This window comes from Fusobacterium sp. FSA-380-WT-3A (genome assembly GCF_012843705.1).
Classification (GTDB): domain Bacteria; phylum Fusobacteriota; class Fusobacteriia; order Fusobacteriales; family Fusobacteriaceae; genus Fusobacterium_B.
In genome coordinates this window covers 57,672-148,632 of sequence record NZ_JABAFQ010000004.1, presented here as the reverse complement: position 1 = coordinate 148,632, position 90,961 = coordinate 57,672, and the positions used below count along the sequence as shown (strand labels likewise).

Here is a 90,961-nt window from a genome sequence, read left to right as displayed (position 1 = left end):
CAACAATTTTTTGGTCACTATCAAAAACAATAGCTCTTGAACTAGTAGTACCTTGGTCTAATGCTATAATGTATTTTCTATTCATTGTTCCCTCCAGCCAAGTAAAAAAGCTTAAAAAAATAATCCTTTTCTTTAAGATTATTCTTTAAGCTTCTCCTATTCTCCCAAGCTTTATTTTTTTATACGTTTTAATATTATTTATGTATGTTTTTATATCTTTTTATATAAATATAATACTTCAAAAAGATTTTTACAACAAGTAATTTTACTACTTAAAAATAGAAAAATTTAATCATTTTTTTTTATTTTATATTTTTTTTACTGTTTTTTTATCAAATTTTACTATTTTTTAAATATTTTTTATTTTTTCTTTACATATACTTTTTTTTATTTTATGATATAATATAAATACTTTTTTATGTTATTTTTTAACTAAGGAGAAGTTATGATAAAAAGATATAAGAACGAACTAATAAAAATTCAAAACGAAATAATAGATGTTACTAAGTTAGCAGTTGTAATTGTGGATAGAGAAGGAAATTATATTACCGAAAAAGGAAATTTTTCTGATTTTTGCAAACTGTTTAGAAATAATAAAAACTTAAATTTATTATGTGAAAAATGTGATATGCATGCTTTAAATAAAACTTTTCTGACACTAAAACCTTATATTTATAGATGTCATTCGGGTTTAGTTGATATGATTGTGCCTATTTTATATGATAATGAATTATTAGGAGCATTTATTGTAGGTCAAATAGTTTTAGAAGATGAAAAATCTTTTAATATACAACAAGTTATGAATGATAATTTAGGAAAAAATGTAGATGGTTATAAATTAGGAGAAAATTATAAACAATTAAAAAGAATGACCTTTGCTGAAATAACAAGTGTGGCCAATTTATTATCCTATACTTCTAGCTATATAACTCAATGTATAAAAACTAGAAAATGGTCTACACATAAAATTGAAAATAATGTATCTGACAATAGAATTTGTTTAAATGATTTGCCTATTGGAGCAGCAATTATATATATAAACAAAAATCTTAATGGAAATATCTCTTTAGCTGAAGCTGCTTCTTCTTGTAATATGAGTGTCTCTCAATTTACAAGAGCTTTTAAAAAGGAAACTGGAAAAACTTTTATAGATTTTGTTACTAGAAAGAAAATAAAACAAGCTAAATATCTTTTAAAATATACTAATAAGAGTATAAGTGAAATTTCTTTTGAATTAGGTATGGATGATAGTAGCTATTTTACAAAAGTATTTAAGAAATATACTGGAATAAGACCTAAAGAATTTAGAGATAATATTTTAAAAAATCAATAATTTTTAAAATCCAACAAAAAAGAACTATAAATTAATATCTTTTAATTTATAGTTCTTCTTATTCAAAAATTTTTTATAAAATTTCTAATTTTTTCTCTTTTCTTGGTACAGTTCTTAAATATTTATTATTAGGATATCCTAATAGCATACAAGCAACTATTTTTTCTTTTTTATTCAGGTCTAAAAACTTATCTATTCTATCACTATATTTTAAACTAGTTTTTATAAAACTACTGAATAACACCCCTAATCCTTGAGCAACAGCCATTTTCTCTACATTAGAAGCAGCTAATCCTCCATCTAACTCATCTTGGGCTACTATTAACATAATCATAGGAGCATTAAAGAAAAACATATCAGTTTCTGGTCTTTTTTCCATATATTCTTGATATTTTTCAAACCACTTGTCTCTCCATCTAAAACTAGAGTCATCTAATGTCATGTTTTCTAAATAATTTTTAAACCCTTCCCAAGTAATATCTTTAAATTCTCTAAATTTATTTTTTATTACTATACAACGAGTTCCTTGTTTATTTTCTCCTGTTTCTGTAAATCTAATGGCCTCTAATATATTTTTTAGTTTTTCTATCTCTACTTCTTTTTGTTGATAATCTCTTATACTTCTTCTAAATTTTATAAAATTTAAAAGATTTTCTGGAATTATTTTAAAAGTTTTTTCATCATATTCTCTTATATCATCATCTGGATAATCTGATATTCTTATAGCTGATACTGGACATATGGCTAAGCAATGACCACACTTCATGCATTCTCTTTTTATTTTAGCTTTTTTATTTTCTAAAAAAATATTTCTTGGAAAGCAAACCCCTATACATTTTCCACAACCTATACATTTTTCAATATTTATATTTACCATTTTCTCCTCCTATTTTTTGTTATATAATATCTTATAACAAAAATTTTAGCAAGAAAATATAAAATCAAAAAATGGTAAAATATAGTATTTTTTATTTTACATTTACTGATTCAACAAAATCATAACATGATATTTTAGATATTAAATCTAAATAATTAAATTGTTTAGGTACTATTAAAGAATAAATAATTCTTCTTTCACTTTCTACTTTTTGAATATTTTTTATTTTTATATCCATAGTTCTTAAAATATCATAGATATTTACAGAGCACATACTTACAGATGATTTATTTGTAAAAACCATTTCTATTTCAAGAATATATTGCTTATTTATCAAAGACCTTTCTAATTGTTTTAAAGTGACTAATACTACTATAATAGCTATTCCAGCTGGAACAGCTAAAGAATAAAATCCCCAACCAATTCCTATTCCCAAACATCCTGTTGCCCAAATAGAAGCAGCTGTAGTAAGTCCTCCTATTGTTCCTTTATCTCCTCTCATAATAGTTCCAGCACCTAAAAATCCTATTCCACTGACCACTTGTGCTCCTATTCTTCCTAAATCTGTTTTTATTACTTGAGAAGCTTCTGGATATAAAAGAGCAAAATTAATAATATTTACTCTTAATTGGTCTTGAATCATAGAAACTATACAAGCTCCTAAACATACAAGTATATGTGTTCTAAATCCTGCTGGCCTGTTATGAACACCTCTTTCATATCCAATCATTCCACCTACTAAAATAGCTGCAACAATTCTTACTATGATTTCTCTATTTGATAATATTAAATTGAAAGAATCGTTCATAAATCCCCCTTAAAAAAACAAATAGAGAGCCTTACAAATAAAATTTGTAAAAGCTCTCCATTCTCCACTTTATATAAAATTAAAATATAATGATTTATCTAAATAAATTTGGAATAAATAATGCAATATTTTCTGAATAAGTTACTATTAATAAAACAACTAATAATGATACAATAAATGGCCAAACTTCTTTTATAAAATCTTCTAGCCGAACATTGACTATAGAACATACTGTAAACATCATAGAACCAAATGGAGGTGTTAATCCACCTATCATAATATTTACTATGAAAATTACACCAAAGTGAAGAGGGTCTACACCTAATCCTTTAACAGCTGGTACTAATAATGGTGCTAATATTACTAAAGCTGCTCCACCTTCTATAAACATTCCAACAAATAATAATAATAAATTTATAACTATTAATAATAAAAATTTATTGTCTGTAAAATCCATTAATGCTTGTGTTATTATTTGAGGAATTCTTTCTAAAGTCATATAATATCCAAAAACTTTTGCACTAGCTATAATTATCATAACTGAACCTGTACTTTTTACAGTTTCCATTAAAATAATAGGTATATGTTTTAATTTTAGTTGTTTATATACGAAGAAACCTACTAAGAAACAAAATACTACAGCTACTCCTCCTGCTTCTGTTGGAGTAAACATTCCCATACGCATTCCTAAAATTATTCCAAATGGAATTGCAAGAGCCCATATAGATTTCATTGCTTGGTTAAAAACTTCTTTAGGACTAGCCATTTTTTCTCTTGATGGCTCATATCCTCTTTTTACTGATATAATATATACTGTTATCATCATAGCAACAGTCATTAAAATTCCTGGAGTATATCCTGCTAAAAACATATCTCCTACAGGAACATTTGCTATTAAAGCATATAATATTAAGTTTGTTCCAGGTGGAATTACAGGACTAACTGCTGAAGAAGCTGCTGTTACTGCTGCAGAAAATGATGGAGAAAATCCTTTCTTTATCATTTCTGGAACTAAAATTTTTGATTGCATTGCAGCATCTGCATTGGCTGAACCAGAAATTCCTCCCATCATAGCACTTAACAAACAGTTTACTTGAGCAAGTCCACCTTTCATATGACCTGCTAATATCTCAGCCATATTCATAAGTTGCTCACTAATTCCTGAATAGTTCATTACAGAACCAACCATTATAAAAAATGGAACTGCTAAATATGGAAATGATTCTACTGATGTAACAAATTGTTGTATAACCATGTTCATTGCCATAGTTTGATTTATAAACATAAAATAAAACAGTGCTGAACCCATAAGAGCAAATCCTATAGGGATATTTAAGAAAAATAATATAAACAGCACTATTACTGGTGATAACGCATTCATTCTTTTACCTCCTATTCTTTATCTTTTATTAATTTCTTAAAACTTTCTATTACAAATAATAAAGAGTATAAAGACATTAATCCAAAAGAAATAATTATAGATGAATTTATATATGCATATGATATCTCTAAAGCTGCTGTTATTTTAGAAGATGATGATACATATGTATAACTAAAATAAAACATCAAACTACTTAATCCAAATAATAATATGTATACTAAAAATTCAACTATTTTTCTAACTTTTTTTGGAAGTAAAACTACAATAGCTTCTACACCAATCAACGCTTTTTCTCTGTATGCTGCAGCAGTTCCTAAAAATATAGTCCATACAAAGCAACCTACTGCTATTTCCTCAGCCCAAAAATATGTGAATTTTAATACATATCTTGTAAATACATTCATCACTACTACTATTGTAGTTATAGCAATGAAAATGCTTCCAAGATATAATTCAAACTTTTTTAAAAAATCTCTCATCTCTCACCTCTGATTTTTCATAAAATTTATAATAGGGGACTTCTCCCCTATTATAAATACTATAATTTTATTTACCGTTTTTTATATCTTCTCTTATTTGAGTTAATTCTTTCATTATTTCTTCATAGATTCCAGGAGTCCATTTAGGGAATTTAGAATATACTGGTGCAACAGCTTTATTAAATGCTTCTCCATCAACTTCATAGAATCTAACACCTAATTCTTTTAATTTTTCCTCATATTCTTTTTCTAATTTTATAGTTTGCTCTAAGTTGTCTTGTGCTCCTGCATCAAACTCTTCTTGTAATATTGTTCTTTGCTCATCTGTTAAACTATCCCAAACTTTTGTAGAAATACAAACTGCTGAAACTCCTAAAAGGTGTTTTGTTAGAGAGTATTCTTTTACGTTTTCATATTGTTTAGTTCCATAGTAAGTTAATATTGAACCTTCAACACCATCAATTACACCTTGTTGAATAGCTGCATATGTATCTGGATATGGCATTGCAACAGGGTTTCCTCCTAAAGCTTCTATTGTAAATGTATATAATTGGCTAGTAGGAACTCTTAATTTAACTCCTTTCATATCTGCTGGAGTTCTGATAGGTTTTTTAGTCATCATACTTCTGAATCCAAATAACCAATCTAGTGATAACACTTTTATTCCTTTTTCTTCAGCTTGTTTATTTAAATTTTGAACTAAAGGTGTTCTAACCATTCTTAGATATTCATCAAATGTTTGATATAATAAAGGACCTGTAACTGCATTATAATCTGGAACATAATCTCCTAAGAAGTTAACTCCATCTACAAATATCCAATCTGAACCATTAACTACTTGTTCTATTCCATCTTTTCCTATTGGTAATGTTCCACCTGTAAATAGTTGTAACTCTAAAGTTCCATTACTTCTTTCATTAACTTTTTCAACAACTTTTACTAAAGATTTTGCTGTTTGTTCATCATCAACAAATTTTGTACTTACTTTTATAACTCTTTTTTCAGCTTTAGCAGAATCTTTTTTTTCTCCACCACAACCAATTAAAAATACTCCTACAGTAAGTGCTAATAAAAAACTCTTAAACTTTCTCATGAAACTTCTCCTTTCAAAATTTTTTAGAACCCTTTTACTTTGTGTTAGTGGAAAATAATATATTTTCCATTCAAAATTTAGTAGCTTAAATAAAAAAGTAGTTTAAATAAAGTTCTGATTCAGAACTTCTTTAAGCTACTCCCCTCTCCAGCTTTTTATGTATTTTTATATTTATATGATAACAACTTTATTATCTTTTGTCAATATTTTTTTGTTATCTTATTGAAATTTATTTTCAAAAATAAAATAGTATTATAATTTTAATATCATTTTTATTTTTTTTATTAAAAAATGTTATTAATAATTTTTTTATATTTATGGTGTTATTTGATATAATTTAATTTTATTTTATATATTTTAATTTTACAAATTATAAACACTTTTTTATACAAAAATATCAAAAAAATTTTGTTGCAATTTATAAAAAAAGGTATTGTATAATTTTACAATACCTTTTTTCTTATTTTTATTTTCTAAATTAAATTTGGAAGTAATAACATAAATTTTGGACAGAATGTTACTATTACTAGAACTATAAATAATGCTACTATAAATGGTAGAGATTCTTTTACAAATTCTTTAATAGGAACATCTACTATAGAGCATGTTAAGAACATCATAGAACCAAATGGTGGAGTGATTCCTCCTATCATAATATTAACAATCATAACTATTCCAAAATGTACTGGGTCTATTCCTAAACTTCTTGCTGTAGGAATTAAAAGTGGTGCTAAAATAATCATAGCTGCTCCACCTTCTATAAACATTCCAATAAGTAGTAAAATAGCATTTACTATTAATAAAAATGCAATAGGACTAGAAGTTATATTCATTAAATATTCTCCAATAATATGTGGAATTCTCTCCCAATTTAGATATTGTCCAAAAACTCCAGCTCCAATAATTATAAACATAACACTACTTGTACCATAAACAGTTTCTTTTACAATTCCAGCTAAATGTTCTATTTTTAATTCTTTATAAATAAAGAAACCAATGAATAAACAATATAAAACTGCCATAGCTCCAGCTTCTGTAGGAGTAAAGAATCCAACTCTCATTCCTAAAATAATTCCAAATGGTAAAAGCAAAGCCCAAATAGAATCTTTCATTTGAAGAGCAACCTCTTTTCCTGTGGCTCTTTTTTCTCTAGTAGCTCCATAACCTCTTTTTCTTGAAATTATACTTACAGTAATCATTAAAGCTATACACATTAAAAATCCTGGAACATAACCTGCTAAAAACATTTTAGCAACAGATACATTGGCTATTAAAGAATAAATAATTAAATTTATTCCAGGAGGTATTACTGGAGTAATAGCTGAAGATGCTGCAGTAATTGCTGCTGAGAAAGATTTTGAAAATCCTCTTTTTGTCATTTCTGGAACTAAGATTTTACATTCCATAGCAGCATCAGCATTAGCTGAACCAGAAATTCCACCCATAAGCACACTTAGAAGAACATTTACTTGAGCAAGTCCTCCTTTCATATGCCCTGATAAAACTTCTGCCATTTTCATTAATTTATCACTAATTCCTGAATAATTCATTACAGCTCCAGCCATTATAAAAAATGGAATAGCAAGTAATGGGAAAGATTCAGCACTTTTTATAAAAGTTTGTAATATTAAATCTGCAAAAGTATTTGTATTCATAAATAAAAAATAAAATAGTGATGATGCAAACAAAGCAAAGGAAATTGGAATATTACAGAAAAATAAAATAAAAAGTATTAAAACTGGTAATAATTTTTCCATTATTTATCTCCCTCCTTATTTATATCTCTAATAGCTTTTATTGTAAATCCTATAGAATGGAATAATATTAATCCAAACCCAACTATTAAAGCTGAATTTACATAGGCTGATGAAATTCCTAATACAGATGTTGGTTTAGATACAGAATATTTTGTAAAAATAATACTTAAATAAAATAAAACTCCTGTTAAAACTGTTACAAAAATATTTACTAAGACCATAAAGATTCTTTGCATTTTTTTAGGAAGAAGTTGTACAAGCATATCAACACCTATGTGCATTTTTTTCTTAAAACAAGCAGCTCCACCAATATATATACTCCATATAAATGAAGTTGTAGCTATCTCTTCTGCACTTGAAATTGGAGAACCACCGAAAGTTCTCAACATAACATTCATAATTACACTAGAAACTGTTATACAGATAAATATTCCAGCTACTATCTCTTCTAAATTATTTAATATTTTTTTCATAAGTATACCTCTCTTATTAAATGAGGCTTCTTTAATTTTATTTAAAGAAGCCTCTGTTAAACTTTACATATTAGACTTATAGATTATTTTTCATTTCTAATTTTAGCTAATTCTTCTTGAATTTTTTCATAAGTTCCTTCTGGAGTACCTAAATTATCATAGATTCCTTCTGTAAGTTTAGCAAATGCAGGTAAATTAACTTCATTAATTTCTACACCAGCAGCTTGTAATTTTTCTATCAATTCTTTATCTAAGTCAACCATTCTTAAGTTATTATTTACAGCAGCCTTATCAAATTCTTCTTGCATAATTTGTCTTTGCTCATCTGTTAAACTATTCCAAACTTTTGTAGAAATATATACTCCTGCAGTTCCTAAGAAGTGTTGAGTTAAACTCATTTTCTTTCTTAATTCATAAGTTTTTGTTAAATAGTTAGTTGCATAAGAACCTTCTAACCCATCAATAACACCTTGTTGTAAAGCTGATATAGTTTCTCCAAATGGCATAGATACAGCACTTGCTCCCATAGCATTTAAAGTATCAATAAATAATTTACTAGCTGGAACTCTGATTTTTAATCCTTTTAAATCTTTTGGTTCAACTACTTTTTTATCAGTTATTAAGCTTCTGAATCCAAAGATATAATCAAGTGATAAAACTTTTATTCCTTTTTCTTCAGCTTTTTTCTTTAATCCTTCTACATAGTCTGTATGCATTAATTTTACATATTCATCATAGCTTTCATATAACATTGGTCCTGCTAAAGCTGTAAATTCTGGAACATAATCTCCTATATAACTTAAATCTTCTACTGATATGAAATTAGCTCCTCTAACAACTTGCTCTAATCCATCTTTATAAACAGGTAATTGTCCGTTAGGGAATAATAATAATTCTACTTGTCCTTTTAATCTCTTGTTGATATTTTCTGCTGCTTCTGCCATAGCAATATGAGTAGGCTCATTATCTTTAAAAATATAACTTACTCTTATTTCTAAAGGTTTATTTTCCTTTGCAGCTTCTTTTTTCTCTCCTCCACATCCCATTAAAAATGCTCCTACTGTAAGAGCTAATAAAAGACTTTTAAATTTTCTCATAAATTTTCTCCTTTCAAACTGTATTATTAACTATTTATTGTTTTCCTTTAACATAACATCTGGATAATTTGTGATTACTCCATGAACTCCTATGCTATCTAACCATTGATAATCAATAACAGTATTTACTGTCCAAACAAAAGTTTTTATTCCTTTTTCTTCTAATTCTTTTACAGTATTTTTTGTTATTAAATTAATTTCTGGATGATAACTGTAAGAAACTAATCCATTGTCATCTAAATATTTTGGTAGATTTAAAATTTCACTAGCTGTTAATAAAGCTAATTTTAATTTTGGTTCTAATTTGTGTAATGATTGGATAATACTATGATGGAATGATGAAATTACAACAGATTCTAATCTGTCAGCTTCATAAATTTCTTTTAATACAAGTTTTTCAATATCAGCTCTTCCTCTTTCAATTTCTTTAATTTCTATATTTAGAAGAACATCTTTTGGTACAACTTCAAATACCTCTTTTAATGTTGGCACTCTTTCTCCTTTGAATTCTTCAGAAAACCAACTTCCACAATCTAGACTTCTTATATAATCAAAGTCTAATTGGTAAATGTAACCTTTTCCATTAGTAGTTCTATCAACTTTCCAGTCATGAATAACTACTAATTTCCCATCTTTTGTTAATTGAACATCAATTTCTACTCCATTGGCTCCTTGCTCTACAGCTAATTTTAAAGCAGATAAAGTATTTTCTGGAGCATATGCAGAAGCTCCTCTATGACCTATAACTAACATTCTTCCACCCCTAACGAAAAAAAGTAGCCTAAAATTTTTTCAAAAAATGAAAATTCTAATAGCCACTCCCCTCTCCAGCTTTTATTAATTTTTTTATATTAATATATTAGCAACTTTATTTTAATTTGTCAATAATATTTTAGTTTTTTTGTAGAATTTTTTATACTGAAATGATTATTTTTTTCTCGATTTCGTACTATAATAAAATTTATTAATGATTTTTTCTTTATTTTTTGATAAAATAAAATTTATGTGTTTAATTAAAAATTTTAATCAAAAATTTTGCTGGAATATTTTTATTTGAAATCTTATATTTTTTGATAATATTTTTTATAATATAGAATTTAAAATATTTTTATAAAAAAAAAAGTTGAAGCAAACTAAAAATTTTTAAATAATTAATTTACATCAACTCTAATATTTTTTATTTTTCTATTCTATTTATTTTTTAAAATATATTTTATAGCTTCCATTCCAGCTATTGTTCCATCATTTACAGCAGTAGTTACCTGTTTAACTTTTTTAGCTACCATATCTCCAGCTACATATATTCCCTCTACATTTGTTTTCATAGTTTCATCTGTAACTACAAAACCAGCTTTATCTAATGTAGCAAATTCTCCTAAAAGTTCTGTCATATTTTTTGTTCCAAGATATAAGAAAGCATATTGAGTTTCAAACTCTTTTTCTTCTCCATCTATTGAAACAAGAGCTTTTTCTAAATATTCATTTCCAGAAAGCTCTTTTAATTGAGCATTTAGATAGATTTTTACCTTTTCATTTTCTTGTAAAAGTTTTAAATGTTCTTCACTACATTTAAGTTCATTATCAGTTACAAATATATTAATCTCCTTTGAAAATCTAGTTAAAAATAGTGCTTCCTCTGCTATCTCCTCACCTTTTCCAAATAAAGAAACTGTCATATTTCTAGTGAAAGCCCCATCACAAGTAGCACAATATGAAACACCAGCTCCTAAAAATTCCTTTTCTCCAGGAATTTTTTTACCAGAGTTTTTACCAGCTCCTAAAGCAACTACTATTGTTTTTGCTCCAACATTTTCCACATCTGTTTTTACTATTTTAGGAGTTGAATATATATCTATTCCTAAAAAAGTTCCTTCTAAAAATTCCACATTAAATCTTTTAGCTTGCTCTCTCATATTTTCAAGAAGTGCTTTTCCTGTAATCTCTTGAGGAAAACCAGGATAATTTTCTATTGAGTGAGCCATAGCCAAACTTCCTACATCTCTTTTCTCTATTACTAAAACTGATAAGTTACTTCTTCCACCATAAATTGCTGCTGTAAGTCCTGCTGGACCTCCACCAACTACAACTAAATCATAATTTTTCATCAATAACCTCCTTTAAATTATTCCCAGTGATGTTAAAAATATTCTCTCTTCTCCAATAGTGGTACTTTCAGTATGTCCACTATACACCACTGTTTCACTTGGTAATTTACAAAGTCTTCTTAAACTATTAAACAGTTGTTCTCCACTACTTTCTGGAAAATCATATCTTCCAAAACTTCTTCTAAACATTGTATCTCCAGATATTAAAATTTTGCTTTCCTTATCAAAGAAACATTTAGAACCTCTAGTATGACCTGGGGTGTCAATAACTAAAAATTTTCCTATAACATCTCCATCTTTAATTCTTTTAAAAGAACCTTTGTATATAAAATTTATTCCAAAAATATAGTTTGAATGACTCTTAGATGGGTCTACTAAAAATTCTGCATCCTCATCACCTATAAACACTTTGGCTTCTGGATAAACTTCTTTTACAGCATTTAATCCACAAATGTGGTCAGAATGTCCATGAGTTAAGATAATATATTTTAATTCTAAATTTTTTTCATCTATAAAATCTATAATTTTATCTATTCTTTCTCCTTCACAATCAAATAAATATGCTTCATTATTTTCATCCCATAGAAGATAGCTGTTTGTCATAAACCCACCAGTATAAAATCTTTTTATATTCATAAATTGTTACCTCCATTTCTCTTCTTATTATATATCTTATCATTTTTTATATCTATTTTCAATTTTTAATATTTTTACTAGATTTTTTTCTAATATAAGTTGATATTTTTTTCCTAACATTATATAATATACATTATAATTAATATGGGTTTAATTTATGAAATATTTTAGTGAGGATATATAAATGAATAAAGATTACAATATAGGAGTCTTTGATTCTGGACTTGGTGGAATTACTGTCCTAAGAGAGATTTCTAAACTTTTACCTAATGAAAATATTATATACTTTGGAGATACTAAAAATGTTCCCTATGGGGAAAAAACACAGGAGGAAATCCAAATTCTTTGTGAGAGAATAGTGAGATTTTTATTTACAAATGGTTGTAAATTAATAGTTATAGCTTGTAACACAGCTTCAATAGCTGCTTACGAATATTTACATAAAATTTCTCCAATTCCTATTGTAGGAATAATTAATTCTGCTATAGATTCTATTCCTAATAACACTTATAAAGAAATAGGAATAATTGGTACTCCTTTTACTATTAATAGTGGGGAATATCCTAAAAAAATTAAAGAGAGAGATGAAAATTTAAAAACGTATTCTGTTGGTTGTGAAAAACTTTGTCCTATGATAGAAAAAGGTTGGGAAAATTTTTCTGACAGAAGAGTTATATTAGCTGATTATATAACACGTATTCCTAAATCAGCTGAAGCTTTACTTTTAGCTTGTACTCATTATCCTCTTATCCTAAATGATATCAAAGATATTTTTGAAGGGGATATTTTAGACCCAGGAGAAGAGTGTGCTAGAGAAGTATTTAGGACTTTAAAAAATCATAATCTTCTTAATTCTAAAAATGAAAAGGGAAAAATTGAATTTTATGTAAGTGGAGATAAGGATATTTTCCAAAAGAAAGCTCAAGAATTTTTAGGATATGAGATAAATAAAATTTTTAAAGTAAATATTTAATAAAAATATATTCTATAAAAAAGCTGAGTAACATTAAAAAAGTTTTGCTCAGTTTTTTTGTTATTAAAATTTTTTTAATCTTAATTTCTTAATTTTTTCTATTTTCAAGATATTTTACTTTCTAGCTTTCTATTAAAAAATTTATAATTTCCTATATAATAAAAAGAAAAAGAAGCCTGTGCTTCTTTCTCTTTTGTCTTATATAATCTTTATTAAAATTTAGAAACATTATTCATATAGAGGAAATTTTAAACAAAGAGCTTTTACTTCCTCTCTTATTTCTTGAAGTTTTTCTATATTATCTATATTATCAACAACTTCTAATATAAATTTTGCAATTTGCTCCATCTCTTTTTCTTTCATTCCTCTAGTTGTTATAGCTGGAGAACCTATTCTTATTCCACTTGTTACCATTGGTTTTTCTGTATCATAAGGAATTCCATTTTTATTTACAGTAATTCCTGCTATTTCTAGAGCTTTTTCAACTTGTGCTCCTGTTAATCCTTTGTTAGCTTTTACATCTATTAATACCATATGGTTATCAGTACCACCACTGACTATTCTAAGTCCTCCCTCTTCAAGAACTTTTGCTAAAACTTTTGCATTTTTTACAACTTGATGTTGATATTCTTTAAAGCTTGGCTCTAAAGCTTCTTTAAATGCTACAGCCTTAGCTGCAATTATATGCATTAATGGTCCCCCTTGAATTCCAGGGAAAATAGTTTTATTTATTTTCTTAGCAACTTCCTCATTGTTTGTCATTATAACTCCCCCACGAGGTCCTCTTAAAGTTTTGTGAGTAGTTGTTGTAACAACATCAGCATAAGGAATTGGGCTTGGATGTTCTCCAGTAGCTACAAGTCCAGCTATATGAGCCATATCCACCATTAAATAAGCTCCTACTTTATCAGCAATTTCTCTAAATCTTTTAAAATCTATAACTCTTGCATAAGCACTAGCTCCAGCTACTATTAATTTTGGTTTAACTTCCATAGCAATTCTTTCAACTTCATCATAATCTATTAATTCAGTTTCTTTTGATACACTGTAAGAATATACATTATAATCTCTTCCAGAAAAGTTTACATTTTTTCCATGAGTTAAATGTCCTCCATGGTCTAATCTCATTCCTAAAATTGTATCTCCAATATTTATTAAAGCTTTATAAACTCCCATATTAGCTTGTGAACCTGAATGAGGTTGAACATTTACATAATTTACATTAAATAATTTTTTTGCTCTTTCAATTGCTAATTTTTCAGCTACATCTACATAAATACATCCACCATAATATCTTTTATCTGGATATCCTTCAGCATATTTATTTGTCATTATACTACCTGCAGCTTCTAAAACGGATTGGGACACGAAGTTTTCAGAGGCAATTAATTCAATTCCTTCATTTTGTCTCTTTCTTTCTAATTCAATTGCTTCAAATATTTCTCTGTCAGTTTCATAAAGTTTTTCTAATTTTATCATTTGTGTCCTCCATTTTATCTTAAGCCATAGGCCCTTTAATTTTGATTTTTCTATCTTATCATATTTCAAAAAAAAAGAAAAGTGTTTTTTTAAGAAAAACAAATGTTTTTATTTTTTGTATTTTATCTGTACAAGAGAATTATTAATTATATATTCTATTTTTTCTTTAAAGATGTTATAATCTAATATATTAAAATTATTTTCTATGTTGTAAAATAAAATTTATCATTAAAAATTTACTTATCTTATTAGTGACAACTTAGGAGGATATATGAAAAAAGTTAAGTTTTTATACAATCCTTTTTCTGGAGAAAAGGAAATTGTTAAATACCTAGACTATATTATTTATTCTTATCAAAAAAAAGGTTATACTATAATCCCTTATAGAATCAGTTTCGATTCTGATTTAGAAAATGTTTTTGAAGATATTGATGAAAGTTTTCATCATATTTTAATTTCTGGTGGAGATGGAACTGTAAACGAAGTTGTAAATATTATGAAAAGAAAAAATATAGATTTACCAATAGGAGTAATTCCAGCTGGTACAGCTAATGATTTTGCTCATTTAATCGGTATGCCACAAAGTATAAGATATTCCATTGATATGATATTAAATAGTGAAGTTTCTACTGTAGATTTAGGAAAAGCCAATGGAAAATATTTTGTAAATATTTTTAGTTCTGGACTTTTTACAGATGTTTCTCAAAAAACTCCTACTGAATATAAAAATACTTTTGGAAAATTAGCTTATTATTTTACAGGAATAAAGGAATTACCAAAATTTAAAATGTTAGATTTATCTGTAAAATCAAAAGAATACTCTTTTAATGGAAGTTCTATTCTTTTCTTTGTTTTTAATGGTAGAACTGCTGGAAATTTTCAAGTGGCTCATGATTCTACTGTTGATGACGGTTTTCTTGATGTAATTATTATTCCAAAGGAAAATTTCTTAGAAAAATTATATATTCTTCCTCATTTAATGACAAAAAATAATACCTCTTATCCAAAGGGAATTATACATTTTAAAACTGACGAAATAGAAATAGATGTTAAAAATAGAGAGGATTATACTACTGATATTGACGGAGAACCTGGACCTCATTTTCCTATAAAAATTACTTGTGAGAAAAATGGGTTAAAAGTTTTAGGATGGATATAGAAAAAAGGACTGATAACAGTCCTTTTTTTTATTCTAATATATTATTTTTTATTTATAAATCTTCTGGAGACAATCCTTTAGGATGTTTATGCCACCATTTAAATATTATTGGTATAATAATTAATGCTATTAAGTATATTAATATAGGTGTTATAGCTGCTATCCAATTTCCTTGAACACAAGCAACAGGTACTACTGCTAATGCTACTATCTCAATTACTGCCTCAATAGGTGTTATAATTGCAGCATCATCAAGGGTACAACTTTTATTTTCTGGATCAACTATACGAAGTAATGCCATTCCAATTGCTGTTACTCCTGTTGAATATCCATAAACATAAATTCCTCTTTCAAACCATTCTTGCCCTAATAAACGAGGTGCTATAAATGTAAAATGGAAAACAACCCAAATAATTCCAAATAACATTAATAATCCAAATGGAAGTGCATATTCTATTATAACTGGTATTTTTATAGATGCAACACCAAAGAATACTAAAAAATCTGTACAACAACTTCCTATACGAGAAATTATATGATTATCTATATATTCATTTGCTTTTATTCCTCTTAAGAAGATTGAAAAGAATATAGCTACTAAGAATCCAACAGAAAAACTTGGAACTCCTAATCCTGTAATATTTTGTATATAATTTGTTAAAATATATCCTATTCCTGTAGGAATAATTACTAATAGTAAATGCCAAGCTAATGGGTCTATTGCCATAGGAGAAACTGTTTCATATCCCATTGGTGAACGATTTTCTTTACTGATACGACCTGTTCTCATATCTTCTGGAAGTTTACTAAAATCTTTTACAAATTTTGTATACCCCTTTCTTGTTCCAATCTTTATTAAAGCAATTCCTCCAAATATTCCCGTTAAAATTCCAACTGTTGCAGAAGTCATTCCTAAATCTGTAGCATCTGCCCATCCAAGACTTCCCAAAGTTTGCCCTAAAGCTGCTGCTGTTCCATGTCCTCCTTGAAAGCCTGCTGGAATTAACATTCCAAATGCTGGATTTAATTCAGGAACTATTTTTTTTAATATTATCATTGAAAAAACTATAGGAACCGCATATTGAAAAGCCCAACCTATATTACGTTGACAATAATAACTTCCTATTCTATCAAAATTTGTTTTCCATCCTCCTTTTGAAAAATTAAATCCTCTAAGCCCAATTGAAACAAATACAGCTATTATTAATAATCCTGAATAAGAACCAAAACCTGAAGAATATTTTATTATACCAAAACCATTTTGTCCCATTGCTAAACCTATAAATCCTGCTAATAAACTTACAGGAATAAAAAGACTTTGTAATAATTTTATTTTTTCTCTTAATAATTTTGCTATAAATAAAAATATACTTGCCCACATTAAATCTAGTAATAATGAATATACATTAAATTCCATAATTTCCTCCTTATTTATTTAAAATATTTATTTACTTCTTTTTTTAAGTTTTCTAATTCTTCTTTTGACATATTACAATATTCACTATTTTCAGAAGTTGTTCCTGCATCTTGAATATAAACAAGTTTAGTATCTTTTTGAGTAACTGTATTAAACCATATTCCTTGAGGTATGTTATATACTTTAAAAGGTTCCATAGGAATTATATCCATATTAAATTTTTCATTTTCTCTTGTTGCAGCCAATAATATTGCTTTTCCATTTAAAAGTATAAATTGTTCATCTGTTTCATGATGTACTTCTAAATATTTAATTTCTGTAATATCATTATTAGGCTTCCAATTTTTTAAACAAACAACCCATTTCCTATTATCATAAATACATTTTATTCCTTCCCCTTCATAGTTATAAATATTTGCTTTCATCAAAACCTCCTATTCTTCAATATCATTATATAACATTATAATACATGATATAACATAATATAATCTTTTGTCAATATTTTTTTAAAAAAAATTATTTATTAACAAATATATTGCCCATAAAATATAAAAAAAAGGCAGCTTTAAAACATTTTAAAGCTGCCAATAACATTCACTATTTTATTTTTTACTTCCTTCTTGAATATAAAAAGAAAATCTTTCTCCATTAATGATTTGAATACCTATATACATTGGTTCTTCTTTTGAGTCTAATGCTAAACTTTTTATAAGAATTAATGGAGAATTTTTCTTTATATTTAAGAGCTCTGCTTCCTCTTTAGTTGCTTTGCAAAGTTCTATTTTTTTTATAGAACTTGAAACTTCCACATTTAATTTTTCCTTTAAAATATGAAATAAAGAATTATCATTTAAATTTTCTGTTAAAAGTGATATAAATTTTGAAGGAAAATAATTTTTTTCAATAACTACTGGTTCGTTATCTGCATATCTAAGTCTTGAAATGTATATAACTTGCTCATCTGATGAAAGTTTAAGTTTTTTAGAAATTTTTTCCTCTGGATAAATAAGATTATTTTCTAATGTTTTTGCTCCAGGAATAACTCCAATTTGTTTACACATGTCACTAAATCCTTGTAAACTTTTTATATTTTTAGTAAATTTTGGCTGAGTTACAAAGGTTCCTTTTCCTTGTTTTCTAACAACTAATCCTTTTTTTATAAGATTTGTAACTGCATTTCTTACTGTTATTAGACTAACACCATACTCTTTTGCTATCTCCGTTTCTGTTTTTAATTTTTCACCTGGTTGAAAAACTTTATTTTTTATTTTTTCTTCTAAGTCATTCATTAATTGTATATATAGGGGAGTCATATCATCTACTTTTAATTTACTCATTTTTCCATAAAACTAATATAAATTAGTTTCCTCCTTATAAAATTTTATTTATTGAATATATTATATATCATGTATAAAAAAAAATAAACAAATAATTAAAAAAACATTGACAAAATGAAAAAAAAAGAGTAATATAATGTTATATAATGATATATAATGATATATCAAGAGGAGGTTTATAATGAAAGTTTTAGGAATTGGTGATAATGTTTGTGATAAATACCTACATCTAAAACAGATGTTTCCTGGAGGTCAAACATTAAACTTTTCTGTTTATGCAAAACTTCTAGGTAAAGATTCTGCATACATAGGAGTATTTGGTACTGATGAAGTTGCTAAACATATACAAAATACTTTAAACAAATTAAAAATTGATTATAAAAAATGTAGAATTATTCCTGGAGAGAATGGTTATGCTAAAGTTAATTTAGTCAATGGAGATAGAGTATTTTTAGGAAGTAACAAAGGTGGCGTTTTGAGAGAAAATCCAATTATTTTAGATGAAAAAGATTTAGAATATATAAAAGATTTCTCTCTTATCCATACTAGTAATAATAGTTATTTTGATGACCAATTATATAAAATCTATGATTTAGGAATTCCAATATCTTATGATTTTTCTCTACAATGGAAAGATGAAGAGAGACTAAAAAGAGTTTCAAAATATCTAACTTATGGATTTTTATCTTGTGGAAACTTACCAGAAGAAGAAGTAAAAAATATTTGTAGAAAAATTCATTCTTTAGGTTGTAAAATAATAGTTGCTACTAGAGGAAGTTTAGGCGCTTTTATATATGATGGGAAAGATTTCTTTTTACAACCACCTAAATTAGTAGAAGCAGTAGATACTTTAGGTGCTGGTGACTCTTTTGCTACAGCTTTTCTTCTTCATTTAACAGAAGCTTATGAGATTAATTCTAAAAAAATGAAAAATGATAGAGAATTTTTCTTAAAAAATTTAAAAATAGCTATGGAAAAAGGAGCTGAATTTGCTTCTAAAACTTGTAAAATATATGGTGCCTTTGGTTATGGTAAAGAAATTTCAGAATAATAATTAAAATTAAAATAAAATAGGAGTGTAAAAATGGTAGAAAATATCAAAAATATTGTAAATGAAATTAAAGAAAAATTAGAAAAAAAGGGAGGATTAAAACATGTTTACTTTGTAGCATGTGGAGGATCTAAAGCAGCAATCTTTCCTGGATTATATCTTTTACAAAGCGAAGCAAAAACATTTGGAGCTACAACTTATACAAGTAATGAATTTGTTTATGCTACACCAAAGGAATTAGATGAAAGATGTATAGCTATTATTTGTTCATTAAAAGCTACTCCTGAAACTGTAGAAGCTGTGAAAGTAGCTAATAGTAAAGGAGCTTTAACTATTGCAATGACAGGAAATAATGAAACTTTAATGGCTAAAACTGGACAATATGTGGTAACTTATTCTAATGGAGATAATCAAATATATAGTCAATCTAATCAATCTAATGTGCTAAGAGTAGGATTTGAAATTTTAAAACAATTTGAAAATTATGAAAATTATGAAGAAGCTATGAATGCATATAGTTATATAGATGAGATAATATCTGAAGGAAAGAAAAATGTATTAGAAACAGCTAAAAAATGGGCTGAAAAAAATAAAGATGAAGAATTATTTTATGTTCTTGCTTCTGGACCAAACTATGGTGTTGCTTATTCAATGTGTTGTTGTCATTTAATGGAAATGCAATGGAAACATGCTGTTTGTCTTCATACAGGTGAATATTTCCATGGACCTTTTGAAACAACAGATAAAAAACTTTCTATGGTACTTTTAATGAGTGAAGGAAGAACTAGAGCTTTAGATGAAAGATGTTTAAAATTCTTAAAAACTTATGCTGAAAATTACATTGTAATTGATTTTAAAGAATTAAACAAAGGAAGAATTAATTCTAAAGTTTCTGAATTCTTTAACCCTGTTGTTATGATCCCTATTGAACGTTATTATGTTTCTCAAATGGCTGAAATTAGAAATCATTCAATGGATAAAAGAAGATATATGTGGAGAGTTGAATATTAATCTAAATAAATATCTACTAGTTATAAATTTTAACTACCTTAGAAAAAGTACAAATTTTATTGTACTTTTTTACTATTAAAAATATTTTTCATATAAATATGAAATCAATAGAATTTTGAAAGTTTTAGGATGGATATAAAAAATAAAAAAAGTGAAGAATAAAATCTTCACTTTTTTTATTTATCTTTTTAATACTTTTATAAACTATTTTATGTTTTTGGATTTATTTAATATTTTTATCAAATAAAAACTTCTATTCTTTTAAAAGCCACTCTATAGCATTTACTCTTTTAATTCCATCATAATTAGAGTTTGGTAAAATTTCATCTAAAGTTATTAAATATTTAGCATGATTATCTGCTATCTCTTGAAGAGGTCTTAATTCTCTTGCTAAAGTATTTTCATCTAAAACAGTAAGAGAAACTTGATAATAATTTATTTCTTCATGATTTATAGCTACAAAATCCACTTCTTTATCTTTAAGTTGTCCTACATAAACTTCATAACCTCTTCTTATAAGTTCTAAGTACACAATATTTTCTAAGATATGCCCCATATCAGAAGATTTATTTGTTAAAAGAAGTTGTCTTAAACCAATATCTACAACATAATATTTAGATAGATTTGCTAAAAGTTGTTTTCCTCTTATATCATATCTTTTTACTTCATATAGAATTAAACTGTCTGTTAAACCTTTTATATATTTTTCAATAGTTTTATAATCTATTTTTCTTCCTAGAGATGTTAAAGTATTTGCAATTTTATTTGATGAAAGAAAGCTTCCAATATTTCCAAATAAAAACTTTACAACACTTTCTAATAATAAAGGATTTCCTACTTTCATTCTTGTTATAACATCTTTTAATATAATAGAATTATATATCCCTTCTAAGTATTCCCTTATATTTTTTTTATTCCCTTCAAGTTCTAAAGTATAAGGAAAAGAGCTTTCTACTAAATACTTATTATATTTTTGTAATATAGTCATTGGAGGTAGATTAAAATTTTCTAATCCTTCACAGAATTCTTTGAAAGATAATGGTAACATTTTAAGTTCCACATATCTCCCTGTTAAAACTGTTGCTAATTCTCCAGACATAAAATAAGCATTTGAACCTGTTATATAAATATCTGTATTGGATTTTATAAATAAACTGTCTACAGCTTTTTCAAAATGTTCTACATGTTGTATTTCATCAAGAAAAATATAATTTTTCTTATCTTCTATAAGACTTTCCTTTATGTAAGAATAAAGTTTTTTATAATCTGTATATTCTTCAAAATCTAAATCTTCAAAATTTATAGATATTATCTGTTTGGGAAGAACTCCATTTTCTAAAAGATAATTACGATAAAGTTCAAATAAAGTAGATTTTCCACATCTTCTTACTCCTGAAATTACTTTTATTATTTGTTTATCTTTTAATCTTATTAAAAAATCTAAATATTCTTTTCTTTCAATATTTTTCATATTATCCCTCCCTAATAAGATTATACTACTATTTTAAGTTTTTTTCAATAATTTATAGGAATATAATCCTAAAAAAATATATTTTTATTTAAAAATAGGATTATATTCCTATTTTTTATAAAAATGAATATCTAGATAAAACAAAAAAAGTCCCCTATGATAAAAATTATTATCATAGAGGATTTCTTTTATCTAACACATTTTAATCCTACTAAATTTTCTACTCTTTGGTCTTTTTGATAAAGAGTTAAGGTAGAACTTCCAATATCTTCTAAATTTGTTTTTTCTCCGTTAGCAACTTTAGCTATTTTTTCTACTATAAGTTTTCCACCTTCATCTACACCTATTTCACCACTCATAATTCCTGATACATTTACATCTATATCATCATTTATAAGTTCTGAATTTCCACTTACTCTGATTACAGGAACTATTGGATTATTAAATCCTGCTGCTCCACTTGTCCATACAATTATATGAGCTCCTAAAGCTGCATAGTTTACCCCTGCTCCTCCACAAAGCATTGTAACTTCTGACAAATAAAATCCTGGTTTTGTAGGCCTATCAATAAAATCTTTATTGATTTGAAGTACATCTTCTATTGGTTTATGTCCCATTTTATGTAAAGCTCCTAAAGATTTTTCTTCAATAGTTGTAAGTCCTCCTACACTATTTCCAATACTCATAGTTTCTAAATCTGTTCCCTCTACACTCCAACGTTTTTTCTCATTGTCGATTAAAGTTAAAATTTTCTCTTTAACTTTATCATTTACAGCTCTCTTAGTTAAAATTTTTTCACAACCAATAAGCTCAAATAATTCTCCACCTATACAAGTTCCTCCCATTTCAACTAAAGTATCTACCATTTTTCCAACACTTGGATTTGAAGCTATACCAGAACTTGTATCACTTCCACCACATTTTACACCTACTATAAGTTTACTTAAAGGGAATTTTTCTGGAACTAAATTTTTAATATAGTTATCCATCTCTTTTACAATTTCTTTTCCCTTTTCTATAGTTTTTCTTGTTCCTCCCTCTTTTTGACAAACAAGATATTTTACTTTTTTTCCTGTAGCCTCTATTGGATTAACTATACTTTCTGGTGGAATACTTCCACAACCCATAGCAAGAACTAAAACTCCTGCTACATTTGGAGATTTTCCAACAGCTACCATTTGATTAAAAGTTTCTTCATTTCCACCTAACATGCAAGTGTACCAATTTGTTAGGATAACAGTATTTTCACTAGCATCTCCAATTTTTCTAGCAATTCCATCACAACATTCATCTACTGATATAATTAAAATTTTATTTCTTATTCCAACTTGTCCATCTTCTCTTCTATATCCTAAAAATTCCATAACTATTCCACCTCGATTCCCATTTGTCTGATTATCTCTTTTTTACATACTTCTGGAATATCTACTGATAAACTTTTAACATTGTGAACATGAATAAGTTTTCCTCTTTGTATAAATTTTGTAGCCTCTCCAATAGGTTCTCCATATTTATATATTATATCTCCTACATTTTTATCTCTTAGACAAATTTTATTTCCAAATGGTATTCTCTCTTGGGCTTTTATTTCCCCTATTAATTTATTATGATGGTCGTATATTCCAACTATATCTCCACACTCTACATTTTCTAAAACTGTTACACCGTCATCTTTTTCATTCATTAACATACTTCTTTTCATAATTATCACCCTATTAATCTTCATCTTTTATTTCTAAAATAGGAATTTTTATAGAATCATCTTTTTCTTTCTTAGTAGCATAGAAAATTCCTGTTCCAAAAGCCACTACTGTTATAACGATAATATATAGTTTTATAGAAGTTAATGAGTTTAAAATTATAATTGCTTGAACTATATAAGCCATTATAACTATTAATTTAAACATTCCATCTGATACATGTTTTCCAAACTCTCTTTTTGCCCAAGCATTTGGATATAATTTAGGTAATTTAGAAACTGATGTTATCATTAGGATTCCTAAAGTTAAATCAACAAGTACATAAGTATTTGCAATTGTATTTATATCCCAATCTAATACTATTGGAAGCATTGAAGCTAACCAAAGAAGAGTTAAAATTATCCAAGGATTTCCTTTTTTATTAGTTCTTCCTAATTTTTCAGGGAACCATCCATCTTTTGTAGCATTAAATATTGGTTCTACATAAGCTGCAAAGCAACCATTAATTGTTGTAGCTAGTGCCATAAATGGAGCTGAAATCATAAAGAATATAAATAATGGTTTTGATAAAATCTCTTGAGCAACATATGTTAAAGGTTGATTTTTTACAACATCTAAAGGTAAAACTCCAACTGCTACTAATGTAACTGAAACATATAAGAATAAAGTTATAACTGTTGTTCCTAATATTGCAAATGGCATATCTTTTTTAGGATTTTTTGCAAATCTTGTGAAGTATATTACATAATATTGACCTGTTGTAGAGAACATTAATACACAAATAGCATTTAAAACTCCCTTTGGTCCATTTGTAAAGAATTCAGGACTGCTTACATCTAAAATATGATTCATATTTAATTTATTAATTCCCATTAAAGCAAATGTAATCAATCCAACTACTAAAAGTGTTGTCATTATATTTTGAGCTTTTGCTAAGAAATCTATTCCACGTAAGTTTATAACATAGAAAAGTGTTAGTACAATTAAAGCCACAAGTTTTACTGGTACATTTGGTAATAAAGAGTTTACATATTTTCCTAAAGCAACTCCATAAATTGCTATTGTTGGAAAGTAAAGAAAGAAACTAACTACATACATTCCTGCAAATTTTTTACCAAGTATTGTACTGATTAAAGCATATGGTCCTCCATCCATTTTTATGGCACCACTTGCAAAAATTATAGGTAAGTTATAAATTAATCCTAAAACTACTGCTAAAGCATAAGCTATATAAGCTGAATATCCTGTAAGTCCAATAGCTTGTCCAACTAGACTAACAACTCCTGCCCCAACTACACATCCTGTTCCTATTGCTAATAAGGTCTTTCTATCTAATGTTCCTGTATTTTCCATTTTTCCCCCTTTTTTATTTTACCCTACTTTTATTTTTATTTCTATTTTTTATTTCATTCTATATTTTTCTATTAATTCTTCATCTAATTCAACACCTAAACCGATACAGTCTGGAACTTTTACATATCCATCTTCCATTTGTATTCTATTTTTTACTAATTTTGTAAATAATGGACTGTTACTTTGAGAATATTCTATTAAATCTCCTTGTTCTGTAGCTGCTAAAAATTGTACTGTAGCTGCTAATAAAATTCCTGTACTAAATCCATGTGGAACTAATTTTGTTCCTGATAAAGTTGCTAAATCATAAATTTTTCTCATTTCACTAATTCCACCACATCTTGTAATATCTGGTTGAACTATACTTGGTTCTGCATTTTTTAAGAAATCTTGAAATTCATAACGAGTTGTTAAAGATTCTCCACCAGCAACTTTTACACTAGAAATTTCTCCTAATTTTTTATATCCTTTTAAATCATCTGCTAAGATTGGTTCTTCAATCCAGTTTAAATTATATTTTTCTAATCTTTTAAACATATAAACTGAATGTCCATAAGTTCTCCATTTTGTTGCTAAGTCTATTTGTAATTGAAAATCTTCTCCAGCTTCCTCTCTTACAGCTTTGATTATTGCCTCATCTGTATCTGGGTCATCTCCTAAAATTCCTCCACCAAATTTTAAACTTTTAAATCCTTGCTCTTTTAATCTACGAACTATTTCTTTATTTTCTTCTGGAGTATCTGCTGGAATGAAAGTTCCATATGTTTTTATTTTATCTCTATATTTTCCACCAAGTAACATATAGATTGGAACTTTATAATATTGAGAAGCTATATCCCATAAAGCTATATCAATGGCACTGATTGCATGAATTCCAGCCCCTCTTCTTCCTACATAGTTAGAAGCCCAATACATTTTATCCCATAGTTTTTGAATTTCTAATGGATTTTCTCCAATTAGTAATCTTTTTAGTCCACTACAATAAAGGTTTGTTTCTGGAGCTTCTATTAAAGCTTTTACAACTAATGGAGATGTATCACTTTCTCCAATTCCTGTAATTCCCATATCTGTATGAACTTTTACTATAACAGCATCTTCTCCCCACTCACAAGAGTCTTCATATTTTGGAACTCTTAAACATATAACTTCGATATCTGTTATTTTCATTTTATACCTCCTAAATTATTTTATAAATTATTAAAGCAATATTAATGCCATAAAAAAATATTTTATTTAGAACATTTTTTTTAAATTTAGAATATTTTTTTCATATTTTTTAATTGATGAGTTAAAAACATTTCATTTTTTTAGAGTTATTTTTAACTCGCTGAATTGATTTTAACTCAAATTTATTATATAATATATTAATATTAAAAATAGGGTGGTTATTATGATATTTAAAAATATAAATTTTTCTAAAGAGTTTAAGGAGTTTCGTCATCTTATTGATAATCTTTATGATGAAGTTATGATATATGATGATTGTTACAATATTGTCTATGTAAATAATGCTTGTGAAAGACACTATAATTGTTCTGCTGAATCTATGATTGGAAAATCTTTTTTTGATTTTGTTTCTCAAAAAAATAGTACTTGGGATTGCTCTATTCTTCCTATTGTATATGAAGAAAAGAAACCTTATATGGCTCATCAAAGTACAATATTTGGAGCAAGTATTACAACAATAGCTATTCCTATATTTGATGATAAAAATAATATAAAATATGTGGTTATGAGTGTCAGAGATAATCCACAAAATATAACTTTATATAATCCTAATTATGTATCTGTAAATCTGGATAATTCTACAGAATATTTATTGGAAACCAATAGCAAAAAAATGAAAGAAATTATTAAGATAGCTGAAAAAATAAGTACTGTTGATGTTTCTTGTATTCTTACAGGGGAAAGTGGAACAGGAAAAAGTATTTTGGCAAAATATATTCACTCTAGTGGGACTAGAAAAGGAAAACCTTTTATAAGTTTAAACTGTGCTAGTATTCCTGAAAATTTAGTTGAAAGTGAATTATTTGGTTATGAAAAAGGGGCTTTTACAGGAGCTAATAACAGTGGAAAAAAGGGACTTATTGAAACTGCTGATGGAGGAACTTTACTTTTAGATGAAATTTCTGAACTACCTTTAACAACACAGGCTAAACTTTTACAATTTTTACAAGAGAAAAAAATAATGCCTATTGGTTCTAACAAAGAAATTAAAGTTGATGTTAGAATTATTGCTGCTACTAACAGAGATTTAAAAGAGATGGTTAAGAATAAATTATTTAGAGAGGATTTATATTATAGATTAAATGTTATTGAATTGCATCTTCCAGCTCTAAGGGAGAGAAAAGAGGATATTCCCTATCTTGTAAAACATTTCTTTAATATTTTTAATAAAAAATATTCTTTAAATAAGAAAATAAGTGATGAAACTATTGAGTATTTAAAAAATGAAAAGTGGCATGGAAATATTAGAGAACTCCAACATAGAATTGAAAGATTGATTATAACTTCGGAAAATGATTTAATAAATATAAGTAATTTTATTAAATATCAAAATACACCTATAGAAAATAATATATTTGATGATGATGAAAGTTTTTCTTTTGAAGAAAAAGTAGATGAGTTTAAAGCTCAATTGATAAATAAAGCATATAAAAAATATAATTCTTCAAGAAAATTGGCTAATTATCTAAAAATAACTCAAACTAAAGCTAATAATTTAATAAATAAATATGTAAAATAAAAAGACCCCGAAGGGTTGAGGATACTATTTTCTGTTATACCACCACCAAATAAAAATACAGATTATTATTACAAATCCAGTATTAAAATTGATAGTATTGATATACACATTCATAGTATACCTCCTAGTTAAGTGAATTTCTACCTTGTTCAAGGGCAGAATAAAAGCTCCCAATTTCTTGAGAGCTTCTATCTGAACTTGTTAATTCACTTAACTAGTACCCAACGGGTATTTACATATATATTATAAGATATTTTTGTTAAAAAGTCAATATTTTTAGAAATCTACATCACTTTCTGATAGTTTTGGAGCTTTAGCATCTTTTGGAGAAAGAATGGGATTTTCAATTCCCCAATCGATATTTAGCTCCTTATCATTCCAAATTATATTTCTATCAGCTTCAAAATTATAATAATTATCAGCTTTATATAAAAATTCTACATTGTCAGTTAAAGTTAAAAATCCATGAGCAAAACCTCTAGGGATTAAAAACTGTCTTTTATTTTCTTCTGATAAAACACAAGAAACCCATTTTTTGTAAGTTTTAGAATTTTTTCTTAAATCTACTGCCACATCTAAAACTGCTCCCCTCACACATCTTACAAGTTTTGCTTGAGAAGCCTCACCTTTTTGGAAATGTAATCCTCTTAAAGTTCCCTTTACTGCTGAAAAAGAGTGGTTATCTTGTACAAAATTATAAAAAAGTCCAGCCTCTTCCATTTTTCTTTGTGACCAAGATTCTGTAAACCAACCTCTATTATCTCCAAAAATTTGTGGCTCTATTATATAAACTCCTTCTATATCTGTTTTTATAACTTTCATTTTTTCTCCTAATATTTTATTTTATCCTCTGCTACCTTTAAAAGATATTGTCCATAGTTTGATTTTCCATATTTTTTAGCTGCTTCTAAAAGTTTTTCTTTATCTATCCATTTATGTAAATATGCTATCTCTTCTAAAGAAGCTATCTGTATTCCTTGACGATTTTCTATTGTTTTTATAAACTCTGTAGCTTCTGCTAAAGAATCCATTGTTCCTGTATCTAGCCAAGCATAACCTCTTCCTAAAGTTATTACATTTAATGTGCCATCTTCTAAATACATTTTATTTAAGTCAGTTATTTCTAACTCTCCTCTTTTTGATGGTCTTACTTTTTTTGCAAAATCTACAACTCTATTGTCATAGAAATATAATCCTGTTACACAATAATTTGATTTTGGATGTTCTGGTTTTTCCTCTATTGATATAGCTTTTCCATCTTTATCAAACTCCACTATTCCAAATCTTTCTGGGTCATTTACATAATAACCAAAAATTGTTGCTCCAACCTCTTTGGCTTCAGCTTCTTTTAAATGTTTTGAAAGTCCTGCTCCATAGAAAATATTATCTCCTAATATCATTGCACAAGAGTCATTTCCTATAAATTCTTCTCCAATTAAAAATGCTTGAGCAAGTCCATCTGGACTTGGTTGTTCTGCATAACTTAAAGAGATTCCATATTGGCTTCCATCTCCTAAAAGTTTTTTAAAATTTGGTAAATCTTGTGGTGTTGAAATTATTAAAATCTCTTTTATTCCTGCTAACATAAGAGTTGATAGAGGATAAAATATCATTGGTTTATCGTAAACTGGTAAAAGTTGTTTTGATGTTACCATTGTAAGAGGGTATAATCTTGTTCCTGACCCTCCAGCTAATATTATTCCTTTCATAAGCTACTCCCTTTAAATATAATTTTATAATTTTATTATACTTTATTATAAAATAAAAATCAATTATTATGATTTATTTTACATTGACTAATATTAAAAAATGTGATATACTTTATTTTTAAAAAATGACTTGAAAGTCATTTTAATTTTTGGAGGTAATTTATGAAAAAAGCTTTTTTAATTTTAGGAATTGGAGCTATTCTTGCTCAAGGTGCTTATGCTGACAGTGTTGGTTTAGGATATGGACTTACTAGCAAAGTTTTCAAAAGTGACAAACCTCATTATATTTTACCTTTTATAGATATTGAATATAATGGATTTTTTATTGACGGTGGAAAACCATATGGACTTGCTTTTGGTTATAATTTAATTGAAGAGGACAATTATTCTTTTTCTCTTTATGCTCTTCCTTTTGGAGGATATAAAATAGAGGCTAAAGATATGGATGCAGGTTATAGAGGAATTGATGACAGAGATACTCAATTTATGGGTGGAGCTGAATTTTCTTATACTTTTATCCCTTTTGATGTTAATTCTTCTGTAGCTTTTGAATATGGAAAAGAGGGTGGAAATATTCATTTTAAACTTAATAAACCTTTCTACATCAATTCTCAATTTACTTTAGTTCCTAGCTTCAATTATACTTACTACAATAGTAGTATGGTAGATTATTATTTTGGTGTGGATAATCACGAGGCTCTAAGACCACAATCATATAATATTAATGGAGCTTATGAGGGAAAATCTGGATATACTTGTGGAGTTGGATTACTTGGAAACTATCAACTAACTGAAAGTTTTTCTACAGTTGGATTTATTGGAATAACAAAATTATCTAAAGAGTTAGCTGATTCTCCTTTAGCTCATGATGATATTGTTACAGCTATTGGTGGAGGAATTATTTATTCTTTCTAATTAGAAATTATTTTAATTTAAGAAAATTATTTTATAATTTTTCTAAACAAAAAGGGTATTGTAAAAATTTACAACACCCTTTTATTTTATTTTTCTTTATACTCTGATATTCTTACACTTGAATCATATTCTCTTTTGTAATCTCTAAGCTCTATATATTTTATTTTTTGTTCTAATATATAGATTTCTCTCTCTAGAATTTTAAACTTTTCTTCTAAAACCAAAGCTTCTTTTTCAGTAACTTTTCTTAAACTTGTACTAAGTTTTTCAATTTCTAAGATTTTTCTATTGATTTCCTTTTCTTTTTCCAATAGTTTTAAATTACTAGCAGATATTTCTAAATATTGTTTTTCTTTTATAGAACTTTTATTTTGTACTGCTAAATCACCATTTTCAAGGATTACTACTTCATTAGAACCTAAATTGTATTTTGATAACAAATTAGAATAAAAAGCTATCTTTTCTTTTATTGTTTCTAATTCTCTCAATAATATTGTTTTTTCTCCAGCTAACAATATTTTTTCTTTTTCAACATTTAAAGCTAGATTATTAGAAACAATATAACTTTCTAAATCTCTATAAATACTATTTCTTATTTTCCAGATTTCAAAAGATATTCTATTATATTCCTCTTTTTTCTTGTTATTTCCCTCAAAAAGTTTTCTATTTTCAATATCTTCTTCTATTCCTATAAGAGTATTATTTAAACCATCCAATCTTTCTGTATAATTTTCCTCTTCAAAAGTCTCTTTATTAGAAAAATCTTCACTTTTATTTAGGAAATAATCTATATAAAATTTAGGAAACTCTGATTTTAATTTATCACAGATTTCTTTCTCCTTTGAAATATCATCTGTTTCTAAAGAAACTATATATTGAGTTGGAATATATAAATAACTGCTATCTGATATTAATCTACTTTTTACTTTCTTATAACTGTCTTCCATTAATATAGGAGTAATAACTATTTTTGCACTATTTTCATTAGGAAAATTTTTCTTTATATAATTTTCCATTATTTTTTCTATATTAAGAGGAGTTTTATCAGGATTTTGCCCTTTAGTTATCTCTTTATGAGAGAAAGAAATAATAAATTTCTCCTGTGAATACCCTATAGATGTAACTAAAAAGAATACCACTATAACACCTAAATATTTTTTAAATGATTTGAAAAACTCTTTACAAAATGCTATTAAAATTCCCATGAATAAACCTAACACAACTCCTGCAGCCAATATAAGTTTAGCTTTTGATTCTGAAACTATTGTAATAGGAGATGCTTTCTTCAACATCTCTCCATATTTTATTCTATTTTCTTGAATTGCTAATTGATTAAACTCTTCTATTATCATATTGTAATCAGTTATTATATTTTTTATACCATTTTTTATATATAATATCTCTTCTGTTGTTCCTGTTTTTAAATTAGCATTTTTTAATTCTAAAATTTTAATTTGATTTTTTATAGCACTTATTTCATTTTGAAGATTTATATTAGAATTAATAATTTTTGAGTAATATTCATCTTCTTTATCATCCTCTAGATTTATTTTTAAACCTTTAGGAATAGTTGTAGTTTTATCACTTCTTTTTTCATTTTCTAAAATACTTAAATAATCATTTTGAACTTTTAATTTTTCATCTAATAACAATTTTAATTTATCTATTCTTCCTTTAGATATAGCCTTAAAGGAATCTGGATTTTTTACTATATTTGTAGCTTCTAAAAAACTTTCAATTTTATTTATTTTTATATTTTCTAAATTTTTTATTTTTATTTGAATATCTCTATATCCAAAGCCATAAGATACATAAGAGATATTTGTTTTTAACTTTTCATTGATAACATTTTCTAAAATATCTCTATCTTTTTTTATTAAATCAAGGATATCTTGATATTCACTTGTAGTACTGTCAACTATACTAGTATCTATAATTTCAGCTCTATATTTAGATTCATAATTATCTTTAAACTCTCTATTTAATCCCTGAATATACTCATTTAAAATTTTCTTACTTGTTTCTAAATCTCCTATTCTTAATTGAATAGAGTAATTTTCTGGTATGTAATCTAAAGTTTCCCCTTTCTTTTCTGCAAATTCCATTTGTGTTTTTACATCCTGTGGAATTATTCCAGAAATTTTAAAAGCCTCTCTAAAATTATCTAAACTTATTTTCTCCTTTGTTTCTAAGTTTTCCTTAGTATAAACTTCTTCTAAGACATTTGGTGGCAATAAGTTTACTTTTTTATTTTTTAATTCTGGGGAAGCTAATTTTACTATTACTGCAGCACTTTTTCCATTATCCCTCATATATAAAGCTACTCCTAAAGATAAGGCTGATACAATAATAAAAGTTACTAATATTGTAAACTTTTCTCTAACTAATATAGCTAAAAGTTCCATTAAATCAATTTCATCATCTTCCTGATGATAATTTTTGATTTCTTCTAACTGATAATCTTTATTGTCCATTTCACTCTCCTTACAAAAACAATCATTTCGCATTTTATTATACTTCATTATATGAAAAAAAGCAATTATAATGTCACAATTATATTTCTAAATATCCCATATTTTTTCCAAAGAAATTTTTGCTTTCAATCTCCTTTAATTTTTGTTTGCTTGTATAGATAAAGTTTTTATTTTTAAATATTATCATCTCTTCTTTAAAATCTAGAATTTCAATCAGTTGAATATTAATAATAGTACTTCTATCTAATTTATAAAACATAGTTAGATTTTTTATTTTTTCCTCAATCTCATAAAAATTTTTCTTTACAGTAAAAGTTTCAGAAGTTGTTAGATGAAACTCTGTTTTTCTACTGATTCCAGAATAAGTTATATAGTTTATATCTGAAAATTTATAAATTCCCTTTTTAAAAGTATCTGAAAGATAAAAACCTGTAATTTGAGCTTTTTCTTTTGCTAATCTTTCAATACTCTCCTCTATTCTAAAAATCTCTTTTCTTATAATACAATCATCTACTAATTTACTTAAGAAAAGCTCTCTCATTTTATGAATATCTTTTTCTCCAACTAAGGCTATTATATTTATATTATTTCTTTTGTAATCTACCAAATAACTTTCTAAATTTTCTGTATCTGAATCTATTATAACTATATTTATATTACTTAAATCTATATCTTCATCTAAACTTACATATTCATAAGGAAGTACCTCTTCTAAAAGAATTTTTAAATTTTCTTCAGCCTTTATCCCTATCTTCATACTACTTCAACCCCTTATAAAGAGTTTCTAATCTAAGTTTATTGATTATATTAGATATTTTATATGAAAGGTCTAACAAGAAATTTTGTTCTCCTATTGTAAGTGGCTCATCTCCCTCTTTTATAAAAATAAGTGCTATCTCTTTATTTTTATTAAAACCTATTTTGTAAGCATAGTCATAATTTTTATTTTTTAATAGCTCTGTTGGAATAATATTTGTATCTTGTGGATTTTCTTCTACATAATCATATATCTCTTTTTTATTAATAAGAATTTTTACAAAAACATCTTCTAAAGGTAAAGCTTTTTTTAAATCTTTTTTTAAAAACTTTTCAAAATCTTTGATATTATCTATTAAGCATAGACGGTTATAAATCTCTTCAATAGGTTTATCCTCTACAGCCATTATTTTATTTATTATAACTGCATAAAAATCTAATAATAAAAATACTCCTAATACAATAGCTGCTTGAGATATGTTTTTAAAATAAAATAAACTTACATAACTTAGGGTAATAACAATAGAATAAAGTATAGTCCTTAAAACATTTCTACTATAAATTTTGAAAGTATAGAAAACCAAAGCCCAATAAACACAGAAAATCTCCATTATATCAATGAAGTATCCTAAGTTTTCAAATCTTGGGAATAACTCCTTTGAAAATTCTAATAAAAAATATGTTATCCATAAAACTATCCACGATAAAATATTTCCTCTTTTAATCTTATTTTTGTAAGTCATAAAGGTAATTAAAAAGATAAAGAATAGAACTCTAGTTAAATCTATATATTTTCTTGCAAAAGAAATTATTTTTAAAAAAGTTATATGCCCATTTAAAAAATAAACTAAAACTTGTGGAGAGCAAATTATTAATCCAATCACAACATTATAAAGATAAATAAAAGCTAAAATAAAATATATGAGTTTTTTTAACTTTTTAAATCTTTTAGGGAAGATATTTTTTAAACAATAAAAAATAAGCATAAACAACAAAAATCTCGTTACAAAAAAATCTACAAAAATCAATATATTATTACTTGGGTCAATTCTCAATCCAAAAAATATTTTTAAAGTTACTAGGAAAAACATAAAATTAAGGATATTTTTCTTTGGAAGTTTCTGTCTAGTATTCATATATAGATATATATTAAAACCAATTAGACAAAGGGTAAGGATATTTAAAAATCTCTCTTCTAATTGAGAAAAACTTACACCTTCTAAGTTTAAATAAACTTTCTCCCAATCCTTTTCCTTTATTAAATCAATCTCATCACTATCCCCTAAATAACTTCCCTCTACTAAATATTCACCATTGGGAACATTATAAAAAATACTCCCATTTAAAATATTAATCTGTTTTACATTGGAGATTTCCTCTTTTGTCACTATATTTTTTAAGGTATATTTTCCAATATTTGAGTTTAAAATTTCAAAATTTTTAATTTTTGGTACAACATATATAAAATCCTTTTGAGATTTAGAAAGTTGCAACACAAAAATAGAGATTATAACTGTGAAAATAATTGCAAAACTTATTTTTTTCTTTTGAGCTTTTATGTCCTTGTAATACAAAATATCAGTCCTTTCTTTTTTTGCCATATATTAAATTATAATTTATAAATTAGATTCTGTCAAAATAAATAAAAGTATAAAATTTAAGAATTGATGTATAAAATTTTATAATTCAAGTAACTTTTAATTTTTTTAATATTTTTTCTGATATGATATTTTGGTAAAATAAAGTTTAAATTTTAAAGGAGAATAAATGAAAATTAAAAGAAAATATATAAAAAATCCTCTATTTCAAGTTGCTCTTGTGTTACTTTTAACAAGTTGTGGAGGAGGTGGAGGAGGTTCTGCCCCTATTCGTGATAACAATATGAGACCTATTATTGTTCCTGAAAGAAAACCTGATGTAGAAATAAAGCCAGAAATAAATCCTGTTGTAAATCCAGAGGTAAATCCTGATAAGGATACCAATAAAGTAAATGGAATTGTTTTTGGAAAAGGGCTACCTTCTAATCTTACATATTCAAAACCTCAAATTAAAGTTGAAGCCCATGAGGGAAAAGGTTTGGTAGTTGGAATTTTAGATAGTGATTTTGTAAAATATCAAGATAGAATAGGAAAAAAATATGGAGATAAGGGTGTAGAAATTGACTTTTTACCAAAGGGAAATGACCACCACACTTATCATGGAGAGGGAGTATTAGATACATTATTACAAGGAGTAACTCCTAAGGTTGTAGCAAGTAGTTTAAGTGAAAATGATAATGGAAATAATATTATAAGATATAATCTTGAAGACTATAAAAAGATTTTAAAGAAGATGAAAGAAAATGATGGAGACGGACCTAAAAAATTAAAGGTATTTAATCAATCTTGGGGAAGTAATTTAGATTATATCCAAGAGAGAAACTTCTTTGGAAATAAAGACAGACTTACTGGAAAAGTAAAATTAAATGAAGAACAAAGAAATACTATTTACAGAGCTTTTTCTTCTGTTAAAACTGGTGATGTTAATAGGGAGATTATTCCATCTGGAAAAGAGGCAATAGATTTTTATGAAGAGGCTATAAAAAATGAAAATGCTCTTTTTGTATGGGCAAATGGAAACTATGATGGTGGTGGACATACTATTACTAATGGACAACTTCAATCAGCAGCACCTCTTTTAAGAAGTTCTTTAGAAAGAGGATGGATATCTGTTGTAGGTGTTGATGGAAAAAATAATAATAAAGATTATGATGCTCATTTGGCCTATGCTGGAGCTGTAAAAGATTGGGCTATATCTGCTCCTGGAGAATCTACTCTTAACTATGAAAACAACAGTCATATTGGTTCATCTTTTGCTGCCCCAAGAGTTACTAATGCAGCTCTACAAGTAGCTAGTAAATTTGATTGGATGACAAATAATGATGTAAGATTAACTTTATTTACTACAACTAATAAAGTGGGAGTTGGAGATGGAGAAACAGAAGAAAATAGATATATAGATTTTGAACCAACTGGAAGTCATGGTTGGGGAGTATTAAATCTTTCAAGAGCCTTAAAAGGTCCTGGAGCTTTCATAGGAAGTATATTGAAAGCTGATTATAAAAATAAAGATTCTAAAGACTACAATTTATACTTTAACGCCAATATTCCAGAGGGAAAAACTTCATATTTTGAAAATAATATTTTTGGAAATGCTGGACTTAAAAAGAAAGGTGAGGGAACTTTAGTCCTTACTGGTGAAAATACTTTTAGTGGAAAAAGTAAAATTGAAGATGGTAAATTAGAAATATATAAAAAACATAGGTCTGGAATTGATATTGAAAAAAATGGAACTTTAGTATTACATAATAATGCTTCTGTTGGATTTGAAGATTTAGATAGTTTCAGTATTGTTACAAATAGTGGAACTTTAAATGTTGTTGGAAAGGAAGCCTATATAGAAAACTATAAAAATGATAAGGGAAAAATTCATTTAAAAGAAAATTCCCACTTAAATATAAAAAAGGCTGATGTTGAAAACTTACATGTAAGTGTATATTCAGATAATTATGTATCTCCAAAGGAGAAAAAAGTTGAATTAATAAAAGCTGATGAATTAGTTGGAAATATTAAAGATGTTGAAATCAACGGAATGAGAAAAATATCTTTAGATAGAGAAAATAACAATTTAGTGGCTAGTATCTCTAGAGAAAATGCTGTGGATTATTTAGGAGATGCTCCTATTAATTCAAAGGATACTGCTAGAAAGATAGAAATCACTTTAAAAGAGTTAGATGAAAAATATAATAGTGGAAACATAAGTGAAGAAGAAAAAGAATTAGGTAATGGAATTATCTCAATGTCTGTTAATAAATTTAAAAATGCCACAGAGATTGTTTCTGGAGAAATTTATGCTTCTGCTCAAGCTTTAAGTTTTGTACAAGCTCAAAATATAAATAAAAGTTTATCAAACCATCTTGGAAGTTTAAAAGATTTCTACAATAGTGATTATGAATGGCAAGGTTGGTCAACTTTCCAAAGTTCTAGTGGAAAATTAAAAGAAGATGGATATATTTCTGCTGATACAAAAATAAATGGTGGACATTTTGGAATAGATAAAAGAGTTGGAAATAGTCAAGTGGGAGTTGCTCTGTCTTATGGAAAAGGTTATGGAGATTTTGAGAACTACGGTGGAAAGTATAGAAGTAACTCTATTGGAATTTCTCTTTATGAAAAAGAATATTTTGCTGACAATTTCTATACTTTAGGTCGTATTGGTATAACTCATTTTGATACAACTGTTGACCGTGCTCTACTAACTAGAAATGGAGATGTGGAGTTTGGAAGAATAAAACATGGTGATAATATGGTTTCTGCTTACTTAGAAGTTGGAAAACATTTTGAATATATTACTCCTTATATAGGATATTCTATGGATTATCTAAGAAGAGGGGATTTTAATGAAAGTAGTGCTGACTGGGGTATCGTTGCTAATGATAAAGATTATTTCAAACAAAATCTAATCTTTGGACTACAAGGGGAACAAAAAGTTTCTGATGTTACATTTAATTACCATTTATCACAATTAGTTAATATTGGAGATAGAGATTTAAGTTTCAAAGGACATTTTACTGATAGTACAACTGTTCACACATTCAAAGGAATTAATCAAGTTAAAAATACTAGTTGGATAGGTGCAGGAGTTACTAAGGAGTTTACTGAAAACTTTGGAGTTTCTGTTAACCTAGACATTAGATTAGAAGAATTTAAAAGTGCTGATACTGTGTATTCAACAAAAATGTATTTCCGTTTTTAATTAGGAGATTAATATGAAAAAAGAGATTGATTTCTATTACTCTATAATTAAGAGAGGAAGAAACAAAGGAGAATTAAACACCCTTAAAACAAAAATCAAATATACAATTAGGTTTATTTTACTTTACCAACATGCTAAAAAATTGGCTAATTTTATTACTAGTCACGAATATTTAAAAGATGAAGTATACAGATATCCTGTACTTTGTAGTAAAATTCATAGACCTTACCTTACTAATAGATTGAATACTAGAGAAAAGGTCAATTCTATAATATCTTCATACAATTCACTGGATAAATTATTCTCTAAAAATTTATTAAATGATATTTATAGAAATGGATATTTGGAAATTTGTTCTTTTACTGGAAAAGATGGAAACTTAGTTAAAATTATTTTAAAGCTTTATCCTAATTACGATAAAGAGGGTGAATTTACTTTAATTTGTTATAATCATCTTGAAAAACCTTTGGCTAAACTTACTTTTGGATTTCATAATAATGAGATTATAATTGGAGGTTTACAAGGTTTAGAAAAGGGAGAGGACAAAGATTTAATAAAAGAAGCTACAAAGAATATGTATGGAGTTTTTCCAAAAAAATTACTTCTTGAAATACTATATTTCCTATTCCCAAACCACACTAAAATAGGGGTTGGAAAAACAAAACATATTTACTTCTCTATGAGATACAAACACAGAAAAGAAAAGAAAATACATGCTGATTATGATAATTTTTGGGAAAGCATAAACGGCATTAATAAAAATGGACTTTGGTTACTTCCTAAAAGTATAGAGAGAAAAAATTTACTGGAAATACCTGTAAAAAAACGTTCTCTCTATACAAAAAGATTTACCCTTTTGGAAGATATTAAAAATTCTGTTGAAAATATAACTAATTAGAAAAATAGGAGATATTGCAAGTTTATGCAGTATCTCCTGTTTTTGTATCATTATATTTTTTCCCTTAACTTTCTCATAAAAGAGTATTTTTTTAAATAATTTCTATAAAAATTTCCTAATTTATTTCTAATTCCTTTAGGTAATAAAAAACATAAAATTAAAAAAAAGAAATTTCTTAAATTAAAAACTTCCATTTCTTTTAAATAAGTTTTTAACTTTTTAAAATTTTTAATTCTATAGTTATAATTTTTATTATTTATAAAATTGAAAGCATAAGTTTTTTCTATTTTTTTATGCTCTATAAATTCAGCTTTATAATTATTATCTTTTAAATATTTATGAACATATATAAAAGCTTCAAATCCATGAAACTCTTTTTCTCCTCTGTCTGAATTCATTATAGAATTTTCCCTATTTAGATAGTTATAATAGTATTTTTTTACTAATTTTATTTTTTTAGCTTCTAAATATACAATGGGTGTTATAAATTGGTCTTCGTGTATTTTTCCTAAAGGAAACCTTGTATCTTTAAATAACTCTTTTCTATATATTTTATTCCAAGCAGTTGGATTTAATACTACACCTTTAAAACTGTTCTCTAAAATAAATTTTGTTAATATATTTCCCCTTTCATCTAAGTAGGTATAACCAAACATTATCATATTGTAATCATAAAAATATTGAGATACATCACTATATAAATTAGGCTCTATCCAATCATCACTATCTATAAAATGGATAAAATCTCCTGTAGATATATCTAGACCTGTGTTTCTAGCTCCACTTAACCCCATATTTTTTTGGTGAACTACTATTATTCTACTGTCTTTAGGCTTATATTCATCACAAATTTTCCCACAATTATCTGGACTTCCATCATCTACTAAGATTATTTCTAAATTTTGATAATCTTGAGTAATAACACTATCTATACATTTTTTTAAATATTTTTCTACTTTATACACAGGTATTATTACACTTATTTTATATTTTTCCATAATTTTCCCTTCTAAATACTTCTATTTTTTATATTACTCAATATAAATCTCCACACTATTTTAAGATTTATTAATTTAATAAAAAATTCTTTAGTAAATAGTTTTAAATTATTCTCTCTTATAATTTTTAAAGTTTTAAAAAATGTTTTTCTTCCAAATTTCAGACTTTTAAAAAGAAAAAGTATATAGTAATTCCTATAATCTATATTATTAGTTTCTTTTAAAAAAGTATCTACTTCTATAAAACTATTTAAAGTTTCCCAATGAAGTCTTTCTTCATCTTTTTCTGTAATACTTCCTTTTCTTTTTAAAATACAATATACTTGATTATGAATTACATTTATATTATTTGATAAAACTATTAATTTAGCTGAAAATATTTGGTCTTCTCCACAAAAACCTCTACCAAAATAAATATTGTTTTTTAATATATACTGTCTTTTTATCATTTTTCCACATGGAGAAATTATTTTTATAATATGTTTTTTATAATTTTCTTTTTTTATCTCTTCTTCACATCTAGCTAAATTTTTATTATACCATATATGTCTATCTGAAATTTTACCTGTTTTTTCATTTATACTTGTCATATAAAAATACAATACTTCCTCTTCTCTATCTTTATTTTTATCAAATTCATCAAAAGCATTATCTAGAAAATAATCATCTGAATCTGCAAATATTAACCACTTTCCACTAGAAGAGTTTATACCTAAATTTCTTGCTCCACCAGGTCCTTTACTTTCTTTTGAATTATATAAAAGATTTATATTTCTTTTATTAGAAGTTTTTATTGTATCTAATAGATTATTTAACTCCTTTTCTGTACTTAAGTCATCTACAATTATTACTTCTATATCTTCTCTATCTGGAATAGTATCCAATAGTTTTTTTATCTTTTTCCCATAATTATAATGAGGAATTATAACTGAATAATTTATCATATTTACTCCCTATATACTTTTTCTTAAAAAATTTTTTTGAATATATCGTCTCAAATTATATGGGGTTATTCTAAAAATACCTCTTATCATTATATTTTTTAAATACTCTTTTTTACAAATGAAACCTATTCTCAATAATTCCTTTTGAAATTTTACCTCTTCGAAAAAGAATTTTATTCCACCTCTTCTTTTATAAGTATCTTCCACAACTCTAAAATATAAAAGAGATTTTTGCATATTATAAAATTTTGCTTCATTACTCATTCTTATCCATAAATAATAATCTTCTAAATAACGAAACTTTGAAGAATAATTACCTGCTTTTAAAACTGAAGATTTTTTAAAAATTACTGTAGGGTGATTTATACAAGAGATTATCTTTAATCTCTTTTTTATTTCTAAAGAGTTTTCTGGAACTTTCCTTATTCTTTTTATCTCCAATTCATTTTCAAATTCTTCTATTAAAGTACCTACTACATCATACTCTGGATTATTTTTTATAAATTCTATCTGTTCCTTAAATCTTTCTGGTTTTGAAATATCATCTGAATCCATCCTAGCTATATATTCAAAGGAACAGTTTTCTATCCCTATTCTTAAAGCTTCCCCTAAGCCACAATTTTTTTCTAAGGGAATTATTTTAAACATCTCTCCATATTTATTTTTATATTTATCTATAACCTCATCTAATTTCTCTGTTAATTTTCCATCTTTTATTAATACTACTTCATTTGGTTTTAAAATTTGTTTATCTAAAATACTTTCTAAAGCTTTATCTAAATATTCTGGTTTTTCTTTTATATAAGTTGATATTAAAACAGAAAATTTTATTTCTTTCATTTTTCCCATCTCTTTTCTTTTAATATTTTTCTAAAATCCTTATCTATTAAAAATACTATAACTGTAACAAATAATATGAGTAATGTAAGTATTACCCCTTGAAGTATCCATGTATTTATATTTAAAATTTTTATTATAAAATATTTCTTTAAAAAATTTCCTATAAAAAAAGTAAAAAAGATTAATATTAAATTTTTTCCATATATTTTTATATAATCGATTATCCCTTTATCAAAGGCTCTATTAAAAGTCATTATAGGTTTTATTCCCATAACTACAATTAAATTTGAAATTATTGTTCCTATAATAACCCCATTTAATCCATAAAATTTTACTAAGATTATAGAAAATACAAAATTTATAACAGCTTCCATTATAGGATTGTATATATCATCAAAAAATCCACTATTTTCTTTAAAAATCTCCAAAATTTGTCTTGATATTCCTATAAATAAATTTATAGTTATTAAAAAACTTGTACCTTGAGATAATATATATTTTTCTCCTAACCATATTCCTATAAAGGAGCTTATAAGATTATAAAACAAATATGAAGAGATTATTGCTAGTATTATAAATAATGTATTCAATAAATTAAATAATTTAAAAATATCTTTTTTAGAATGACTAGCTATATATCTTCCTGTAATAGGAGAAATTACTCCAATTAAAATTCCAATAAGCACCATTATCATCCTATAAACCATTTGATAACTAGCATAAATTCCAACAATTTCTATAGAAACATATTTAGAAATTAATATTAAATCTGTATTAAAAACTACTAATCCTGCTAACTTATGATAAAATAAATTCTTTAAATTTTTAAATATGGTTTTATCTCTAGCCTTTGTAATATTTATATAAGAATATTTTTTTCTGTAATAAATACTATAAATTACATATTGAAAAATAGATTCCAATACTATTAAAATTCCTATTCCTAAAAAAGACTGAAACCTTATTAAAAGTATAATTTGAAATAGAAAACTTACTATTCTAGTGCTTCCCTGTACTATTTTTACAAAATTAAATTTTTGGTCTGAATTAAAAAGTGTAATATATTTTCCAAAAAGATAGGTTATAGCTGTATTAGAAACCATTAGTAGCCAATATATTTTTATCTCATTAGTTATAACTATATCTTTTATAAAAAAACCTAAGAAAAAAGTTATTACTACCCCAAAAATAAGAATAAACATTGAAATTTTTATATATATTGATTTTAATGTGGAAAAAACTATATTTATTTTTTCATAATTTTTTTCAGCTAAAGGTTTATAAAGTCCATAGGCTGCTGCACTTCCAATACCCATATCCACTATACTTAAATAAGCTAATATCTCTGTAAATAATTTTATAACTCCCAAATAATTTATTCCTAAATACACAACAAAATATCTATTTAAGAAAAATCCTAAAATAGATGTAGTTATTGTAAATATAAAATTTATACCTACACTTTTTAACAAAAACAGATTATTTACCAACATAATATTTCCTTTTCATTCAATATTTAATTGTCTTAATATAGATTACTACAAAAAAAAAAAAAAATCAATCCCTTTTGCTATATTGATAAAAAAGTATTAATTTCCAAAGTAATATTTTTATTTCCATAAAAAAAAAATAGGAGATATTGCAATTTTATGCACTATCTCCTGTTTTTATAAAATTATTTAACGTTTTTATACTTTCCTGTTATTGTAGCTTCATCTAAAATATGCCCTTCCATTGCTTTGTAAAGTTCGTTTAGATAAAATCCATTTTCTAAATCTAATTCTTTATCTAAAGCATATAAAGTGAAAGTATAATCATGCTCTTTATCTGGTGGAGCTGGTCCACCAAAATGAGAAGCATCTGCTTTTGATAATCCTCCCATTGAAGATATCCAACTGTTGACTCCTTGAATAATATCTTTATTTTCTAAGCTTGCATTTTCCTCCAATTTATTTAAATCTCCTGGAATAATTGCTGTCCAATGTATCCAAGTAAATCCTGTAACTGGTATAGCATCGTGGTCTATCATCACTAAAGCATATGATTTTGTTCCTTCTGGAGCATTTTTCCACTCTAATGGTAAAGAAAGTGATGGCATTCCATTAAGTTTTTCTACCCCATGAACTCCATATTTTTCTAGAATATATCCATTTTCTATCCCTTTACTATTTAAATCTAATCCAAAAGCTGATGCTCCTAAAAGAAAAAGTCCTGCAACTAAATTTTTTTTCATAATTGTATACCTCCTGTAGTTTTCTTTTAGGATATCATATTATTCATCTTTTGTGAATAACTGACTTTTTTGTAAGTATTCTATCCCTAGTTCTTGAGTTTTTGCAAGAATTGGAATTAGCTTCCAACCAAAGTCTGTCAATCTATATTCTGTATGTTTTGGGTATTCTAAAAATTCTATTTTTTCCAAAACTCCATATTTTATCAATTCATTTATATGTTGAATTAACATTTTTTCATTACAGTTTAATATATCTTTTTTTAAATCTGTTAGTCTCTGATTTCCTAATCTAGCTCTCCACACTATCATAGGTGCCCATTTTCCTTTTAAAATATGAAATATTAGCTCAAGTGGACAAGTAATCTCTCTCATTAAATCTCCTTTAATTATGGTTTATTTTTATTATACCATAAAATTTTATTTAATTATAAAAAATATTCCTTTTATGTATATTTGCTAATTTAGGATAAAATAAAACATATGTATTTTAAAAATTAAGGGGTAAATAAATGAATAACAGATTAATGATTTATGACAAAAGCTATATTGAAACTGTAAGTATTTTAAAAACTAAGAGAAAGGAGATGTATACTCAAAAAGAATTTGCTAAACTACTTGGAGTAACTCAAAAGACTATAAGTTATTATGAAAATTGCCAAAGTGAATTAAATCTTAAATTATTTATTAAAATGTGTCATCTTTTACAAATAGACTTTTTTTCTGATTTTTCAAAAATATTTTTAAATGAATATAGTAACTCCAATATATAGTATTCTAATTTGGTATATTTAAAAGAATTTATTAAAATGACTATAACTTTTATTTAATAAGGAGATGGTTTTGTGAATTTAAAAAATTATTTGGTAAAAACTAGCTTTCTAACTTCTCTTAAAAAAGAGATTTATTCAGAGGGAATTATTTTTAAAAATGAAAATGAATTGGGAATAATTTTACCTTTGATTGATATTGATTTTGATAAAGAATATTTTATTAATGTGGAAATTGAAGGAGCAAATTATTCTAGAGAGTTTGAATTTTCTTTAAGAAAAAATATTGTTATTTTGAAAAATGAAACTTTAATGTATATACCTTTAGATGAAATCTATTTTTATAACTGCATTATTCATAGGGAAAAAGTCTATACTAAAAAAGAGTTGAGAAATATAAAATATTGTATAGAAGATGAGTTTTATAAAAATTCTAAGGAGTTTATAAAATTAAAAAATTATCAAAATAAAGAGGTGATAGTTGATTATAGAAGTGTTGTAGAGATTTTAGAGGATATGTAGAGAGGAGGAGATAAGGAAAGAAGGTGCTTTATAGGCACCTTCTTAAATTAATTTATTGATAATATGAATTTTTTTATAAATTAATATTTCATATTTAATAAAATCATAAAATATATTTCTTATATATTAAAAGTAACTCTTCTTTTTTAGGAACTTTTTTATCCTAAAAATATTTTTTACTATATAAATTTTCTATACATTCTTTCAAATTACTCTTATCCTTTCTAAATTCCCAAACACTATTTTTCAAAAGAGCTTGATATAGATTTTTAAATTTTTACTAAAAATTTTTTCTTTTTATATCTTTATTAAAAATATATTTTAAAATATTATGTACTTGATAAAATATATAACAATAACACTTTCTTCTTTTTTCTAAGCTCAATCTTTTTCTTTTAACAAAAATAATTTTCTATTTATATATTAGATTTTTATCATAAAACTCTATCAAAAGCAATTATTAAATTAATTTATAAAAATCTTTTCATTTTTTATAATATAATAATGTTATAATAATAAAATTCTTAATTTTAATTTTAAAAAAATTTCAAGTAATAGAAAATCATTTTACACTATTTTTTATAGATAATCATTCTACAATTTCATCATAATTAGTGGGAGCACAATACATACATATCAATGTTGTTAAATCTAATATATTTGGTCTTTGAAATATACTAGATAAGGCTATTAAAATAAAAATTTTGCTTTTTTTATTTTTTAAATTAAAAAATCTTGCAATATTAAGAAAAAGTAAAATTTCAATTAAAACTCCCAAATATCCTATCTCATAAATTTTCATCCAAATAGAAAGTCCTCCATCATTCTCAAAACTTTTTCTTTCTCCTAATAATAAATTTCCATTTTTTTTAAATTCTTCTATTTTCTTCCAAGATTCTCCTTTTGAAAGCCTATTTAAATTTTTATTTTCAACTATTCTCTCTATCTTCAAGACAACATTATTTCTAAAAGTTATATTTTTTTCACTATAAAAATAACTTAAATTTATTATTATAAATAATATAAAAACACTCTTTAATATTTTTTTTATTTCAAACCCTTCTATTATTATTTTCATTATAAAAAAATAAATAAAAGCTGTACTTAGTGTCAAAAAACCAGCTAGATAAATTATTATTTTTTTAAATCTACTATCATTTTTTAAAAATAAAATAAAAATTCCTAAAAAAGTTCCAAAATATCCTGGCTCATCATATATAGAAAGTAATCTATTTAATATATTTCCTGTTTCTATATTTACTAAATATGAATTAAAAACTCCTATAAAATAGCAAACTCCAAAATTAATTTTATAATTAGTTCCTATTATAAAATTAATATTTCCACCTAATTGATAATATAAATATTCCAATATACTTAATAGTGATAATATAAATAAAAAATTAAATAATATTTTATATGCTTTTTTCCTAAGGAATGTATCTTTATCTAATAAGAAATAATTTGTAACTAAATTAATTAAAATTCCATATAAACTTCCTAAGACAAAAGGACATTTATTAAGAAAAGAAATTATTGTCATAAAGATACTTTTTAAATTTACTTTATTTAACTTCAATTTATATACAAAAAAACTTATCCCCATAACAACTAAAATTAAAAAAATTATATATTTTATTATTATTGTTCTATTATTATAAGTTATACTATATATTGAAGTTTTTAAAGAACAGAACAAAACTAAAGAATAAACAGCAATATTTTTTAAATTTATTTTCATCTTTTTTCCTTCTAATCACAATCTTTTTTATTAAATTTTTTTTAATCTATTATACTATTGGTAAACGAACTCATATGAATTAAATAACATAATTACTCCTTAAAAATATAATAATTTATCTCATCTTCCCTTATTTTTCTAAATCCACATTTCTCATATATATGAATTGCTTTTGAATTTTCTCTTCTTACATCTAAATAAATATTTTCTATTTCTAAATTATATTTAATAAAATTAATTGAAAGTAATATTGTTTCATAAGAAGCTCCGTCAGGTAAAATAAAACTTCCCCATGTACGACTATTACTTTCTATATTATAAATTCTGACTGTTCCACAAGAAATTTTATTTTTATATTCTATTATAAAATAAAACTCCTTTCTATTTTTTCTCTTTCCTTATAATTTCTTATCCATTCTTTTTGTTCCTCAATAGTTATATTAGTTTTTGAAATATATTTTTTTATTCTTTTTTATTTCTTAACTTTAAAATAAATTCTGCATCATATTCTTGAACTAAACGAAAAGTTATTACTTTTCCTAAAAATAAATTTAAGGTACTATTTTTGTACCCCATCCCCATTTATTTTTTCTTTTATTTCTTCATTACAATAATCTAATAAATTTTTTCCAAAAATATCTTCTTCAAAAATATTTAAACCTAATTTTAAGAATAATTCTAATAAATAAATGTCATTTTTATTTAAGAAAGCTTCCTTTGCATACATCAATAAATTTGTTTTATTATAGTTTGTAGTATATATATCAGCTCCTATTGAGATTAAATATTCAACTATATCTTTATGATTATTATAAGTTGCTATTATTAGTGGGTCCCATCCTTCTTTAGTTCTAATTTTTAGATATTCTTTATTTTTACAAATGTTTTTTACACTAATTAAATCTCCTATTTTACATGCTGTTATTAATTCTTCAGCTTTATCTTTATATAAAATAATATTATAATCAATTGTTGAAATTAGTATTTCATTGTCTGTTTCAAATAATATTTCTCCTGATTTTTTTATTGATTTTTGATTAGTTATTTTGGTAGCAATAATTTTACTTCCATAAACTTCTGGTAACTGATATTCCCTAAAATTAAAAGCTCTTATTTGATTATGAATATTTATAGCTGTTTGATTTAAATCTATTTTTAAATTTTTATAATCTATAGATTTTTTAGAAAAATATGTACTTTCTAAATAATCTTGTTGTTGTACAACATATTTTTTTTCTATTATATTCCAAATTATATTTTTTACTAAAATTATTCCATTTTTTATATATTTTAGATATAAATCTCTACTTGTATCTTCATAATCAATTTTTATTACTTTTTGAGCAATTATATCTCCTGTATCTATTCCTGTATTTATTTTATGAAATGTTACTCCTGTTTCTTTTTCATTATTTAAAATTGGTAAAGCAGATGTATACATTCCCTTATATTTGGGTAATAATGAAAAATGTATATTGAATAACTCTGTTGTATTAAATTTTTTAGGATTTATAATTTTATCATATTCTAATGAAATAAATATTAAATCTTTTATTTTATAAGCTTCTTCTAAAGAAATTATTTTTAATTTTCTATCTAAAGAGAATTTCAAAAAAGACTTTTGCCATTTATTTACACCATCATCTGCTGAATTTGGAATAACAAATAATTCACATTCTATATTTTTTTCTATGTAATCTGTTATTTCAACTGCTATATTATTTTTTCCTGCTATACAAATTTTCTTCATTTTTATCCTCTATATTCATTTATTTTCTTTATCACATAATCTATTTCTTCTTCTGTCATTCCATTATATAATGGTAAACTTAAAACTGTATTAGCATATTTTTCTGTTATTGGATAATCTCCTACTTTATATCCTAATTCTTTATAAGCTACTGATAAATGTGGAGGAATTGGATAATGTATCATTGTTCCTATCCCATTTTCTTCTAAATATTTTTGGAATTTATCTCTATTTTCTACTCTTACTACAAATAAATGCCATACATGAGTACAATTTTCTTTTATTTTAGGTAAAGTTACTAATGGATTTTTTATTCCATCTAAATATTTTTTTGTTAATTTTTCTCTTTCATCAGTTAATTCAACTAAATGACTCAATTTTATTCTTAAAAGTCCTGCTTGTAATTCATCTAATCTTGAATTATACCCTACTTCTATATGATGATATTTTTTTTCACTTCCATAGCTTCTTAACATTTTTATTCTATCATATATTTCTTTATTATTAGTTGTTATTGCTCCTCCATCTCCAAAACAACCTAAGTTTTTTCCTGGATAAAAACTAAAACATCCAATATCTCCAAAACTTCCAACCATTTGTCCATTATACTTTGCACCATGAGCTTGAGCACAATCTTCAACTAATTTTAAATTATATTTTTGACATAATTCTAAGATTTTATCCATTTCCGTAGCTTGTCCATAAAGATGAACTACACAAATTGCTTTTGTTTTATTAGTTATTTTCTCTTCTATTTTATTTGTATCAATATTATAATATTCATCAGGCTCTATAAAAATTGGAGTTGCTCCATTTATAGTAATTCCCATTACCGTTGCTATAAAGGTATTTCCTTGAACTATTACTTCATCTCCCTTTCCTATATTCAATGCTCTAAAAGCAAGTACTAGAGCATTTAATCCATTATCTATACCTAATGAATATTTAGTTCCCACATAATTTGCATATTCTTCTTCAAATTTTTCACATTCTTCTCCTAGAATATACCATCCTTTTCTTAATACTTTTAATGCTTTTTCTTCATATTCATTTTGATATTTTTTATATTGTCTTTCTAAAATACTAAATGGTACTTTCATTATTTTTTTCCTCCCATTCTAAATATTTATTATAATCTCTTATATAATCATTTTCATCATAAATATCAGAAGCTCCAACACATAAAATACTTCCCTCTTCTAAAGATACAAACTCTCTCCAATAACCTTTTTCTACAACTAATATTTTTGTTGGAGAATCTAATATATATTTTTCTTTTATTTTTCCATTTGTAAACTCAACTTCTATTTTTCCATGAGGACAAAACATAACTTGTTTTAATTCTTTATGAGCATGGAATCCTCTTCTATTTTGCTCAGAAAATTTATATATGTAGTATATTCTTTTTATATCAAAATCAAATTCTTTTCCTTTTTCAAAAAAACTTAAACTTCCACCTGGAGAATAAATTTCTCTTATAATTATTTCTTTTATTTTTTTCATTTCTACCTACTTTTTAATAATAATTTTAAATCTTTAAAATAAAGTATCACAATTAAAATAAAATCTATTGTATATACTATTTTATAATATACACATTCTTTAAAAAAGAAATTTAAATATATTCCAATTAATAATAAAATTACTACACTTAAAAATCTTTTTGAAATTACAAATAATTTATTCTTATAACATACAATACACATTATAACAACTGAAACCATATAACTGTTTAATGTAGAAAATGCTGCTCCAAAAATTCCATGAGATTTTATAAAAATGAAATTTAAAATTATATTTAAAATTGCTCCAATTATTAAACTTAAAGTTGATAAATAAGATTTTTTTATTATTATAACTTGGTTCCCTACAGTTTGAAATAACATTAATATTAATGGAGACAAAAATAAAAAAGAAAAAACTTCCTGTCCTCTTATATATTCTCCTTCAAAAAAAATATTAAATACTGGTTTTATAAATGGTTGTGCTAATATATATACAAAAAAACTTATTATTCCTAAATATTCAAATACTTTTGAATTTATCTCCACTTGATTTTTATCTTTCATTGTAGAAAATGAAAAATAACTCCAACCACCTGCAAAAGCTGTATAGATTAATTGACTTACAGACGAAACTTTAGCTCCTACAGAATATATTCCTAATTCGCTTCCATTTAACATTCTATTTATCATTACTCTATCCATAGAATGAAATATCCAATATATAAGAAAAGTTGGTACAAGAGGTAATCCTATTCTAAATAATTCTTTTGCAATTTTTTTATCAAAAATTTTTAGAGAAAAATCTTTTTTATTTAGAATATAAAAAATTATTAGAGAAATTAAACTCATCCCTATTGTTCCATATATTAATGCTTCATAGGTATATCCTAATCTTATTAAAACATAAGTTATAATAAAACCCAATATAGGAAAAGTTATTCCTGTTATAAAGAAAATTTTTCTTTGATTTCTCATTCTTGTAGGACTTATTATTAAACTATTTAATGTAGAAATTAATATTCCAATCGCTGATAAGATAACTAGATTTTTATATTGATAACTTTTAAACAATATTTTACTAATAAGAGTACTACATAATATAATACTTATCATTATTATAGTTCCTGATATTAATACTATGTTTAATCCTGTAGCAGTTACTCTTTTTTGATATTCTCTATTTTCTTTATCTTCAAAAAATTCTCTAAATACAGCATCATATATTCCTAATACTGCTATAGCACTCCCAAAAGAAATTATAAGATTAAACATATCTGCTATTCCATAACTTGTCGGGTCTTTTAATAGTCTTGTAATTATAGGTAATGTTATAAAAGGAAGAGCTTTCTGTAACATCGAAAGTCCACCATAAAATAGAAAGTTTTCTAAAAAAAGCTTCAATTTTTTATTCATAATCTTTCCTTTGACTTTTTATTTTTTTAATAATAAAATAAGGATCCAATAAATTAATCCATTTTTTTATAAAAATTGTTTTTTTATTCTTTTTATTATTAAATATCGTAATTAATATATTATAAGTAAAAAATTCTAATGTGTAATGCCATTTTAAAAGAAAATTAATATTTTCTTTTAAATAATATTTATATATCAATTTTTTTGAATTTAAATTTTTTAAATTTATAAAATTTTCTTGTGTATTACTTAAACTTTCACTTATTCTATATTTTACAGTTACTTTATTTAAAAAATAAATTTTTTCACCCAAAGAAGTTATTTTTAACCAATAGGGCCAATCTTCCACCATAGGAATTTTTTCATCAAAAAAACCATATTTTTCAAAAATCTCTCTTTTTATAAAAGAAGTAGGGGCTGGAATAAAACACCCTTCTTTTAAGCTCTCATATTGTTCTTTTACTGGTAAATAGAATTTTTGAATATTTTCTGGTTTTTCTTGTGGTAAATTAATTGTTTTTCCAAAAAGTTCCATTTTAGAAAAACAAATTCTTATATTTGGATTTTGTTTTATAAATTTTATATTTTCTTCTAAACAATTTGGTAGTAAAATATCATCAGCTGCTATTAACTTAATCCAATTACCTCTAGCTATTTTTAATCCATTATTTGCATTTATACTTGGACCTCCATTTTTTAAGGTTTGAATTATTTTTACCTTAAAAAAATTTGATTTATTATTTTTTACCCAAAATTTTACAATATCATAAGTTTTATCTGTGGAACAATCATCTGTTATTATCAATTCAAAATTTTTATAATTTTGTTTTTTTATACTTTCCAATGTTTCTAAAATAGTTTTTTCAGAATTATAACTTATTACTATTATACTTACATCTAATTCCATATTTTCTCCATTTTAATCTTCTTTCTAAAAAATACTCATTTTATTTATTAAATATTTATTTTTTTGCTTAATTCAAAACTATCTAATAAACAATCTTCCATTGAACAATATTTCCAATCTCCATATCTTCCTATTGTATATATATTTTTCTTTTGATATTCTTTTTTTAATTCTATTTTTAATTTATTTACTTCTGAATTTACATGGACATATGCTGGATCCATTATGATGTATTCATATTCTTCTATTTTATGTTCTTTCGAAATTATTTTTAATTTTAATAGATTTTTTAAAGTTTCTTTTAATTGCTTATTTATTTCTTCTTTTGATATATAAACATCTCCAGCATATCCTATTTCTATATACATACTTAGCTTATCTGTATTTAATATATTATTATAAAATCCTATTCTATAAAAATTTATATTTTTTACTGGAATATATCCCCAATGTATATTATTTAATGATTTTTTATCAAATCCTAAATTAAAAACTAATACTTTATTGTATGTAAATATATCTTTATTTTTTATATATAATTCTTTATTTTCTAATTCTATAAATTTATTTAATGGAATTGTATTTATTAAATATTCATATTTAATTGTGTAATTATTTGTTGTAACTATTTTATTTTCACTATCAATACCTCTAATTTCTTCATTTAAAAAAATATTATCTTTTATTTTTTCTCCTAGTATATTTATAAAATATTGTGCCCCTTTTTTAGGATAAATAAATACATCATTGTATGAATTATTTTTTGATTCTTTCATATTTTTTATAATTTCTTCTTTAGATGCATATGGAAAGAATCTTCCCATTGCATTTACATCTAATTTTTCTAAATTACATGCATATAATTTTTCATTATAAGGTTTCAAAAATTTATCTGTTATACTTTTACCAAATTTTCCATATAACATTTCTATAAAATTTTTATATTCTTCTTTTTCTTCTTTGTTAAATAAATCATACAAACAATCTATAAACTCTTCTTTTTCTAACTGATGAATATTTTTTTGAAAAGGATAATCTATCAATTTTTTTTTATAAAAAATTTTAGTGTTTTTTACTGCTGAAATCAATTCTGAATCATCTATTTTTTCTTTAAAATATTCTTGTATCTCTTTAGTTTTAAAATGAAAAAAATGTCCTGCATAATCCCAAACAAATTTTTTTCTGTATATAGTTCTACAATATCCTCCTATTTCCTTTTCTTTTTCTAAAATCAAAAAATTTTTATCTTTTATAAAATTACCAAATCCTAATCCTGTAATTCCTGCTCCTAAAATTAAATATTTTACTTCTAAATTTTTCAATTTTTTTCTCCTTTTACTTCTTTAAAGTAAGATATTAAATTATTTATATAATTTTCAACCTTAAAATTTTCTGTTATATATTTTGCTCCTTTTATATTTTCTGTTGGTTTATTTTTTATAATATTAACAAAATTTTCTTTTAAAGATTTATAGTCATTACTTTTATATGTATATGGAAAATCATAAGAATAAATAACTTCTTTTCCTTTTGCTAATGCTTCCATTAACATTAAAGATAAACCATCATGCTCTACCATTCTAATTAAAATTGAAATTTTTTTATAAATTTTCTCCATTTCTTCTATAGAAACTTTTCCTAAGTTTATTATATTAGGATATTCTTTAAATTTATCTTTATTTTCATTAGCTACTACATAAAATTTTATCTTTAAAAATTCTTTAGACAATTTTTTTATATATTCTTCCCCATAAAAATCTTCTTTATTTGTTGGTAAATAAACTAAAACACTATGTTCCTCAGGCATTTTTAAAGTTTTATAATTAATATCATTTAAAATAATATGTTCTTCTATACTTTTTATTCCTATTGATTCTAATTCTTTTTTTAAAATTTCACTACCAGATAAATTCATATCTATAAATCTTTGCATAAATAATGCTTTTTTAGGATTTTTTAAAGCAACTAATACATCACTTCCTATCCAGTGACATATAACTTTCTTTCTTAAACATTTTCCAATAATTAAATACAATAAATTTTTTTTATTTAAAACTCCTATATATGCTCCATAAATAATATCTGATTTCAATATTTTTTTTATATCTTCTTTTATCTTTAAAATTTTATTTTTTTGACTATTTTCTATTTCAATAAAAGTTTTATTTTTCATTATATTTCCTAATCTATGAATTTGACTAGATCCCATAAAAAAAATTTTCACTTTTTTCCTCCAAATTATATCTATAAAATCTATTTATATAATAATTTTAACATAAAGAATAATTATCTTACCTTTATCTCTTCATCTTCCATATCTAAACTTCTAAATTCTCTAAACTCATCAAATTTAACTGGCATCCCTATTTTTTGTGACTTATAAGCTGCAAGTATTATTTTTACTGCACTCATTCCTTGAATACCACTTACTAATGGTTCTCTATTTTCTTCTAAAGCTTCTATAAAATCTTTATATAATGCTCTATGTCCATAACCATAAACAGAATTAGGATCTCCACTATCAATTCCTAAAAATTCTTCTTCATTATCTCCTTTAACTCTCCAAGTATTAATTTTATTTACAGCCATTCCACCTATTACAACTGTTCCTGTTTCACCAGTTATAGTTAAAGTTTCTTCTAAATTTTTAGGATAAATTACTGCACTTCCCTCAATAGTTCCTATACAACCATTTTTATATCTTATAATTATTACTCCATAATCTTCTGCTTCTATATTTCTAATATAATTAGCTGTTTGAGCATAAACTGTATCTATTTCTGAATCCATCATCCAATTTAATAAATCTATATTATGAATACATTGATTCATTAAAGTTCCACCATCTAGTTCCCAAGTTCCTCTCCATGGGGCTTGTAAATAATAATTTTCATCTCTAGTCCAAAGAATTCTTGCTACTCCATTAAAAATTCTTCCTAATTTTTTCTCTTCAATAGCTTTCTTTAATAATTGTACTGGATAATTAAATCTATTTTGATGACTAGCTGCCAATTTTAATCCTTTTTCTTTAGCTTTATCTACTAATTTTTGAGCTCCTTCTATTGACATTGCTAATGGTTTTTCGATTATAGTATTAATACCATTTTCAAGACAATATAATCCTATTTCTTCATGATATCCACTTTCTGTAGAAATAATAGCGACATCTATTTTTTCATTTTTTATCATCTCTTTATAATCAGTATACTTTTTTATTTCTCCTAAATATCCTGATTTTTCTCTATAGGTTTTTTCTGTTTCCGACATTTTTGATTCTATTACATCACATAATCCAACTAAAATAACTTTTTCTTTATTTGAAGCTATTCCCTCTGCTATTTTATGTGATATTCTTCCACAACCAATAATTACAAAATTAAACATTATAATTACTCCTTTATTTTATCCAATAAATATTTTAATAATTTTAAAAATTTTTGATGAGATATTGCAAAATTTCCTGTAACTACTTCATTATCTTGCACATTTTTAGTTACAACTGCTCCCATACTTACTTTGGAATTTTTTCCAAGTTTTAATCCATTTTTTATTGTACAATTTGGTCCTAAATAACTATTTTCTCCTATTCTCACTCTACCACAAACTATAACCCCTGCTGTTATTAAGGTATTTTTTTCTATTTTTGAATCATGAGCTATATGTACCAAATTATAAATTTTAGTATTTTTATCTATTATTGTTTTATCAAAAATTCCTCTATCTATAACACAATTATTATGAATTGTTACATCTTCTTCTATAATTAATTTTCCAATAGGTTTTACTTGAATGTTATTATTTTCACTTTTAAAATATTGAAATCCATCTGCTCCTAATATAGTTCCAGCCTTTATTATACTATCTTTTTTTATAGTTACATTTGGATAAATTACTACATTTTCCTCTATTACTACATCATCTTCTATATTTATATTATATTCTCTTATAGAAGCTCTTGGAGATATTATCGCTTTTGAAGATATATTATTTTTTTCTTTTTTAAAATAAAACTCTTCATCTACTAATTTATTATGCAATTCAAAAAAATCTCTTTTGGGATTTTCACTAATAATTAAACCATATTTATTATCTTTTATATTATTTGCTATTTCTTCTGTTGTTATAATACAAGTTATAGTATTATTATTTTTTACTTCTTCAAAATATTTTATATCAGCTAAAAAAGTTAAAATTTTTTTATTTCCATATTCTTCTGCAGTAAGTCCTAACCAATCAAATTCTCCATCTTTTATAACTTTTCCTATATTTAATTCAGATAGTTTCATATATCTCTCCATTATAAAGTTTCTAATAATTTTTTCTTATATTTTGTATATTTTATAATATTCTCTAAAGTATCAGCTTTTTCATTAGTTAATACTTGATTATTTTTAATATTATTTACTATTCTAGAAGCCATACCTAAAGTTACATTTTCTCCTATTTTTATTCCATTTTTTATTGAAGAGTTTATTCCAATCCATCCATCTTGACCAATTTCTGTACTTCCTCCAATTACGGAACCTGCAACAACTTTACATCCTTTTCTTAATTTTACATTATGAGCAATATGAACATGGTCATCTACTTTCACATAATCTTCTACTAAGGTTTCTTCTATTGTTCCTGAACAAACAGTTGTTAAAGCACCTATTTCCACATTATCTTTTATAATCACGCCACCTATATGTGGAAGTCTTATATTTTCTCCTTTCTCAGTAGTTTCTATCCCAAATCCTTCTCCACCAATTACAGAGTTTTCTCTTATATAACAATTATTTCCAATTGTTACAAAATCTCCTATTTTTACCCCAGATTTAATTATAGTATTATCACCTATTTTCACATTATTTCCTATTTTTACAAATGGTTCTATTATTACATTTTCTCCAAATTCACAATTTTCTCCATAATAATAACCATCTTTAAAAAAGATTTTATTTTTCTTTTTATTTGTTTTCAAAATTTCTGTTAATAAAATAGCATATTTAAGTCTTGGATTTTTATCATGTATTACTAAATTATTTTTTTTAAAATTTTCAGCATTTATTCCATCTAAAATTATTAAAAGAGAATTTTTTATTCCTACTAACTTATTTAATAATTCTTCAGAATTCTTTTTTAAAAAAATTATAGTATTATCTTTTGGGTTTCCTATTGTTGAAGCATTATATATTGAAAAATTATAACTTTTATCTAATTTTGAAACATTATACTCAAACTTCTTTATCATTTAGATTCTCTCCTTTGGAATTATACTTTGAAAATCTCGTATATTATCATTTAAACTTTCATATCTTTCAATTTTTGCTTTATTTAAAAATTCTTTCAATTTTTCTTCCATAGTCTCTTCATTTTCTGAATACCAAAAAGGATGAGTTAATATATGCAAATTATTATAATTTTTTCTTTCTATAATATCTTCTATATTTTCTCTCCAAAACATTCTAGAATCTGAAACATATTTAAAGTCATTAAAAAATTTCTTTTGATAAGAATTTATTATATCAGGTATTTCCAAATTCATTTCTAAAAAATCTTTTGACGGTCTATGCATAGATACTACATCTATTTTTTCCTCTAATATCGTTGATAATATACTAATTTCATAATTAACATACTTTATGTAGTCTTCTTTAGTTTTTATTTGATATTTTTTTTCATCAAAATGTAACCCAATTTTTCCACCAAGATTTCTAATTTCTTTTAGAATTCTTAAAGATTTCTCAGAATTTATATTATAAAAATCTGTACTAAGTAAAACAAAAAAATAAGATGATACATTTAATTGATTTTCTATTTTTGCTATTTCTAATGCTTTTTCTAATGATGTATCAATATCATGTCTTAAAATTACAACTTTATCTTTATCATAATAATTTTTATAATCACAGAAATTATACTTTTTTTCTTTTAATTGATTTATTAAATTTTTATAAGCTTCATGTGTAAACTTCATTTTTTTACCTACTTTATTAAATAATTATATATATCATTCACTATTTTTTCACTAGCTCTTCCATTTCCAAATAATTCTAAACATTCTTTTGTATTTCTTTTTATTTTTAAATTTTCTATTAAAGTATCTCTATCTAAATCTCTCCATACATATATAAATCCTAATTTTTCTAATTGTCTCCATGGTGTATGATCAAATATTGTTATACATTTTTTTCCTAAAAAACAAGCTTCTTTCTGTAAACCACCTGAATCTGTTAAGACACCTGAAGAATATTTTACTAGTGTCATCATTTCATTATAACTGACAGGATCTACAAAAATTATATTTTTAAAATCTCTTATATCTATTTCATATTTTTTCAAAAGATTTTTACTTCTTGGATGTATTGGAAAAACAATTTTTTTATCTAAAGAATCTATTATTGATAATATATTAAAAATTCTTTCTTTTTTATCAGTATTAGTAGGCCTATGTAAAGTCATTAAATAATATTCTTCTTCTTTTAAAGAATATTTCTCTAATTTTTCTGTAAGACAATAATCTTTTATATTTTCTAATAATCTATCCAACATTACATCTCCAGAATTTTTTCCTTTTTGTACTAATCCTTCTCTTTCTAATTCTTTTATTCCTTCAATAGTAGGAGTAAAAATTATTTCTGATACATGATCTGTTAAAATTCTGTTTATTTCTTCTGGTATAGACTTATCATGATTTCTTTCTCCACCTTCTACATGAAATATAGGAATATGTAATTTTGAAGTTGCTATTGCTCCAGCTAAAGTAGAGTTAGTATCTCCATATAATAAAACTCCTTCTGGTTTTTCTTGTAATAATACTTTTTCTATTTCTATTATCATTTTTCCTGTCTGTTCCCCATGTAATCCAGAACCTACATGTAAATTATATTTTGGTTTATCTATATTTAATTCTTCAAAAAAAATATCTGACATATTTTCATCATAATGTTGTCCTGTATGAATATATATTTCTTCTATTCCTTTTTCTTTTAACTTTTGACTAACAATTGATGCCTTTATAAATTGTGGCCTCGCCCCAACTATTGTTACTATCTTCATTTTATACCTCTTTATTTAATTTATTATATAAATCTACTAATTTTTTTTCTTCAATTTCCCAGCATAATTCTTTTTTTGCTATTTTTATATTTTTTATATAACTTTTATAAAATTTTTCACAAAATATTTCTTCTACTTTATCTACTATTCTTTTATCATTAAAGTCAACTGTTAAACCCACATTATATTTTTCAATAATTTCTTTTATATTAGGATAATTACTAAATAAAACTGGAATTTCTCCTTGTATATATTCAAATAATTTATTAGGTAAACAATGATATGAATTTAATGATAATAATGGTAACAGATATATAGCTAAATCTGCTGAATTAGTATATTTTAAAAGATCCTCATTTTTTATAAATTCTTTAAAATAAATCCTATTTTCTAATTTATTTTCTTCAATTAATTTTAAAAGTTTTTCTTTTAATTTTCCTTTTCCAATTAATATCAAAATAAAATCTTTGGGTAATTTAGTTAACATCAATATCAAATTTTCTATTCCTCTTTTTTCAAGAAAAACTCCCTGAAACAAGAGAATTTTTTTTTCTTGTGATATATTAAATTCTTCTCTTAATAAGTTATTTTTTTCATCAATTTTATAATAATATGGAATATTTCTTATTAAGATTGGTTTTTTTGCTAATTTATACATTTTTTGAAGCTCACAACAAATAGAATCCGAAACACTTATCACTTGATTTACTTTTCTTAATAATATCTTTTCTAATAAATAAACTTTTTTATTTATTTTTAGTGACTTATATCCTGCAAAAAATTCATGTGAATCATAAATTAATTTATTGTCTTTACTTTTACAAAAGTATCCAACTATTAATCCATCTAAATCGTGACAATGCAAATAATGAAATTCTTCATTTTTTAGATATTTTTTTACTTCTAATACAAACTTTATAAATGCAAAAATTTGCTTTTTTCCTGTTCCATATTTTGCTTTAGGATAAAATCTTTTAATCTTTATTCCTTCTATTTCTTCTTTTTCTTTATTCAATAGTTCATTTTCTCTATCCCAAGCTAAAACTTCTACATCATATCCATTTTTTACCAATGTTCTAGCTTCTTTTAATACTCTGATATCACTTTTAAAACTATTTCCTAGTATCATTTTTATTTTTTTCATTTTTTTACCTTTCTATTCAAAAATATTTATAATATTTTTATGATATTATACAATTTTTCTCCTAACTTTGTTATTGAAAAATTCTCTTCTCCATATTTTCTTCCATTAAAACCTAAATTTCTTTGCTCATTTTTAGATAGATTTTTTAATTTTAATATTCCTTTTTTTATCTCCATTATATTTTCTGGCTCTACAACTATTCCACATTTTGCATCATCTATTATATTATATTTAGTATCAGTTGAAATTAATATAGGTTTTCTCGAAACTAAATATTCAAAAAGTTTATTAGGGCTTAGTCCATATTTATATAAAGAGCTTTTTTTTATTGGAATTATTAGTAAATCAGCTTCTTTTAATAACGATGGAACCTCATTTTTTTTAACAGAACTATAAAATTTTACATTATTTATTTTCTCATTGAAGCATTTTTTTATATACTTTTCTTTTAAAGGTCCATCTCCTACAAAATGAAATTCTATATTTGTGTCTTCTAATTCTTTAGCTACTTCAAAAAGTTCTTCTAAAGCATTTGCTATTCCTATACTTCCTGTATACAAAATATTATATTTTTCTTTTGAAAATTTATATTTTGGCTCTTTTAAATAATTTTTATCAAATTCTTCTAAATCAACTCCATTAGATATCCATTCTATTTTATTAGGACTAATATTTTTTTGAGAAATAGCTTCTATTCCTGGCATCAAACCTATAATTTTATCTGCTTTTCTATATAATAATTTCTCTATGTATTCAAATATTTTATAAATTATATTTTTTTCTGTCATAGCACCCATTGCTACCCAGGTTTCTGGCCATAAATCTCTTATTTCTAATAAAAATTTTGCTCTATATTTTTTTGATAATTTTAAGCCTGTTAATCCATTAAAAGGATGTGGACAAGATGAATAAATAACTTCTGGTTTTTCTTGTATATTTTTTTCATAAAAAAATACTCTTAACATAAACTCTATCATTGAGATTATTCTTATTATAGAATTAGAATAACTCATTCCTTTTAAAATATGATATTTTATTCCATCGTATTCCTCTAGTCTAAATTTTTCATTTCTTTTTAAAATCTGGGTTCTCTTATCATGGACAAAACTTCCACATATTATATTTATATTATAACCATATTTTATTAATTCTTTACTTAAATCATAATGTCTTCTCCAATTACTTGTACCAGGAGGATATGCATGTTGATTAATAATCCAAATATTTTTCATTTTATATTCCTTTATTTTTTTAATATATTTAATATATATTCTTTTTCTTCTTCTGTTAATTCAGGGTCTATTGGTATTGCAAATGTTCTTTTAGAAAGATAATCTGCATTTGGTAAATCTCCCTCTTTATATCCTAAATCTTTATATGCTTTTTGAAGATGTAATGGTACAGGATAATATACTCCATAACCTATTCCATTATCAGAAAGTTTTTTAGTTATTTCTTCTCTATTTTCACTTTGTAATATATACATATGATATACATTTTTATTATTTTTATCTAATTTCATCAAAGTGAAATCTGTATCTTTTAACTTTTCATCAAAATATTTAGCATTTTCTATTCTTTTATTATTCCATTTATCTAAATAATTTAATTTTACATTTAAAATTCCTGCATGAATTTCATCTAATCTTGAGTTATGCCCTATTAAATAGTTATAATATTTTTTAGGATTATAAACTGTATCATCAGAATTTTTATCTTCTTCTACTGTTGCTTCTATTCCATTTAAAATATTATAAGCTTTCTCTCCATTTTCTCCACTACCATGAGCTTTTATAGCTCTACATACTGTAGCTAATTCATCATTGTTTGTTGTTATTAATCCACCATCACCATAAGTTCCAAGATTTTTCGTTGGGAAAAATGAAAAACAAGCTAAATCTCCAATACTTCCAACCATTTTATCTTTATACTTAGCCCCTATAGCTTGGCAAGCATCTTCTATTACATAAAGATTATATTTTTTTGCAATCTCCATTATTTTATCCATTTCTACAGGAGTTCCAAATATATGAACTGGTAATATAGCTTTTGTTTTTTCTGTTATAGCTTTTTCAATTTTATCAACATCTATATTAAAATCTTCTAATCTAACATCTATAAATACAGGAGTTGCACCTACTACTGATATTGCTTCTGCTGTAGCAAAAAATGTAAATGGTGTAGTTATAACCTCATCTCCCTTTTTTATTCCAAGAGATTTTAAAGCTATTATTAAAGCATCTGTTCCATTTGCTATCCCTATTACATGTTTGACTCCTAAATAATCAGCTAATCTTTTTTCTAGTTCTTTTGTATTAGGACCATTTATATATGCTCCACTTTCTAAAATTTCTGATATCTTAGCTTCAATATCTTTTTTTAAATATTTGTATTGTTTTTTTAAATTTAATAATGGTATATTCATAATAACCTCCTATAATCTCCAGTAGTCATATTCTTTTTCAGCTAACTCTTTATTATACAATGATTTTACATCTATAAGCAATGGATTAGAATAAACAGGATTAAAATATTTTCTAAACTTTTCTAATTTCATCTCTCTATATTCTTTATGTCCTACTGCTACAATTATTCCATCCATATTTTTTACATGGTCTTCATCTTCTAATATGATTCCATATTCTTTTTGAGCTTCTAATTTATCTGCCATTGGGTCAACTACATGAACATTTATTCCATATTCTTTTAATTCACTTACAATATCAGCTACTTTTGAATTTCTTAAATCTGGACAATTTTCTTTAAAAGTTAATCCCATTACTAATACATCAGCACCTTTTACTCTAATATTATTAGCAATAAGTTTTTTTACTGTTTTTTCAGCCACAAATTTTGCCATTCCATCATTTATTCTTCTTCCTGCCAAAATTACTTGAGCATGATATCCTACTTCTGCTGCTTTATTAGCTAAATAATATGGGTCTACCCCTATACAATGTCCTCCAACTAATCCTGGTCTATATGGTAAAAAATTCCATTTTGTTCCTGCTGCCTCTAATACTTCTAGTGTATCTATTCCTATTATATCAAAAATTAAAGCAAGTTCATTTACAAAAGCTATATTTATATCTCTTTGAGAGTTTTCTATAACTTTTGCTGCTTCAGCCACTTTTATTGATGAAGCCTTGTGAATTCCTGCTTCTATTATATACCTATATACATCTGCTATTATCTCTGAACTTTCTTTATCCATTCCTGATGTAATTTTCATAATTTTAGTAAGAGTATTTTTCTTATCAGCTGGATTTATCCTTTCTGGAGAGTATCCTATTTTAAAATCATATCCACATTTTAATCCTGATTCTTTTTCTAATATTGGTAGACAAACTTCCTCTGTTGCTCCTGGATAAACTGTTGACTCATATACAACTATTGTTCCTTTTGATAAATTTCTTCCAATTATTGTAGAAGAACCTTCAAGTGGTCTTAAATCTGGCATTTTATTATCTAATACAGGAGTTGGAACTGCCACTATTATAAATTTTGCTTCACTTAATTTCTTTTCATCAGAAGTAAATTCTATATTTGGACAATTCTTTACTCTCTCATCTCCAACTTCATTTGTGGGATCTAAACCTTCTAAATATTTATTTATTTTTTCTTCATTTACGTCAAAACCTATCACATTAATCCCTTTTTCAGCAAATGTGATAGCAAGAGGTAATCCTACATATCCTAATCCCACTACTGCTAATTTTTCTTTTTTTTCAATTAAATCTTGTAACATAATTTCATCTCCTATATTTTCTTATTTCTACTTTTAATGAACATATTTATTTTTATTTTTTTATCTTCCCTTTCCAAAAATTACAATTTTTACAGTTTTAAATAATATAATTATATCAAGAATTATATCTTGATGTTTTATATAATATAAATCATACTCTAATTTTTCTTTTACTTCTTCTAATGTAGAGCTATAAAAATACATTGTTTGAGCCCAACCTGTTATTCCAGGTCTTACTACATATCTTAGATTATAATTTTTTATTTTTTTCTCATATTCATGACCTAATTCATTCCATTCTGGTCTTGGTCCTACAAAGGACATCTCACCTTTAAAAACATTTATAAGTTGTGGTAATTCATCTAATCTAGTTTTTCTTATAAAATGTCCTATTTTTGTTATTCTATCATCATTTTCACTAGCATATTTAGAAAATTTATTTGGGTCATGCACTTTCATACTTCTAAATTTAATAATTTCAAATTCATGTCCATTCATCCCTATTCTTTTCTGTTTGAAAAGAGCAGGTCCCCCATCTGTTTTTACTAAAATAAAAGTTATTAACATAAAAGGAAAAGAAACTATCAATAAAATTACAGAAACAATAATATCAAAAGCCCTCTTTATTCTTCTTTGCATACTATCATTAAAAGATGTAAATCCTCCACCCATTAATACCCAAAGGCTATCAATTTTATCTACATCAACTTTCCCCTCTTCTTCTTCAAGGAAAGAAAGATAATCTATGACTTTTGTTCCTTTCAATTTAAGATTCATAACTATATCAGCATAATTTTTTACTTGTTTTCTACTTGTAAAAATTATTTCATTTATTCCTTTTTCCTTAACTATACTTTCTATATCTTCTACTTTTCCTAAATAATTATCTAAAGTTTCTATATTTTCATGAATATATCCAATATAGTTATATTTATTTTTATTTTCTTTTAAAATATTTATTATTTTTTCTGTTGGTGCATCATAACCAAGAATTAACACTCTACTAGTTTTTCTACTTAAAAACGAAAGTAAATATTTGCTTAAAATTTGGATTACTGTATACAAAAGAAAAACAAAGATAAGTTTTTTATCTCTCTTTACTAACAACATAAAAATAAATCCTAATCCATTTATTATTACAGAAAGGATTACTTTTTTACTATTTACTTTATAGGAATTAAAATTAGAAATATCAAATAAATAATACATTAAAAATATAATTAAAAATACTAATCCTGAAATTATATTTTCAGTAATATTAAAAATTTCAAACAGTCCTGAATATACTAATAATAAAACAATAAAGTATATTGTTCTGACCTTTACATTTAGAAAATGCTTCATAATTTCTACCCCACTACTTCTGTTTTTCTCGTTTAATAATTATACTACATTCTCTTTTTATTTTCAACTAAAATTATTGTGGTGTTAAACTTCGTCAAATTATATTTCACATAAAAAAGAGGAGCATCTTTGCTCCTCTTAAATCCCTTTCTATTTCAATAAATATTCTTTTATTATTTTCATATCCTCCTTTACCTCTTCTAATTTACTGGCTAAGTTAACAGAATTTTCTTGGATAGATTTTTTTATAAAATCCAACTCTTTATCATACAAGATTTTATCAACTTTTTTCTCCACCTCTTTAAGTACATTATCAATATCTTTTTTATCAGCTTTGGTCTTTAGCTCCCTTTCAAAATATTTATAAATACTAAAAGCTGTAGCCATTGACATAATCACAAATCTTATAGTTTCTACTTCCATAGCCATCATTTATTAGAAGATATTTTCCCAAAAACTATATTATAGATTTTATCATCTATCTTGCTATCTGTCCTTCTTACCAAATCTTTTAAAAGAGTGGCCACTATATTTTCTATTACCTTTGTAGTAAAAAACTTTTTCATAAATCCCATTATTAAATTACTCATAATATTTCCTCATTAATTTTTATTCTACAGGTCCATTGGAAATATAGTATTCAAAGGCCATTATCTCTGCTTTCTCTTTTCCAATTCTAGCTATAGAATTTTCTCCAGATTTTATCTCTTTGTTAATTTGTTCAATCCACTCATCATAAGATATATAAGGACATCCTTCTGGTAATGGTTCTCCATCTAACTTCATCTGTTCCAAAGTTTTTAAAGTAAGTTTGTCGTCTGCTAACTCTTTGTTATAATTCACCTCTCTTTTTATAGACTCCTTTAATTTGTCTAGTGATTCTTGTACTACGATTTTTGCTTCTGCTACTGTCATTGACATTTGCATCCCTCCTTTTGTTTTTTGTTATACTTTATGATAACATATTTTTTTTATTTTCCCAAATCAATCAGACACAATGAGATACAATCAGAGACAACTTTTTTTATTTTCTTAAAAGATTTAATATGGTCTTTGTCATAATCAAAACTTTTTTTCCTGTTTTAAAAGTTAAAATTTTTCTTTCATCTATCCCTCTGTAAATATGGCTTCTACTCATTTTAAAATATTTTTGAATATCATTCATAGTGGAAAGTTCTCCAAGTTTTTTTAAAGCATCTTTTATAATCACTTCTTCTGAATACTCTTTTGGTCTAGCTTCCTCAATAATTTCTCTGTCTGTCATAAAATTAAAATCCATATTTCCCCCTATACATCCATTTTAAATTTTAAGTTTAACTCTTTTACAGATTTATTTTCCAATTGTTTTTTAGCTTTGTATTCTTCACACCACTTTAAGCATCTATTTTTATCTCCCATATATTCAAGAGTTTTAAAATCCTTATCCCCTTTTCCCTCTAAAACCAAAGGTATATCTTGATTTTTACGAGAGGAAAAACTTTTATAAAGTTTTGGAAAATCCCATTTAAGCCACTCTTCATACTCTTTAATAGGCTTTTTTCCTAGAGCTATCCAACCTCCAAAAGCTTGAATACACAGATGAATTACAGGGTCATCAAAAACTACATCATTGTATGTTCCAACTTGCCCCAAAGCCTTTTGAATATTTTTCTTTGCCAAAGCAATTTTTACAGCTATATCCTCCTCTTTCAATCCCAAACAATAATCACGAATCTCTGCTGGCATAGGCAAATTAGAAAATACCCTTTCTCTAAGCATATTATTTATCCCCTGTATAAATTTATCCTCACTTATATCATCCAAAAGAGTTTTATAAACCTTTGCCTGCTCCTCTGAAAAATATTTTCCTGTAATAAGTTCAATCAGATATATTCCCTGCCTAAATATTTTTTCTTGCATTTCTCTCCTCCTCTTCTAGCTCCCTAAGTCGTCTTGTGTTGTAACTTTCCTTTGGAGGAAGTTTTTGATTATGTGTTCTCACAGGAAAAACTCCTTGATATTGGTTGGCAATACTATCATCAATGCTCATTATTAAATGTTCTTCATTTTGAAACTTGCTCCCAATTTGATTTATCATCATAGATATTACTCTATAGGTCTTAATTCCCTTTTTTATCTCTTTTCTATACTCTACAAAATCTATTAATTTTGCTTTTAATTTTTCAGATATCCCCTCTTCATTTTGAATTTTTTCACATATATTATTATTTATATTATTTTCTTTATATTTTTTATTTATATTTATTTCTTTATTAACTAGAGTTTCTTGACTATCAATAGTCAAGTTTCTTAATGTACATTCCTCAAGATTTTTAAGTATAATTTCTTTAATTTTTTGAATATTGATTTTAAAAAATCTTTTCTTTGGAACACCTCTATTTTCTTGTTCCAAATAACCAAGCTTTATAAGTTCATCTATAAATCCTGCTTGCCTGTATAAAGAAAACCCTGTAAGATGTTCAATGGTTGGAATAGTTTGATAAAACCAACCCTCTTTATCAGCTAAAATTTCACTTGCTTCTACAAAAACTGTAAGCAAAAAAGCCTTTTCAATCCCAAGTTCCCTAACTAAATCTTTGTTAATTGCAAAATAATTCCCAGTTATAAGCAATTTTTTTATTGATTCTTTCATAACATTTCCTCCTTTTTATCTTTTATGATAACAAATTTTACTCTAATATAAAATTATTGTCAATAGCAATCAAAAAAATAGTTGCTTTTTACGATAAAAAATGTTAATATTAGTTTATTAAGTCTATGGAGGTATTTTTATGAAAGAGAAAAAATTTGAATTTGGAGATAGATTAAAAGAGCTTAGAAAACCTAGTAAAAATGGAGAGAAAAAAATAACAATGGAAGAACTTTGTGAGATTTTTTCAAAAGAATATGGACTTACTGTAAATAAAGCTATGATATCAAGATGGGAAAATGGAAGTGTTGTCCCTGATAATAAGCATTTAATTGCCTATGCTAATTATTTTAATATTGACTTAAATTATCTTTTGGGACTTAGTAATATCAAAAGAAAAATAACAGATTTTCATATTGATTCTAATCCTAAAAAAGATAGAAGATTTGCTGAACTTTTCTCTATATTGGGAGATATGGAAGATGAAAAATTTAAAGTAATAGAAGATATTGTAAAAAAACTTTGTAATTTAGATATGGAAGTATTAGAAGCTTATAATAAAATTTTAAAAAGGTAAAAAATTATAAAATAAAAGCTCTCAATTTCTTGAGAGCTTTTATCTGAACTTATTTTAAACCAATCAAACAGTACCTAATAGGTATTTATATAATAAATTATTTTTAGAAAAAAATCAATATAAAATCTTTTTCTTATTTTGCTCTTTATACTCAAATAATTGATATTTATAATTTACACCAAATAGGAAAATTGTAAAGAATATAAAGGTATCAAATGTAAAAATATTACTATAGAAAATTCCACAAATAAAGAATGATAATGTACTTAAAAGACTTCCTAATATAAATTCATCTTCTAACCATAATCTTTCTTTTAATTTTCTTAAACAATAGTATATCATATATCCCCAGAATAATACTCCATATATTATACCTTTTCTTACAAATGTATGAATATACATATTATGAGCATCTGTAAAAGAAATTGCTCTTTTTAAATATCTATTTGCTTTTTTATAACTCTCTTTATTTGATACATACTCTCCAAAAGTATCTTCATTTTCTACTCCAATTCCAAAATAAAAAGCTTTTTTATTATCTTTTATACTATCTTTCATAAATAATATATTTTCTTTCCACATGAATAATCTACCTAAATTAGAATAATTTTCTTCTGTTTCTCCAATAGTTTCTATTCTAGAAGTAAATTTTTCAAAGAACTGTGGTTTTAAATTATAAGCTCCTATTAATAATCCTATTAATAAAGCACCCATTCCTAATACTAATTTAATTTGTTTTTTATAGAATAATAAATATCCTAAATATATAATTACACAAGAAAAAAATGATATCCATGGTCCTCTTGAATTATTAAGTATAAGGCTAATTAATCCAAGAATAAATATCGGAATTAAAAATATTTTTTTTCGTAGTGATGGCAATATTAAAAGTAATACCATTTGTAATGTAGAACCCCATCTTCCAATATCAAAAAAACTTTCTACTCTTATCCAAGATTGATATTTCATTCCATATATCACTTTAAATTGTCTAAAACTTTCTATTATTCCTATAAATAAACTAAAAATTATTAAATAGAAAGCTCTTTTTCTTATTTCCTCTTTTTCAAAGAAATATAGTAGTCCAGGTATCATAAGAAAATAAAAGTTTTTATAAAAAAACTTATAAGATTTCCCTACTCCATCTACTGACAACATCTCTAAAAAAGCTCCTAACATAAATATTCCTGTAAATACCAATTCATATTTATATTTCTTAAAAAACTCTTTTCTATTTGGTAATTTATAAATTAATGCTCCTGATGTAAATACAAATAATCCCCCAGCTCCATTAATTACCCCTTTTGAAAAACAAAGGCATATTAAATATAAATATAGTATATACTCTGTCACTTTTTCTAATGTGATTTCTTGTTTAAATTGCTGCATTGTTACTTCTCCAAAAATTATATATTTTATCTAAATTTTTTATAAATCTCTAAAATTTTATTTTCATTTAACATATCTCTTGGTATTTTTTTATTGATAAGTTCTTCATTTTGACTTATCCAACCATTTAACCCTATCTGTTCTTCTTCTATTTTATTTCGCCAATTTTTTATATATGGAAAATGGTAATTATTTCCAATAATGTATATTCTTGTTAGACCTTCTATAGGTAAAATACTATTTAAACTAGCCTCTATTGTTTTAATTTCATTTTTTTCTCTTATAAAAGACCAAGATTCTATAAAAGTATCATTTTTATATTTATTTATTTTATCTAAATATACATACTTAATTCTATATTTTTTCTAAAATTTCTTCTTCAATATATTTTTCTATATTATATACAGCTACTATAATTGATAATTCTTTTAACATATTTTACCTCTTTTTAAATTTTTCAATTGTTATTATAATTTTTCTTTTTGATGTAATAGGCAAAAATATTTTAAAAAGTTTTTTAACTACTCCCCCACCATATGTTGGATGAATTTTTTCCTCTAGTTGCCATAAGAATTCTTTCAAAAAATTTGTTTTTGAAAGATACGAAAACCATATTTCTGACTTCGTACATTTTAAATTATTCCAAGGCTTAGTTGAAGTAGCATAATGTAGTTGTACTGGTAAATCATATGCTTCTTCTATCTCCTTTTTATTGTAATTCACTTCTGAAATAATATTATTTCTATCATATAAATCATAAATATAAGTACAAACCATATTTCTTAAAGGTAATTTTTTTATTTTAGGAAAACATACTAAATTTAATATATCTTGTTCTGCTTGTCTTATTCTAGACGAATTTTCTATCAAACTTTTTCTAAATTTTTCCTCAATATTATCTTCTCTCATCTTCTTTAAATTAGCAAAAAAATATCCCCCACCTATAACTAATTTTTCTATTTCTTCTTTTGAAAAATCTTTCTCATAATCTTTTTTTATATAGCTTATTTTTTCTACTCCACAAATTCCTGCTAAATAGTTTTCTTCATCAGAAATATATTCTATAAAATCTTTTGATATATCTGATAAATATAAAACATTAACATCTGCTACTATTACCTTATCATATTCCTTTAAAATACTCGGTATTCTTAACTTATAAAGTACCTCTTTAGAATAATGTCCTTTTATTCCCATTTTTTCCCATTCTAGATTAAAATCATCTATTTTTATAAATTTTATTTTACCATTTTCAAATTTTTCTATATTCTTTTTTAATTTTTCTTGATTTTCTTCTGTAATATTATTATGAGCAACTATTAATTCATAATAATATTCTTTATTTGAATTTTCTAATAAAGAATAAAAAGCTACTGCTGCTGGAATTACATAATTATTATCAAAACAATGGAATATTGGTATAATATTTTTCATCTTTTCTCCCTGTATTTTATTTTTATTATATTAATATAATATCGCAAATTTTATCTACTATTTCTAATTCTAAATCTGCATATAATGGTAAGGTTAATACTCTATCTGCCATATATTTAGCTACTGGAGTATCTTTTGATGAATAGTTATCTCTATAACATTCAAAATCATTAATCAATGGATAAAAATATTTTCTTGCTATTATATTTTCATTTTCTAATTTTTTAAATATTTCATCTCTTGTATATTTATAATTATCAAAAATTACTGGAAAATAAGCATAGTTAGATTTTACTCCTTCTTGAATAACGGAAAGTTTTATTCCTTCTACATTTGATAATCTTTCTCTATATCTCTCTACAACTTTTTTTCTTTTATTTATTTCCTCATCTATGTGACGAAGATTACATATTCCCATTGCAGCTTGAAATTCATTCATTTTAGCATTTCCACCAATATATTCTACTGTTTCTGGTCCTGTAATACCAAAATTCTTTAAATCATTTAATTTTTTCTTTAATGATTCATCTTTATAAGTAATTGCTCCACCTTCTATTGTATGAAATACTTTTGTAGCATGGAAACTAAACATTGAAGCATCTCCAAAATTAGCAACTCCTATTCCATTTTTTTCAACTCCAAAAGTATGAGCTGCATCATATATAACTTTTAAATTATATTTTTTAGCTATTTTTTCTATTTCTCCTACATTACAAAGATTTCCATAAACATGAACTGGTATTATAGCACATGTTTTATCTGTTATTAATTTTTCTATTTTAGTTACATCAATAGTAAAATCATCTTGATTAATATCACAAAATACTGGTACTAATCCATTTCTTGATATAGCATGAGTTGTAGAAGCAAAAGTAAATGGAGTTGTAATTACTTCTCCACCTCTAGGAAAATTAAAAGCTGCTATTATACATTCTAATGCTAAATGTCCATTTGTAAATAAATTTATATTAGGTGTTTTTAGATACCTTAATAAAGAAGATTCTAATTCTTTATGCTTCACTCCCATATTAGTTAAAAAATGTGTATCCCATAATTCCTTTATCTCATTACAATATTCTTCAAAATCTGGCATTGAAGAACGAGTAACTAAAATTTGTTTATTCATAATTTCCTTTCCTCTTTTTCATCTAAAAATTTTTGTTCTAAAATCAATAAATCTTTTTTTCTATTTTTTATTTTTTTTATAGGTGAACCTGCATAAATTCCCCATTCTTCTGTAGATTTTAAAACTAAACTATTTGCCCCAATTGCTGTTCCTTCTTCTAAAATTACTCCAGGCAATATTATAGTACCACTTCCTACTATAGAATGCTTTTTTATTATAACTTTTCCATATTTTAGTTTTTTATATTTTTCAGGTATCATAGGATTTGTTAAAACTTCTCCTGAATAATCATCAGATACACTATAAATTATTCCTCTGGATGAAATTCCTGCAAAATCTTCTATTTCTATTCCACCACCACCAAAAAATCCACAATAAGCTGCTATATGTACATAATTACCTATTTTAATATCACCACTTAAAATACAAAAATCATCTATCCTAACATTATTTCCTATTGAAATTTTTTCAGGTGAATAAATACTTGTTTTATCACTTATTAATACATTTTCTCCTAAAGACTTAAAACCTATTTTTTCTAACTCTTCTCTTGGATAAAACCCCATAAAGACCCCCAATTAATATCTAAAAGTATATTCTTTTAAATAAAATTTTTTTATATTTTCTTTATATTCTTCAAATGAATAATCTGAATCTCTCACTTTTTTTAATTTATCAGATATAAATCTATATCTTGATATATCATTTATATAATTTTCTATATCTAAGATAATATTCTTCTCCATTTCTTTATAAGAACTATATAATGTTTCTATTTTTTCATACTTTTGACTAAAAAATTTTTCATTATATACTGCAAAAGCTACTCCCCCACAAACTATATTTTCTAAAAAATATCCATCCAATCCTTCTCCAAATGTAATAGCAAATTTAGCTCTTGAGGTTAAATCTAAATAATCTTTATATCTCATATTTCTTATTTCTATAATTTTAAAATCTTTTAATTCTTTCCTTAACTTATTTATTATTTTTCTTTTATAAAATCTTACATTATCTGGTGAATATATTATTATATTTTCTTTTTCTTCAAAATCCCTATAAACATAATTTGCTAAATAATCTGCTGATAACATATGAACAGACATTTTATATTTATTCATCAATTCTTCTGTACAATATTGTTTATGAGCTGTTGTCATAGTTACATTTCCATAAATATTTTTTAACTTTTCTGTATATTCTACACCTGGCATTAATTCTATATTTTGATTTAAAATATTTATTTGCCTATTATTTATTTTTAATAAAAATGCTTTTTGTTCTTCAGATATAGTTTCTAAAAATTTTTCTACATAACACTCTGGTACATGAATCATTATTTCATCTATTTTTTCTAATTTTAATATTTGTTCAAATCTAAAAATTTTAAATTCAGTATCAAATTCTGTATATTCATAAAAAATTTTATCTTGTGGAATTGTAACTATAATTACATGATATCCTTCTTTTTCTAATATTTCTTTAGAAATTTTTGCAATAGCACAAATCGACATTACTCCACCATTTATTTTTATATTTCCTGGAACTATCAATACTATTAATTTTTTTATATCTTTAGGATAAAATTTATCAAAATTTAAATTTTGCATATCTTCAATATATTTTTTATTTTCTTCATATATTATTTCTTCTTTTATCCATTTAGAATATTTTATAGGATGATGTAATAATTTTCTAATATTGATATCGATATTTTTATATTTCATTTTTTTCTCCTATTTTTTGAAAAATTTCATCTATAAATCCTTTTATAGAATATCTTTCTATTATTTTTTTATCTATTTCTATTATGGGAGTTTTAAAAAATTCTATTGGAATCTTTTCTATATCATTTATATCTTTTATAATTTTTATATTATTTTCATTATAAAAGTCATAATTCTTTATATCTTCATTATCTGTAATTATTTTGGTACCAGTTGCTAAAGCTTCATAACATCTTAAAGTTAACCCATGTTGTTTCTTATATTTTATATCTAAAACTACTTTTGAATTTTTTAATAATTCTATATTTTCTAAATAAGAAATCCTCTTAGTCATAATTAAATTTCTATCATAATTGTTAGATAAAATGTTTTTTATATTTTTATCAGCATATAACTTCAAAAATAAATTTAAATTTTCTTTATGTAAATATTTATTTAATTTTTCTAAATAATCATATCTTTTTCTATCTCTTAATACTCCTATATAAAATAAATCATACTCTTTTTTATTATTAAGATTCTCTAAACATTCATCAATATAAAAAGTTGGTCTAAATATAAAATTATTATTTAGAGCATCTATTCTGTCATAAGAAAAAATATAATCATAATTTTTTATTTGATTTGTATTATCCATATATTCTGTTTTATCCCATAAAAATAATATTGTTTTTATATTTGGATTATTTTCTTTTAATATTTCAAAAAATTTTTCTCTAAATTTTAAATTTGAAATATTAAAAAAATATTTAATTTCTTTTATTTTAGAAATTTCTCTTTTTATTATTCTCTCTTCTATTTTTTTTATTCTTTCATCTAATATTCTACTTTTCAACCTTTTATTTAAGCTTCTTAAAAACTTATATAATATATTTTTATCTTTTTTATTAAATTCATTTTTTAAAAAGATAACCTTCTTAAATTCTTTATTAAATTCAGAATTAAAATTCTCTTTAATAGAATCTCCTATTCCTAAATTTGATATTGAATATAATATTCCTTCTTTATCCATTATATACCTCAAAATTTTTTAATATTTCTCTTATTTTATTACTTTCTAACATATCTTTTGATATTTCTTTTCCTATTATTTCTTTATTGTTTTTTATCCATTCACTTAATTCTATCATTTCCTCTTTTATTTCATTTCTTCTTTTCTTTATATATGGAAAATGCCAATTATTAACTATTGTAAATTTTTTATTTAATCCTTTTAAAGGTAAATATTCTACCCAATGGTCTTTAATAAAAATTGTCTTAAACTTCAAATTATTATTTTTTATTATCCAATGGTCATCTGTTTCGTCAAATACTCTACTTTTTAATAGATATACTTTATTATCTTTTATTTCACCTATATTTAATTTAGGTAAAATAATACAATCTTTATCATTTGTTATTATTTTTAAAATTTTTTTTAATTTTTCAGAATCATAAATATGGTCACAATCTATTTTTATTAACCATTCATTTTTAGGTATAAAAGATAAATAATAATTACAGCAAGTTGCAAATTTATTTTCTTCATTTCCTATTTTTCCATTTCTTTCATCTTTAAAATCAAAAACAGTATGAGGATATTTTACTGGAATGAATCCACTATTTTTAGAACAAAACTCTAGAAAATTTCTTCTGAACCATCTGTGCAATCATTATATCCTACAATCCCTTTTTTTATTACAGGAATTATGCTATTTAAACATTCTTTTAAAGTACTTGCTTCATTTCTTACTCTAATATATGCCCAAGGTTCTACTGATTTATTATTTTTATATTTATCTATTTTATCCCAATAAATTCTTTCATATTTATATTTTTTTCTAAAATTTTCTCTTTTCTCTTTATCAAGAATAAATAAGCATAAAAAATGTATTAATCCTTTTCTAAAATTATTCATAATTTCTCCCTATTTTTATCATTTTATAATTTTTTCTTTTATCTCTTCTTTTTTTATTCTATTTTTACATCCATATTCACAAATATATTCTTTTTTTCCAAGAATTATTTTTTTTCTTTCTCTATAGTATTCATCATTACCACTTTTATTTGTACTAGAAGGATGCCAAATATGAACAACTAAATTATTAAAATTAAATACTCCTACCTTTAATCCTAGAGCATAAAACCTATTTCCTAAATCATCATCTTCACAACCCCAACCTTCATATCTCTCATCGAAGCCATTGATTTTTAAAACATCTTCTTTAAAACATCCTATTCCAAGCCCTACTATTTTAGCTCCTCTTTTTTTCAATTTTAAATTATACCAAAAATTTCTTCTAAAATCTTTTTTATTTAACTCTTGAATATGTTTATAATCATTTTCCTTTAATTCTTCTTTTATATAACTATAATCAAAATATTTATTTTCTTTTATTTTATTTGTTATTTTTTCACTTCTTTCTTTATCTAAGAATAAAGCATTTATTTTTATTACTTCACCTTTTTTTATATTTTTTTCAATATCCTGTAAAAAATATTCATCAAAAAGAATATCTTGGTCTATAAATAATATATAATCTCCTTCCGAAAAATTGATTCCATTATTTCTTGAAGCAGCTAATCTAAATCCTGTATCTTCTTGATAAACATGTTTTAAATTAAATTTTAACTCTGGTATAATATCTCCTATTTTTTCTTCTAAAATTTCTGAAGAACCATCATCAGCTATTATGACTTCATATGGTAATTTTATTTGATTATTTAATGCTAATAAAATATTTTTTAATTGTTCTAATTTATTATAAACAGAAATTATAACTGATATTTTCATATCTTATTCTCCTTTTATAATTTTTCTAATCCATTTTTACAAATATAAACTTTATTTTTTAGAGTTTCTTCCAAAATTTTAGCATTCAAACTATATCTCTCTGTACTTCCTTGAGGTTCTGGATGATAAAGATGATATTGGATAGCTTTATTTTTCATAGTAAATAATTTTCCACCTGCCATTATAACTCTTTTTTCAATATCTACATCTTCTAATCCATATCCTATATAATCTTCATTAAATCCATTTAATTTTAGTAACATTTCTCTTTTTATTCCAAAATTACTTCCTAAACATCTAGTATTTCTTTTTAAATCAACCCATGGAAAATAAATTGCATCAGGAAATTTTTTTATTGGAGAATCTGTAAATAGAAGTTTTATTAAATTAAATTTTCTAATTCTTTTTTCTAATACCTTTTCTGTATATTTTTTTCCTAGATTAAATCTTCTTCCTGTAAACATATCCCCTTTAGAATAATTTTTAGCATATTGTTCTAAAAATCTAGGATGAAGCATACAATCTTGGTCTATAACTACAATTAAGTCTCCTGTCGAAGCTTTAACTCCATTATTTAAAGCGGTATTTCTTCTATAACCTAAATCTTCTTGTTGTACATGAATTAATTTATAATTTAATCTTCCTCTTAAACTATCAATAAAATCCTTTAAAGTATTATCATCTTCTGCTACTATTACTTCAAAATCTTTGTAAGTTTGATAATTTATACTTTCCAATACTGCTTCTATAAAATCTTTTTTCTTATATATAGGTATTATTAAACTAATTTTTATCATAATATTTCCTTTCTTTTATCTAATATTTCCTTTTCAATATTATTAGCTATGGTTTCATAATATTTTTTTTGACTCAATAAATTATAATTTCCTATAATATAAAATTCTTTTTTAGCTCTTGTTACTGCAACATTTAAAATATTAGGTTCAGAACAAGACCAATTTAGTGCTCCTTGTGTATTTTCATCTCCACCACAAATAAAATATACTGTATTAGCTTCTTTTCCTTGGAAAGTATGAACTGTTCCTATTGAATTTTTTATCCATTTTTCTATTTTCTTTTTATCTACATTCTCCAGTTTATTAGGTAATACATTTGTTAATAATTCTTTTAATTTTATTGTTATTTCAACAAATGGTGTTATTATATATAAATTTGTGTCTTTTTGTTCCCATCTTTTAATAATTTCATCTAATAATATATCAGCCTGTTCTTTCACATATTGTTTTCCTTCAACCTTTCCACCACAATCAAACCATTTGCTTTTACCTGTTTCTTTAATTGCTAGTACCATTTTATTATTATAAGCAATTTCATTAGCTATCGAAAACATTGGCTCTTTACATCTTCTATGAACCCAAAGAGGTATACCTATCCAATTTCCATTTTCAACAGTTCCATACCTATTAGCTAAATCAGCTAATCTTTGGACTGAAGTATTTTCCCCAAAATATTTATTCTCTATATCTTTTCCTAAGTTTATGTTTTTTATACATTCTATTAAGTTTCTATCTAAATTTACTACTGGTTTTATTTGTAAAGGATCACCTACACAAATAATATGTTTACTTCTCCAAATTCCACCAATTGCTTGTTGAGGAGATGCTTGTCCAGCTTCATCAATTACTAAATATCCAATTACTTTATCATTTACACTTCCATACATACTAGATAAACTCGCAAAAGTTGTACTAATTACAGGAAATAATAAATAAATTGTTTGCCAAGCTTCCTTTAAGGCTACTTGTAAATCATTATTATTTATTTTTTTTATTTTTTTAACTCTATTATTTTTAATTGATTTTTTATTTCAAAAAAAAGCTATTTCATTAAAACAATTATGTATTTTTAAAGAAAGAATAAATAACTCTCCTCTTAACCCTTCTAGTTCTTCACATAACCAAGGTAATGATTTTTGTCTTTCTTCATAATTATTTTTATCCCAATAAATTTTTTCATCAATTAATTTTACTTTTTTAAAAGTTTCACTACTTTTTATTTTATCAACAATTTTTTTCTTTTTTTCTAACTCATATTTTTTAATTTCTTTTCTTAATCTTAATTTTTTATATTTACTTTTTAAAAAGATTTTTCTAAAAAAATTTATTTTTAAATATTTATTTTTAAGTCTCTCTATTTTTTCTTCTTCTCTAGAAATTTCTTTTAAAATTTCTTCATTTTTACAAATAAACTCTCTATTATTCCATATTTTTTGAATTTCTTTTTCTAATTCTTTTATCTCTTTTTCTTTAATTTGAAACTCTTTTACTATTTCTTTCCATTTTTTTAAATCTGATTTTTTTTCTATTTTATCTAAATCTTCTAATATTTTAAAAAAATTACTAAAATTATCTTTTTTCCCTAAAGCAACAGAAAAAACTCCCCAGCTTTCTTTTCCTATTATTTTTTTAGAAACTTCTCTATAATTTTCAAATTCTTTCATCATTTCTGAATATTTTTCTTCAAAACTATTCTCATATTCTGTAAAATTTTTATCTTTATTTCTTGAAATTTGTGCTAATTCTGGAAGTTCTTTTGATATATTTTCCACTGCTCCATTATTTGAACTTGCAACAAGTATTTCATACCCTTTTAGTCTATCATCCAATTTATAAAAAGGATAAGTCATATTTTCTATTTCAATTTTTTTCTCCAAAAAAGCATTCTTAGGATTAGCAAATTCACACATTTTTTTTGCTCTTTTTATAATTATATTAGCAAAAATATCTTTTAATAAAGTTGTTTTTCCTGTTCCAGGAGGTCCATTAACAGACATAATTTTTAAATTATCGTTTTCTATCATATTTTCAACTATAGTATTTACAGCTACTGTTTGCATAAGTGAAAGTCTATACTTTATTGGAGAAGGCCATTTTCCAATAGGCGTTATTTCAGGTTTAATTACAGAAGAAATATTTTCTTTACTCTCATCAATTTCTATTCTTTCATATTTATCATATCCCTCTATATATAACTTTATCAACTCATCATTATAACCATATTTTATAATTTTTTCTATATCCCTTAAATAAAAACTGTTAAAATCTTTATCATTTTTATTCTCATCTAAAAAAATTTCTTCAAGAAATTGAAAATCTTTATTAAATAATTTCTTTAATTCATTATTTATTTTTTTTAGTACTTCTAATATTTCATTATTATTATCTATTTTATAAGATTTAACTAATTCTTCTTTATAGTTAAGAATAATATTCCATATTTCATTTTTTAATTTTACTTCTTTTTCTTCAAACTTTATTGTCGACATTTCATTATACAACAATACTGCACTACTTGGTATAAACATTTTTTCTTTTTTTATTTCACCAGTATTTTCTATTATTAATTTTATAAAATACCTTTTTTCAGTTTCAGAAATATAATTTTCTTCCATATTATATTTATATCCATAATATTCAAAAAAATGTTTACAAAATTCTTTTTCATAAAAATTAAGTAAAAATACTGTAAAACCCTTAGTATTATCAATATTTAATTTTTTATCCTCTACTTCTTTTGAGATTGACCCTATATTAGTTTTTTCTATAAATTCCCAAAACTTTAAAACTTTCTTAGTTAAACTATCATTTTCTTTTTCAAATTTCACTTCTTTCACCTAATAATATTATCCCTTTCCACAAATTTATCAAAAGTTATATAAAACTCCTCAACTAATCTTTCTGGAGTTATTAAATTAAAAATCTCTTCCCAAGATAAATCTCCATAATCCTCTTGAATATCTTTTGAGATTATTCCTCTATGTCTTTCTCCACCAAAAGGTATCCAACATTTAGTATCTGATTCAGGCCAAAATACTGCAAAACTTGGTATGTCTAAACCTTGAGCCATGTGTCTTGCTCCACCTTCATTTCCAAAGTACATATGACAGTTTGAAAGCAAAGCTAATAAATCTCTTACAGATTTAGTTTCTATATTTGTAAATATATTTTTATTATAGTTTAATTTTTTATAAAATTTCTCTATATATTCTTTTTGGTCAGGAGTTCCAAAGCAAATAAATTGGATATCTTTATTTTTTTCTAATATTAGTTCTATTGTTTTTACCATACTATCTATAGGGTATACTTTAAATTCATATTTTGCTGTAGCTGATAATGCAACTATAGGTTTAGAAAAATCAATTCCCTTTTCTACCATTTGTTTTCTTAATTTTTCTTTTTCTTCATCAGTTACATATAAGCTAAAATTAGTATCATATTTAATATTATATTCTTTTTCTAAAGGTTCTAATAACATTAAACCTTTTTCTACTTCATTTTTAAATTCTGTAGGTTCTTTTATTTTATGAGTATATGTAAATCCACGTTTTTTATTATATCTACCTATTCTATATTTTGCCCCTGATAAAAATGTAAACCATTCACTTTTAGGTGTTGATACAAAATCTATCACTATATCATATTTTTTTCTAGTGATTTTATATACTTCCCATAAATATCTAAAAGCATTATTTTTTACTTTATTAGTAATAGTAATGGTATTAAAATTTTTATCCTCTTTAAAAATAGGTGCTACATGCTCATAACAAACAAAATCAATTTCAGCATCTGGAAAAGTTTTTCTTAAAGTATTACATACAGGTGTAGCAAGTATAGCATCTCCCATTTGTTTAAATCTTACAACTAATATTTTCATAACTGACCTCTATTTCAACATCTCTTTTATCTTATTAACCACAAACTCTGTAGTTATATTTCCATAAATTTTATCCTTAGTATAACCTGAATATTCTTCATAAATATTTCTAGATACCATTCCTTGATATTTATCTCCAGAATTTTCTATCCAATCATTATTATCAACAAACATAGTAAAGCTTTTTACTTCCATTCCTTGAGAAATATATCTTTCTGGACAATTATTTCCAAAAACAAATTTACAATTTGCAAAAAATCCCTTATAGTCTTCAATAGAATTTAATTCCAAAAGATGAATTTTCTTTTTATTATCTATTTTTTTATAGGCTTCCCCTGTAAAGAACTTTCTTTTCTGTGAATAATAGATTACAATATTACATTTCATCTCTTTAGTTAAAGCATTCATAATATCAATTAATTTTTCTATTGAATAATGTTTCTTATAGCCAAATAGTGAACATGCAAAAATAGGCATAGATACATCTATCCCTTTTCTTTTCATCAAATCTTTTATCTCTTTTTTCTTTTCATTAGATACATCTAAAGTTATATCTCTCACATAGGAAATTTTTCCATTATTTATTTTTTTCAATGGTTCCAAAAACTCTAAATTTTTAGAAACCTCATCTACATACATTTTACTTTTTGGTACAAGATAATTACAACCCCAATTAAATAATTTTTCCCTATCATATCTTATCTTATATTTTGTTCCAAAATTTAAAAAGGTAAACCAACCACTTTTTCTTGTGGAAGTTAAATCTATAATTATATCATATTTATTTTTTAAAATTTTTCTCACTTTAAAAATATATAAAAAAGTTATTTCATCTTTAGTTATTTCTATTACTTTATTAATAGATTTATGATTTTTTAGAACTTCCCCATACTCTTTAAAAATTACAAAATCTATTTCACTTTTAGGAAAGGTTTTTTTCAAAGAATTTACAAGAGAGGTTGCTAAAATAATATTTTCTAATTTCTCAAATTTTAAAACTAGAATTTTCATAATAATCCCCTTTCTAGTCATTTTTGGCTTTTTTAAATTATAGCACAGTTTTTTAAAAAAAATAATACTATATTTAATAAAAATACCTAGATATTTTCAAGTATACTTGTAAAAACACTTCCATTTATTTGTAAAATATTATATAATATATAGAAAAAAGGAATAGAGAGGTGTAATATGAATATTTCTAAAAGAGTTAATAACATAAAAGTTTCTCCTGTGAGAAAATTAATACCTTATCAAGAGGAAGCAGTAAAAAATGGAAAAAAAGTTTATCATTTTAATATAGGACAACCAGATTTACCAACTCCACCAGAATTTTTTGAATTTATTGCAAATAGTGGTGAAACAACTTTAAAATATGCTCATTCAAAGGGAAATTTAGGACTTCGTCAAGCAATGAGCAGATTTTACAAAGATAATTTTAATTTAGATTTTAATGAAGAGGAAATTCTTATAACTTGTGGAGGAAGTGAAGCATTACTTTTTGTTCTTTCTACAATATTTGATGTAGGAGATGAAATTTTAGTATCAGAGCCATATTATGCAAACTACAACAGTTTCTTTGAAATGCTTGAGATAAAAGTTAATGCTTTCCAAGCAAAAGCAGAAGAGGGGTTCCATTTACCACCAAAAGAGGAAATTTTAGGAAAAATTACTCCTAACACTAAAGCTATTCTTCTTACAAATCCTGGAAATCCTACAGGAACAGTTTATACAGAAGAGGAATTAAAAATAATTGGAGATATTGCAAAAGAACACAATCTTTTTGTTATAAGTGATGAAGTTTATAGACTTCTTTCTTATGATAATAAAATTGCTACAAGTATGGGTGCTTTTCCTGAATATGCAGAAAATACTGTAATCATAGAATCAATTTCAAAAACTTATTCAGCTTGTGGAGCTAGAATAGGAGCTATTGTTAGTAAAAACAAGGAATTTATGTCAGCTGTTTACAAATTATGTCAAGCAAGACTTTCTGTATCAACTCTTGATATGATAGGAGCAGAGGGATTATACAATACATTGAGAAAAGAATATTTTGATAAAAACAGAGCAATCTATGAAAGTAGAAGAGATGTAATATTTGAAGGACTTCAAAAAATAGAAGGGGTAAAAGTTACAAAACCTGAGGGAGCTTTCTATGTAATGGTAACTCTTCCTGTTGATGACAGTGAAAAATTTGCTATTTGGTTACTATCATCTTTTGACTGTGACGGAGAAACTGTTATGCTTACTCCTGCTCAAGGTTTCTACAAAACTCCAAATGCTGGAAAACAACAAGTCAGAATAACTTATTGTCTAGAAGAGGAAAAAATTAAAAAAGCTCTTAATATCCTAGAAAAAGGATTAATTGAATACAACAAAATTAATAAATAAAAAATTGACATTTTCTTCAAATTGTACTACAATAGTAATACAAAAGAGGTGATGAAGATGTCTGTTATATCTTTAAGATTAAATGAAAATGAAGAAAAATTATTAAGAGAAGTTGCTGAATTTGAAGGTATGGGATTATCTTCTTATTTAAAAAAAATAATTTTTGAAAGATTAGAAGATGAATATGATTTAAAGATAGCTAATGAAGCCTATGAAAAACACATGAAAAATGGTGCTAAAACTATAAAATTTGACGACCTTGTTAAAGAATTAGGAGTTGAATTATAGTGTATAAAGTTGAGTTTTCTATTGAAGCTGCTAATTATATTAAAAAAATGGATAATTCAACTAGAACTACTCTTTTAAAATGGATTAATAAAAATTTAATTAATTGTGAAGACCCTAGAATCCATGGAAAATCTTTAACAGGTAATAAAAAAGGAATTTGGAGATATAGAGTTGGAAATTACAGAGTATTGTGTGATATCCAAGATGAGATTCTTACAATATTAGTTTTAGAAGTAGGACATAGAAATAAAATTTATAAATAAAAATAATGATAGGAGGCAGAAATGCCTCCTATATTAATTATCTATAAAAGCTATCTAAAAAAGTTTTTCTGTTGCCCTCCAACTTGTTAGTCTAATACCTAACTTCTATTTTGGATTTCCTTTTTTGTATTATACTATTTTTTCAAATATAGTTAATTTTATTCCTTATTGATTTTATAAAGGGTATATATTCCTCTTATACTTAATTTTGAACTACATTTATCAATCTCTTTTACATATTCCCCAATGATTTTACTAAAACCACCAGTAGCAATTACAAAACATTCCTCCCCAACTTCCTCTTTTATTTTTTCAATAAGATACTTAACTTGCCCAATATACCCAAAGAAAGTTGCAGATTGTATTCCTGTTACAGTATTTCTTCCTAACACACTTTCAGTTTCACAAAATTCAACCTTAGGAAGTCTAGCAGTAGTTCCAAAAAGAGAATTTATATATGTTCTTGGTCCTGGAAAAATTCCCCCACCAATATAGGTATCCCCTTTTAAAACCTCATAAGTTGTAGCAGTTCCAAAGTCAAAAATTATTAAATTTTTATCTGGATATTCTTTTAAAGCTTGAACAACATTTATTATTCTATCAGCTCCCATTCCAGAAGCATCTATATTCTCAGCAAAATTAAAAGGAATTTTTTGACTGACACTTACTACAAACACATCTAAACCAAAATATTTTTTTCCAAATCTCTGTAACATACTTGTAATTACAGGTACAACAGAGGAAACCATTATTCCCTCAATATCTTTTACCTCAATATTATTTATATCCATCATACTTTTAAAAAATCCCATAAACTCATCTTCTGTGATTCTGTCATTAGTACGATTTCTAAAAGTATTTTCAACAATCCCTTCTGAATTTAAAATGCTAGTTACAATATTAGTATTCCCTACATCAAAAACTATGTACATAATTATCTCCTATTTACTAAAAATATTTATAAATTCTTCTAATTTATTTTTTATCTCTTCTTTAGCTTGATTTATCTTTTCTCCATACTTCTCATTAAATTCTTTTTTAATTCTATCAAGCTCTCCTATATCTCCACCTAAATAAACAGCCACTTTTTCAGCTAAATTACTATTTACAAATACTTTATTAAACTTAGGATTATAATTATATTCCACTTTAATATCATTTATTTTCTCATCAGTTCCACCAACTATTACATCTATTCCATCTTTATCTCCTAATAGAGCTTCAGAGATATTTTCCTTATGTAAAATCAAATCTTTAACATCTAATCTTCCTATTACAGATATATCATCATCTTTAAAAGTGATTTTTTGAACTAAATTAGCCTTTCCAGATACAAAATCTTTCTCTTCTAAAAATTCAGAAACTTCTACATTTTCAAATTTCATATCAATTTCCCCAACAAAAGTTACAGGATTTAAAACTCCTGTTATAGAACTTTTTTCATCTCCAGCATTAGCTCCTAAAGTGAATAATACATCTTTATTCATTTTTGATTTATCAGTAGTAACTCCTTGAACAACACCAAATAGATTTCTTCCTAACAATTCTGTATTTACAGTTAAATTTGCAATTTCAACTACCCAATCATCTTCTTTTATTTGAGCTTCATTTTCTTTAAAGTTATATTTCATAGATTGATATTGGTTTACTACATCTGTCATATAATCTGTTGCTATATTTGAAAGTTTATAGTCAATATATTTATCTACAACAGGAATTGTAGTACCTAAAAATATAGCTTTAAGTTTATTATTTCTCTCTAAATCATCAGCTGACATTCCAGATATCATAATTTTATAGTTATTTAAAAAATTAGTTGCAATAGTTTTAAATTCATCACTTGTATATTCTTTGTTAGCAAGTTGATATTCCCCTGTTCTTACAGGAGGATTTACATTTTTTCTATCAGTTTTTTTATTAAGCTCTATATCTCTAATCTCTAAATTTTCTAAAGCTATTTTTTTATTTACAAGCTCATTGATTTTTATATTTGTAGAAATTTTATTAATATAGATAGCATCTACAGAGTCATCCTCTTTACTTTCTATCCCTAAACCTTTCAACTCTAATTTCTCTTTAAAAACAAAATAGTCAACTCCATAAATTCTTACTTTTGTTTCTAGAGAATTTGTTAATTCTTTTTCTAACATTTTCTTTATAAAGACATCTTTTAAACCAAAGAATCCAACAACTATTAATATTACAAAACAAATTACTAAATTTATAATTTTCTTCATCTTCTCTCCTCTCGTAATCTATATCTAGTTTTGAATATATAGATTATACCACAGTTTATATTTTTTCCTCAAATAAAAAAATATATATTTATAAATTGTTTTATACTAATTAGACATAATTTTAATGGTTTTTTCCTCAAAAATACAAATAAATTGAAAAAAAATGAATAATGTGGTAATATATAATGTAAATCTATAACTTTAAGATTGGAAGTGATTATATGGTAGAAAAAAAATATTTAGCACCAAATGGAATTACTGCAGCTAACATGCTTCTTGGTTATCTAAGTATTACAGCATCTATAAAAGGAAATGTTAATCAAGCTATTTGGTTTATATTTTTAGCAATGGTTTGTGATGGACTTGATGGTAAAGCAGCAAGAAAATTTGATGCTTTTAGTGAATTTGGAAAAGAGTTTGATTCTTTCTCTGATGCCATATCTTTTGGATTAGCTCCTAGTATACTTGTTTATTCTATACTTTCACAATATCCAAAATATGTAACCTTAGCTATGCCTGTTGCTTTTATATATGCACTTTGTGGAGTTATGAGACTTGTAAAATTCAATGTAGTCACAGTTGCTTCTAGTGAAAAAGATGATTTTAGTGGAATGCCTATCCCTAATGGTGCTGCTTCTATTATTTCTTATCTTTTAATTTGTAACTCTATTAGTAATTATGGATATAACTTATTCAATGCTCAAACATTTATATACATTACAGTTATAGCAGCTATATTAATGGTTTCAACTATCACTTTCTTAACACCAGATAAAGTATTTAACTTTGTGCCTAAAAAGTTTATGCCATTATTCATTATATTTATTCTTGTAACTTTAAAATATAGTATGTTTATCTGTTCTTTCTATTATATAATTTACAACCTATTCCAATATCACTTATATAGAAAAGAACTTAAAAATTCTATAGATAATGATGGAAATTTTACAAAAGAAAAGAAAGAAATTGTAGAAGAAAAAGAAATAGTAGAAAATAAAGAAGAAATTGTAGAAGAAAAAAAAGAAATTGAAAAATAAAAAATTAAGAGGTTCTTGTATAAAATACAAGAACCTCTTTTTTATTAATAAATAAAAATATTTTTATAGAGATAAATTTTATTTTATAAATCTTTTACTTTTAAGAAATTATCTCTCATATATTTACAAGAACTTTTAAATTTCTCTAAATCTTCTTTTGACATAGGAAGTTCTATGATTTTTTCTACACCATTTTTTCCAAGAATTGCTGGTACACTGGCATATACATTATATTCTCCATACTCTCCATTTAATAAAGTTGATACCATAGAAACTTTTTTCTCATCAGCAAATATTGTTTTTATAAGCTCAACACAAGAAGTACCTATTCCAAATTCTGTTCCACCTTTTCCATCTAAAACTAGCCAACCACCATATCTAGCCTCTTTAGCTATCTCTTCTAAATTAAGTTTTCCATAAGTTTCTGGCTCCTCTTTCATTAATTCTAAAAGAGATTTTCCAAATATTGTAGCCACAGACCATGGAACCATTTGAGATTCTCCATGCTCTCCCATTACATAGGCATAGATTGATTTTGAATCTATATTTAATTTTCTTGATAAAATTTTTCTAAGTCTAGCTGAATCTAATGTTGTACTTGTAGATAAAATTTTATTTACTGAATAATTTAATTTTCTTTGGAAATATTGAGTTACAACGTCAGCAGGATTAGAGATATTTATAATAATTCCTGAAAATTTAGAATTTTTTATTCCCTCTACAATAGATTGTAAAAGCTCTATAGTTCTGAATAATTCATCCATTCTAGTTTCTCCAGGAAGTGGTAAAGGTCCTGCTGAAATTACAATTATTTCTGCATCATCAATATCTGAATAATCTCCAGCTTTCACTCTCACTCTATGTGGTAAATACACTACTGCATCATGAGTATCTTCTGCTTGAGCTATGGCTTTATTTTTATCTATATCTATATAAACTAACTCATCACAAGCCCCTTGTGTTACAAGTGAAAAACCCACATGAGAACCTACATGCCCTGCTCCAATAACTACAACTTTTCTACTTTTTATTTCCATAAATTAAGTATCCTCCTAATGTAAAAATTTTATTACATCAATATTATCCCTTACTACATTTTTATTTATTCATTGACTTTTAAAAAAAATAATTTATAATATATATATAAATACCCGTTGGGTACTCATATGTTAGATTAAACAAGTTCAGATAGAAGCTCTCAAGAGATTGGGAGCTTTTATTCTGCCCTTGAACAAGGTAGAAATTTAACATATGAGGAGGTATACTATGAATGTATACATCGAAACTATCAATTTTAATGCTGGATTTTTAATAATCCTTTGCATTTTTATTTGATAATAAATAGTATCCTCAACCTTCGGGTATTAAAATTCAAATATTATAAGCTTAAAGCAAGTTTATAGTTTTTCTTCATAATTTCACAAGAAGCTTTAAATTTCTCTAAATCTTCTCTTGACATAGGAAGTTCTATGATTTTTTCTACTCCATTTTTTCCAAGAATTGCTGGTACACTGGCATATACATCAGTTTCTTCATATTCTCCTTTTAATAAAGTTGAAACCATACATACTTTTCTTTCATCAGCAAATATTGTTTTTATAAGCTCAACACAAGAAGTACCTATTCCAAATTCTGTAGAACCTTTACCATTAAGAACTAACCAACCACCATATCTTGCATCATAAGCTATTTTTTCTAAATCAAGATGTCCATAAGTTTCTGGTTCCTCTTTCATTAAATCAAGTAATGATTTTCCAAATATTGTAGCCACAGACCATGGAACCATTTGAGATTCTCCATGCTCTCCCATTACATAGGCATAGATTGATTTTTGGTCAATATTTAACTCTTTTGATAAAGTTTTTCTAAGTCTAGCTGAATCTAATGTTGTACTTGTAGATAATATTCTATTTGCTGGATAATTTAATTTTGTTTGTAAATAATAAGTTATAACATCAGCTGGATTAGAAATATCTATAATAATTCCTGAGAATTTAGAATTTTTTATTCCCTCAATTACAGATTGTAGACAATTAACAGTTTTTCCTAAAGTGTCCATTCTTGTTTCACCTGGCTCTGGTAAAGGTCCAACAGAAACAACAATTATATCAGCATCATCAACATCTGAATAATCTCCAGCTTTTACTCTCACTCTATGTGGTAAATACACTACAGCATCATGAGTGTCTTCTGCTTGAGCTATAGCTTTATTTTCATCTATATCTATATAAACAAGT

The 90,961-nt window shown here is 24.8% G+C and carries 88 protein-coding genes and 1 pseudogene (1 of these 89 running past the window's edge); 16 read left to right on the top strand and 73 right to left on the bottom strand.

From position 1 onward, the window contains the following. The first annotated feature begins 445 nt into the window (after positions 1–445). Positions 446–1,333, top strand: a complete 888-nt coding sequence (locus HF862_RS04620; protein WP_170186751.1) for a PocR ligand-binding domain-containing protein — start codon at positions 446–448, stop codon at positions 1,331–1,333. A 73-nt stretch (positions 1,334–1,406) separates the two neighbouring features. Here the strand turns inward: HF862_RS04620 and HF862_RS04615 are convergent, their stop codons facing one another. The 11 genes from HF862_RS04615 to HF862_RS04565 all read right to left on the bottom strand — a co-directional run bounded on the left by HF862_RS04615 (position 1,407) and on the right by HF862_RS04565 (position 12,039). After that, positions 1,407–2,210 (bottom strand): nitroreductase family protein, encoded by an 804-nt coding sequence (locus HF862_RS04615; RefSeq protein WP_170186750.1) that lies wholly within the window; start codon positions 2,208–2,210, stop codon positions 1,407–1,409. 91 nt (positions 2,211–2,301) lie between these two features. Next, complete coding sequence (locus tag HF862_RS04610) at positions 2,302–3,018, bottom strand: MgtC/SapB family protein (RefSeq protein WP_170186749.1); 717 nt, start codon at positions 3,016–3,018, stop codon at positions 2,302–2,304. A gap of 94 nt (positions 3,019–3,112) precedes the next feature. Further along, the gene (locus HF862_RS04605; RefSeq protein ID WP_170186748.1) at positions 3,113–4,399 is read right to left on the bottom strand and encodes a TRAP transporter large permease; all 1,287 of its coding nucleotides are present in this window, start codon (positions 4,397–4,399) and stop codon (positions 3,113–3,115) included. Between the two features lie 11 nt (positions 4,400–4,410). Continuing rightward, on the bottom strand, positions 4,411–4,878 hold the full coding sequence (locus HF862_RS04600) for a TRAP transporter small permease (protein ID WP_170186747.1): 468 nt from the start codon (positions 4,876–4,878) through the stop codon (positions 4,411–4,413). 67 nt (positions 4,879–4,945) lie between these two features. Further along, entirely contained in the window at positions 4,946–5,971 is a 1,026-nt protein-coding gene (locus HF862_RS04595) for a C4-dicarboxylate TRAP transporter substrate-binding protein (RefSeq protein ID WP_170186746.1), read from the bottom strand. 473 nt (positions 5,972–6,444) lie between these two features. Next, positions 6,445–7,728 carry a TRAP transporter large permease gene (locus HF862_RS04590; RefSeq protein ID WP_170186745.1) on the bottom strand — a complete coding sequence of 428 codons (1,284 nt, stop codon included), beginning with the start codon at positions 7,726–7,728 and terminating at the stop codon, positions 6,445–6,447. Further along, the gene (locus HF862_RS04585) at positions 7,728–8,201 is read right to left on the bottom strand and encodes a TRAP transporter small permease (protein WP_170186744.1); all 474 of its coding nucleotides are present in this window, start codon (positions 8,199–8,201) and stop codon (positions 7,728–7,730) included. Before HF862_RS04585 ends, HF862_RS04590 begins: the two co-directional genes overlap by 1 nt. Positions 8,202–8,284: 83 nt before the next feature. Further along, positions 8,285–9,298: a C4-dicarboxylate TRAP transporter substrate-binding protein gene (locus tag HF862_RS04580; RefSeq protein ID WP_170186743.1), complete on the bottom strand. Its 1,014-nt coding sequence runs from the start codon at positions 9,296–9,298 to the stop codon at positions 8,285–8,287. 30 nt (positions 9,299–9,328) lie between these two features. After that, positions 9,329–10,051, bottom strand: coding sequence for a glycerophosphodiester phosphodiesterase (locus tag HF862_RS04575; protein WP_170186742.1), 723 nt, complete (start codon positions 10,049–10,051; stop codon positions 9,329–9,331). Between the two features lie 437 nt (positions 10,052–10,488). After that, positions 10,489–11,406 carry an NAD(P)/FAD-dependent oxidoreductase gene (locus tag HF862_RS04570; protein ID WP_206039014.1) on the bottom strand — a complete coding sequence of 306 codons (918 nt, stop codon included), beginning with the start codon at positions 11,404–11,406 and terminating at the stop codon, positions 10,489–10,491. 9 nt (positions 11,407–11,415) lie between these two features. Then, positions 11,416–12,039 carry an MBL fold metallo-hydrolase gene (locus HF862_RS04565; protein WP_170186740.1) on the bottom strand — a complete coding sequence of 208 codons (624 nt, stop codon included), beginning with the start codon at positions 12,037–12,039 and terminating at the stop codon, positions 11,416–11,418. Positions 12,040–12,223: 184 nt separating this feature from the next. Between HF862_RS04565 and murI the strand changes: the two genes are divergently transcribed. Next, the gene (gene murI, locus HF862_RS04560; protein WP_170186739.1) at positions 12,224–13,012 is read left to right on the top strand and encodes a glutamate racemase; all 789 of its coding nucleotides are present in this window, start codon (positions 12,224–12,226) and stop codon (positions 13,010–13,012) included. A 228-nt stretch (positions 13,013–13,240) separates the two neighbouring features. Here murI and glyA read toward each other — a convergent pair whose 3' ends face one another. Then, entirely contained in the window at positions 13,241–14,491 is a 1,251-nt protein-coding gene (gene glyA, locus HF862_RS04555; protein WP_170186738.1) for a serine hydroxymethyltransferase, read from the bottom strand. Positions 14,492–14,762: 271 nt separating this feature from the next. Between glyA and HF862_RS04550 the strand changes: the two genes are divergently transcribed. Beyond that, the gene (locus HF862_RS04550; protein WP_170186737.1) at positions 14,763–15,650 is read left to right on the top strand and encodes a YegS/Rv2252/BmrU family lipid kinase; all 888 of its coding nucleotides are present in this window, start codon (positions 14,763–14,765) and stop codon (positions 15,648–15,650) included. A gap of 52 nt (positions 15,651–15,702) precedes the next feature. Here the strand turns inward: HF862_RS04550 and HF862_RS04545 are convergent, their stop codons facing one another. The 3 genes from HF862_RS04545 to HF862_RS04535 all read right to left on the bottom strand — a co-directional run bounded on the left by HF862_RS04545 (position 15,703) and on the right by HF862_RS04535 (position 18,404). Next, the gene (locus tag HF862_RS04545; RefSeq protein WP_170186736.1) at positions 15,703–17,067 is read right to left on the bottom strand and encodes a sodium/glutamate symporter; all 1,365 of its coding nucleotides are present in this window, start codon (positions 17,065–17,067) and stop codon (positions 15,703–15,705) included. Between the two features lie 14 nt (positions 17,068–17,081). Continuing rightward, positions 17,082–17,492: a cupin gene (locus HF862_RS04540; RefSeq protein WP_170186735.1), complete on the bottom strand. Its 411-nt coding sequence runs from the start codon at positions 17,490–17,492 to the stop codon at positions 17,082–17,084. Positions 17,493–17,669: 177 nt separating this feature from the next. Continuing rightward, a complete protein-coding gene (locus HF862_RS04535; protein ID WP_206039012.1) occupies positions 17,670–18,404 on the bottom strand; it encodes a GntR family transcriptional regulator in 735 nt (244 codons plus the stop codon). Positions 18,405–18,585: 181 nt separating this feature from the next. On the opposite strand from HF862_RS04535, the gene HF862_RS04530 reads away from it, so the two are divergent. Together HF862_RS04530 and HF862_RS04525 are read left to right on the top strand one after the other, a co-directional pair. Next, positions 18,586–19,455 (top strand): fructoselysine 6-kinase, encoded by an 870-nt coding sequence (locus HF862_RS04530; RefSeq protein ID WP_206039011.1) that lies wholly within the window; start codon positions 18,586–18,588, stop codon positions 19,453–19,455. Between the two features lie 33 nt (positions 19,456–19,488). Then, complete coding sequence (locus HF862_RS04525; RefSeq protein ID WP_170186734.1) at positions 19,489–20,466, top strand: SIS domain-containing protein; 978 nt, start codon at positions 19,489–19,491, stop codon at positions 20,464–20,466. A 253-nt stretch (positions 20,467–20,719) separates the two neighbouring features. Here the strand turns inward: HF862_RS04525 and HF862_RS04520 are convergent, their stop codons facing one another. The 5 genes from HF862_RS04520 to HF862_RS04500 all read right to left on the bottom strand — a co-directional run bounded on the left by HF862_RS04520 (position 20,720) and on the right by HF862_RS04500 (position 26,157). Further along, complete coding sequence (locus tag HF862_RS04520) at positions 20,720–21,937, bottom strand: ATP-binding protein (protein ID WP_170186733.1); 1,218 nt, start codon at positions 21,935–21,937, stop codon at positions 20,720–20,722. A 188-nt stretch (positions 21,938–22,125) separates the two neighbouring features. Continuing rightward, positions 22,126–23,301, bottom strand: coding sequence for a UxaA family hydrolase (locus HF862_RS04515; RefSeq protein WP_206039009.1), 1,176 nt, complete (start codon positions 23,299–23,301; stop codon positions 22,126–22,128). Between the two features lie 2 nt (positions 23,302–23,303). Further along, complete coding sequence (locus HF862_RS04510) at positions 23,304–23,639, bottom strand: UxaA family hydrolase (protein WP_206039008.1); 336 nt, start codon at positions 23,637–23,639, stop codon at positions 23,304–23,306. 13 nt (positions 23,640–23,652) lie between these two features. Next, positions 23,653–24,990: an APC family permease gene (locus tag HF862_RS04505; protein WP_170186732.1), complete on the bottom strand. Its 1,338-nt coding sequence runs from the start codon at positions 24,988–24,990 to the stop codon at positions 23,653–23,655. Between the two features lie 48 nt (positions 24,991–25,038). After that, the gene (locus HF862_RS04500; RefSeq protein WP_170186731.1) at positions 25,039–26,157 is read right to left on the bottom strand and encodes a mandelate racemase/muconate lactonizing enzyme family protein; all 1,119 of its coding nucleotides are present in this window, start codon (positions 26,155–26,157) and stop codon (positions 25,039–25,041) included. A 223-nt stretch (positions 26,158–26,380) separates the two neighbouring features. Here HF862_RS04500 and HF862_RS04495 point away from each other — a divergent pair, with 223 nt between their 5' ends. After that, positions 26,381–27,736, top strand: a complete 1,356-nt coding sequence (locus HF862_RS04495; RefSeq protein WP_170186730.1) for a sigma-54-dependent Fis family transcriptional regulator — start codon at positions 26,381–26,383, stop codon at positions 27,734–27,736. A 276-nt stretch (positions 27,737–28,012) separates the two neighbouring features. On the opposite strand, the gene rfbC is transcribed toward HF862_RS04495, so the two are convergent. Further along, on the bottom strand, positions 28,013–28,558 hold the full coding sequence (gene rfbC / locus HF862_RS04490; RefSeq protein WP_170186729.1) for a dTDP-4-dehydrorhamnose 3,5-epimerase: 546 nt from the start codon (positions 28,556–28,558) through the stop codon (positions 28,013–28,015). An 8-nt stretch (positions 28,559–28,566) separates the two neighbouring features. Beyond that, on the bottom strand, positions 28,567–29,445 hold the full coding sequence (rfbA, locus tag HF862_RS04485; protein WP_170186728.1) for a glucose-1-phosphate thymidylyltransferase RfbA: 879 nt from the start codon (positions 29,443–29,445) through the stop codon (positions 28,567–28,569). A gap of 162 nt (positions 29,446–29,607) precedes the next feature. On the opposite strand from rfbA, the gene HF862_RS04480 reads away from it, so the two are divergent. Next, positions 29,608–30,360, top strand: coding sequence for a MipA/OmpV family protein (locus HF862_RS04480; protein WP_170186727.1), 753 nt, complete (start codon positions 29,608–29,610; stop codon positions 30,358–30,360). An 86-nt stretch (positions 30,361–30,446) separates the two neighbouring features. On the opposite strand, the gene HF862_RS04475 is transcribed toward HF862_RS04480, so the two are convergent. The 3 genes from HF862_RS04475 to HF862_RS04465 form a co-directional block, all read right to left on the bottom strand. Beyond that, positions 30,447–32,834 carry a Wzz/FepE/Etk N-terminal domain-containing protein gene (locus tag HF862_RS04475; protein ID WP_170186726.1) on the bottom strand — a complete coding sequence of 796 codons (2,388 nt, stop codon included), beginning with the start codon at positions 32,832–32,834 and terminating at the stop codon, positions 30,447–30,449. A 79-nt stretch (positions 32,835–32,913) separates the two neighbouring features. Beyond that, positions 32,914–33,591, bottom strand: a complete 678-nt coding sequence (locus HF862_RS04470; protein ID WP_170186725.1) for a LytTR family DNA-binding domain-containing protein — start codon at positions 33,589–33,591, stop codon at positions 32,914–32,916. Between the two features lies 1 nt (position 33,592). After that, positions 33,593–35,191 (bottom strand): hypothetical protein, encoded by a 1,599-nt coding sequence (locus HF862_RS04465; RefSeq protein WP_170186724.1) that lies wholly within the window; start codon positions 35,189–35,191, stop codon positions 33,593–33,595. 166 nt (positions 35,192–35,357) lie between these two features. On the opposite strand from HF862_RS04465, the gene HF862_RS04460 reads away from it, so the two are divergent. Further along, a complete protein-coding gene (locus HF862_RS04460) occupies positions 35,358–38,384 on the top strand; it encodes an autotransporter domain-containing protein (protein ID WP_170186723.1) in 3,027 nt (1,008 codons plus the stop codon). A gap of 13 nt (positions 38,385–38,397) precedes the next feature. Next, complete coding sequence (locus HF862_RS04455) at positions 38,398–39,282, top strand: DUF535 family protein (RefSeq protein WP_170186722.1); 885 nt, start codon at positions 38,398–38,400, stop codon at positions 39,280–39,282. A 50-nt stretch (positions 39,283–39,332) separates the two neighbouring features. Here HF862_RS04455 and HF862_RS04450 read toward each other — a convergent pair whose 3' ends face one another. The 6 genes from HF862_RS04450 to HF862_RS04425 all read right to left on the bottom strand — a co-directional run bounded on the left by HF862_RS04450 (position 39,333) and on the right by HF862_RS04425 (position 44,669). Then, positions 39,333–40,280, bottom strand: a complete 948-nt coding sequence (locus tag HF862_RS04450) for a glycosyltransferase (protein ID WP_170186721.1) — start codon at positions 40,278–40,280, stop codon at positions 39,333–39,335. 11 nt (positions 40,281–40,291) lie between these two features. Next, the gene (locus HF862_RS04445; RefSeq protein ID WP_170186720.1) at positions 40,292–41,224 is read right to left on the bottom strand and encodes a glycosyltransferase family A protein; all 933 of its coding nucleotides are present in this window, start codon (positions 41,222–41,224) and stop codon (positions 40,292–40,294) included. Positions 41,225–41,233: 9 nt separating this feature from the next. Then, positions 41,234–42,064, bottom strand: coding sequence for a glycosyltransferase (locus HF862_RS04440; RefSeq protein ID WP_206039007.1), 831 nt, complete (start codon positions 42,062–42,064; stop codon positions 41,234–41,236). Next, on the bottom strand, positions 42,061–43,536 hold the full coding sequence (locus HF862_RS04435; protein ID WP_240934779.1) for an oligosaccharide flippase family protein: 1,476 nt from the start codon (positions 43,534–43,536) through the stop codon (positions 42,061–42,063). The genes HF862_RS04440 and HF862_RS04435 overlap by 4 nt, the downstream gene beginning before the upstream one ends. A 203-nt stretch (positions 43,537–43,739) precedes the next feature. Next, positions 43,740–44,297 carry a YbhB/YbcL family Raf kinase inhibitor-like protein gene (locus HF862_RS04430; protein WP_170186718.1) on the bottom strand — a complete coding sequence of 186 codons (558 nt, stop codon included), beginning with the start codon at positions 44,295–44,297 and terminating at the stop codon, positions 43,740–43,742. Between the two features lie 39 nt (positions 44,298–44,336). Beyond that, positions 44,337–44,669 (bottom strand): helix-turn-helix domain-containing protein, encoded by a 333-nt coding sequence (locus HF862_RS04425; protein WP_027128184.1) that lies wholly within the window; start codon positions 44,667–44,669, stop codon positions 44,337–44,339. A gap of 137 nt (positions 44,670–44,806) precedes the next feature. On the opposite strand from HF862_RS04425, the gene HF862_RS04420 reads away from it, so the two are divergent. Together HF862_RS04420 and HF862_RS04415 are read left to right on the top strand one after the other, a co-directional pair. Next, entirely contained in the window at positions 44,807–45,067 is a 261-nt protein-coding gene (locus HF862_RS04420) for a helix-turn-helix transcriptional regulator (protein WP_170186717.1), read from the top strand. 72 nt (positions 45,068–45,139) lie between these two features. Continuing rightward, the gene (locus HF862_RS04415) at positions 45,140–45,586 is read left to right on the top strand and encodes a hypothetical protein (protein WP_170186716.1); all 447 of its coding nucleotides are present in this window, start codon (positions 45,140–45,142) and stop codon (positions 45,584–45,586) included. A 589-nt stretch (positions 45,587–46,175) separates the two neighbouring features. Here HF862_RS04415 and HF862_RS04410 read toward each other — a convergent pair. From HF862_RS04410 to HF862_RS04295, 24 genes are all read right to left on the bottom strand, one after another. Then, positions 46,176–47,327 (bottom strand): hypothetical protein, encoded by a 1,152-nt coding sequence (locus HF862_RS04410; protein WP_170186715.1) that lies wholly within the window; start codon positions 47,325–47,327, stop codon positions 46,176–46,178. A 559-nt stretch (positions 47,328–47,886) separates the two neighbouring features. After that, positions 47,887–49,077: a formyltransferase family protein gene (locus HF862_RS04405; RefSeq protein ID WP_170186714.1), complete on the bottom strand. Its 1,191-nt coding sequence runs from the start codon at positions 49,075–49,077 to the stop codon at positions 47,887–47,889. A 2-nt stretch (positions 49,078–49,079) separates the two neighbouring features. Next, entirely contained in the window at positions 49,080–50,177 is a 1,098-nt protein-coding gene (locus tag HF862_RS04400) for a DegT/DnrJ/EryC1/StrS aminotransferase family protein (protein ID WP_170186713.1), read from the bottom strand. Beyond that, positions 50,161–50,580 carry an FdtA/QdtA family cupin domain-containing protein gene (locus HF862_RS04395; protein ID WP_170186712.1) on the bottom strand — a complete coding sequence of 140 codons (420 nt, stop codon included), beginning with the start codon at positions 50,578–50,580 and terminating at the stop codon, positions 50,161–50,163. Before HF862_RS04395 ends, HF862_RS04400 begins: the two co-directional genes overlap by 17 nt. 2 nt (positions 50,581–50,582) lie before the next feature. Next, positions 50,583–51,995 carry an oligosaccharide flippase family protein gene (locus tag HF862_RS04390; RefSeq protein ID WP_170186711.1) on the bottom strand — a complete coding sequence of 471 codons (1,413 nt, stop codon included), beginning with the start codon at positions 51,993–51,995 and terminating at the stop codon, positions 50,583–50,585. Next, positions 51,988–52,902, bottom strand: a complete 915-nt coding sequence (locus tag HF862_RS04385; protein WP_170186710.1) for a glycosyltransferase — start codon at positions 52,900–52,902, stop codon at positions 51,988–51,990. The genes HF862_RS04390 and HF862_RS04385 overlap by 8 nt, the downstream gene beginning before the upstream one ends. A gap of 47 nt (positions 52,903–52,949) precedes the next feature. Further along, positions 52,950–54,224, bottom strand: a complete 1,275-nt coding sequence (locus HF862_RS04380) for an NAD(P)/FAD-dependent oxidoreductase (protein WP_170186709.1) — start codon at positions 54,222–54,224, stop codon at positions 52,950–52,952. Next, positions 54,221–55,126, bottom strand: a complete 906-nt coding sequence (locus HF862_RS04375; RefSeq protein WP_170186708.1) for a glycosyltransferase — start codon at positions 55,124–55,126, stop codon at positions 54,221–54,223. Before HF862_RS04375 ends, HF862_RS04380 begins: the two co-directional genes overlap by 4 nt. A gap of 62 nt (positions 55,127–55,188) precedes the next feature. Then, positions 55,189–56,286, bottom strand: a complete 1,098-nt coding sequence (locus HF862_RS04370) for a Gfo/Idh/MocA family protein (RefSeq protein ID WP_170186707.1) — start codon at positions 56,284–56,286, stop codon at positions 55,189–55,191. Positions 56,287–56,291: 5 nt separating this feature from the next. Further along, complete coding sequence (locus tag HF862_RS04365; protein ID WP_170186706.1) at positions 56,292–57,188, bottom strand: DapH/DapD/GlmU-related protein; 897 nt, start codon at positions 57,186–57,188, stop codon at positions 56,292–56,294. An 11-nt stretch (positions 57,189–57,199) separates the two neighbouring features. Next, positions 57,200–58,135: a UDP-3-O-(3-hydroxymyristoyl)glucosamine N-acyltransferase gene (locus tag HF862_RS04360; RefSeq protein WP_170186705.1), complete on the bottom strand. Its 936-nt coding sequence runs from the start codon at positions 58,133–58,135 to the stop codon at positions 57,200–57,202. Next, a complete protein-coding gene (locus HF862_RS04355) occupies positions 58,136–58,861 on the bottom strand; it encodes a hypothetical protein (RefSeq protein WP_170186704.1) in 726 nt (241 codons plus the stop codon). Between the two features lie 8 nt (positions 58,862–58,869). Next, positions 58,870–59,943, bottom strand: coding sequence for a non-hydrolyzing UDP-N-acetylglucosamine 2-epimerase (gene wecB / locus HF862_RS04350; RefSeq protein ID WP_170186703.1), 1,074 nt, complete (start codon positions 59,941–59,943; stop codon positions 58,870–58,872). Position 59,944: 1 nt separating this feature from the next. Continuing rightward, positions 59,945–61,087, bottom strand: a complete 1,143-nt coding sequence (locus HF862_RS04345) for a glycosyltransferase (protein ID WP_170186702.1) — start codon at positions 61,085–61,087, stop codon at positions 59,945–59,947. A gap of 26 nt (positions 61,088–61,113) precedes the next feature. Next, positions 61,114–62,319 (bottom strand): glycosyltransferase family 4 protein, encoded by a 1,206-nt coding sequence (locus HF862_RS04340; RefSeq protein ID WP_170186701.1) that lies wholly within the window; start codon positions 62,317–62,319, stop codon positions 61,114–61,116. A gap of 11 nt (positions 62,320–62,330) precedes the next feature. Further along, positions 62,331–63,512 carry a DegT/DnrJ/EryC1/StrS aminotransferase family protein gene (locus HF862_RS04335; RefSeq protein ID WP_170186700.1) on the bottom strand — a complete coding sequence of 394 codons (1,182 nt, stop codon included), beginning with the start codon at positions 63,510–63,512 and terminating at the stop codon, positions 62,331–62,333. Between the two features lie 9 nt (positions 63,513–63,521). Further along, entirely contained in the window at positions 63,522–64,835 is a 1,314-nt protein-coding gene (locus tag HF862_RS04330) for a nucleotide sugar dehydrogenase (protein WP_206039006.1), read from the bottom strand. A gap of 60 nt (positions 64,836–64,895) precedes the next feature. After that, entirely contained in the window at positions 64,896–66,179 is a 1,284-nt protein-coding gene (locus HF862_RS04325; RefSeq protein ID WP_170186699.1) for an exopolysaccharide biosynthesis polyprenyl glycosylphosphotransferase, read from the bottom strand. Between the two features lie 150 nt (positions 66,180–66,329). After that, positions 66,330–66,611, bottom strand: a complete 282-nt coding sequence (locus HF862_RS04320; protein ID WP_170186698.1) for a hypothetical protein — start codon at positions 66,609–66,611, stop codon at positions 66,330–66,332. After that, positions 66,608–66,769, bottom strand: coding sequence for a hypothetical protein (locus tag HF862_RS04315; protein WP_170186697.1), 162 nt, complete (start codon positions 66,767–66,769; stop codon positions 66,608–66,610). Before HF862_RS04315 ends, HF862_RS04320 begins: the two co-directional genes overlap by 4 nt. Before the next feature lie 19 nt (positions 66,770–66,788). Beyond that, positions 66,789–67,100, bottom strand: coding sequence for a hypothetical protein (locus HF862_RS04310; protein WP_170186696.1), 312 nt, complete (start codon positions 67,098–67,100; stop codon positions 66,789–66,791). Positions 67,101–67,203: 103 nt separating this feature from the next. Continuing rightward, the gene (locus tag HF862_RS04305) at positions 67,204–67,458 is read right to left on the bottom strand and encodes a hypothetical protein (RefSeq protein ID WP_170186695.1); all 255 of its coding nucleotides are present in this window, start codon (positions 67,456–67,458) and stop codon (positions 67,204–67,206) included. Positions 67,459–67,466: 8 nt separating this feature from the next. Continuing rightward, a complete protein-coding gene (locus tag HF862_RS04300) occupies positions 67,467–68,078 on the bottom strand; it encodes a DUF6475 domain-containing protein (protein WP_170186694.1) in 612 nt (203 codons plus the stop codon). Beyond that, complete coding sequence (locus tag HF862_RS04295) at positions 68,059–68,811, bottom strand: hypothetical protein (RefSeq protein ID WP_170186693.1); 753 nt, start codon at positions 68,809–68,811, stop codon at positions 68,059–68,061. The genes HF862_RS04300 and HF862_RS04295 overlap by 20 nt, the downstream gene beginning before the upstream one ends. Positions 68,812–68,950: 139 nt before the next feature. On the opposite strand from HF862_RS04295, the gene HF862_RS04290 reads away from it, so the two are divergent. Continuing rightward, positions 68,951–69,385: a helix-turn-helix domain-containing protein gene (locus HF862_RS04290; protein WP_170186692.1), complete on the top strand. Its 435-nt coding sequence runs from the start codon at positions 68,951–68,953 to the stop codon at positions 69,383–69,385. Positions 69,386–69,499: 114 nt separating this feature from the next. Here HF862_RS04290 and HF862_RS04285 read toward each other — a convergent pair whose 3' ends face one another. The 14 genes and pseudogenes from HF862_RS04285 to HF862_RS04215 all read right to left on the bottom strand — a co-directional run bounded on the left by HF862_RS04285 (position 69,500) and on the right by HF862_RS04215 (position 83,519). Beyond that, the gene (locus HF862_RS04285) at positions 69,500–70,774 is read right to left on the bottom strand and encodes an O-antigen ligase (RefSeq protein WP_170186691.1); all 1,275 of its coding nucleotides are present in this window, start codon (positions 70,772–70,774) and stop codon (positions 69,500–69,502) included. Between the two features lie 26 nt (positions 70,775–70,800). Beyond that, positions 70,801–70,974, bottom strand: a complete 174-nt coding sequence (locus tag HF862_RS10170; protein ID WP_370456846.1) for a hypothetical protein — start codon at positions 70,972–70,974, stop codon at positions 70,801–70,803. Between the two features lie 238 nt (positions 70,975–71,212). Continuing rightward, a complete protein-coding gene (locus tag HF862_RS04275; protein WP_170186690.1) occupies positions 71,213–72,208 on the bottom strand; it encodes a glycosyltransferase family 8 protein in 996 nt (331 codons plus the stop codon). 25 nt (positions 72,209–72,233) lie between these two features. Next, entirely contained in the window at positions 72,234–73,334 is a 1,101-nt protein-coding gene (locus HF862_RS04270) for a DegT/DnrJ/EryC1/StrS aminotransferase family protein (protein WP_170186689.1), read from the bottom strand. After that, a complete protein-coding gene (locus HF862_RS04265; RefSeq protein WP_170186688.1) occupies positions 73,331–73,900 on the bottom strand; it encodes an acyltransferase in 570 nt (189 codons plus the stop codon). Before HF862_RS04265 ends, HF862_RS04270 begins: the two co-directional genes overlap by 4 nt. A gap of 12 nt (positions 73,901–73,912) precedes the next feature. Continuing rightward, positions 73,913–75,061 carry a hypothetical protein gene (locus HF862_RS04260; protein ID WP_170186687.1) on the bottom strand — a complete coding sequence of 383 codons (1,149 nt, stop codon included), beginning with the start codon at positions 75,059–75,061 and terminating at the stop codon, positions 73,913–73,915. Further along, the gene (locus HF862_RS04255) at positions 75,051–76,073 is read right to left on the bottom strand and encodes a glycosyltransferase (RefSeq protein WP_170186686.1); all 1,023 of its coding nucleotides are present in this window, start codon (positions 76,071–76,073) and stop codon (positions 75,051–75,053) included. Before HF862_RS04255 ends, HF862_RS04260 begins: the two co-directional genes overlap by 11 nt. Further along, positions 76,066–76,958, bottom strand: a pseudogene (locus HF862_RS04250) (glycosyltransferase). Before HF862_RS04250 ends, HF862_RS04255 begins: the two are co-directional and overlap by 8 nt. Positions 76,959–76,976: 18 nt before the next feature. Beyond that, complete coding sequence (locus HF862_RS04240) at positions 76,977–77,834, bottom strand: glycosyltransferase (protein ID WP_170186683.1); 858 nt, start codon at positions 77,832–77,834, stop codon at positions 76,977–76,979. Positions 77,835–77,848: 14 nt separating this feature from the next. Then, positions 77,849–78,631, bottom strand: coding sequence for a glycosyltransferase (locus HF862_RS04235; RefSeq protein ID WP_170186682.1), 783 nt, complete (start codon positions 78,629–78,631; stop codon positions 77,849–77,851). Further along, positions 78,628–79,650 carry a DEAD/DEAH box helicase gene (locus HF862_RS10165; RefSeq protein ID WP_370456845.1) on the bottom strand — a complete coding sequence of 341 codons (1,023 nt, stop codon included), beginning with the start codon at positions 79,648–79,650 and terminating at the stop codon, positions 78,628–78,630. The genes HF862_RS04235 and HF862_RS10165 overlap by 4 nt, the downstream gene beginning before the upstream one ends. 12 nt (positions 79,651–79,662) lie before the next feature. After that, positions 79,663–81,459 carry an NB-ARC domain-containing protein gene (locus HF862_RS04225; RefSeq protein ID WP_170186680.1) on the bottom strand — a complete coding sequence of 599 codons (1,797 nt, stop codon included), beginning with the start codon at positions 81,457–81,459 and terminating at the stop codon, positions 79,663–79,665. A 5-nt stretch (positions 81,460–81,464) separates the two neighbouring features. Beyond that, positions 81,465–82,508 carry a glycosyltransferase family 9 protein gene (locus tag HF862_RS04220; protein WP_170186679.1) on the bottom strand — a complete coding sequence of 348 codons (1,044 nt, stop codon included), beginning with the start codon at positions 82,506–82,508 and terminating at the stop codon, positions 81,465–81,467. A gap of 9 nt (positions 82,509–82,517) precedes the next feature. Further along, positions 82,518–83,519, bottom strand: coding sequence for a glycosyltransferase family 9 protein (locus HF862_RS04215; RefSeq protein ID WP_170186678.1), 1,002 nt, complete (start codon positions 83,517–83,519; stop codon positions 82,518–82,520). A gap of 177 nt (positions 83,520–83,696) precedes the next feature. On the opposite strand from HF862_RS04215, the gene HF862_RS04210 reads away from it, so the two are divergent. The 3 genes from HF862_RS04210 to HF862_RS04200 are packed head-to-tail and all read left to right on the top strand — an operon-like array spanning position 83,697 to position 85,450. After that, positions 83,697–84,899 (top strand): pyridoxal phosphate-dependent aminotransferase, encoded by a 1,203-nt coding sequence (locus tag HF862_RS04210; protein WP_170186677.1) that lies wholly within the window; start codon positions 83,697–83,699, stop codon positions 84,897–84,899. Between the two features lie 57 nt (positions 84,900–84,956). Next, on the top strand, positions 84,957–85,187 hold the full coding sequence (gene relB, locus HF862_RS04205) for a type II toxin-antitoxin system RelB family antitoxin (RefSeq protein WP_170186676.1): 231 nt from the start codon (positions 84,957–84,959) through the stop codon (positions 85,185–85,187). After that, the gene (locus tag HF862_RS04200; protein WP_170186755.1) at positions 85,184–85,450 is read left to right on the top strand and encodes a type II toxin-antitoxin system RelE/ParE family toxin; all 267 of its coding nucleotides are present in this window, start codon (positions 85,184–85,186) and stop codon (positions 85,448–85,450) included. The genes relB and HF862_RS04200 overlap by 4 nt, the downstream gene beginning before the upstream one ends. A 158-nt stretch (positions 85,451–85,608) precedes the next feature. Here the strand turns inward: HF862_RS04200 and HF862_RS04195 are convergent, their stop codons facing one another. Together HF862_RS04195 and HF862_RS04190 are read right to left on the bottom strand one after the other, a co-directional pair. Beyond that, the gene (locus HF862_RS04195) at positions 85,609–86,382 is read right to left on the bottom strand and encodes a type III pantothenate kinase (protein ID WP_170186675.1); all 774 of its coding nucleotides are present in this window, start codon (positions 86,380–86,382) and stop codon (positions 85,609–85,611) included. 9 nt (positions 86,383–86,391) lie between these two features. After that, entirely contained in the window at positions 86,392–87,687 is a 1,296-nt protein-coding gene (locus tag HF862_RS04190; protein WP_170186674.1) for a hypothetical protein, read from the bottom strand. A gap of 221 nt (positions 87,688–87,908) precedes the next feature. Between HF862_RS04190 and pssA the strand changes: the two genes are divergently transcribed. After that, on the top strand, positions 87,909–88,724 hold the full coding sequence (gene pssA / locus HF862_RS04185; protein ID WP_170186673.1) for a CDP-diacylglycerol--serine O-phosphatidyltransferase: 816 nt from the start codon (positions 87,909–87,911) through the stop codon (positions 88,722–88,724). A gap of 83 nt (positions 88,725–88,807) precedes the next feature. Here the strand turns inward: pssA and HF862_RS04180 are convergent, their stop codons facing one another. After that, entirely contained in the window at positions 88,808–89,761 is a 954-nt protein-coding gene (locus tag HF862_RS04180) for an L-lactate dehydrogenase (RefSeq protein WP_170186672.1), read from the bottom strand. A 341-nt stretch (positions 89,762–90,102) separates the two neighbouring features. Further along, positions 90,103–90,961 carry the 3' portion of an L-lactate dehydrogenase gene (locus HF862_RS04175; RefSeq protein ID WP_170186671.1) on the bottom strand. The gene runs 95 nt beyond the window's last position, so 859 of the gene's 954 nt are visible here — the last part of the coding sequence; the start codon falls outside the window, past its right edge — the gene reads right to left on this strand; it ends in the stop codon at positions 90,103–90,105.

Coding starts and splice junctions, on each gene's coding strand:
- HF862_RS04620 (WP_170186751.1), top strand. CDS start 446: ATGATAAAAAGATATAAGAACGAACTAATAAAAATTCAAAACGAAATA.
- HF862_RS04615 (WP_170186750.1), bottom strand. CDS start 2,210: ATGGTAAATATAAATATTGAAAAATGTATAGGTTGTGGAAAATGTATA.
- HF862_RS04610 (WP_170186749.1), bottom strand. CDS start 3,018: ATGAACGATTCTTTCAATTTAATATTATCAAATAGAGAAATCATAGTA.
- HF862_RS04605 (WP_170186748.1), bottom strand. CDS start 4,399: ATGAATGCGTTATCACCAGTAATAGTGCTGTTTATATTATTTTTCTTA.
- HF862_RS04600 (WP_170186747.1), bottom strand. CDS start 4,878: ATGAGAGATTTTTTAAAAAAGTTTGAATTATATCTTGGAAGCATTTTC.
- HF862_RS04595 (WP_170186746.1), bottom strand. CDS start 5,971: ATGAGAAAGTTTAAGAGTTTTTTATTAGCACTTACTGTAGGAGTATTT.
- HF862_RS04590 (WP_170186745.1), bottom strand. CDS start 7,728: ATGGAAAAATTATTACCAGTTTTAATACTTTTTATTTTATTTTTCTGT.
- HF862_RS04585 (WP_170186744.1), bottom strand. CDS start 8,201: ATGAAAAAAATATTAAATAATTTAGAAGAGATAGTAGCTGGAATATTT.
- HF862_RS04580 (WP_170186743.1), bottom strand. CDS start 9,298: ATGAGAAAATTTAAAAGTCTTTTATTAGCTCTTACAGTAGGAGCATTT.
- HF862_RS04575 (WP_170186742.1), bottom strand. CDS start 10,051: ATGTTAGTTATAGGTCATAGAGGAGCTTCTGCATATGCTCCAGAAAAT.
- HF862_RS04565 (WP_170186740.1), bottom strand. CDS start 12,039: ATGAATATAAAAAGATTTTATACTGGTGGGTTTATGACAAACAGCTAT.
- murI (WP_170186739.1), top strand. CDS start 12,224: ATGAATAAAGATTACAATATAGGAGTCTTTGATTCTGGACTTGGTGGA.
- glyA (WP_170186738.1), bottom strand. CDS start 14,491: ATGATAAAATTAGAAAAACTTTATGAAACTGACAGAGAAATATTTGAA.
- HF862_RS04550 (WP_170186737.1), top strand. CDS start 14,763: ATGAAAAAAGTTAAGTTTTTATACAATCCTTTTTCTGGAGAAAAGGAA.
- HF862_RS04545 (WP_170186736.1), bottom strand. CDS start 17,067: ATGGAATTTAATGTATATTCATTATTACTAGATTTAATGTGGGCAAGT.
- HF862_RS04540 (WP_170186735.1), bottom strand. CDS start 17,492: ATGAAAGCAAATATTTATAACTATGAAGGGGAAGGAATAAAATGTATT.
- HF862_RS04535 (WP_206039012.1), bottom strand. CDS start 18,404: ATGAGTAAATTAAAAGTAGATGATATGACTCCCCTATATATACAATTA.
- HF862_RS04530 (WP_206039011.1), top strand. CDS start 18,586: ATGAAAGTTTTAGGAATTGGTGATAATGTTTGTGATAAATACCTACAT.
- HF862_RS04525 (WP_170186734.1), top strand. CDS start 19,489: ATGGTAGAAAATATCAAAAATATTGTAAATGAAATTAAAGAAAAATTA.
- HF862_RS04520 (WP_170186733.1), bottom strand. CDS start 21,937: ATGAAAAATATTGAAAGAAAAGAATATTTAGATTTTTTAATAAGATTA.
- HF862_RS04515 (WP_206039009.1), bottom strand. CDS start 23,301: ATGGAATTTTTAGGATATAGAAGAGAAGATGGACAAGTTGGAATAAGA.
- HF862_RS04510 (WP_206039008.1), bottom strand. CDS start 23,639: ATGAAAAGAAGTATGTTAATGAATGAAAAAGATGACGGTGTAACAGTT.
- HF862_RS04505 (WP_170186732.1), bottom strand. CDS start 24,990: ATGGAAAATACAGGAACATTAGATAGAAAGACCTTATTAGCAATAGGA.
- HF862_RS04500 (WP_170186731.1), bottom strand. CDS start 26,157: ATGAAAATAACAGATATCGAAGTTATATGTTTAAGAGTTCCAAAATAT.
- HF862_RS04495 (WP_170186730.1), top strand. CDS start 26,381: ATGATATTTAAAAATATAAATTTTTCTAAAGAGTTTAAGGAGTTTCGT.
- rfbC (WP_170186729.1), bottom strand. CDS start 28,558: ATGAAAGTTATAAAAACAGATATAGAAGGAGTTTATATAATAGAGCCA.
- rfbA (WP_170186728.1), bottom strand. CDS start 29,445: ATGAAAGGAATAATATTAGCTGGAGGGTCAGGAACAAGATTATACCCT.
- HF862_RS04480 (WP_170186727.1), top strand. CDS start 29,608: ATGAAAAAAGCTTTTTTAATTTTAGGAATTGGAGCTATTCTTGCTCAA.
- HF862_RS04475 (WP_170186726.1), bottom strand. CDS start 32,834: ATGGACAATAAAGATTATCAGTTAGAAGAAATCAAAAATTATCATCAG.
- HF862_RS04470 (WP_170186725.1), bottom strand. CDS start 33,591: ATGAAGATAGGGATAAAGGCTGAAGAAAATTTAAAAATTCTTTTAGAA.
- HF862_RS04465 (WP_170186724.1), bottom strand. CDS start 35,191: ATGGCAAAAAAAGAAAGGACTGATATTTTGTATTACAAGGACATAAAA.
- HF862_RS04460 (WP_170186723.1), top strand. CDS start 35,358: ATGAAAATTAAAAGAAAATATATAAAAAATCCTCTATTTCAAGTTGCT.
- HF862_RS04455 (WP_170186722.1), top strand. CDS start 38,398: ATGAAAAAAGAGATTGATTTCTATTACTCTATAATTAAGAGAGGAAGA.
- HF862_RS04450 (WP_170186721.1), bottom strand. CDS start 40,280: ATGGAAAAATATAAAATAAGTGTAATAATACCTGTGTATAAAGTAGAA.
- HF862_RS04445 (WP_170186720.1), bottom strand. CDS start 41,224: ATGATAAATTATTCAGTTATAATTCCTCATTATAATTATGGGAAAAAG.
- HF862_RS04440 (WP_206039007.1), bottom strand. CDS start 42,064: ATGAAAGAAATAAAATTTTCTGTTTTAATATCAACTTATATAAAAGAA.
- HF862_RS04430 (WP_170186718.1), bottom strand. CDS start 44,297: ATGAAAAAAAATTTAGTTGCAGGACTTTTTCTTTTAGGAGCATCAGCT.
- HF862_RS04425 (WP_027128184.1), bottom strand. CDS start 44,669: ATGAGAGAGATTACTTGTCCACTTGAGCTAATATTTCATATTTTAAAA.
- HF862_RS04420 (WP_170186717.1), top strand. CDS start 44,807: ATGAATAACAGATTAATGATTTATGACAAAAGCTATATTGAAACTGTA.
- HF862_RS04410 (WP_170186715.1), bottom strand. CDS start 47,327: ATGAAAATAAATTTAAAAAATATTGCTGTTTATTCTTTAGTTTTGTTC.
- HF862_RS04405 (WP_170186714.1), bottom strand. CDS start 49,077: ATGAAGAAAATTTGTATAGCAGGAAAAAATAATATAGCAGTTGAAATA.
- HF862_RS04400 (WP_170186713.1), bottom strand. CDS start 50,177: ATGAAAGTACCATTTAGTATTTTAGAAAGACAATATAAAAAATATCAA.
- HF862_RS04395 (WP_170186712.1), bottom strand. CDS start 50,580: ATGAAAAAAATAAAAGAAATAATTATAAGAGAAATTTATTCTCCAGGT.
- HF862_RS04390 (WP_170186711.1), bottom strand. CDS start 51,995: ATGAATAAAAAATTGAAGCTTTTTTTAGAAAACTTTCTATTTTATGGT.
- HF862_RS04385 (WP_170186710.1), bottom strand. CDS start 52,902: ATGGAATTAGATGTAAGTATAATAGTAATAAGTTATAATTCTGAAAAA.
- HF862_RS04370 (WP_170186707.1), bottom strand. CDS start 56,286: ATGTTTAATTTTGTAATTATTGGTTGTGGAAGAATATCACATAAAATA.
- HF862_RS04365 (WP_170186706.1), bottom strand. CDS start 57,188: ATGAAACTATCTGAATTAAATATAGGAAAAGTTATAAAAGATGGAGAA.
- HF862_RS04360 (WP_170186705.1), bottom strand. CDS start 58,135: ATGATAAAGAAGTTTGAGTATAATGTTTCAAAATTAGATAAAAGTTAT.
- HF862_RS04355 (WP_170186704.1), bottom strand. CDS start 58,861: ATGAAGTTTACACATGAAGCTTATAAAAATTTAATAAATCAATTAAAA.
- wecB (WP_170186703.1), bottom strand. CDS start 59,943: ATGAAGATAGTAACAATAGTTGGGGCGAGGCCACAATTTATAAAGGCA.
- HF862_RS04345 (WP_170186702.1), bottom strand. CDS start 61,087: ATGAAAAAAATAAAAATGATACTAGGAAATAGTTTTAAAAGTGATATC.
- HF862_RS04340 (WP_170186701.1), bottom strand. CDS start 62,319: ATGAAAAATATTTGGATTATTAATCAACATGCATATCCTCCTGGTACA.
- HF862_RS04335 (WP_170186700.1), bottom strand. CDS start 63,512: ATGAATATACCATTATTAAATTTAAAAAAACAATACAAATATTTAAAA.
- HF862_RS04330 (WP_206039006.1), bottom strand. CDS start 64,835: ATGTTACAAGATTTAATTGAAAAAAAAGAAAAATTAGCAGTAGTGGGA.
- HF862_RS04325 (WP_170186699.1), bottom strand. CDS start 66,179: ATGAAGCATTTTCTAAATGTAAAGGTCAGAACAATATACTTTATTGTT.
- HF862_RS04320 (WP_170186698.1), bottom strand. CDS start 66,611: ATGATGGCTATGGAAGTAGAAACTATAAGATTTGTGATTATGTCAATG.
- HF862_RS04315 (WP_170186697.1), bottom strand. CDS start 66,769: ATGAGTAATTTAATAATGGGATTTATGAAAAAGTTTTTTACTACAAAG.
- HF862_RS04310 (WP_170186696.1), bottom strand. CDS start 67,100: ATGTCAATGACAGTAGCAGAAGCAAAAATCGTAGTACAAGAATCACTA.
- HF862_RS04305 (WP_170186695.1), bottom strand. CDS start 67,458: ATGGATTTTAATTTTATGACAGACAGAGAAATTATTGAGGAAGCTAGA.
- HF862_RS04300 (WP_170186694.1), bottom strand. CDS start 68,078: ATGCAAGAAAAAATATTTAGGCAGGGAATATATCTGATTGAACTTATT.
- HF862_RS04295 (WP_170186693.1), bottom strand. CDS start 68,811: ATGAAAGAATCAATAAAAAAATTGCTTATAACTGGGAATTATTTTGCA.
- HF862_RS04290 (WP_170186692.1), top strand. CDS start 68,951: ATGAAAGAGAAAAAATTTGAATTTGGAGATAGATTAAAAGAGCTTAGA.
- HF862_RS04285 (WP_170186691.1), bottom strand. CDS start 70,774: ATGCAGCAATTTAAACAAGAAATCACATTAGAAAAAGTGACAGAGTAT.
- HF862_RS04275 (WP_170186690.1), bottom strand. CDS start 72,208: ATGAAAAATATTATACCAATATTCCATTGTTTTGATAATAATTATGTA.
- HF862_RS04270 (WP_170186689.1), bottom strand. CDS start 73,334: ATGAATAAACAAATTTTAGTTACTCGTTCTTCAATGCCAGATTTTGAA.
- HF862_RS04265 (WP_170186688.1), bottom strand. CDS start 73,900: ATGGGGTTTTATCCAAGAGAAGAGTTAGAAAAAATAGGTTTTAAGTCT.
- HF862_RS04260 (WP_170186687.1), bottom strand. CDS start 75,061: ATGAAATATAAAAATATCGATATCAATATTAGAAAATTATTACATCAT.
- HF862_RS04255 (WP_170186686.1), bottom strand. CDS start 76,073: ATGGATAAAGAAGGAATATTATATTCAATATCAAATTTAGGAATAGGA.
- HF862_RS04240 (WP_170186683.1), bottom strand. CDS start 77,834: ATGAAAATATCAGTTATAATTTCTGTTTATAATAAATTAGAACAATTA.
- HF862_RS04235 (WP_170186682.1), bottom strand. CDS start 78,631: ATGATAAAAATTAGTTTAATAATACCTATATATAAGAAAAAAGATTTT.
- HF862_RS04220 (WP_170186679.1), bottom strand. CDS start 82,508: ATGAAAATATTAGTTGTAAGATTTAAACAAATGGGAGATGCTATACTT.
- HF862_RS04215 (WP_170186678.1), bottom strand. CDS start 83,519: ATGAAAATTCTAGTTTTAAAATTTGAGAAATTAGAAAATATTATTTTA.
- HF862_RS04210 (WP_170186677.1), top strand. CDS start 83,697: ATGAATATTTCTAAAAGAGTTAATAACATAAAAGTTTCTCCTGTGAGA.
- relB (WP_170186676.1), top strand. CDS start 84,957: ATGTCTGTTATATCTTTAAGATTAAATGAAAATGAAGAAAAATTATTA.
- HF862_RS04195 (WP_170186675.1), bottom strand. CDS start 86,382: ATGTACATAGTTTTTGATGTAGGGAATACTAATATTGTAACTAGCATT.
- HF862_RS04190 (WP_170186674.1), bottom strand. CDS start 87,687: ATGAAGAAAATTATAAATTTAGTAATTTGTTTTGTAATATTAATAGTT.
- pssA (WP_170186673.1), top strand. CDS start 87,909: ATGGTAGAAAAAAAATATTTAGCACCAAATGGAATTACTGCAGCTAAC.
- HF862_RS04180 (WP_170186672.1), bottom strand. CDS start 89,761: ATGGAAATAAAAAGTAGAAAAGTTGTAGTTATTGGAGCAGGGCATGTA.